Origin of the sequence: Kitasatospora sp. NPDC092286, assembly GCF_044755565.1 — a bacterium.
GTDB lineage: Bacteria > Actinomycetota > Actinomycetes > Streptomycetales > Streptomycetaceae > Kitasatospora.
Genome location: NZ_JBIVRD010000005.1, coordinates 65,577 through 175,536, shown reverse-complemented (window position 1 = coordinate 175,536; position 109,960 = coordinate 65,577). Strand labels below are relative to the sequence as shown.

The window sequence follows — 109,960 nt, the reverse complement described above, 5'->3', positions numbered from 1 at the left end:
ACGGCGGGCCCGGCAGTCCGAGCAGGGGCAGGTGGCGCGTACGGCGTCGATCTGGAGCCGCGCGCCCACCGTCGGGGCCTGCCCGGCGGCATTGGCCGCCCGGTAGTCGTCCAGCGGGTTCCAGCCCGCCGGGAGCCTCGTCAACTCGAACTTGCTGGGGCCGGTCACGACCTCGCGGTACTCACGCTTGGGAGTGCGTTTCGCCATCGGTCTGTCCTCCTTCGCCGTGGCGGTGGGGGGTGCGTGACAGACCGTAGGGAGTCGACTACAGGCAGTGCCAGGAACTTGCGCCTAATTGCGCCGGTATCAGCGCAGGGCGTCTATGGCGCTGGTCAGCAGTGCACGCGCTTCGCCGCCGTAGACCGCCATCTGCGACAGGGCCAGGAACGCGGCTGCGTAGTCTCTGACCTCCCTTGGCTCCGTGTGCCGGAGATAGCCCACCGTCAGTTCGACGGAGACCACGGCATCATCGAACATGTAGAAGTCTTCGGCTGGAGACCGCGCGCGGTCCGGTCGCGTCGGAATGATTCCAAGGCTGATGCTCGGAGAGGTGCTGATGGCTATCAGATGCCCAAGCTGGCCAGCCAGCGTATCCCCGTCGCACACTGCCCCGCGCAGGACTGATTCCTCCAGCACCAAGGCAAACCGACGAGGGCCGGAGAACAGCATCCGCTGGCGCTCCATTCGAGCCTCAACAGCGGCCTCTACGTCGTCAATGGCGACTCGTGAACGCTGGATTGCGCGCAGGACGGCCGCTGTGTACTCGCGGGTCTGCACCATGCCGGGGACAACCTTGCTGGCGTACACCCGGAAATGCCGCGTGCGCTCGTACAGGTCAAACACCGACTCCTGGGCGGCTCGCAACCCAGTACGTTCCATACGCCGCCACTCGGTGTACAGCGAGTCCACGGCCCGCGCGGCTGCGATCAGGTCCGGGATCTGGCCCTCCGCGCCGCAAGCGCGGCACCATGCCCGGATATCGTCCTCGGACGGCGCGGACTTGCCGCTCTGGATTCGGGAGGTTTTGGCGGGATGCCAGCCACACCGGGCAGACAGTTCCTCGCCTTTGAGTCCAGCGTCCTTGCGTAGCTCGATGAGGCGGTTTGCCAGAGCCTTTCGAGCAGCGACAACGCTGGACGATGGCGACGACGACATGTGCTGACTGCCCGATGGTTGCTGGTATCAGAGAATCTTGTACTCGTCGTGCGGCGTTGCGCGCTCCCACGCGGCCTCGAAGGCGTCGGAGCAGAGTTGAACGGCGGCCAGGTCCTCGGTGGCCTCGTTCTCCAACCAGTCACCGTTACCGGCGAAGTGACCCCACACGACGAGCCGGCCGTCGATTAGCCAGAAGTCGTTACCCGGCAGGGCGAGCGTGGACGCCTGCCGACGTGGAAGCCATCGGACCTGTTCACCCGCCGCGACGTTGGGGAACGTCACGTCGTACTCGTACCGGATGTACTCGCTCACCGGCTCGGACACGATCCGGGCCCGACGAACCTCCACGCCGCGCGAGACCGCCTCGGCCACCACGTCGAGCCACGGACGCCACCAGGCCGACCGGTCGGCCGGATCGTGCCGAATGCCTCGTTGCCATGCGTGAAGGGCCGGATCATCGAGCATGTAGCCGTCACGCATCTCCAGGTGAACGGCGGAGCGCTGAGCTGCTTTCAGCAACTCATCCGGCCTGGTCACCACCGTCCGAGACATCGCACGCCTTCCTGATCGCTTCGACCACATGTGCAGGCATTCGGACCACGGTCTCGTAGTCCGGCACGGTGCCCGCAGCCCGAACTTCTTCCTCGGCCTCAGCGTCGAGACGATAGCCCTGAAACAGCAGGTCCATGGTCTCCTCGTCAAGGAAGATGGTCGGGGAGTTCCCATCCGGGGACTTGTCGTCCTTCCAGATCAACCGTAGTGCCATGGCGCTCTCCCATGTCCAGTCAGTTGCGGCTACTTGCAAGACAGTCACTCCCATGGACAGGGAAGCCGTCAAGAGGGCGTGCCGAAACGACGGCAACTGAGTGCAGGACGTTAGGCCCAGAACGCACGAAAGGCCCCGGCTGCCCAGTTCGTTGGGCGGCCGGGGCCGGTGTGCTGGGGGTCAGATGCGGTTGCCCCAGCGGTGGGTGGCGAGGGCGCGGGCGGCGTTGGAGCGGCCGGCCGAGGGCTCGTCGGCGGGGAGGCGGACGCGGGCGATCAGGCGGCCCGCTTCGGCGCGCAGCTGGCGGGCTTCGGCGATCAGGGGGTGGGCGACCATGACCCCATGGCGGGTGCCTCCGGCGATCAGGCGCCCGTCCGCGCGGACCTGATCATCGCAGTGCGCGGCGTCGCGCAGGTGGTGCTCGGCGAGGCGGAGCGCGGCGTGTTCCTGGGGGTCCAACTCGATTTCCAGGGTGGCGAATCCGGCGCGTAGGTCGGTGATGATCTCGTTCAGCTGGGACCTCTTTCACTACTCTCGGCTCATGGGCGTGACGCTGTGTGCATGAGGGTTGGTTGACGCCCATGCGCATCGGTACTGGGCTGCTATGACGCCCCGGACAGGGAAGAGGCGCAGCGGGGAGTCGCCCCCCGGGGTACAGTGATCCACTTCACGCGCTGACGTGCGCCGACGCCTCGTGTTTGATGGCAACTTGCGCGCTTCGAGTTGGCGAACGGCAACGCCAACTCGGCTTCACAGCAAGCTTGTTCGTAGGCGTGTGCTCGGCTCTGTGATCGGCCGCGCTGCTTCACTCATGGGCGCGGATCGGGAGGGACAGGCCCGCCCCTCCCAATCTGCGTGTCGCGCCGGGACGACTCTCCTTTGCAGGTACAGCCTGTACCCGCTATTCCTCTGTCCGGGTCACCACGCCCGGCGGATCAGCCGCTCAGCCAAGGCCCGGTGGTCGGGCTTGGCGGGGGTGGTCGGGTCGAGTCCCCCCGTGCCGAATAGTGGGCGCGGGGTGGTGGCCTCGGCCAGGTTGCGGCACAGCGCGTCCAGGTCCACGAACGGGCCAGCGGCGCGGGCAGCGTCGGCGGCGAACGGCGGCAGCGAGTACGCGGTGATGACCTGCTCGACCTCGGTGCGGCGGGTGTCCTCGGCGGCTTGGTGGGGTAGCTCGTCCGCCTCGACGGACGCGCCGCTGTGCTCCTCGCGGACGTGGGCCAACTCGGCCTCCAGGTCGGCGATTCGGGCATCTCGCGGGTCGGGCTCGGGCTCCGGCCGGCTGCCGGGCTCGGCCTCGGGTGCGGGGGTCGGCACGGCGTCGCGCTGGGCGGGGGTGTCGGGGTGGGCGACACCCCCGGGGATGGCCTCGGCGGGCGTGGGCATGGGCTCTCCGGTCTTCGTGGCGGGGCGGGCGACTGGTCCGTTTGGACCAGTAGGCAGCTCTGGGGAGGCGGGACGGAACCTCGTGCCAAAGGGCACGGGGGTCATTGCTTTGTCGGGCGGGAACCTTGGCCATTTCTCGCCAAGGTGTGCGCTCCACCCGGGGTCACGCCTTGGCGGGCGGGGTGACCGTGAAGGCGATGGCGCGGGCCGGGTCGATGGTGGCCACGCCGCACAGGGTGTCCACGATGGAGACCTCGGACTTCACGGACGGGTCGAAGTCCATGGTCACGCGTAGCGCGTACTGGTTGTCGGCGGCGGAGACGGAGCGGGCTCCGCCCTGCACCTCGCTGGGGGCACGCACCGCGAGGGCATACGCGGTCTTGTGGAAGGCCACCGCGCCGTCCAGGTACGGGGACACGACCACGCGGAAGCCGAACAGCTCGCCCATGGTGGCGTTGCGCAGCGCCTGGGAGTCTCCGGCCTCGTTGACCTTCTGGAGCTGCTCGACGTCCAGCAGGATGTTCTGCACGTCCGGGCCGATGGCAAGGAATCGAGCGGCGGCGGGGATCTCGCGGCGGGTGAAGTCGGCGGCAGCGGCGGTGAGCATCTTCACGACGTGGCCGGCCTCGCCGTGCTTGGCGTCGGCCTTGATCGCGCGGGCTCCAGTGGCCTTGCTGGCGGCGTTGAGCAGGGCGGCGGCGGCGGACTTCTCGACGTAGGCCGACACGGCGTCCATCTGGGGCTTGAGGACCTGCTCGCCGAAACTCTCGATGTTGAGCGTCATGTCCTTGGTGGTGAAGGCGGCGGCGACGGTCGGCTCGTCGGTCAGCTTCACCTGGACGTGGCCCTCCTCCACCTTGGTGTAGACGGTGGTGCCGTTGAAGTTCTGGGCGACGCGGCGCTTGGGGGTGCGCACCCGCACCACATCGCCCCGGCCGCCGGTGAACGCGGCCTCGGCGTCGCGCATCACGCACTCGCCGAGGACGGAGTTCGAGCGCATCAAGGCCAGGCTCACGGCCACGACATCGGTGATCTCGAAGGTGTTGCTGCTGGGCATCGGGAGGCGCCTTTCCTAGAGGTCCCACCATGGCGGCGGGAACGAAGAAGCCCCGGCCATCCATGGCGCGGGGATGGGCAGTTGGGGTGTGCTGGCGGTCAGCCGGCCGAAGCCGCGGGAAGCCCGTTGAACAGGTCGGCGGCGGTCGGCGGCCGGTGGCCCTCAGGGGTGCGGAACAGGCGGGCGTCACCGCTCATGAAGTGTGTGCCGGTCGTGCGGCGCAGGGTGAGCAGGGCGGACAGGAACGTGAACTCGGCGTCCGGGTTGGCCTCCCATGCTTCGTGGTTGACCACGTCTCGGTAGGTCAGTCCGAGCGCGTTGCACCACGTGAGGTAGTGCGTGGGGGTCGGGGTCTTGTCCTCGGCCTCCCAGGCGTAGACGGTGGCGAGGTGGACGCCGACGCGGTCGGCGACCTCGGTGACGGTCAGGTCCAGGGCCTTGCGGCGGGCGTTGAGGGTGATCGGGTGGATCATGGGGAGGGGGTTCCTTTGCGGTCGGGTGGCAGGGTTCATGATCACCAGGGGGCTCGGGGTGAAACGGCACGCTGGCGGCCCCACCCGCCCCGAATCTGGTGATCATGGTCGGGGGTCCGGGCGGGGTTCGGCCCGCTGCGGCAAGGGGCTCGGCGGGCCCAGGGGGCGTGCGGCCCCCTCCCTGGGGTCAGGGGGTCGGGGGGTTTGCGCACGTCACGACATCCCCCCCGGATCTGAGGTGGGGTCAGGCGTTCGCGCAGGGAGATCCACTCGGACAGCAGCATGTCGCCCTTGTCGGTGTTGCAGTCCCGGCAGGCCCAGCGGAGATTGGCGATCTCCGTGAGCCCTCCGCGCGCCACCGGCCGGACGTGGTCCAGGACTTCGCCCGGCGTGGCCAGCTCGGGCGGGCAGTACGCACACCGGTCGCCGAACCGGCGCGACACGTTGCGGCGGATCGACTCCCGGCGGTCCTTGAGGCGGCGGCGCTGCTCGGCCTGGCAGGCGCGGCAGACGCCGTCGGGGAACTGCGTCACCTCCTTGCGGAAGCGGCAGCGTCGGCACGCGCGGGGCTTCTCCCTGGGGTCTCTACCGGCCTGGCGGGCCTTGCGGTGGGCGTGCTCGGCGGCGCGGGCGCACTTCTCGGTGCAGTAGCGCCTGCGGGGGTCGGTCAGCGCGTCCACGACGCCGGTGCACCGGGGGTTGTGGCACGCCCGGGGGCCCTGTGCGGTGCGCTCCAGTAGCTCGGCGCGGCGGGCGTCCTCACGGCGGCGCGCCCTGCGGTCGGCCGCGCACGGCTCGCAGTAGGTGACCTGCCCGGAGCGGGCGGGCCGCCTGCCCGACGGCGCGCCGCACTCACCGCACAGCGCGGGGTCCGCAAGCTCTCTCAGCGCCGCGCGCTGGGACTCCTGCGCCAGGGCGAAGGCCCTGCGGCAGCGGTCGTCCGCACAGAGCGGCTGCGGGCCGTCGCGGGCCCGGGGCCGCACCCCGCACACCCGGCACCGGGCCGTGGTGGTCTCCATGTCCGGCACTCCTCCCCCCGACGAAACGCGGTGATCATGAACAGGTGCAGGCGCAACCGTCGCTCTCGCCTGCGGACGAATCCCGGAGCAAATGAGAGAGACCCCGGCGCAGTGCCGGGGTCCCCCACGAAGCCGCCACGCACGTTCGAGTGCGCGCATCTGTCCACCTGCATTGAGAGGAAGCGGTTAACACCGAGCCCTCAACTCCCCACGAGAGAAAGTCTCATAGGTATTAAGCCGGGCCGGTTAACGGCTCCCCTCCCCGGCCGCCGGCGTCGGGGGCTTCCACCCACGCGGCTTCTTCCACACGATGTCCAGCCGGTCCGCCTTGAGCCGTGCCCCCGAGTAGGGGGCCTTCTTCAGATACACCCGCTCGATCGCCAGCCGCAGCAGCTGACCCCGGTAGTGGCTGTCACCGGACTCCCACAGCTTCAGGCAGCGCTCGGGATCCCTGAGCACCGAGATGTCCGCTATCGGCTTGGCCACCGCCTCCCAGTCCTTGCGGGCGCTCTCCACGTCCTCCACCGCCGCCCGGCGCAGCTTGATGAACGTCTCCTCGCCGTCACGGCCGGTGTAGGCCCCGCCCGCGTTCAGGCGGTCCAGGCGGGCCACGGCCTCCTCAGCTAGCTTGATCTGTCCCCGGGCCTCGGACTCCTTCTGGCTCTCCTCCGGCTGCGAGAGGGCCACCCAGCCCTCGGCGACGGCCAGCAAGACGGGGTCCAGCGGGTTGGCGGTGGTCAGCTTCGTGTGCCACTCCTGGGCGAGGACTCGTTCCACCGAGGCCCGCATGCCGGTAACCGGGTCGGGGCACGTGGTGATACCGAGGCAGAGCGGTCCGCAGCGGAACGACTGGCCGTGGATCGTCGCCGTGTGGCCCTTCTTCGGGTCACGGCCGCCGCCGTCGCACCAGATGAGGCCCGAGGCGGGCGAGTGCTCGACAGGCTTCTCCTGTTCCTCCACGGGCGGCAGGTTCTTGCGCCGGTCGATCCCGGCCGCGATCCGGCGGTGCTTGTCGAACGTCTCCTGCGGGATGGTCTCCGCCCCCTTGGCGAACACCCGCACCGGCTTGCCCTTGGCGTTCAGATAGGGGTGGTGGTGCCCCTTCACGGTGAAGACCTGCCATCCGAGGTACACCGGGTTGCGCAAGATCTTGCCGACGGTGTTCGACCGGACGGGGCCGCCCCGAGACGAGCGGTACCCGTCGGCGGTCAGCCCCAGCGCGATCTTCCGGTTCGAAGCGCCCTCAGCGGCCTCGTTGTGGATACGCACGATCATCGGCCAGAGCTTGCCGGGCTTCAGCTGCGCTTCTTCGTGACCTTGCACCCGATCGGCGCACCCGACAGCCACTTGCCCTCCTCGCGCTGCTGGGCCTTGGTGTCGCGGACCTTCTCCGACAGGACCCGGCTGTACTCGCGGGCGTCCTCCGCCTTGCCCACGATGCGGGAGCGGTCGGCGGGGATGTCGGTGTCCAGCCGGTCCAGGTCGAATACGAGCCGCTTGCCCGGCACGTCCAGGATCTTCAGCACGTCGCCCGCACCCTGCCGGGAGTAACGGGAGGAGTCGTACACCCACAGGCAGTCCGAGTCACCTTCAAGCAGCGCGTGCACCGCCGCGTCGAACTCCGGCCGCTTCACGCCCTTCTTGTAAGCGCTCAGGTTCTCGCGGAAGATCCGCCGGATCTCGTACCCGTTGTCCTTCGCCCACGCCCGGCCCCGCACCTCCTGAGCCTTCAGAGACAGGATGTCCCGGGCAGCCGTACCCCTCACGACCTGCGACTTCCTGAGAAGCAGGTCGAGATAGCGCACCGGTCCGGCAGGCTTGCGAGCCATGGTTCCACTCTCCAGTCAGCGGCACGGGCCTGCATCCTGGAGGTGCAAGGGCAACCCGTCGCTCTGGGAGTCGGCGGCGAACGCATCCATCGCCTCGCGCGGGAGGGACCACTTGGCCGCGATCAGTTCGGCGCTGACGCCCTGCGGGAGCAGCCCGCCGGGGTAGCGGGCGGCGACCGCCGCGCCGAACGGGTCCGCCCCGGGCGGCACGTTCGACCACATCGGCACCCGGCTCATCGACTCGATCCCGCAGGCCACCACCACGTCGTACGCGCCCGCGAGCACGCCCTGGGCGGCGAAGTGGACGGCCTGCTGGGAGGAGCCGCACTGCCGGTCGACCGTGGTCGCCGGGACGGACTCCGGCAGCCCGGCCGACAGCCAGGCGTGGCGGGTGGTGTTCATCGCCTGCTCGGCGACCTGGTCGACGCAGCCGCCGATCACGTCGTCGACCAGCGCCGGGTCGATTCCGCTGCGCCCGATCAGGGCCCGCAGGGTGTGGGCGAGCAGTTCCACCGGGTGGACGCCGGAGAGCGCGCCTCCCGGTGCCACCGCCATCGCGGCCTCCTCCCGCTCCCCGGCCCGTGCCGGATCCGTCCCCCGCCCGGCTGGCGCCCTACCCGGCGGCTGTCGCGAACTCGTTCTGCAGCCTGCGCAGCAGCGCGGTGCCCGCCGCGTCGGCCGAACGGCGAGTGTTGACCAGCACGACGACGCCCACCTGCTTCTCGGGATCGAAGGCCACGAAGGACCGGAAGCCCCCGGTGCCGCCGTTGTGCCAGATCTGCAGATGGCCGCCCTGGTGGGCGTGGAGACGGTGGCCCAGCCAGCCCAGATGCGTCCAGGCGAACGGGTTCACCCGGTGCCTCACCTCGCGGGTGAGCGCTATCGCGGGGGACAGCGGCGCCTCCCTCTCCCGCCCGGACGCCAGCTGCGCGCGCAGGAGTACCACCAGGTCGGCGGCGGTCGAGCGCAGCGCACCGGCGCCCGCCAGGTCGGCCAGGCGCCAGCCGGGTACGGGCCGCCCGCCCGGCGTGTGGCCCTGGGCGAGCCGGGCGGACCGCTCCCCGCCGACCGTCACCACGGTGTCGGCGAGCCCGAGCGGCCCGCAGACCTCCCGTGCCACCAGCTCCTCGTACCCGGTGCCGGCCCGGTGGGCGAGCGCCAGGCCCAGCAGCCCGGCGCCGAGGTCGGAGTAGCGGAAGCTGCGCCCGGGCGCGGCGCGCAGCCGGGTGCGGGCGAGCCCGGCCAGCAGGGCGTCGCTGGTGCAGCGGGCGTACGGATCGGGCCTGCGCGGGTGGAGCAGGGCGGGCAGCCGTGTCCCGGCGGGCAGGCGGGGGAGCCCCGAGGTGTGGGTGGCGAGGTGCCGCAGCCGTATCGCCTTGCCGCCCCTGGCCGGGACGGCGGCGCCGGCCGGCAGCGCGTCCGCCAGGGCGGCGGAGAGCGGTTCGTCCAGGGCGGCCGAACCGGTGAGCACCTGCCGCGCCAGGGCGAGCGAGGTGAAGACCTTCGTCACCGAGCCGATCTCGAACAGGGTGCCCGGGCCGGGCACGCCGCCGTCCGGACCGCCGGCGCGTCCGGCGCCGCGGATCTCCACCGCACCCCCGGCCAGCCCGGCGACCACCACACCGACCTGCTGGGCCGCGACCCGGTCGGCGGTCTGCTGGACAAGGCTGCCAAGATTGCTCATGACAGCGAGCCTAGGGCGTCTCCGGAGCCCGCCCCCGCCGCTTTCCGGGGGCAGGCGTCGGGGAGCCGACGAGTGCCGTGGGGTACCCGGGGGAGCGGCGGGGGCGGGGTTGCCGACGGCGGGCCGTCAGCAGCTCAGGTTGGCACCGGGGGTGGTGCCGAGAATCTGGGTGAAGCTCTGGTACGAGTTGATCCGGCTCTGGACCTGGGCGGGGTTGCCGCCGTTGCACTCCAGGGTGCCGTTGATGCTGCGGATCGTCTCACCGAAGCCGGCCCCGTTGACCATGGCGTTGTGCGGGGTCATCGTGCCCGGGCCGGTCTGGGTGTTCCAGTACCAGAGCGCGGTCTTCCAGGCGACGGCCGGGTCGGTCTGCACCAGGTTGGGGTTGTGCAGCAGGTCGATGCCCAGGGCGTCGCCGGCCGCCTTGTAGTTGAAGTTCCAGCTCAGCTGGATCGGACCGCGACCGTAGTACGCGGCCTGCCCGGCCGGGCAGCCGTACGGCTGCGAAGCGTCGCAGTAGTGCGGGTAGTTGGCGGTGTTCTGCTCGACGACGTAGACCAGGCCGCCGGTCTCGTGGTTCGCGTTGGCGAGGAAGGCCGCGGCCTCCTGGCGGCGGACGGTGTCGCTGCCGGTGGCGGCGAAGGCCGGGTAGGCGCTGGTGGCGTCCAGCAGGCCCTGGTAGGTGTAGAAGGGGTTGCGGTTCGGGAACATCTGGTTGAACTGGGCCTGGCTGACCGGGAATCCGCCCGGGTTGGGGGTCTGGGTCGGCGAGGGGGTGCCGGTCGGCGTGGTGCCGCAGGTGTACGGCTCCCAGTACCAGGTGCTGATCACCGGGTCGTAGCCCGGGTTGTCATGGGTGGCCCGGTAGAACCCGCCGTTGGTGTAGCGGACGATCGTGCCGGTGGTGTAGGTGCGCCCGGCGACCCAGTCGGGGTAGACGCAGGAGCCCTGGGTCGGCGTGGGGTCGGTGGGGCCGCCGCCGCAGGCGCCCTGGTCGGCCCAGACGCCGGTACCGGTGGTGCTCGGGGTCTCGTTCTGGGTCCACCACTTCGCGGACCAGTTGTGCCCGTTGTAGGAGACGGCCGCGCCGCCGGTGTACGCGGTGGCCGCGTTCCAGGGAGTGGCGCAGGCCGCCGCGTTGGCGGAGGCGGCGGGCAGCAGCAGCGCGACCGCCAGCGCCGTGACCACGGCGGAGACCAGCGCGAGCAGGCGTTTCAATGACACTTCATCACCCCTTGTGCGGTGGGGGCCGCACGGTCGTGGAGGTAGGGACTGTCGGGGCAGGGGGGCCGGCCCCGTGCGAGGGCACGTCGTGGGGGACGGGCCGACCGGGGCTGGGGCCGGTACGGGGCTGACCCAGACTCAAGCGGAATGGTCTATACCTGTCAAGGGGTTCGGGGGTAACATGATGGACCGTCGGCCGGATTCGGTCCGGGCCGACCCGGTCTGGGAGGATGGCCGGATGGACGACACCCCCGGCCCCGCCGTCCCGTCCGGCCCCGGCGGGCCGATCAGATCGGGTATCCCGGAGCACGGGCGGGTGCCCAAGTACTATGCGGTCAAAGGGCAGCTGGAGTCACTGCTCGACGAACTCGGCGAGGGCGGTGTGCTGCCGACCGAGCGTGAGCTCGCCGTCCGCTTCGAGGTGGCCCGCGAGACCCTCCGCCAGGCGCTGCGCGACCTGCTGATCCAGGGCCGGGTCCGCCGGCGCGGCCGCAGCACCGTGGTGGCCGGGCCGAAGCTGGAGCAGCCGCTGTCGCTGGCCAGCTACACCGAGGGGGTCCGCCGGCAGGGTCACGTCCCCGGCCGCACCCTGATCGGCCTGGAGCAGCTCGCCGCCGACCCCCAACTGGCCGGCCGGCTGCGGCTGGCGGCGGGGGAGCGGGTCTGGCATCTGGAACGGGTGCTGCTCGCGGACGGCGAACGGGTCGGCCTGGAGAGCACCTACCTGGCGGTGGCCCGGGTGCCCGCGCTGGACCGGGACTTCGATCCGGGCTCGTCGTTCTACGCCTTCCTGCGGGAGCGGGCGGGCATCGGGCTCGGCGTGGCGGAGGAGCGGATCGAGACGGTGCTCGCCTCCCCGCGCGAGGCGCTGCTGATCGGCACCCCGCCGGCCCTGCCGATGCTGCTGCTGCACCGGCTCACCAGGGACGCGGCCGGGGTCCCGCTGGAACGGGTGCGCTCGCTCTACCGCGGCGACCGGTTCAGCTTCACCACCCGCCTCGCCGCGGCCGACTGAGCCGCGGCGCCACCCGGAGTGGGCGCCACCCCGGGACGGGCACCCCCGCCGGGCGCTACTCCGACGGACCGAGCGCCGCGCGCAGCCGCGCGGCGACCTCCGCCGCGCCCGCCTCGTCCGGGTACGTCCCGCGCGGCCAGAAGAAGCCGCGCAGCCCGTCCTTCGGATTGCGCGGGACCACATGCACGTGCAGATGCGGCACCGACTGGCTGATCCGGTTGTTCGCCGCCACGAAGCTGCCCGCCGCCCCGAGCCCGCGCTCCACGGCCACCGCCACCCGCTGCACCCGCAGGAAGAACGGGCCGACCTCGGCCACCGGCAGGTCGGCCAGCGTGGGGTGGTGGGCGCGCGGCACGACCAGGACATGGCCGGGGAACAGCGGCCGCCGGTCCAGGAAGGCCACCGCCACCCGGTCGTCCAGCACCCGGTGCGCGGGGGCCGCACCCGCCACCACCGCACAGAACGCGCACTCCATCCGTCCATTCAAACCACCGCCCGCCGCCCCGGCACCTCCGCGAACGGCCCCGGCACCGCCCGCCTGCCCGTGACCGCCCGTCCATCACCCGTCCGGCCGCCGACCGGGTGCGGCCGGTGTCCGGCCGGGCGCACGGTGCTGGAGGGGCGCGCCGTGCGCCCCGTCGAGGAGGTGGCCCGGATGCCGGGCAAGTTCGAGGTCTACGAGGACGCCGGCGGCAAGTTCCGCTTCCGGCTCAAGGCGGGCAACGGCGAGATCGTCGCCACCGGCCAGGGATACGCCAGCAAGGACGCCGCCCGCAAGGGCATCGAGGCCGTCCAGCGGGCGGCCGCCGACGCCACGGTGGTCGACGTCGCCAAGGCCGCGGTCTGAGCCGCTGTGGTCTGAGCCGCCGCGGCCCGAACCGGCCGCGACCGCGCGGGCCGGTCCCGAGAGGTCTCCGGGGCCGGCCCGCGCCCCGCGCTCCGGCCGCCCGCCCTACTCGTAGCGGTAGAGCAGCGCCTCCCGCTCGTTCTGCTCGATCATCTCGACGGTCAGCGAGGGGTCCCGCAGGTGCGAGAGGGTGACCTCGGCCGAACTGGGCTGCGCGGCCTTGTCGAGCCAGTTCTCCGGCTTCCACGCCGAGCCCCGCAGAAACGCCTTCGGGCAGTGCGAGTAGACCTCCTCGACCGCCACCACGATCGCGCTGCGCGGCGGCTTGCCGACCGCCGTCAGCTGCTCCAGCAGCCGCGGGTCGGTGGAGACACAGGCCCGCCCGTTGACCCGCAGCGTGGTGTCCCGGCCCGGCACCACGAAGATCAGCCCGACCTGTCCGGTCTCGACGATGTTGTGCAGGGTGTCCAGCCGCTTGTTCCCGGTGGCGTCCGGGATGGCCAGCGTGTACTCGTCCAGCACCGACACCAGCCCGGCCGGCCCGCCGCGCGGCGACACGTCGCAGCGCCCGGCCGCGTCGGCGCTGGCCACGAAGACCAGCGACGAGCAGGCGATCAGCCGCCGGGCGACCTCGTGCAGGTGGTCCACCTGCTTGCGCCGGGCGTGGTCGCTCGGCTGCTCGTAGATCTCCCGCAGCTGCGCGGCATCCCGGACGGCGTTCGCGTCGAGGGCTGCGAACAGGCCCCCCGGACGGTCCGGCCCGGCGGTTGACGGAGCGACAGTTTCCGGTGTGCTGGTCATACCGAAAATCTAGCGGAGCCCTTGCCCGCACCCTCGGGGCACACCCTTCGAACGATCGTCCGCACCCTTCCCACCTGCGGTTTTGTGCGGATAATGGAGCAGGGGTTCCCGTCGGAGGTGGTGGCCGTGATCGTCAGACTCTGGTCCGGGCAGGTCGTGGCCGGGCACGCCGAAGAGTTCTGTGCGCTGCTGACCACGCGGGTGCTCCCGGAGCTCGGGAAGATCGACGGCTGCCTCGGCGGCGAGCTGCTGCGCTCGGTGACCGACGACGGCCGGCGGATCATGGTGCTCACCCGGTGGCGGGACGAGGCCGCCCTGCGTGACTACGCCGGGCCGATGTGGCGGATCCGACCGGTCTGGTCCGAGGGGGAGCTGCGCCATCTCGTCCACCCGCCCGAGGTCTCCCACTTCACGCCCGGCCCGGTCTTCTGACCGGGCGGGCCAGACGGGCCGGGCGGGCCAGACGGGCCGGACAGGCCAGACAGGCCGGGCGGCCCGGCCAGGCCGACCCGCGGCCACCGGTTCGCCGACCGGCGCACCGGTCGGCCCGCCGCGCCCCGGACCGCTCGCGCCGCGGTCAGGCCGTGATCGGCACCGGGTGGATCTCGTCCGCCGGGTGGCCGGCGCGCTCGTGGACGCGCTGGACGGCCTCCTTGGACGGCGCCTCCGAGAGGCAGTAGACGGTGCCCGACTCGGGGTCGCCCCAGGCGTGTTCGAAGTGCACGCCCTCGTCGGCCTCGACCGCCAGGTCGGCCTGGTGGGCCCTGCGAAGATCCTCGTCGGTGATGCCGGTCATGCCGTGGTGGACATCCATGAACTTGGCCATCGCGCTCGCACCTCCAGAAGTCCGGGCGGACGGTGGCCGCCGTCCCGGCGCGGCCTCGTTCCGCCTCCACCACCAGCGTGCGCTCCCCGCACCCCGCCGCGCCACCGGGCGCCCGGCCGTCCCGGCCCGCCGGTTCGACCGCACCTCCACCCCGCCGTCCGGCGGCCCTCCACCGGACCCTGAGCGCCGCCGAGCGTCGGCCGGCCACGCCGCACCGCCGACGAGACACCGCCGGAGCCCTGACGGTCCCTCGCGCCCGGCGTGTGCGCCGCCGACCCGGCGCTCCCGCGCACCCCGGCGCATTCCCGTCCGGGGCGTGAAACAGCCCACAGCGAAAGCCCCTCCCTCGGTCCGCACGGGCCATGGCACAATGACGGCAGTAGTAGCAGTGACGTTCAGCGCACTCCGGGGTCGGTGAAAATCCGAACCGGCGGTTACAGTCCGCGACCCGTCCGCAGCCAGCGGCCGGTTGACCAGGTGAAATTCCTGGACCGACGGTTAAAGTCCGGATGGGAGGCGTGCGCGGCGGACGATGAGCAGTACCCGTGGTCCCCCGGTGGACCGCGGGAGGCGTACCCGACGGGGGAGTTCTCTTTCCCGGCGGCTTCGGCGACCCCGGTGACGGGTGCTGCCGTGAGCCCGGGTGTGTCCATGCCCGTCCGTGTCATCTCCCAGTGCCGCCCCGGAGTCCGCGCCCCAAGCGCGAGGAGAACCCGGGTGTTCACCGGCATCATCGAAGAGCTCGGCGAGGTCGTGTCGATCGAGAAGATCGGCGACTCCTCGCGAATCCGTCTGCGCGGCCCGGTGGTCTGTCAGGGCGCGCGCCACGGCGACTCCATCGCGGTCAACGGCGTCTGCCTGACCGTTGTCGACACCCCCGATCAACTGGCCTCCAACAGTGGCGAGTTCAGCGCCGATGTGATGGCCGAGACGCTCAGCCGCTCCAGCCTGGGCGCGCTCGGGCCCGGCTCCCCGGTCAACCTCGAACGCGCCATGGCCCTCGGCGCCCGGCTCGGCGGACACCTCGTCCAGGGCCATGTCGACGGCACCGCCACCCTGCTGAGCCGCGCACCCGGCGACCTCGGCGCCGACGGCCTGCCCCGCTGGGAGGTCCTGCGCTTCTCGCTGCCCGCCACCATCTCCCGCTACCTGGTGGAGAAGGGCTCGATCACCGTGGACGGCATCAGCCTCACCGTGGTCGAGGCCGCCCGCGACACCTTCACCGTCAGCCTCATCCCCGCCACCCTCGCGCTGACCACGCTCGGTGCCAAGGCCGTCGGCGAGAGCGTCAACCTCGAAGTGGACGTCCTCGCCAAGTACGTGGAGCGCCTGCTCGCCGACCGCGCCCTGCCCCCCGTCCCCACCGAGACCGCCAAGGACGCCTCGTGAACTGGCTCAACGGCACCATGCACCTGCTCGGCCAGGACGTCTACCGGTCCGACATGATCGGCAACCTGCTCGGCCTGGCCGCACTCGCCCTCGGCTGGCTCCGCTCCCGGCTGACCTGGCCCGTCCAACTGCTCTCCGGCGTCGTCCTGGTGGGTGCCTACTGGTCCGCGCACCTCAGCGGCGGCGTGGGCAAGCAGTTCGTGGTGATCCTCGCCGCGATCTGGGGCTGGACCCAGTGGCGGCGCGGCCGGCGGGGCGAGGGCGGCGTTCAGATCCGCTTCGCCACCGGCCGGGAACGCGCCCTGCTGATCGGCGGTACCGCGCTCGGCACCCTCGCCGTCGGCGCCCTGTTCACCGTCTTCCCGGAACTCTCCTGGGACGCCTGGCCGGACGCCTACATCTTCGTCGGCACGCTGACCGCGATGATCGCCCAGGCCCGTGGCTGGGTCGAGTTCTGGTTCGCCTGGGTCGCCGTCGACCTGGTCGGCGTCCCGCTCGCCTTCAACAACGGCCTGGTCTTCTCCGGCCTCACCTACAGCATCTACTTCGTCCTGGTCATGCTCGGTCTGCGCGCCTGGTGGCTGCGCGGCCGCACGGCCCGCCCCGCGAACGACACCGTCCTCCAGGGAGCCTCCGCATGAGCACCAGCCCCGCCACCGAGGAAGACCTCGCCCTCGACCCCGTCGAGCGGGCCGTCGCCGACATCGCGCTCGGCCGCCCGGTGATCGTGGTCGACGACGAGGACCGCGAGAACGAGGGCGACATCGTCTTCGCGGCCTCCGCCGCCACCCCGGAGCTGATGGCCTTCACCATCCGCTACAGCTCCGGCGTGGTCTGCGTTCCGATGATTGGTGCCGACCTCGACCGCCTCAGGCTCCCGCCGATGACCCAGGTCAACGAGGACCGCAAGGGCACCGCCTACACCGTCTCGGTGGACGCCAGGGACGGCGTCTCCACCGGTATCTCCGCCGCCGACCGGGCCCGCACCGTCCGGCTGCTCTCCTCGGCCGGCACCGAGCCCGGCGACCTCTCCCGCCCGGGGCACATCTTCCCGCTGCGCGCCGTCGAGGGTGGCGTCCTGGTCCGCCCCGGCCACACCGAGGCCGCCGTCGACCTGGCCCGGCTGGCCGGACTGCCGCCCGCCGGCGCCATCGCCGAGGTGGTCAACGACGACGGCAGCATGGCCCGGCTGCCCGAACTGGTCGCCTTCGCCCGCGAACACGGCCTGGCCATCATCTCCATCGAGGACCTGATCGCCTACCGCCGCCGCACCGAGCTCCACGTGGACCGGGCCGCCGTCACCGCGCTGCCCACCGTCCACGGCGAGTTCACCGCCGTCGGATACCGGGGAACGATCGACGGCATCGAGCACATCGCCCTGGTCGCCGGCGGCCTGGACGCCGACGGCCGGCTCCCCGACGGCGAGGACGTCCTCGTCCGGGTCCACTCCGAGTGCCTGACCGGCGACGTGTTCGGCTCGCTGCGCTGCGACTGCGGCCCCCAGCTGGAGGCCTCGCTGCGCAAGGTCGCCGCCGCCGGCCGGGGCATCGTGCTCTACCTGCGCGGCCACGAGGGCCGGGGCATCGGCCTGGCGCACAAGCTGCGCGCCTACGAGCTGCAGGAACAGGGCCGCGACACGGTGGACGCCAACCTCGACCTCGGCCTGCCCGCCGACGCCCGGGACTTCAGCATCGGCGCCCAGATGCTCGGCGACCTCGGCGTGCGCTCGCTCACCCTGCTCACCAACAACCCCGACAAGCTCGCCGCGCTCACCGAGCACGGCCTCAAGGTCAAGGGCCGCGAGCCGGTCGAGACCCCGGCCGGCGAGCACAACCTGCGCTATCTGCGCACCAAGCGCGACCGGATGGGCCACGACCTGCCCGGCCTCGGCTCCTGAACCGACCGCCCCGCACCCCAGGACGACCGGCGGACCCCGCGAGGCCCCGCCCACCCGTGAGAAGAGGAAGTACGCACATGAGCGGCCACGGAGCCCCCCAGCTGACCATCGACGACGCCGCCGACCTGAAGGTCGCCGTGATCGCCGCCCAGTGGCACGACCAGGTGATGAACGGGCTGCTGGACGGTGCCGACCGCGCCCTCAAGGAGCTCGGCATCGCCGAACCGACCGTCCTGCGGGTGCCCGGCACCTTCGAGCTGCCGGTCGCCGCCAAGCGGCTCGCCGACCGCGGCTACGACGCCGTGATCGCCCTCGGCGTCGTCATCCGCGGCGGTACCCCGCACTTCGACTACGTCTGCCAGGCCGCCACCGTCGGCCTCACCCAGGTCAGCGTCGACACCGGCGTACCGGTCGGCTTCGGCGTCCTGACCTGCGACGACGAGCAGCAGGCGCTCGACCGCGCGGGCCTGCCCGGCTCCGCCGAGGACAAGGGCCACGAGGCCGTCACCGCCGCCGTCGCCACCGCCGCGGCGCTGCGCCGGGCCGCCTGACCGCCCGGCCCGGCCCACCCGCGGTCCCGGACCGTGGACGTCCACTGGACCGTCCACGGTCCGGGACCGTTTACCGCCCGTAAGCCCGCACGCCGTAAGGTGACTCCCATCATGGCTTCGAAGACATTCGAGGAGCTCTTCACCGAGCTCCAGCAGAAGGCCGCCACCGGCGACCCCTCGTCCTCCCGTACCGCGCAGCTCGTCCAGCAGGGCGTTCATGCGATCGGCAAGAAGGTCGTCGAGGAGGCCGCCGAGGTCTGGATGGCCGCCGAGTTCCAGTCGGACGAACAGACCGCCGAGGAGATCTCCCAGCTCCTCTACCACCTTCAGGTGATGATGGTCGCTCGCGGGCTGACGCTCGACGACGTCTACAAGTACCTCTGAACCGGCCCGAACCGCACACCCCACCCACCAACAGGTAAGGAACCGACCTCCATGCTGCGCATCGCCGTCCCCAACAAGGGTTCGCTCTCGGGTCCCGCGGCGGAGATGCTCCATGAGGCCGGCTACCGGCAGCGCAAGGACCCCAAGGAGCTCGTCCTCGTCGACCCGGACAACCAGGTCGAGTTCTTCTTCCTGCGTCCGCGCGACATCGCCGTGTACGTCGGCTCCGGCCGGCTGGACATCGGCATCACCGGCCGCGACCTGCTGCTGGACTCGCACTCCAACGCGGAGGAGGTGCTGGCCCTCGGGTTCGGCGGCTCCACCTTCCGCTTCGCCCGCCCGGAGGGCGTGGAGGTCAAGGACGTGCAGGGCCTGGAGGGCCTGCGGATCGCCACCTCCTACACCGGCCTGGTCGAGCAGCACCTCGCCGACCACGGGGTGAAGGCCACCGTCACCAAGCTGGACGGCGCGGTGGAGACCGCGGTGCAGCTCGGCGTCGCCGATGTGATCGCCGACGTGGTGGAGACCGGCACCAGCCTGCGCAACGCCGGCCTGGAGGTGTTCGGCGAGCCGATCCTGGTCTCCGACGCCGTGGTGATCCGCCCCAAGGGCGCCGAGTCCGACCCGGGCGTGGAGCAGTTCCTGCGCCGCCTCCAGGGTGTGCTGGTGGCCCGCCGCTACGTGCTGATGGACTACGACATCCGCGCCGAGCACGTCAGCGCGGCCGTCGCGCTGACCCCCGGCCTGGAGTCGCCGACCGTCTCCCCGCTGCACACCGAGGGCTGGGTGGCCGTCCGTTCGATGGTGCTCCGCAAGGAGGCCCAGCGGATCATGGACGACCTGTGGAACATCGGCGCCCGCGCCATCCTGGTCACCAACATCCACGCCTGCCGCCTCTGACCCCCCGCGGTCCCGGCCGCGGAGTTAAGCCGCGATTGAATAGGGCGGGGACGCCGAACGCGTCCCCGCCCTTTTCCTCGACATCCCCCCGTGACCGGCACCTCCCGGAACCCCGGAACCCCTCGGAGACCCACGTGTCCACCCCCGCCGCCTTTCCCGTCACCTGGGCGCCGCGCCGCACCCGGGCCGTCCTGCTGCCGGTCTGCGCCCTGCTGGTCGTGATGTTCGTCGCGATCGCCGTCGCGCTCCCGGAGAACTGGCAGCTCAACGACCGGATCATGATGGTGCTCAGCGGGGTGCTGTTCGCGGGCGTCGGTGTGATGCTGGCCCGCCCCCGGGTCAGCGCCGACGCCGACGGCGTCACCGTGGTCAACTTCGTCCGCAGCCGACGGCTGGCCTGGGCCGAGATCGTCCGGGTCAACTTCCGCCAGGGCGACCCGTGGGCGACCCTCGACCTGGCCGACGGCACCTCGCTCGCCGCGGTCGGCATCCAGTCCGGTGTCGGCAAGGCCCAGGCCATCGCGGACGCCCGGGCGCTGCGCGACCTGGTCGAGGGCCGCGGCCGGGCCTGACCCGCCCCGGCCCGCCGGACCTGAGGACCCGACCGGACCCCACCTGCGAAACAGCGGGTCCGGCGGGTCCGAACAGGCTCCCTACGCCCGTCCGGGTATGGTTTACGCTGGTAAAAGTAGGGCAAAGGTTCTGCCCTACCCGAAAACGACCTGAGGAGTGACACTTCCCCTCGATGGACGATCCGTCCGGTAGTACCTGCGCCGCCCTACTTCCGACCGTTGGAAGGCAGGCGGCACTGTGATCACCGCCTGGCTGCTGTTGTTCGCGGCCCTTCTCCTCATCCTCGCGAACGGCCTCTTCGTGGCCGCCGAGTTCGCCTTCGTCACCGTCGAGCGCGGGGCGGTGGACCGCGCCGCCGAGAGCGGCGACGCCAAGGCCGGCCGCGTGTCCCGGGCGCTGCGGCACCTCTCCTTCGAGCTCTCCGGCGCCCAGCTCGGCATCACCGTCACCTCGCTGGTGGTCGGCATGCTCGCCGAACCGGCGCTCTCCGTCCTGCTCCAGCCGCTGTTCACCGGCGTCGGCCTGCCCGACTCGGCTGCCCGCGGCGCTGCCGTCATCATCGGCATGCTGCTGGCCACGGTGGTGCAGATGGTGATCGGCGAGCTCGTCCCGAAGAACTGGGCGATCTCCCGGCCGCTCCAGGTGGCCCGTGCGGTGGCCGCCCCGCACATGGCGTTCTCCTTCGTCTGCCGCCCGCTGATCAGCTTCCTCAACGGGGCCGCGGACCGGACGGTCCGCGCCTTCGGCATCGAGCCGCAGGAGGAGCTGGGCCACGCCCGCACCCCCGCCGAACTGCTCTCGCTCGCCCGGCACTCCGCCAAGGCGGGCGCGATAGACGAGGAGTCGGCCACGCTCTTCGTGCGGACCCTCGGACTCGGAAACCTCACCGCCGAGTCGGTGATGACCCCGCGCGTCGACGTCGCCGCCCTCCAGCGCGACGCCAGCGCCGCCGACGTCCTCAACCTCACCCGGGCGACCGGCCTCTCCCGCTTCCCGGTCTACACCGACAGCCTGGACGAGGTCACCGGCACCGTCACGCTCAAGGACGCCCTCGCCGTCCCGTCGGCCCGGCGCGGACTGGTCCGGGTCGCCGAACTCGCGGTGCCGCCGCTGCTGGTGCCCGAGACCCTGCCCGCCGAGCGGCTGCTCGACCAGCTGCGCCGGCTCCAGCCGATGGCCATCGTGGTCGACGAGTACGGCGGCACCGCCGGCGTCGTCACCGTCGAGGACATCGTCGAGGAGATCGTCGGCGACGTGCAGGACGAGCACGACCCCGCCGACACCCCCGAACTGGTCCCGCTGCCGCCCGTGGACGGGCTGCCCGTCTGGGCGGCCGACGGCCGGGCCAGGACCGACCAGCTGGAGGCCATCGGCCTGCACGCCCCCGACGGTCCGTACGAGACCCTGGCCGGCCTGGTCGCCGACCTGCTCGGCAGGCTGCCCGTCCCGGGTGAGCAGGCCGAGCTGCCGGGCTGGCGGTTCACCGTGGAGGCCGTCGACCGGCACCGCACCAGCCGGGTGCGGGTGGAACGCACCGCCGAGCACCACCACTTCGGCGACACCGAGGACGGGAACCGATGACCGCGCTCCAACTGGCCGTCGCCGTACTCCTGCTCCTCGGCAACGCCTTCTTCGTCGGCGCCGAGTTCGCCGTGATCTCGGTGCGGCGCAGCCAGATCGAACCGCTCGCCGAGGCCGGGAACAAGCGCGCCCGCACCGTGCTGCACGCGCTCTCCAACGTCTCCGCGATGCTCGCCGCCGCCCAGCTCGGCATCACCGTCTGTTCGCTGGGTCTCGGCGCGCTCGCCGAGCCCACCATCGCCCACCTGCTGGAGGGCCCGTTCCACGCGATCGGCATCCCCAGCGGGCTGATGCACCCGCTCTCGTTCGGGATCGCGCTCGCCGTGGTGGTCTTCCTGCACATGGTGGTGGGCGAGATGGTGCCCAAGAACATGGCCCTGGCCGGTCCGGAGAAGGCCGCGCTCTGGCTCGGCCCGCCGCTGGACCGCCTGGCCCGCTGGCTCGCGCCGGTGATCAGCTTCCTGAACGCCTTCGCCAACGGCGTGCTCAAGCTGTTCAAGGTCGAGGCCAAGGACGAGGTGGAGTCCGTCTTCACCACCGAGCAGCTGATGTACCTGCTGGTCGACTCCCGGGACGCCGGCCTGCTCGACGAGGACCGCCAGGAGCGGTTGGAGGACGCCCTGGAGATGGGCCGCCGCCCGCTCACGGACGTGCTGCTCAAGCCCGAGCAGCTGGTCACCGTGGACACCAAGGTGACCGCCGCGCAGATCGAGGAGCTGGCGCTGCGCACCGGCTTCTCGCGCTTCCCGGTCGCCGACGGCGACCCGGCCGGCCACGGCTACCTGGGTTATCTGCACCTGAAGGACATCCTCGACGTCGAGGACCCGTCGGCCCCCGTCCCGGCCCGCCTCTGGCGCCCGATCACGGTGCTGCGCGGCACGCTTCCGCTGGACGACGCGCTCGGTGCGATGCGCCGTGTCTCCTGCCACCTGGCCGCCGTGCTGGACCAGGACGGGCGCACGCTCGGCATGGTCACGCTGGAGGACGTGGTGGAGGAGCTGGTCGGCGAGGTGTACGACCCGGACCACCGCTCGGCGGCGTAGCCCCGACCGGCCGGCCACCGGACCGGGCGCCCCGTGGGGGTGCCCGGTCCGGTGCCGTTTCCGGGCCCGCCGCCCCGCCGTCCCGGCACAGAGGTGACGGGCTTTCAGCTGTGGGCGATTCCGCTCAGAGCGTGCGGCTGTTCCCATTCCGGCCGCCCGGAGGCAGGGTGGTCGGCATGAGGCTGCTACTGCTGGGTGGAACGAAGTTCGTCGGCCGCGCCGTCGCGGCGGAGGCGCTCGCACGGGGCTGGGAGGTGACGGCCTTCCACCGGGGGTCGCAGGCGGCGCCGGAGGGGGTGGCGAGCCTGCACGGTGACCGGACCGCCGAGGGCGGGCTGGCCGCGCTGGCCGAGGGGGAGTGGGACGCGGTGGTGGACACCTGGTCCTGGGCGCCCGTCGCGGTGCGCGACACCGCGCGGCTGCTGTCCGGCCGGGTCGGCCACTACGCGTACGTGTCGAGCCGGTCGGTGTACGACTCCCCGGTCGCCGCCGGGGCGGACGAGGACGCCCCGGTGGTCGCGGCCTCGCCGGACGCCGACGGCGAGGTGCCGTACGCGGAGGCGAAGCGCGGCGGCGAACTCGCCGTGCTCGCGGAGTTCGGCGAGCGTGCGCTGCTGGCCCGCGCCGGGCTGATCCTCGGCCCGTACGAGAACATCGGCCGGCTGCCCTGGTGGCTGGACCGGATCGCGCGCGGCGGCCCGGTGCTCGCCCCCGGCCCGCGCGACCTGCGCCTTCAGTACATCGACGCGCGCGACCTCGCCGGCTGGACGCTGGACGCCGTCGCGGCGGGCCTCGGCGGCCCGTACAACCTGGTCAGCGAGGCCGGGCACGCCACGATGGGGGAGCTGCTGGAGGCCTGCGTCCGGACCACCGGCTCCGACGCCGAGCTGCGCTGGACCGACCCCGAGCGGATCCTGGCGGCCGGCGTCGAGCCGTGGACCGAGCTGCCGATCTGGCTGCCGCCGGGCGAACTGTGCGACTTCCTGCACGGGGCGGACGTCGGCCGTGCGGTGGCCGCGGGGCTGCGCTGCCGGCCGGTCGCCGAGACGGTCGAGTCCACCTGGTCCTGGCTGCGCTCGATCGGCGGTACCGCCCCGCAGCGGGCCGACCGCCCGGCGGTCGGTCTCGACCCGGTGCGCGAGGCGCGGCTGCTCCAGGGCTGACCCGGCCGGCCGGGCTGTGAGGCTCGGGCGCGACGGCCGGGGCGTGGCGGCCGGGGCGTGAGGCTCAGCCCCGGCCGTCGATCAGTTCGCCGTACGCCTGGACCAGGTCCGGCAGCCGCAGCGTCGCCAGGTCCTCCCGGCCCGGCGGCTCGCGCAGCATCGAGAGCCGCAGGTCCCGGTAGGCGCAGGACTTCTCGTAGAGGGTGCGGATGAACCGGCCGTTGCCCAGGTCGTCGATCCAGCCCTCACGGACCACATGGGTGCAGATGCTCGCCAGTTCCTCGCCCGCGTCCTCGTCCCAGCCGTCGCCGTCCCGGTCGGCGAGGGCCGCGCCGATCGCGGTCAGCTCGCCGGGGCGGTAGCTGGGGAAGTCGACCCGGGTGGTGAAGCGGGAGTTGAGGCCGGGGTTGGTGGCCAGCAGCCGGTTCATGCCCTCCGGGTAGCCGGCCAGGATCACCACCAGCCGGTCGCGGTTGTCCTCGGCCCGCTTCAGCAGCACCTGCAGCGCCTCGTCGCCGTACGCGTCGCCCTTGCTGTAGCCGGAGTTGGAGAGGCTGTACGCCTCGTCGATGAACAGCACACCGTCCAGTGCGGAGTCGATCAGCTCGTTCGCCTTGACCGCGGTCTGGCCGAGGAACTCTCCGACCAGGTCAGCCCGTTGGGCCTCGACCAGATGGTCCCCGGAGAGCAGCCCGAGGGCGTGGAAGACCCGCCCGAGGATGCGGGCCACCGTGGTCTTGCCGGTGCCGGAGGGGCCGGAGAAGACGAAGTGGCGCTTCGGGGGCTGCACCGGCAGGCCCTGTTCGGTCCGCAGCCGGGACATCCGCAACTGCGCGGAGAGCGCCCGGACCTGCCGCTTCACCGGCTCCAGGCCGACCATCCGGGAGAGTTCGGCCAGTGCGGCGTCCAACTCCCGCTCGTCGCCGCCGCGTTCGGCGGTGAAGGGGCTCGCCGTCCGGGGCGCCGCCGCCCCGCCAGGTGCCGCCGCCGGACCGGTACCGGCCCCCGGCGGGGCGGCGGCTGGCGGGAGCGGCGAGCCGGAGCGTTCACCGGCCGCCAGCGGCGGGGCCCCGGCGCCCTGGTCGGCGCCCGCCTCCGCCGTGTCGCCCGGCCCGCCGGGCTCACCGGCGCCGCCGCTCCCGACGGGTGCCGCCGTTCCGTCCGGCGGCACCGGAACGGCCGACCCGGCAGCCGCCTCCGCCTCCGGTTCCTCCGGCGCCTGCGCCGGCCCGCCGAACTCCGCCGGGTACGACCCGACCCCGAAGTCCGCCCCGAAGTCGGCCGCGTCCACTCCTGCGGCCTCCAGCCCCGTACCGTCCAACTCCGCGTCGTCGAAGGCCTCGCCCGGCCTCCCGGTCTCCCGGCCGGCCGCACCGGCGGCGTCCAGCAGCGCGTCGACCACACCGTCCTCGGCCGAGATCGCCGCCAGCCGGGCCGCGGTGTCCATGAACGCCGGATCGGCCCGGTGCACCGCCCGGTAGAGCGGCAGCGCCGCAGCGCTGCGCCCGGCCCCCTCGTACGAGCGCGCCAGCCAGTACCGCAACTCCTTGCGCTGCGGCTGCTCGGAGCGGCAGCGGGCGAGCGAGGCCGCCAGCGGTGCCTGCGCCTGCGCGCACATGTCCAGCCGGACCCGCGCCATGCCCGCGAACAGTCCGGCCTCGATGCCGAGCAGCGGGTCGTCCAGCAGCCGGTCGGTGTCCCGGATCAACTGCTCCCAGTCCTTGAGCAGATAGGACCGGCAGGCGTACAGGAAGCGTGCCGACGGATCCTCGGCGGGCGCCGGACACTGCTCCAACGCCCGCTCCAGCTCGGCGAGATGGCGGCCGTCCAGCCAGTGCGAGGCATGGGCGAGGGTGAGGTCGCGGGTGTTCTCCAGCACCGGCTGCACCCACCAGCCCAGCCAGTACCAGGAACTGAGCGGGCGTTGGTGGCGTCGGCGCTGCTCACCGAAACGTTTCTGGTGCCGGTACATCGCGAGCAGCGCGCCGGAGGTGTCGCTGCGCAGCGCGTGCAGGCCGAGCCAGGCGTCGGCCATCCCCGGGTCCAGCCGGACGGCCACCCGGAACTCCTCCTCCGCGCGGGCGTACGCGCCCGCCGTGTAGGCGTCCATGGCACGCAGCCAGGCGCGGTCGGCGAGCCGGTTCGGGCCCGGGCCGCCCGCGTTGTTGCCGTCGGAACTGTCCACCGTCGTCACTCACGCCCCCCGCGGTGTGCCTCGGGGCTCGGCCGGCGGGTCGGGTGCGGAGAGCCGGCCCGAGGTCGACAGCCCCGGGGCGCATATGCGCCTCCAGGAATCGTACCGGCGCGACGCTGATCCGGAAGGGTGTCGCACCGGGTCAAATGTGATCGGGGGTGCGGTCGTTGGGCGATCACGGAGGCCGCGGGGGCCGGCCCGGGGCGGCCGAGGGCCGGGTGGGGGGAGGGGCCGAACGGCATCCCCGGCTCACGGGGGAACAAGCCGGGGATACCGCGTCCGGTGTTGCGCGATCAAGAAGTCCGGCAACTGGGGAGAACGTAAGTCCTGGCGATACCGCAGGTCAAGGGGTTGTTGAAGGTTCACCGACGGTGCCCGGCGCGATCCGGCCGGTCACCCCGTCGACCCTCGTCCCGGCGTACGGGCGGCTCGGATCGGCGGCGAAATGCGCGGATTCGGCCCGGGCCCAGCCCGCCCAGAACTCCGCCAGCGCCGGGCCGTCGCGCTCCTCCCCGCGGCGCCGGGCGTCCTCGGCGGCCAGCTCCATCCAGATCACCCGGGCCAGCCACGGCCGAACCCCGCGCCGCCCGGCGCCGACCCCCTCGACCAGGACCACCGGGGCGACGGGCGCCACGGCCGTCCCGGCGAACCGGCGCAGCGTCCAGTCGTACACCTGGTACGCGGCGTCCCGCCCGGCGGCCAGCGGCTCCAGCACCTGGCCGCGCAGCCGCCCGGTCCAGCCGAACGGCTCGGCGTGCGTGGCCAGATCGTCCAGATGGACCACCGGCGCACCCCCCAGCGCCCCGGCCAGCCGGCCCGCGAAGGTCGTCTTGCCGGAACCCGCGTGCCCGTCCACCGCGACCAGCCGCACCGGCCCGCAGGACGGCGGAAGCGCGCGCAGCTCCCGGGCGAGCGCGCCCAGGGCGTCGTCGGCGGCGAGGGCGGTCCTGCCCGGCAGCGGGGGGTGAGGGGTCACGGAAGCAGCCACAACGGCAACCCTACGGCGGCTCGCACTCCAGTACGGACAGTGATTCTCCGCAGGTCGTGACGGCAGCGCCCCGATCGGGCATACTCACTTCGCCACGCATGTGAACGGCCGTTCACCGTAACCCGGTGCCGGTCGGGCCGACCTGCCACACCCGCGTCGGGCCCGCCACGCCTGGGCCCGGTGCCCGATCGAGGAGGCGACCAACCGCCATGACCCCCGCCCCTGCGAAAGCCGTGGACCGCCAGCTGCCGAGCGAGGAGGCCCGGGAACTCCTGAGCCTCACCCGGGACCTGGTCCAGCGCGAGATCCAGCCGCGCGCGGCGGAGGACGAGGCCGCCGACCGCTTCCCGCGCGAGGTGTTCCGGACCCTCGGCGCGGCCGGCCTGCTCTCCCTCCCGTACGAGGAGCGGTACGGCGGCGGCGAGCAGCCCTACGAGGTCTACCTGCAGGTCCTGGAGGAGCTGGCGGCCGGCTGGCTGGCCATCGGCCTCGGCGTCAGCGTGCACACCCTCTCCTGCCACGCCCTCGCCACCTTCGGCACCGAGGAGCAGCGCGCCGCCTGGCTGCCCGGCATGCTCTCCGGCGAGCAGCTCGGCGCCTACTGCCTCTCCGAGCCGCAGTCCGGCTCGGACGCCGCCGCGCTGCGCACCCGCGCCGACCTGGACGGCGAGGAGTACGTGGTCAGCGGCACCAAGGCGTGGATCACCCACGGCGGGCAGGCCGACTTCTACAGCGCCATGGTCCGTACCGGCGAGCAGGGCCCGCACGGCATCAGCTGCCTGCTGGTGCCCGGCACGGCGGACGGCCTCTCGGCCGCCCCGCCGGAGCACAAGATGGGCATGCGGTCCTCGCCGACCGCGCAGCTGCACTTCGACGGGGTCCGGGTCGACCGGGAGCGGCTGGTCGGCACCGAGGGCCAGGGCTTCCAGATCGCGCTCGCCGCGCTGGACTCCGGCCGCCTCGGCATCGCCGCCTGCGCGATCGGGGTCGCCCAGGCGGCCCTCGACCTCGCGGTGGAGTACGCGGGCACCCGCAAGCAGTTCGGCCGGCCGATCGCCGAGTTCCAGGGCCTGTCGTTCATGCTCGCCGACATGGCCACCCAGATCGAGGCCGGCCGCTCGCTCTACCTGACCGCCGCCCGCCGCCGCGATGCCGGGCTGCCGTTCTCCAAGGAGGCGGCGATGGCCAAGCTGTTCTGCACCGACACCGCGATGCGGGTGACCACCGACGCCGTCCAGGTGCTCGGCGGCTACGGCTACACCCAGGACTTCCCGGCCGAGCGCTACATGCGCGAGGCCAAGGTGCTGCAGATCGTCGAGGGCACCAACCAGATCCAGCGCCTGGTCATCGGCCGCCACCTGACCAAGGACTGACCTCCGGGGGCGGCCTCCGGGCAGCCCCCGGGAAACGGCCTCCGGGCGTCACTCCAGGGTGCGGAGCGACGCCCGGAGGCGTAGGGCGGGCCCGGGGCCGGGCCGGACGGTCACCCCGCCTGCACGGGGTGGCCGTCCGTCGACTGCGCGGTGGGACCGCGGGGTCAGCGCCGGACGAGCCGGCCGCGCTGCTCCGGGATGGCCGGGGCCGGCACCGTCCGCACCGGGCGGTGGGCCACGGCGTGCGAGAACGGCTGGGTGCGCCAGTCGAGTTCGGAGGGCAGCGTCAGCAGCGCCTCCAGGCTGTCGACGTCGGCGTCCGCCGTCGGCTCGACCTCCGCCAGGTCGTCCGCCGACGTGCCGGAACCGGGGCAGAGGGCGGGGGAGAAGGGGTGCCAGGCGGTCGGCAGCACCGCGTGCTGCGGGAGCCGCTCCTCGTCGCCCACCAGGGCGATCGGGCGCCGGCACTCGGGGCAGTGGACCCGGAAGATCTCCCAGGTCTCGCCCTCACCGGGGTCGACCCCCGGCGCAGGGCCGTGGGCGACCGCGAGATCCTCGCGGCCGGTCATATCGTGGGCGTCGTCGGCGCTCAGCGAACGCTGGTCAGTTGCAGGCATGGTGATCCCCCTCGGATCGGGCCCGGCGTGGTCGCCCGGGGCCACAACCAGCACTTCCCTGCGACACGGACTCATAACCCTGCGGCCTGTTGCACTGTGATGCACCAGGTGTGTCCTTGGCCACATTCGTCCGGCATGTGCCCGGTCGGCACCCCGCACCACCGCCGGTGACACCGGGTGCGCCCATCGCGGCGCCCCGCGCGCCCCCGACCCGGTAGGTTTGCGCCTTGTGGAGGATCTCGACCAACGCATCGTCCAGCTGCTCCTTGAGGACGGCCGGATGAGCTACACGGACCTGGGCAAGGCCACCGGCCTGTCCACCTCGGCGGTGCACCAGCGTGTGCGGCGCCTGGAACAGCGCGGGGTGATCCGCGGCTACACCGCGATCATCGACCCCGACGCCGTCGATCTGGCGCTGACCGCGTTCATCTCGGTCAAACCCTTCGATCCCAGCGCCCCCGACGACACACCGGAACGCCTCGCCGGCCTGCCCGAGATCGAGGCCTGCCACAGCGTCGCCGGGGACGAGAACTACATCCTCAAGGTCCGCGTCGGCGCCCCCGGCGACCTGGAGGACCTGCTCGCGCGCATCCGCAGCGCGGCCGGTGTCTCCACCCGCACCACCGTCGTCCTCTCCACCCCCTACGAGGCGCGCCCCCCGAAGTTCTGACCGCACGGCCCCGGCCGGCTCCGACGGTGCGGCCCGGCCGGGCACCCCGAAACGCTCCGACCACGAACCCGTGGGCCCCCGGCCCGAGGACGGGCGGGCGGGAAGGTGCAGACTTAGCCGCATGACCGAACGCACCCCCCGGACCGTCCTGCTGCGCGGCGGCGCCGTCTACAGCCCCGCCGACCCCTTCGCGACCGCGATGCTCGTCGAGGGCGAGCACGTCGCCTGGGTCGGCAGCGACGGCGCCGCCGAGGCGTACACCGACGTCGCGGACGAGATCGTCGAGCTGGACGGCGCACTGGTCACCCCCGCCTTCGCCGACGCCCATGTGCACGCCACCTCCACCGGTCTGGCGCTCACCGGCCTCGACCTCACCGGCAGCCCCTCGCTCGCCGCCGCGCTCGACGCCGTCGCCGCCTTCACGGCCGACCGGCCGGAGGCCGGCGGGGTGCTCATCGGCCACGGCTGGGACGAGACCGGCTGGCCCGAGGGCCGCCCGCCGACCCTCGCCGAACTCGACGCGGCCGCCGGGGGCGCCGCCGTCTACCTCTCCCGGACCGACGTGCACTCCGCGCTCGCCACCACCGCGCTGCGCGCGCTCACCGACGGCCTGGCCGGGCGGCCCGGCTTCTCCGCCGAGGGCCCGCTCACCCGGGACGCCCACCACGCCGTCCGGCAGACCGCGCTCGCCCACCTCACCCCCGAACAGCGCCGCCGCGCCCAGCGCGCCACGCTCGCCCGCGCCGCCGAACTCGGCATCGGCTCGCTGCACGAGTGCGCCGGCCCGGAGATCTCCTCCGAAACCGACCTGGCCGCCCTGCTCGCCCTCGCCGCCGACGGCGACACCCCCGAAGTCTTCGGCTACTGGGGCGAGTTGGGCGGTGTCGAGACCGCCCGCCGGCTCGGCGCCGTCGGCGCCGGCGGCGACCTCTTCGTCGACGGCGCGCTCGGCTCGCACACCGCCTGCCTGCACAGCCCGTACGCCGACGCCGACCACACCGGCACCTCCTACCTCAGCGCCGAGCAGGTCGCCGACCACGTCGCCGCCTGCACCGAGGCGGGCCTCCAGGCCGGCTTCCACGCCATCGGCGACGCCGCCGTCGCCGCCGTCGTCGATGGCGTCCGGGCGGCCGGCGAGCGGGTGGGCGCCGACCGGGTCAAGGCGCGGCGCCACCGCGTCGAGCACGCCGAGGCCCTGGACGAGACCTCCATCGCCGCCTTCGCCGAACTCGGCCTCACCGCCTCCGTCCAGCCCGCCTTCGACGCCGCCTGGGGCGGCCCCGACGGCATGTACGTCCAGCGGCTCGGCGCCGAGCGCGCCGCCGCGCTCAACCCCTTCGCCGCCCTGCTGCGGACCGGCGTCCCGCTCGCCTTCGGCTCGGACGCCCCCGTCACCCCGCTCGACCCCTGGGGCACCGTCCGCGCGGCCGCCTTCCACCGCACCCCCGAGCACCGGATCTCGGTCCGCGCCGCCTTCACCGCGCACACCCGCGGCGGCTGGCGGGCGCTCGGCCGGGACCAGGACGGCGTCCTCGTCCCGGGGGCGGTCGCCAGCTACGCGATCTGGGCCGCCGACGACCTGGTCGTCCAGGCCCCCGACTCCCGGGTGGCCGGCTGGTCCACCGACCCGCGCTCCGGCACTCCCGGCCTGCCCGACCTCACCCCGGGCCGTCCGCTCCCGGCCTGCCTGCGCACCGTCGTCCGCGGCCGGACCGTCCACCTGGCCACCGGGGCCTAGGGTCTGTCGTCAGACCCGCGCGGCGGCCCCGGTCGCTACCACCCTGACCTCACGGTTCCGTGTCCTTCCGGGGTACCTTCTTCGGACAGCGTCCGAACATGCATGCCCCCGGGTCCGCGGGGCGGCTCCCCCAGAGAGATGGTGCGCCGGTGGCCATGCCCGTCACCCAGGAGCGGTCCGGGACCGCGCCCCAGTCGCCCGACCAGGCCCCCCGGCCCGGCCGGGCGGCCCGCGCCCTCGCCAAGGTCCGCGCCGGGCTGCCCCGCACCGGCCTGGCCGTGCTGGGCGGGCTGCTGCTCGCCCTGGCCTTCCCGCCGTTCGACCTCTGGCCGCTCTCCCTGGTCGGCGTCGCCGCGCTCTCCCTGCTCACCCGGGGCCGCACCGCCCGCCAGGCCGCCTGGACGGGCTTCGCCTTCGGCCTGCCGTTCTTCCTGCTGCTGCTCAGCTGGCTGCGGGTGATCGGCTGGGACGCCACCGTCGGACTGTCCGTCATCGAGGCCCTCTTCCTGGCGGCGCTCGGCTCCGGACTCGCCGTCACCTCCCGCCTGCCCGGCTGGCCGCTCTGGGCCGGCTGCCTCTGGATCACCCAGGAGTGGGCGCGCGACCGGCTCCCGCTCGGCGGCTTCCCCTGGGGCCGGCTGGCCTTCGCCAACACCGCCACCCCCTACACCCCACTCGCCGCGCTCGGCGGGGCCCCGCTGGTGACCTTCGCCGTCGCCCTCAGCGGCGCCCTGCTGGCCTGGGCCGCGCTGCGCCTGCGCGGGCCCCGCAGGGCCCCGAGGGCCGCCGCGCTGGCCGCCCTCGGCGCGGTCGCCGCCCTGCTGGCCGGCTACCTCGTCCCGGTGCCCACCGCGCCCGCCGACACGGTCAAGGTCGCCCTCGTCCAGGGCAACGTGCCCAACCCCGGCATGGACTTCCTCGGCCGCCCGATGATGGTCCTCAACAACCACGCCGCCGCCACCGAGAAGCTCGCCGCCGACATCGAGGCCGGCCGGGTCGAGCGCCCGGACATCGTGATCTGGCCGGAGAACTCCTCCGACCTCGACCCGTTCAGCGACCCGCTCGCCTACCAGCGCATCGACGAGGCCGTGAAGGCGATCGGCGTGCCCACCCTGGTCGGCACCCTGGTCGACGGCCCGGACAGCCGGCACGTCCAGAACGAGGGCATCGTCTGGGACCCGAAGACCGGTCCCGGCGCCTCCTACACCAAGCAGCACCCGGTCCCGTTCGGCGAGTACGTGCCGTTCCGCGACCAGCTCGCCAAGGTGATCACCCGCCTCCAGCGGGTCGCCCGCGACTTCTACCCCGGCGACCACAACGGCGTCATGCAGCTCGGCCCGGCCCGGATCGGCGACGTGATCTGCTTCGAGGTGGCCTACGACGAGATCGTCCGCGACACCGTGGACAAGGGCGCCCGGGTCCTGGTCGTCCAGACCAACAACGCCACCTACGCGAAGACCGGCCAGCCCGAGCAGCAGCTCGCGATGTCCCGGCTGCGCGCCGTCGAGCACGGCCGGGCCGTCCTGATCGCCGCCACCAGCGGCATCAGCGCCGTGATCGCCCCCGACGGCTCGGTGGTCCAGCGCACCGAGGAACTGACCGCCGCCGAGCTGTCGGCCGTCGTCCCGCTGCGCGACGGCACCACGGTCGCCGACCGCGTCGGCGCCGCGCCCGAGTGGACGCTGGCCGTCGCGGGCCTGCTGGCCTGCGGCGCGGCCGTGCTGATCGGCCGCCGCCGGCGCCCCACCGCCGGAACACCCGCCACCTGAGGATCGTTGCACCAGGTGGTGCCGTAGCCGGCCCGGACCTCCCGTGCGGCGCGCAGAGCACCGCTTGGAGTGGATTCGTACCGTGACCCAGCAAGCTACCCCCGCCCGTCCGGCCCCGCGCGGCAAGCTCCGGCGGGTGCTGCCGCTGCTGATCACCGCCTGGCTGGTGCTGGAGATCTGGCTGCTGGTCCAGGTGGGCTCGCGGCTCGGCGGCCTCACCGTCCTCCTGCTGCTCATAGCCGGCGCCGTGATCGGTGGCTCGCTGATCAAGCGGGCCGGGGCGAAGGCGCTGTCGGCGGCGCTCGAACAGAGCCGTGACCCGAAGCCGCAGCAGGCCCAGACCGGGACGAGCATGACGGTCCTGGCCGGCCTGCTGCTGATCGTCCCGGGCCTCCTCTCGGACGCCCTGGCGCTCACCCTGGTCTTCCCGCCCACCCGTGCGCTCTGGCGGGCCGCCGGGCGCCGTTTCGCCGACAAGGCGCTGCGCAGCACCGCGGCCACCGGCGCGGACCCGCTGGCGGACGCCGTGCGGCTCCAGGAGCAGCTGCGGATCCACCGGCCGGACGGCAAGGTGATCCAGGGCGAGGTGGTCGAGCCCGGCGCCGGCCCGCAGGGCCCGGACACCACCTACCGGCCCCCGATCAAGGGCTGACCCGGCCGGGGCGGCCCGCGCCGGGCCGCCCCGCCTTCCGGTCCCGTCGCCCCGGCTCCCCGGGCGGGAGCCGGTTTCGGGCAACGCGAAAGGGACCCTGGTGGCCAGGGTCCCTTTTCGCGTGCTCCCGCCGCCGTGGGCGGGAGCGGGGTCAGGCGCTCTTACGGGTGTCCCGCGGGTGTACCGCGAGGTTCATCCCTCCGGAGCGGAGTACGGCCAGCCGCTCGGCCAGCACCTCCTCCAGCTCCTCGCGCGTCCGGCGCTCCATCAGCATGTCCCAATGGGTGCGTGTGGGCTTGGTCTTCTTCTCCTCCGGCTCATCACCGTCGAGAAGTACTGCCTCCTGGCCGCAGAAACGGCATTCCCAGGCCGAGGGGATCTCGGCCTCGACCGAGAAAGGAACCTCGAATCGGTGTCCGTTCTGACATGCGTACTCGACGGTCTGGCGGGGAGCCAGATCGATACCGCGGTCGGTCTCGTAGCTAGTGGCCCCGAGTCGCGTGCCGCGGAGAGCTCGCTCGCTCATGAATCGTGCCTCCCGGGCTTATGGCCCACAGGACTAGTGGTCGCTGTTCTTCGTCGTTCGGTCAACGCTCGGCTTCCGACGAAGATTCCCGTCCCGGGACATGCGTCGTCTGTCGTGCCGTCCCTGTTTGTACCCACCAGCGCCCGATTTGTCACATCTGGCCGGTGATATCACCCCAGGTGTCACCTATTTCACATGCGGTGATCGATCGGGCTTTCCGTGAGGAGCGTACCGGGACGGGATACGACGCCCGTCGCCGCCCCGGCCGAAGGCCGTCCGGACGGCCCCGTTCAGCCGAGCGGGCGGGAGCGCAGGGTGGGGTGCCCCTTGGCGAGGTCGACCGGTCCGGCCTCCGGGTCCAGCTCCACCGGCACCGCCGGGGGCGGCCCGGCCGGGAGCGGCGGCGCCTCGACCGGCGCGGCCGCCTCGGTCCGGGTGTCGCGGTGCGGCAGCAGGGCGATCACCGCCTCGCGCAGCTGCGCCGGGGCGTCCTCGTCCAGTGGGTCGACGGTGGCCGGCACCTGGAGGCGGACCGGTGCGCCGGCGCCGATCCGGGCATAGCCGCGCCCGGCGGGGGCGTGCGCGGCCGGCACGATGTCCAGCGGTGTGCCGAGTGCGGCCTGCCCCTCCGCGGGGCCGGTCGGGCCGAGCGTCACCCGGGCCCGGGTGGTGGCCCGGACGGTCGGGGTGATCCGGTCACGGGCCTCGATGTCGTCGGCGATCACCACGGTGACCCGGGCGGCGCGGCCGTGCCGCAGCGGCAGCTCCAGCAGGTCCTGCGGGTCGGGGCGGCCCTCCGCGTGGGCCAGCTCGCTGAGCTCGGTCGGGTGGTCCAGCAGCAGCCAGAGCGGCCGGGTGATGTCCTCCGGGGGCGCCACCCCGGCGTGCCGGGCGGCGTTCAGCGCGGCCAGCCGGCGCTCGGTCTCCCCGGCGGCCCACTCCAGTGCGGCCAGCGCGCCGTGCAGGCTGGTCTCCACGGTGTGCACACCGGGGCGGTTGACCAGACAGGCGTGCTCGCCGGTCCCGGCGCCGTCGATCACCACCAGGTCCCCGAACGGGAGCGCCTGGAGCGCGACCGAGCGGATCAGGCTGGAGGTGCCGTACCCGGTCACGCCCAGCGCCAGCAGGTGCGGCTCGGCCGAGCGCGGCCCGGTGCGCCAGACCACCGGCGGCTGCTGGACGATCGTCCCGCCCTGGCCGACCGGGATGGTCCGGGCACTGCCCTCCTCGTCGGTGAAGCCCAGCACGATCTCGCCGGGCGCGGTGACGAACCGCTGGGCCGCGATGTCGGTCGGCAGCGGCGCCAGCGCGGTGATCCGCAGCCGGTTGGACTCCTCGTCCCAGTCGAACCGGTACTCCCGGGCGCGGCCGGCCTTGCCCTGGACGACCTGTTCGATCCGGGTCCGGGCGGCGGGCTCGGTGTCGGTGAAGTAGGCCGGGTAGACCAGCTCCAGCCGGGAGAGCCGGCCGTCGCCGTCGAACTCCCAGGCGCCGAAGACGTCCTGGTAGCGGCCCTCGTGGTGGTAGAGCGGGTTGAGGTCCTCGGGGCCGGTCAGGTACGGCGTGAGCGCGGCGTACAGGGCGCCGAGCTTGAGGTCGGCGGCGTTCGGCTCGGGCGGCCCCGGCGGTCCCTTCGGGGACCGTCCGGCCCAGGCCGCGCTGGCCATCAGTGCCACCAGGGCGAACAGCAGGCCGTGCGGCAGCAGGTAGATGCCGAGCAGCATCGCGGCGGTCAGGAAGAGCGTCGGCCCGCGCCGATCCTTCGGGGTGGCCTGCCAGCGGTCCTTGGCCCAGCCGATGTGGTGGCGCAGCCCGCGTCCGATGACGGTGAGCGGCGCGAACATGTCGGAGGCGTGGTCGCCGGCCGTGCGGGCGAGGTCGAGGCCCTTGCTGAGACGGCGGTTGGGCGGCATTCCTTTGAGCGGCATTCCTTGGCTCCCCGGGCGGGTGGGACGGTCGGGTTCGGGAGTGGTGCGGGGGTCGGCCCGGGTGCGGGGTGCGGCCGGGCCCGGGTGAACGACGGGGCCCGGGGGCGGTGGGATCCGCGCCCGGGCCCGGCCGGGGAGTTGCGGCGGGAATTGTCAGGCAAGCGCTAGAACTTGAGGCCGCCGAGCAGGCTGGCCAGGCTCGCGCCGCCCGCGGTGATGCTCGGCGCGATCGAGGAGCCGGCGACATAGAAGCCGAAGAGGGCGCAGACGACGGCGTGGGAGACCTTTAGTCCGTCCCTGCGGAAGAAGAGAAAGGCGATGGTGCCGAACAGGACGATGCCGGAAATCGAGAGGATCACGATCTGCTCCTCGGGGAGGGGGACAGGGACGGCATGACGGAAAGTGCCACAATCGTGACAAAAAGTAATAGATGATGGAACGGTGCAAATGGGTGGTCTTCTTGGCCAATACCGGCCGGTGAGCCGGGTGGAGGCAGGTGAACCGCCTTGGACGGGGGGCGTCTTGTCGCCCCGGTCCGGCGCGCCGAGGCATTCCCGGCGGGCGGGCGGGAGGCTTCCGGGGGTGCCGGGAAGTCGCCCGAACGGCGGCGTGGCCCGCACGCCCGGGTGCCGCGCGGGGGAATACCGCCGTCCGGCCGCCGGACGCGTGCTGGATCATCCGTGCACCGGGCCGCTACGGTGCGTACGCGCCACCCACAGCCGCAGCACCCACGACACGAAAGCAGGGTCCGTCATGACCGACGCCACCAGCCGGCCGCCCGCCGACGCCCCGGACGCCGAGGTGATCGAGCTGGCCGGGAAGCTCTTCGACGCCGCCCGGGCCGGGGACACCGCCACCCTCGCCGCCTATGTGGACGCCGGTGCGCCCGCCAACCTCTCCAACGACCGCGGCGACACCCTGCTGATGCTCGCCGCGTACCACGGTCACGCCGCCACCGTCGGCGCGCTGCTGGAGCGCGGGGCCGACCCGAACCGGGCCAACGACCGGGGCCAGACGCCGCTGGCCGGGGCCGTCTTCAAGGGCGCCGACGACGTGCTCACCGTGCTGCTGGACGGCGGCGCCGACCCGAAGGCCGGCAGCCCGTCCGCCGTCGACACCGCCGTGATGTTCGGGAAGCAGGAACTGGTCGCCCGGTTCGAGGGCCGCTGACCGCAGGTCGTAGGCTTTTCAACCATGGAGAGCACCACGGGCACCGCCGCCGTCCAGCGCGACGACAGGGGCGGCCAGGAAGACAGGGGCGGCAGGGCCGGCACCGTCGAGTTCCGGATCACCGGCTACGGCCACCCGGACGCGCAGCGACTGTCGGCGGAGGTGCAGGAGGAGTACGTCCGCCGCTACGGCGAGGGCGACCTCACGGTCCTGCACCCCGACGACTTCGAGCCGCCGGCCGGGCTGTTCCTGATCGCCTACCTGGACGGCGCGCCGGCCGCCTGCGGTGGCTGGCGCGCCAAGCAGGCCGATCCGCACGGGCTGCGGGGCGGCGACGCCGAGCTGAAGCGGATGTTCGTCGTCCCCACCGCCCGGGGCCGGGGCCTCGCCCGGGCGGTGCTGCGCCGGCTGGAGCAGACCGCCGTCGAGGCCGGACGCACCCGCTTCGTGCTGGAGACCGGCACCGAGCAGCCCGAGGCGGTCGCGCTGTACGGCTCCGAGGGGTACCGGCCGATCCAGAAGTTCGGCATCTACCGGGAGCACCCGCAGAGCATCTGCCTCGGCAAGGAGTTCGCCGGCCAGGGGCTCGCGGGCGCGGTCACCGTCTGAGTCCACGCCCGCTGGGTAGGCTCCCGGCGGGTCGGCCGGCGGCGGGCCGGCGGACGACGGGGCGGGGGCGCGCATGAACGAGGAACCGCCGGGCGGCGAACCGGGTCCGGTCCCGCTCGCCGTCCTCGCCGCCCCCGGCGGGGAGCTGGACCGGCTGGTGTCGGACGGCCTGCGGGCGGTCGGAGCCGGTGCGGTCTGGGCCGTCGGCGACGCGGGCGGTACACGCGGCCGGGGCCGTCGGGGCGTCCTCGGGGAGGGCCGGTACGCCCGGCTGGAGGCGGACCACGACACGCTCTACGACCTCGCCAGCCTCACCAAGATCATCGCGCTCTGGCCCTGCGCCGGCGTTCTCCGGCAGGCCGGGCGCCTGCCGCTGGACCGGCCCCTCGGCGACTACTGGCCGGCGGCCGCCGGCCGGCCGGCCGGCGTGGTGACCGCGCGCCACCTGCTCACCCACACCGCCGGAATGCCGCTGCGCACCAACTTCGAGGCGCTCTACGGCCGCGACCGGGCGGCCGTTCGGGCCGGCGTCCTCGCGGCCCCACTGCACCGCCCGCCCGGCACCGCCGTCGAGTACACCGACCGCGCCGCCGTCCTGCTCGGCCACCTGGTCGAGCACCTCGGCGGCGCCCCGCTCGGCGAACTCGCCGAACGGCAGGTCTGGCGCCCGCTCGGCATGGCCGACACCCGGTTCGGCCCGCTCGCCCCCGACGAGGCCGCCCGCGCCGCGCCCACCGAGTGCGACGAGGCGACCGGTGCCCACCTGCGCGGCATCGTCCACGACCCGTCCGCCCGGCTGCTCGGCGGCGTCAGCGGCAACGCCGGAGCCTTCTCCACCGCCCGCGACCTCGAACGCTTCCTCACCGCGCTGCTCGACCCGCCGTCCGCGCTGCCCTGGGTCGCCCCCTGGGCCGCCGAGTCGCTGCGCGAGCAGACCGGCGGTCTCGCCCCCGCCCGCGGCCTCTCCTGGCTCTGTGCCCCCGGCACCGACCCCGCCGAGGGCACCTTCGTCCACTACGGCTTCACCGGCACCGGAATCTGGATCAGCCTCCGGCTCGGCCGCTGGGCGCTGCTGCTCACCAACAAGGTCCACTACAACCGCGAGCTCCAGCCGCTCACCGACCTGCGCAACGCCTTCCGCCGGGCCGTCTTCGGCTGACACCCCACCGAGGGCTCCGCCGCGTCCGGTTGCGTCCGGCGGGATGCGTGGGATGGAAAGCGACGCCTGGGAACTCCTGGGGGAGTTTCACCGATATTCCGCCGCGCCGGTCCGCACGCCGGCTCGCAGTGGCGCGGGGCGGGGTATTCGCCATTGACGCACGCGCCGGTGAGCGGCATGCTGATGCGTGTTATGCGGCTGTTACACCGGCTTACGCTGCGAAATACCGGCAGCGGAATGGCCGTGCGTCGGCACCCCCCAGATATCTGGGGGGTGTTTGTCCCGGCGCCGCCCCGGGGGGAGGGGTTGGTGCCACCCCTGCCCGTCGCGGTGCATCGTCCCTGTTCGGGGGCCAGTTGCGGCCTGGCCCGGCCCCGGCGGGCGCCGCACTGCATTGCGCAGAGAGCGTGCGCTGCGCGGACCTATCCGAGAATGTGGTGATGGCATGGCATTGCAGAATCCGGAGAGCGCCAGACGCGGTGACAGATGGCCGCCGGGCAGGTCGCCGGTGACGCCGGCGGGCCGCCCGCCGCTGGCCTCCGGGGCGGATTCCGAATTCGCCGAGCGGGAATTAGGAATTGTCCTGCGCCGATTGCGGCTGGAGCACGGCCTCTCGATGCGGGCGCTTGCCCGGCGGCTGGGATACAGCGCGCACAGTATGTTCTCGGACATCGAAATGGGTCGGCGGATACCCTCCGAGGCGCTGGTCGGCTCGTACGAGGAGACCTTCGGGCTGCCGCCCGGCTCGCTCCTGGTGGTGCGGCAGCGGGCGATGGCCGGGCGTGCGCGGCGGATGACGGCCGGTGCCGACCCGCGGCCGGCCGGGCCGGGCCAGGGCGGGGCAGGTCAGGGCGGGGCGGACCAGAAGCCGCTCTCCGACGCCGTGGCGCGGCTGGCGGTCGCCGTGCTGAGCCGCACCCGTAGCGTCGTCGGCCGCTGGATCCCTTAGGTCTTGCCCGGGTGCCGGGCCGCGGGGGTGCGGCCCGGCACCGGCGGTCAGCCGGTCATGGCCGTGCGCCGCGCCAGGCACTCGGCGCGGGCGGCGAGGACGTCATCGTCCTCCGGAAGGAGCTCGGCGGCGATGTCGAGATCGGCGAGTGCGGCGTCCCACCGGTCGGCCCTCAGCAGGACGAAGGCGCGGTTGTACCGGACGGCCGGGTCCTGCGGAGCGAGCTCGACCGCTTGGTGAAGATCCGTCAGGGCCTTTTCCAGATCGTCGAGTTGGCAGGCCGCGGTGGCCCGGCCGCACAGGGCGGGCAGCAGGTGCGGGTCGGCGGCCAGGGCCCGGTCGAAGGCCTCCCGCGCCGCCTTGTGCTCGTCGCGTTCCGCGTGCACCCGGCCGAGTGCGGCCAGCAGGTGCGGGTTCTGCGGGTCCAGCGCGAGCCCGGCCGCGGCGTCCCGCCCGGCGCCGTCCGGATCGCCGAGGTCGAGCAGGATCCCGGCCCGGTTGACGTAGGCGTCGACGAAGCTCGGGTCCAGCACCAGCACATAGCCGAAGTCGGCGAGGGCGCCCTCGGTGTCGCCGTTCGCGTTCCTGACGTCCCCCCGGTTGTAGTAGACCTCGGGGAACGGCGGGCCGAGGCGCAGCGCCGTCTCGTAGGCGGCGAGCGCGGCCTCGTCGTCGCCCCGCGACCGGAGCAGGTTGCCGAGATCGAAGTGGTACTCCGGATAGTGCGGATCGGCGGCGATCACCGCGCGGAGGTCGTCCAGGGCCTCGTCCAGCCGGCCCAGTCCGCCGAGCACCGTCGCCCGGTTGTGGCGCAGGACGGAGCGGTGCAGGCTGTGCTCGTCGTGGCCGAGGTCGCGGTCGAGCTCGGCGAGGCCGGCCGTGACCAGTTCGAGGGCCGCCTCGGGGCGGCCGAGGTGCGCCTCGATCAGGGCGAGGCCGTTGTTGTGGAAGACGGTGTTGAAGGCGCGCTGGCGGCGGTCGGGCAGGAGCGAGGCGAGGGCGATGGCCTCGTTGATCCAGCCCAGGGCCCGATCGTGGTCGCGGCGGTCGGGCGCGCGGTGCCTGGTGAACAGCATGGCGGTCGCGTACGCGCACTGGATGTGGACGGCGGGGTTGCGCGACCGGGCCCGGGCCTCGTCGCAGATCGCCTCGGCCTCGTCGGCCCGGCCGAGGGCGGACAGCGAGGTCGGCATCTTGCCGGTGAAGTGCCACCAGGCCTCCGGGTGCCGTTCGGGATCGCAGAGCGCGCGGCCCCGGCGGCACAGGTCGAGGGTGGCGTCGTAGAAGCCGAGCAGCATGCAGGCGTCCATCGCCTCGGCGAGCGCGGGCAGTCCGGTGCCGAGGACGTCACTGCCGTGTTCGCGGTGGTACGGGACGGCGCCCAGTGCCGCCGATCTCTCACCGGCGGCCAGCAGGGCCTCGGCCCGTTGGTCGTGCAGGGCCTGCCGTTCCCCGGCCGGGAGGCGGAGGTAGGCGGTGAGCGCGGCCGGGTCGTCGTCGGTGGCGTCCCCGGCGATGTAACGGGCCGCCGCCGCCCGGCTGTTCGCCTCGTCCGTCTCGTCGTCCGTCTCGTCCGGTACGGCGGGGGCGGCCGCCGGGGCGTCGATCCGCGTGCAGTGGAGCGCCAGGACCAGCGGCAGGTTCTCGCCGAGCGGGGTGCCGGGCTCCACCGCGGGATCGGCCGGCGGCGGGTCGAGCAGTGCGGCGGTGCCCCCGGCCAGCACGGTCAGCAGTGCCGGGTCGGTGCGCCGCAGGAGGACGGAGAGGAACTCCAGATCGGTCGGGTCGGCGTGGTCGAGGTCCTCGACGACCAGGGAACGGGTGCCGTACCCCTCGGCGGTGAGCAGCTCGGCCAGGAACTCCTGCAGCCCGTGCGCGATCCGCAGCGTGCGCCGGCGCGAGTAGAAGCGGGTCCGCTCCTGGGGCACGGCCAGCGAGGTGAGGGTCTCCCGGGTGGCGGGCAGCCGGTCGCGCAGCTCCGGTGCCACGGTGAGGAGTTCGACCTCGTGGGCGGTGACCAGCTCAGGCCGCCGCGCCAGCGCGTCCGGCAGCAGCCCCCGGACCAGTGTGCCGGCGGCCGTGTACGGGCCGCGCAGCCTGCGGTGCGCGGAGATCTCCGGCAGCAGGGGCGCCGGGACGCCGAGCCGCTCCCGGGCGGCGGCACGGTCCCGGTGCAGCCGACCGGCCACGAGGACGTGCCGCCCGCCACCCGTCGGCGCGGCGTGGTCGGCGGAGGTGATGGACATGGGCCCTCCAGGGGGGACGTCAGGACGGGAACGGCAGGCCGGCCGCGGTGCGGGCGGTGCGCCGGGTGCGCCGCTCCCGCAGGAACAGCACGGTGGCGAGGGTGAGTTCACCGACGGTCATCAGCAGGAACAGGACGCTGTCGGCGAGCCCGGCCCAGCGGTGCGCCGGGTCGCCGGACAGCTGCGTGAGCACCGTCCCGTACGCCTTGGCCACGATCGGGGGCAGGCTGACCGCCATCGTCGCCAGGGCGGCGGTGTAGCCGACGGCCATCAGGACCGAGTACCAGCGGGCCACCGAGCGGTCGCGGGGGTGCCAGCTCTCCGGGGCGTACGGCTCGGGGCGGCCCCGCAGCCGCGCCCACCGGTTCGCCAGCAACTGCTTGGCCGTCGTCTGCAGGTCGACGCAGCCCAGCACGGTGACCACGAGGTAGTACACATCGGTTCGCAGGAAGAAGAAGCACTGCCACAGCAGCCGCAGCACGGTCGAGTACCCGAGGCCCAGGGCCACGCCGCCGATCAGGGAGAAGCCGCCGTCGGCGGTGCGGGTGGCGGCGGCCAGCAGGGTCAGCGAGGCGAGGACGGCGACGTCGGTGAGCATGCCGGCGAGCATCGGGAGCACCCGTTTGCGGCGTTCCACCGCGACCAGCCCGTCCAGGGCCGTCTGGAAGACCACGAAGTACAGCCGCCGGCCCACGGACAGGGTGGACGGCAGGCCCAGGCGGCGCCCTGCCAGCGCGTGCGCGGCCTCGTGCAGCAGGATCAGTGGCGCCTGGGCGAGGAACATGACCGCGACGAGCACCGACATGTACGGGGTGAAGAACAGGTGCCGGTAGCCGGGGGCCAGGTCGGGGGAGCGGACCACGGCGGTCAACCAGGCCGCCAGCAGCAGGAGATACAGCACCGCGCCGACGCGGGAGAACACCGCCCGGCCGAGCCGCTGCCAGCGCACCGGTGGGCGCGGCGCCGCCGGTTCGCCCGGCGGACGCAGGAAGCCGAGTTCGCCGAGATCGGCGACGAAGTCGGCGAGGTCGACCGTCTCGCCGTAGGTCTCGGTGTACCACCGCGCGGCCTGCGCGCGGGGCATCCCGTCCACGAGCCGGCGCAGCAGTGCCGCGCCGTCCGCGGGAAGGACCACGAAGGTCCCCTCGTCGAGCCGTCCGACCGTCACCTCGTCGCCGTCCGGCTGGAAGACGAGCTCGTGGAAGGTGAGAGGCCGGTCCGGTTCCGGTGGCTGCCGTACGGCCTGCGGCGGTTGCTGCTCGCCGGGCTCGGCCGTGGCCGGCCTGTCTGGCATGGCTCCTCCAAGCGGATGACCGGGACACCGACCGCAGGACGGCTCGTGGCACGCGGCGGTGGCTCCGGGAGGATCCCCGGGGCCACCGCCGGTCCGAGCCGCTCGCGACTACGCGGGGAGCGGGATCGGGGGCCACGTCGGCCCGCACGGGGCGCCGCCGTAGAGCGCCGCAGCGCTGGTCAGACGGACCGAGCCCGCCTTGCGGATGGCGATCTTCTTCATCCTGGTCACCTCCTCTCGCCGGATGGAGCCCGTCAGCGCCCGGTGCTCGCGATCGAGGCGAGCGCCGGGCGCTGACGGGAACAGGTCATCTCTAGCAGCGGAGGAGGGCTGTACTCGACACCCCGTGAACAAGCCGGGTCCATGTCGAGAACAGCCCCGGTACGACAGGCCGGTGGGGCCGCCGGGGCTCAGAGCAGGGTGCTCCAGTAGTACCAGAAGCGGTTGAGGATCAGCAGGGCGATCACGGCCGCCCAGAGGACCGGGAGCGCCCAGTGGTAGCGGGCGGCCTCGCGGACCACCGGCCGCAGCCGGGGGCCGACCGGGATGACACCGGTGCGCAGGTTGTGCAGCGTCGTGTACCAGAAGAGCGGGATCACGGTGGCCCAGACCACCATGCAGTAGGGGCAGAGCGCCCCGATCCGGTACAGCGCCTGGTCGATCAGCCAGTGCACGAAGAACACCCCGAGCAGGGTGCCCGCGTGCAGACCCAGCCAGAACCAGCGGCGGTAGGCGGCGCCCGCCAGCAGCCCGGCGCCGATCGCCGTCAGCGCGCCGAACGCGGCCAGGCCGAGCAGCGGGTTCGGGAAGCCGAAGACCTCGGCCTGTTCGGTGCGCATCACCGAACCACAGCTGATCACCGGGTTGATGTTGCAACTGGGTATGTACGACGGGTTCTCGAGGATGCGGAGCTTGTCGAAGGTCAGGACGGCCGAGGCGGCCAGCCCGGTCAGCCCGCCGATCAGCAGGAACAGGGAGTACACCCGGCCCGCGCCGATCGGCGCGCGGTTCGGCGGGGTGGTGGCGGCCACGGGAGGGGAGGGGTTCACGGTGGTCGGGGCGGTCATGGCAGAGCACTCCGGTAGGTGTGAAGGGGACCGGCCCGGCCGGAGATCGGCCGGGCCGGTGGTGCTCACTGCGCGCCCGTGGCCTGCTTGATCTGGGCCGTGAACTCCTCGGGCGTCACCGCGCGGTTGCCGCTGAACAGCGTGATCGGCTTGCCGTCCAGCTTGACCGTCGGCGTGCCCGTCACCCCGCTGCTGCTGAACGCGTCCGCGACCTTCGTCGCCCACGGCGCGTACGTCCGGTCGTTGACCGCCTTGACGAAGGCGTCCGTCTTCAGCCCCGGCACCTGGCCGGCCAGGTCCAGCAGATGGTTGACGTCGCCGAAGGCGTCCTGGCGCTCGTCCGGCTGGTTGGCGTAGAGCACGTCGTGGAACTGCTTGAACTTGTCCACGCCCTCGTTCAGCGCGGCGCCGGCGGCGGCCAGCGCCGTGCGCGAGCCCTTGCCGCCGAGCGGCTTGTCCAGGAACGCGGCCAGGTGGTACTCGATCTTGACCGTGCCGTCGTCCGCCAGCTTCTTGACGGTGTCGCCGTTGGTCGCCTCGAAGGTCTTGCAGACCGGGCAGCGGAAGTCCTCGAACACCTGCAGCGTGTGCGGGGCGTCGGCCTTGCCGTACACCACCAGGGTGCCGTCCGGGCCGGTGGTGTTGGCGGGCACGACCAGCGCGGTCGGCGCGGCGGGCTCGGCGGCGGAGGACTTGTCGTCACCCGCCGAGCTGATCGCCACCGCCGCCCCGCCCGCTATGGCGAGCACGGCGACGGCCGAGACGGCGACGACGATCAGCCGGCGGCGCTTGGCCGCCTGCTGCTCCTGGCGCTGCGCCTCCTGGATCCGCTCGCGGGCGCTGACGCGCTTGGCCTGCTTGCTGTTCGGGTTCGGCTGCCTGTTGCTGGACTGGGCCATGGTTGGGTCAACTCCTGTACGGGGCGCGCGGTGTGCGCGGGGGCGCCGCCTCGGCGCGGCGCGGGGCGCCGGCGGGCACGAGGGGGCTCGGACTGGTCTGCTCGGGCGTGGCACACCGCCTGCGGGGGTGTCCGGGTGCTCCCGGGGCCGCCGTGGCGGCGGGGTCGTCAGCAGGCGGGCGCGAAGGCCGACGGCGGGCCACGCCGGGGCGCCGGGCTGAGCACCACGGCCTCGCGACGCGGCCGCGGCCGGTCCGAGACCGGCAGCGGCACCCGCAGCACCGGCCGGACCGGAGCCGGGGCCAGCAGCAGGAACAGGGCGCGCAGCGGGGCCGCGAGCGACTGGCGCAACGCGCGCAGCGAGCGGGCCAGGCCCGACAGGGCGGCGTCGCCCAGCCGCAGCCAGACGGCGGCGGCCAGCGCGACCAGCAGGTGGACCAGCAGGACGAGCAGCTGGGTGACGGCGGGTGCGAGCGGCCCGGTGTGTCCCAACTGCCCGGAGAACAGCGACCCGTCGACCGAACCGCCGCCGCACACCAGCAGGTTCATGCCGCGCGCGGGGGCGTGCTCCGCCCCGAGGGCCGGGCCGCAGCCGGCCTGGCCCAGATTGAAGGTCGTGTTGAGCATCAGCTCGACCGGGACCAGCACGGCCGAGATGTGCACCAGCCGGCGCTCCCGGCCGGCCAGCACGGCCGCGACCAGGAAGACGACCGCGGTCGCGGCCACCACCAGGGTGAGCGGCAGCGGGCGACCGGTGATGACGACCTGCCCCAGCGCGGACAGCGGCACGGCGAACGCGGTGAACACCGCGGCCCGCAGGGCCCTCGTCGCGTGCGTGGAAGTCGTCACGCCCCGGAGTATGCCACGACGTTTACACCCGGGACGAGGGTGCGTCGGCGGTCGTGGTCACAAGCCCGAACAGATTGCCCCTCCGTGGTCGTTCGTTCGCGGGGGAAAGGCGGGGAGTTCACCGGCTGGGTGGGTTTGGGACGGCGAGGACGGCTGAGGCACCGTCAGGGGCTGCCGTCGGCGGCGGGGGCGATTCGACAATCTGGCGATGGACCACACCCTCGCCGCCCCCGGCCAGTGGAACCCGCACCCCGGGCCGCCGTTCAGCCCGAGCCCGCCGACGGTACGTCCGCCGGCGCCTCCGCTGCCGCCCCTGCCGCCCGCCCCGCCGGCGGTCGGTCCGCCCGTGATCGATCCGCCGGTGATCGATCCGCCGGTGGCACCCGATCCGCCGACGGTGCACCCGCCGTGGGAGCACTGTCCGGCGCCTTCGGCCACGCCCTCGCCGGTACCCGCTTCGCCCTCTCCTCCCGTTCCGTCCACTCCTTCCGCTCCGACGAACGCTGGGCCGGACGCTGTGCCGGTCCCGTCCACGCCCCCGTGGTCGTCGCCGGCGCCGTGGCAGGCCGCCCCGTCGGCCCCGGCGGCCGAGAGCGCCGAGCCGGGCCGGGAGCAGCCGGCGCCGCACCGGGCGTCACCGTCGGCCGTGCCGTCGTTCTCACCCTCGCCGGCGGAGCTTCCGCCGTCTCCCGCCCCGCCGTCGTCGGCCGCACCCGCGCCCGCCGTGACCGTCGCGATCGTCGGCGCACTGCCGCCGGCCAGCGGCGCTCCGCCCCCGCCCGCCCTCGACCCGGTGGTCTGGACCGCTGTGCTGATCATCGTCGTCCTGGTCCCGGCCGTCCTCGCAGCGGCCCTCGGCCACTTCCACCCGACACCCCGGAGCCGCAGATGAACCCCGGCCCGCTCCTCAGCGCCGCCGCGTCCATGGCGATCGCCGTCGCCGCTCTCGCCGTCGCCCACCGGCTGCGCCCCGCCGGCCCCGAGGGCGAGGACCCACCCGAACCCCACCCCGCCATCTACGGGATCGGCTCCGGCCTGCTGTCCGGCTTCACCCTCCTCACCGGCTTCCTGATCGCCACCGGCTGGGCGGCGCGCTCCACCGGCGCGGCCCCGCCCGGCGGCCTCTACGCCGCCGACATCGCCGCCGGTGCCGCCGTCCTCCTCTACCCCTCCCTGGCCGGCCTGCCCTTCACCCCGCGTTACACCACCGCCGTCTGCCTCTTCGCCGCCCTGGTCGGCTACACCATGTCCCTGGCGCTCCAACTCCGGCCGTAGCCGGGCGCGTTGCGGTCCGGCGCGTCATCGGGCGGACGCCGCAGGAGGGTTGAGCGGTCCGCCGGGACAGGAGGCGGTCACGCACCGGATCGGGCGGCCCGGTCCCGGGCGGCGTCCGGCGCGGTCTCCCGGCACCGGGGAACCAGGGACCATCACGCCGCCCTGGGTGCGGCCCTGGTGGCGTCCGAGGTCGTCGGCCGCACCCCCGAGATGGCCGGTGCGACCGTCGTCGGCGACACCGACGACCCGAAGCCCCCGGACGGCCGGCGCATCGGCGGCAGGGTGGTGGGCCAGGTCTTCGGCGGCGCCCTGGCCGGTCCGGTCTGGCGCGACGCCCCCGCCGGGACCTTCACCCCGGCGCCGCTGCCGTAGCGGGCGCGTCAGGCTTTTCCGGGTGAGTCAGGCGTAGAGCGCCACCCTCGGTTCGATCGTCCCTCGCCCGACCGTTCCGAGGAGCGTTCCGACGACGGTGAGCCGGTACCGCCCGGTGAGGGTGTGGTGGCCGTGGAGGACGACCTTCGCCGGGGTGAGCCGGGTGTACAGGGTGCCGGTCTGGCTGGCGAGCGGCATGGTGCGCCAGTGGCCGTCGGGTGCCAGCACTTCGAGCCGGATGTCCGACGGATCGAGGTAGGGGCCCCGCTCGGGGGACTCGACCAGGATCTGCGGCGCCACGGTCCGGTCCGTCGACGCGTCGTTGCGGTACGTGACGGTGAACACCCGCTTCCCGTGGTCGGACGGCACCAGGCTGCTGGGCAGCTCCACGAAGCCGACCGGCGGGGCACCGGTCGCCGCCTGGGCGGGGGAGGTGAGCGCGGCGGCCGGCAGGGCGGCGAGGGCCGCGACGGCCAGGGCCAGGCTCCGGCGGGGGATCTTCCGGGTGCGCACGGCACCTCCTTCGGCCGACGGCCGCGTCACCGGGCGCGTCGACGGTTCGGGCGGATCCGTATCCCTCCACCCTGCCCCCTCCCGCGGAAAGCCGCATGCGGCGGGCGCACGATCGGCCTGAGGCCGACGGCCGGCCCGATGGCCGTGCACGGGGAGATGCTCGTGCGGCACCCGTACGAGGCCTTGGCATCGATCATCTAGCCTGGAAGACGTACCGGAAGCCCCGACGAGGGGGTGAGCGCGCATGGCCGAAGCCGAGCCCACCGCGGGCCGGGTGCTGCTCGACCGGATCGGGGCGCAGGCCGCCGTACTGGCCGGGCTGGACGCGGCCGTGCGGGCGGACGAACCGGACGCGGTGCACCGGATGCGGGTCGCCTGCCGGCGGCTGCGCAGCGCGCTGCGGACGTACCGGCGGCTGTTCGTCCGGGGCACCACCGACGAGTTGGTGGCCGAGCTGCGGTGGCTGGCCTCCGCCCTCGGGCGGGCCCGGGACCGGGAGGTGCTGGCCGAGCGGCTGGTGGCGCGGGCCCGGGAGCTGCCGCCGGAGTGCGGACCCGAGCAGGTCGCGGCCGAGCTGGAGCGGTGGGGGCGGGAGGAGTACCGGCGGGTCCGGCCGGAGGTCGTCGCGGCGCTGGACAGCCCCCGGCGGCAGGCCCTGGCGGCGGGCCTGGCCGCGCTGCTCGCCGACCCTCCGCTGCGCGGGCGCGCCGAGCGGGCCGCCGTGCCGGAGCTGGCCAGGGTCGCCGCGCGCGAGCAGCGCCGGACGGCCGAGCGGGTGCGGCTGGCCCGGGCCGCCGCTGACCCGCCCGCGCGTGACCGGGCCCTGCACGAGGCGCGGAAGGCCGCGAAGCGGGCCCGTTACGCGGGGGAGACGGCGGCCCCGGCCGTCGGCCCGGCGGCGGAGCGGTACGCCGAACGGATGAAGGCGGTCCAGGAGGTGCTCGGGGAGCACCAGGACGCGGTCGTCGCGGCGACCGCCCTGCTCGAACGCGCCACCGCCCCCGGCGCCGGCCGGACCTTCGGCTACGGGGTGCTCTACGGGCAGCAGCTGGCGGCCGCCGAGGCGGCCCGGCGGGACCTCGCACCGGTGTGGGCCCGGGCGGCGAAACGGCGCCTGGCCCGCTTCGGGTAGCGGGTCTCCCGCCGGTGCTCAGTCCTCGCGCGGGGCGAGGCCCGCGGAGCGGGCGGCGGTGCGGAGCAGGTCGCGGAGCATGGCGGTGGTGAGGCGCCCGGTGTTCGTGTTGCGCGGGCTGACGTGGTAGCAGCCGTACAGCTCCAGCGGCGGGCCGCCGTCGGCGGCGGCCAGGGTGACGTGGGCGCCGTGGCCGAAGACCGGACGGGGGCGGGGGAGCAGCCAGCCGGCCGCGGCGACCGCCGGGAGCAGCGCCTGCCAGGCGAAGCCGCCGAGCGCGACCACGGTCCGGACGGTGGGCCGCATCAGCTCCAGCTCCCGGGTGATCCAGGGGCGGCAGGTGTCGCGTTCGGCGGTGGTCGGCTTGTTGTCGGGCGGGGCGCAGCGGACCGGGTCGGTGATCCGGACGCCGTGCAGGCGCAGCCCGTCCCCGTGCCGGACCGACTCGGCGCGGTTGGCCAGCCCGAGCCGGTGCAGCGCGGCGTAGAGCAGGTCGCCGGAGGGGTCGCCGGTGAAGATCCGCCCCGTGCGGTTGGCGCCGTGCGCGGCCGGGGCGAGGCCGACCAGGACGAGCGGCGCGTCGGGCGGGCCGAAGCCGGGGATCGGGCGGGCCCAGTAGTCCCAGTCCTGGTAGGCGCGGCGCTTGGTGCGGGCGGTCTCCTCGCGCCAGGCGACCAGGCGCGGGCAGGCCCGGCAGCCGGTGACGACGCGGTCGAGCACGGCCAGCCCGTCCGCGCGGGCGGCGGCCTCGGCCGGGTGACGGGGGTGGCCGGGGTCGGTGGCGGGGCCTTCGTCCGGGCGCTGGGGCATGGGCACGATCCTAGGGTTCCGTAGGGTCCCGCACCGGGCCGCCTGTACCAGGGGCGTGGGGGAGCCGTTTCGGCGGCGCCCCGGCAGGCGTAGCGTGGAACCGGTGGTTCCGGCGGACCCCGGCTCGGCCGGGTCGGTGACGGCCGGGGCGTGCTGGTGCGCGCGAGGAGACCGCGATGCTGATTTTCGATGCGGTGCTGGGGGCGGTGCTGGGGGCCATCGGGCTGGTGGGCGTCTGGGCCGGGCTGAGCCTGCGGGTCGTGCAGCAGTTCCAGCGGGGTGTGGTGTTCCGGTTCGGCCGGGTCCGCCCGCAGCTGCGGGAGCCGGGGCTGGTGGCGCTGATGCCGGTGGCGGACCGGCTGCGGCGGGTGAACGTCCAGATCGTGACGCTGCCGATCCCCGCGCAGGAGGGCATCACCCGCGACAACGTCACCGTCCGGGTGGACGCGGTGGTGTACTTCCGGGTGGAAGACCCGGTGAAGGCGATCGTCAACGTCCAGGACTACAACTTCGCGATCTCGCAGGTCGCGCAGACCTCACTGCGCTCGATCATCGGCAAGAGCGAGCTGGACGACCTGCTGGCCAACCGCGAACCGATCAACCAGGGGCTGGAGTTGATGATCGACAGCCCGGCGCTGGGCTGGGGCATCGAGATCGACCGGGTGGAGATCAAGGACGTCGCGCTGCCGGAGTCGATGAAGCGATCGATGTCCCGGCAGGCGGAGGCCGAGCGGGAGCGCCGGGCGCGGATCATCACCGCGGACGGCGAGTACCAGGCGTCGGCGCGGCTGTCGGAGGCGGCGGCGGTGATGAGCGCGACCCCCGCGGCGCTCCAACTGCGGCTGCTGCAGACCGTGGTGGAGGTGGCCGCGGAGAAGAACTCGACCCTGGTGCTGCCCTTCCCGGTGGAGCTGCTGCGGTTCCTGGACAGCGCGACCGACGCGCACCACCGGTCGGCGGCGCAGGCCGAGGAGCCGTCGGCGGAGGTCGGGACGGGCGCGGCGGAGGCCGTGGCGCCCGGGGTGGAGCAGCTCGAACTTCCCCCGTTGGAAGAGCTGTTGGAACAGTCGCCGCTGGACGCGCCGGACGGCGTGGCGCACCCGGAGCCGGGCAGGCGGGAGAGTGGGCAGGACGGGCCGCGGGTCGAGCGGGCCGGGTGACGGCGGCGGTGGCGCGGCGCCCGGTGGCGGAGGCCCCCGGGCCGGACCACGATGGAGTAACGGGAGTGGCAGGCACGTCAGGAGGCCGATCATGACCAGAGCCAGCGACATCATGCACCAGGGGGCGGAGTGCGTGGGTGAGCACGAGACCCTCGCCGACGCGGCCCGGATCATGCGGGAACGGCACGTCGGGGCGCTGCCGATCTGCGGCGAGCAGCAGAAGCTGCTGGGCATCCTCACCGACCGGGACATCGTGCTGAAGTGCGTTGCCGAGGGCCGGGATCCGGCGCGGGTGACCGCCGGTGAACTGGCCCAGGGCCGGCCGATGACCGTGGAGGCGGACGAGGACACCGAACAGGTCCTGCGGGTGATGGAGCAGTACCGGGTGCGGCGGCTGCCGGTGATCAACCACCCGGAGCACGAACTCGTCGGGATGATCAGCGAGGCGGACATCGCGCGCGGGCTGCCGCAGGCCAGGGTCGCGGAGTTCGTGTCCGCGGTCTGCGCCGAGGAGGAGCCGGCGGCGGAGAGCGCCACGAGCGCCCAGGGCGGCTGACCCGGGGCCCGGGAACCACCCGGGCGCCGCCGCTCCCGCCCGGGGGTTCAGGCCCCGGGCGCCTCCCGCAGCGCCCGCGCCATCAGCTCCGCCAGGTGCAGGGACTGGCGCCCCTGGGCGAGTTGGGAGATCTGGGTACGGCAGCTGAAGCCGTCGGCCAGGATCACGGTGTCGGCGGACGCGGCCCGGACCTCGGGCAGCAGGACCCGCTCGGCGATCGCCACCGAGACCTCGAAGTGCCCCTGCTCGAAGCCGAAGTTGCCGGCCAGTCCGCAGCAGCCGGAGTCCAGCACGCGGTTGTGCAGGCCCATCCGGGCCTCGACCCGGCGGTCGGCGGCGGTGCCGAGGACGGCGTGCTGGTGGCAGTGGGTCTGGGTGATGGCGTCCAGCGGGAGCCGCGGGAGCGGGGCGTCCGGCGCGTACGCGTCGATGAACTCGGCGAAGGTTCGGGTCCGTTCGGCCGCCGGGCGGCCTTCGGGGCCGAGCAGGCGGGGCAGGTCCTCGCGCAGGGTGGCGGTGCAGCTCGGGTCCATGCCGACCACGGGGGTGTCGGCCGGCAGCCCGGTGCCGGCCAGCGCGCGCAGGCTGCGGCGCATCACCCGCCGGGCGGTGCCGAGTTGGCCGGTGGAGTACCAGGTCAGGCCGCAGCAGACCGGCCCGGACGGCAGCCGGACGTCGAAGCCCAGATGCTCCAGTACCTCGACGGCGGAGCGCAGCACGCCGGGCTGGAGATGCTCGGAGAAGGTGTCCGGCCAGAGCAGGACGGGCCGCGCGCCCACCGGGGCGGGGTGCGCGGCGCGGTGGCGCCGGTACCAGCGGGTGAAGGTCTCCGGCGGGAAGACCGGGACCACCCGCCGCGGGTCGATCCCGCCGAGCCGCTTCAGCGGCCCCGCGACGGGGGAGCGGGCGATCAGGTTGGCCGCGCCGGGGGCGAGGGCGGCGGCCCGCAGCCAGAGCGGCAGCCAGCCCATCGAGAGGTGCGCGGCCGGCCGCGGCCGGTGCCGGTAGTGCTGGTACAGGAACTCGGTCCGGTAGGTGGCCATGTCGACGTGGACGGGGCAGTCGCTCGCGCACCCCTTGCAGCCGAGGCAGAGGTCCAGGGCCTCCCGGACCTCCGGCGAGCGCCAGCCGTCCGGGATCGACTCGCCGCGCAGCATCTCGGCGAGCAGCCGGGCCCGGCCCCGGGTGGAGTGGCGTTCCTCGCTGGTCGCCATGTAGCTGGGGCACATCACCCCGGTGCTGGTGTCGACGCACTTGCCGACCCCGACGCACCGGTGCACGGCCTTCAGCAGGCTGCCGTCGTCACCCGGGTACGGGAGCGCGAGCGGCAGCGGGCGGACCGGCCCGGCGAAGCGCAGATCGGCGTCCAGCGGGCGCGGGTCCACCAGCGCACCCGGGTTGAGGACGTTGCCCGGATCCCAGATCCGCTTGAACTCCCCGAACAGGCCGATGATTTCGGACGGGTACATCCGGCTCAGCAACTCGGCGCGGGCCTGGCCGTCGCCGTGCTCACCGGAGAGCGAACCGCCGTACGAGACCACGAGATCGGCCGCCTGCTCCATGAACTCCCGGAAGACCAGCACCCCTTGGGGCTCGGTCAACGGAAAGTCGATCCGCAGGTGGACGCAGCCCTCGCCGAAGTGCCCGTACGGAACGCCGCGCAGACTGTGGCGGCGAAGCAGCGCCCGCAGGTCGCGCAGATAGTCGCCGAGCCGCTCCGGCGGCACCGCGGAGTCCTCCCACCCGGGCCAGGCCTCGATCCCCCCTCCGGCCGCGCCGCCCGGCAGTCGGGTGACGATCCCGGCGGCGGCCTCGCGCACCCCCCAGAGCTGCCGCTGCTCGCCGGGATCGGTCACCACGGTGGCGGTGGCCGGGCGCTCCCGCCGTACGGTGTCGGCGAGGAGGCGCGCGGCGTCGAGCGCCTCGGCCGGCGTCGTGCCGCCGGTCTCCAGGAAGAGCCAGCACGCGCCCTCGGGCAGCCGGTCCAGCGCGGGCGGTCGGGGGCCGGCCGCGAGCAGGGCGGCGATCAGGTCGGCGGCCATGCCCTCGACGGTCAGCGGGCGCAGCGGCAGCAGGGCGGGGACGGCGTCGGCGGCCGCGCCCTCGTCGGGGTAGCCGGCCACCACCAGGGCGCGGGCGGCCGGCTCCTCGACCAGGCGGACGGTGGCGCCGAGCAGCAGCGCGCAGGTGCCCTCGGTGCCGGTGAGCGCGCGGGCGAGGTGGTGGCCGTGCTCGGGCAGCAGCGCGTCCAGCGGGTAGCCGGAGGTGCGGCGCGGCAGGCTCGGCATGCCCTGGCGGATGGTGGCCAGGTTGCGGTCGGTGAAGTCCTGGAGGTCCCGGTGGAGTTCGCCGACCCGGCCGGGGAGCGCCCGCAGCGCGGCGCGTTCGGCGGGGCCGAGCGCGCCGCCGACGGTCAGTTCGGTGCCGTCGGCGAGCAGCAGGTCCAGCGACTCGACGTTGTCGCTGGTGCGGCCCCAGACCACCGAGTGCGCACCGCAGGAGTCGTTGCCGATCATGCCGCCGAGCGTGCACCGGCTGTGCGTGGACGGGTCCGGCCCGAACCGCAGACCGTGGCGGCGGGCGGCCCGTTGCAGGTCGTCCAGGACGGCGCCGGGCTCGACCCGGGCGGTGCGGCGCTCCGGGTCCACGTCGAGGACGGCGCCGAGGTGGCGGCGGAAGTCCAGCACGACGGCTCCCGGGCCGATCGCCTGCCCGCCGACGCTGGTGCCGGCCCCGCGCGCCACCACCGGAACGCCGTACTGCCCGCAGAGCGCGAGCGCCGTGCGCACGTCGTCCAGGTCGGCCGGTTTGACCACGCCGAGTGGCAGGTGGCGGTAGTTGGACGCGTCCTGGCTGTAGACGGCCCGCTCGGCCGCGCCGAACCGGACCTCGCCGCGCAGTGTGGCGGCCAGCTCGCGGGCCAGATCGGTGCCGGGGGTGGCGGAGGGGCGGCTCATACGGTCCTCCCGGTACGGTTTGGCGGGCGGGGCGGCAGAGGTCCCGCCGATCATCGCAGCCGGACGCCGGGACGGGTACGGGCCACCCCGGCGTGCGGCCGACGGAGTGGCGCGTACCCGCACCCGGCCTTGGCACCCGCACCCGCCTTCGACCCGGGCGCCGTCGGACCGGGTCGTTCACCGGGCCGTCAGGCCGAGGCCTTCCGGCGGGCCGAGCCGGTGAGCGTCCCGCGCGCGATGTGCGAGAGCTTGGCCATCTCGAAGGCCGGGTAGGCGCCGCCCGCCAGCAACGAGAACTTGACGCCCTCGCGACCGGCCGGCCGCCGGTGGCCCGGGGGCTGGAACCGGCGGTGGTGTTCGGCGGCGCGGTGGAAGAACTGGGGGCGCTCGGCGCGGGCCACGCACCCGGCGAGGTCGAAGACGAACAGGTAGTGCCGGATCATCCGGGTGAAGAGGGCGTCGCGGACGGCGTCCAGCCCGGGCCGCTCGTCCAGCAGGGCGAAGCTCCGCTCGTACTGCTCGAAGATGTCGAAGCGGCTGCTGCCGGGCGAGCCCACGGGGTGGACGGTCTCCCGGCGCCGCAACTGGACGCAGGCGCGCGGCAGGACGGCGATCCGCCCGGCGGCCAGCATCGCCCGGTGGGCGACCGGGATCTCCTCGTACCGGCCGTCGGGGAAGGCGAGGCCGTGGTCGTGCCAGAGGTCGCGGCGCAGCAGCCGGTCCCAGACCAGGGCGGGCGCGCCGAACAGCGCGGGCCGGTCGAGCGGCCCGGCCACCTCCGGCCCGGCCTCGGCCAGCAGTGTCTCCGCGCCACCGGGCCAGTCGCGCCCGGCGTGGTGGCGGGTGTGCCCGAAGAGCAGGACGTCCACCGGCCCGGTCCGGTCGAGCCGGTCGGCCAGCGTCCGGAGGCCGTCCCGGGGCAGCAGGTGGTCGGCGTCCAGGAACAGCAGGTACTCGCCCACCGCCCGGGCGGCCCCCGCGTTGCGGCTGACACCGACGCCGACGGCCGCGTCGAGGCGGAGGACGGAGATCCGGGGGTGGCGCGCCGCGAAGGCGTCCACGAGACCGGCCGGGCAGTCGGGGGAGCGGTCCGCGACCACGACGACCTCGAAGTCGCGGAAGGACTGGCCGACGAGTGAGTCCAGGCAGTCCGCCAGCTGTTTCCGCTGGTCATAGGCGGGGAGCACGACGCTGATCAGGGGTGAGGGCATGACGCCGGAGCGTAGGAGCGCCTGCGGGAGGTGGCAAAGCCCCGCAGGCGCTCAATTCTGATCAATACCCGTCAAAACGTACGTACGTCCGCCATATCTTCACCCGGTATGCCGGATGTGTCCACGCCGGTGAGCCGCCGCCGATCAGTACCAGTGGTGGGACTGCCAGAAGGACCAGGCGCCGCAGGGGCTGCCGTAACGGGAGTTCATGTAGTCCAGGCCCCACTTGATCTGGGTGGCGGGGTTGGTGCGCCAGTCGGAGCCGGCGGAGGCCATCTTGGAGGCGGGGAGGGCCTGGACCAGGCCGTAGGCGCCGGAGGAGGCGTTGGTGGCGCTGGGGTTCCAGCTGCTCTCGTGGGAGACGATGTTGCTGAAGCACTGGAACTGGCCGGCCGGGACCATCTGGGCGGCGATCTCGCGGGGGCTGCCGGAGTACGTGGGCTTGCTGTTGAGGTCGGAGCGCGCCTGGGAGCGGGAGGCGGCGGCCTCGGCGTCCGCCTTGGCCTTCGCGTCGGCCTCGGCCTGAGCCTGGGCGGCGGCCTGCGCCTCTGCCTGCGCCTGTGCCTCGGCCTCCGCCTGGGCGGCGGCGGCAGCCGTCGCGTCCGCCTGGGCCTGGTCCCCGACCGGTCGGCCGTCCACGGAGACACCGGCCACCGGGGCGGCGGCCTCGGCGCCGTTGCCGCCGCTCTGCGGGATGGCGAGGGCGGCGGTGGCCGCGCCGGCCACCACGAGGGTGGTGACACCGGTGATCAGGGAGTTTCGGCGGGCATGGCTGAGCTGCATGGAGCGGGCGATCCTTTTCCGTCGGGGGCCGTGCCGGTGGCACGCGGGGGCCGGACATCGCGCGAGCGTGCTCGGGGGAGCGGGCCCGCGGTGCCGTCCGGGACGGCCGTGGCGCCCCGGCGGAGGAACTGCGGGGCGGGCGGGGTACGCGGTGGGTGGTGCGGTCCGCGCTGCCTGGCGACGGGCCATTCTTGGCAGAGCCCGGGACGGGCGGCAAAGGCGCTCGGTACTACGGCCGGTAGTGGACACGGCGGGTGCGGACGACGAAGCGCCCGGCCGAGGCCGGGCGCTTTGAAAGGTTTTGTCCGATTGGGGCAATCGATGGGCCCGGGGCGCCTCGTCGTCGAACGACGGGGTGGAGCGGGCCGGTGGCCTGGGTTCTTCCGGGGCGGCGGGGAGTGCCCGCGCCCCGGAGCCCCGGGTGGGCGGCGCGCTTCCGTCCGCCGGAGCCGGTCCGGCCCGGAGGTGACCACTATCGGCGGCAGTAGGTGGCAAAACCCGTGTGGGCGGCCTCACACGCCGGGGCGGCCCGGGCGGCGGGGAGTGGCGCAGGGTGACCGGCGGGTCACCGGCTCAGGGGGTCGGGTGCGGGTCGGGCCCGGCGACCGCCCGCGGAGGAGCGCTCGCGTACGGGTTGCCCGGGACGGGCGGCCCGGACCGGTCGTAGGGGGGCACATCCGGCACGGCCGCCCCGCCGACGGCCTCCGGTCCGTCGGCGGCCGCCTCCGTGCCCGCCTCCGCATCCTCGGCGCCCTCCTCGACCGGCACCAGGTCGCGGGCCAGCAGCGTGGCACCGGCCACCGCGCCGGGCATGGCGAGGACCGTCACCAGCGGGATCAGGAACGCCAGGATCAGCGGCACCCCGAAGCCGAGCGAGAGCCCGAGCCGGGCGCGCAGCAGCCGGATCCGTTCGCGCTGCGGCACCCCGCGCCGCTGGAGGCCCACCGCCGTCAGCTCGACCGCGAGGAAGAAGCCGGACACCAGGAACCCGGCCGCCGGTACCACCGTCTGCCCCACCACCGGGATGAACCCGCAGACGAACAGCGGGATGCCGAACCCGGCCACCCGGACCAGCACGAACAGGCTGTCCCGCGCCGCGGTCCACAGCTCGCGCCAGAGCGGGACGTCCGGCGGGGTGGGCGCGCCGCCCTCGCTCTCGTCGACCTTCGCGCAGAGCGACTCGTAGAACGGCTGCCCGACCAGCAGGGTGACCGCGGTGAAGGTGATCAGCGAGATCAGCAGCCCGCCGCCGAAGACGACCGCGGCGAGCGCGGTGCGCAGCAGGCCCTGCCACGGCGAGCCCCAGCCGTCCGCGAACGGGGTGGCCCACTCGGCGAGGTCGTCCGACCAGCCCCCGAGGAACACCAGCGCCACCGCGTACCCGGCCAGGGTGAGTAGCGCGGGCAGCATCCCGAACGCCCACCAGCGGCCGTGCCGCCCCACCCACCTCTGGCCCTTGACCAGGTATCCCATCCCCGCCGCAAGATCTCGCACAGCACGAAAGCGTAGGGGCTCCCGGTCCGCGGGTCATGTCCGTTCCGTCACGAGCGGGTACCGGAACGCCGCCGGGCCCGGAAGCCTCCGCATCGGCTTCCGGGCCCGGCGTTCCCTGGGCGGTGCGGTGGCTCAGGCAGCCGCCGCCACCGCCGTCCGCCGCCGGCGGCCCACCACGGCCGACGCCACCAGCACGATCGCTGCGGCGACCAGCGACAAGTACATCTGTTTCCGCCCGTCGGCGTCCGTGAACATGTACGCCACCACGAACCCGATCATGCCGATGGCGGTCCAGGTCAGGTACGGGTACAGCCACATCCGCACGGTCAGGCGCTCGGGGGTCTCGCGCTCGATGATCCGCCGCATCCGCAGCTGCGAGAAGCAGATCACCAGCCAGACGAAGAGCGCCACCGCACCGGAGGAGTTCAGCAGGAAGGCGAAGACGGTGTTGGGGGAGGTGTAGTTGAAGAAGACGGCGACGAAGCCGAAGACCACCGAGGAGAGGATCGCGACCCGCGGCACCCCGCGCTTGGTCACCGAGGCGAACGCCCTGGGGGCGTCCCCGCGCCGGCCGAGCGAGAAGGCCATCCGGGAGGCGGTGTACATCCCGGAGTTGAGGCAGGACAGCACGGCGGTCAGCACGATCACGTCCATCACCTGGGCGGCGCCCGGGATCCCTATGTGCTCCAGCACGGCCACGTACGGGCTGCCCTTGACCGAGGCGGCGTCCCACGGCAGCAGGGTCACCACCAGCAGGATCGAGCCCAGGTAGAAGATCCCGATCCGCCAGATCACGCTGTTGGTCGCCTTGCGGACCGCCCTCTGCGGGTCCTCCGACTCGCCGGCCGCCAGGGTGACGATCTCGCTGCCCATGAAGGCGAAGACGACCGTGAGCATGCCGGTGAACACCGCCCCCACGCCGTGCGGCAGGAAGCCGCCGTGGCCGGTCAGGTTCGTCATCCCGACCGCGTGGGTGCCGGGCAGCAGCCCGAACGCGGCCAGCGTGCCGACCACCAGGAAGGCGGCGATCGCCACCACCTTGATCCCGGCGAACCAGAACTCGAACTCGCCGTAGGAGGCGACCGAGAACAGGTTGGTCGCGGTCAGTACCGCCATCACGATCAGTGCGAACGCCCACTGCGGCACGCCCGGCATCCAGTTGTTGAGGATCTTCGCGCCGGCGGTGGCCTCCACGGCGAGCACCACGACCCAGAAGAACCAGTACAGCCAGCCGATGCTGAACCCGGCCCACCGGCCGAGCGCCCGGTCCGCGTACGCCGAGAACGAGCCGCTCTGCGGATCGGCCGCCGCCATCTCGCCGAGCATCCGCATCACCAGGACGACCAGCACGCCGGCGAGGGTGTACGAGAGCAGGATGCCGGGGCCGGTGGTCGCGATGCCCGCGCCGGAGCCGACGAACAGGCCGGCGCCGATCACACCGCCGATCGCGATCATCGACAGGTGGCGGTTCTTGAGTCCCGCCTTCAGGTGACCGTCGGCCGGGGGTGGGGTGGAGCCGCCGGCGGGGGGCGAGACGGCGGGGGTGGTGGTTTCCGCACTCATCAAGGGTGCCTGTGCCTTTCCAGCGCGGCCTGCCCCTCGGCACGTGCGCCGGAGGGTGGGGGGACGGATCCGCGCATTGCGGTGCAACCTACTTTCTCCTTCCGCATATCGGAACAACGTTCTGGTAAATGTTCGCTCACCGGACATAAAGGGGCAGGTCAGAGTGGGTGAAATGGGGTCCGGAAAAGCTCAGATCTGACGCAGCGAAAGGCGCTCGGGAGGTGCTGGAGCCCGGCGCGGGGATTCGTCAACGGGCCGTACATACTGGCGGCGTGATGATCGCCTTCTTGGTGCTCGGCCTCCTCGCCGTCCTCGCCCTGCTGACCCTGGCACACTGGTATCTCTGGCGGCGCCTGGTGCGCGACGTCTCCACGCCGGGCGGCTGGTGGCGCAGGGCCGGTACGGTGCTCGCCGTCCTGCTGCCCCTGCTCGCGGTCGGCGCCCTGGTCGGCGGGCGCGCGCTGCCGCTGGCCGTCGAGCGGTGGCTGGCCTGGCCCGGCTACCTCTGGCTCGCGGTGCTGCTCTACCTGCTGCTGGCGCTCGCCGTGGGCGAGGCCGTCCGGCCGCTGCTGCTCCGGCTGCCGCGCCGGCGCACTGTGGAGCCAACCACCCTGGAAGAAAAGGAAACTGATGAATCGTCGGTCATGGCCCCCTCGCCGGAGCGCCGGCTGTTCGTCGCCCGCACGGTCGCGATCGGCGCCGCGGGCGCGGCCGCGGCCGTCGTCGGCAACGGTACGTACGGCGTGCTGCGCGGGCCGCGGCTGAAGCAGGTCACCGTGCCGCTCGCGAAGCTGCCCGCGCGGGCCCACGGCTACCGGATCGCCGTCGTCAGCGACATCCACCTCGGTCCGATCCTGGGCCGCGCGCACACCCGGCGGATCGTCGACACCATCAACGGCGCGCAGCCGGACCTGATCGCCGTCGTGGGGGATCTGGTGGACGGCTCGGTGGCCGAACTCGGCCGCGAAGCCGAACCGTTGGCCCGGTTGAGGGCGCGCGACGGCGCCTACTTCGTCACCGGCAACCACGAGTACTTCTCCGGCGCCGGGCCCTGGGTCGACTTCATCCGCGAACTGGGCGTCCACCCGCTGCAGAACGCGCGGGTCGAGCTGGCCGGCTTCGACCTGGCCGGGGTCAACGACATCGCCGGGCGGGACCAGGGGGACGGCCCGGACTTCGGCAAGGCGCTCGGCGACCGCGACCGGGCCCGTACCTCCGTCCTGCTCTCGCACCAGCCGGTGACCATCCACGACGCCGTCCGGCACGGCGTCGACCTCCAGCTCTCCGGCCACACCCACGGCGGCCAGCTCTGGCCCGGCAACTACCTGGCCGAACTCGCCAACCCGACCGTGGCCGGCCTGGAACGCTACGGCGACACCCAGCTCTACGTGACCCGTGGCGCGGGCGCCTGGGGCCCACCGGTCCGGGTCGGCGCGCCGTCCGACATCACCATCGTCACGCTGGCCTCGTTGCAGGTCTGATCCCCGGTGCCCCCGCCCGGCGGCGAGGTGCCGGGCGCACCGCTCGCCGATGGGCCGCGGGGCGCCTGGCCGGCCCGGAGGTGCGGGCGGTGCGGGCGGTGCGGGGGCGTGGTGTCGGGGCGACGGCATGGACTCTCCGGGGAAAGGGATTTGACGGTCAGTCACCCGGGCGGGGGCGCGAAATGATCGAATCCCGATGCTAGGGCTTGTCCGACGAATCGCGTCGCATCAGCGCGCGGCGGGAATCGTCGGACAAGCCCTGGGCGGAGGAATGTCCGAATCGGCCGAAGACACGGCACGGTGCTCTCCCCGGTCCGGGTGGCGGCCCGCCCCGGCGCCGGGGGCTACCGCTCGGTCACGTCCAGCAGGGTGATCCGTCGGGCGTCCGTCGGCCGCCCGGTGAGACGGGCGGCCAGGATCCGCGGGATGTCGCGCTCCTGCGAGTACCCGGGCAGCACGGTGACGTCCGCCCGCCGCACCCCGGCCCGGCCGGCCACCGTGTACGTCACGCGGTAGACCGTCCGCTCCGGTGGCGGGGGCGGGCAGCCGGGCCGCTCCACGCCGCGCACCGCGTCCACCTCCTCGCGCCGCCGCCCATTCTCCGCCCGGACGGGCCCGGCGGCGATCCTGTGGCCGATCGGGGTAAAGGCGGGCAGAGTGGGAATCTCCGGAGCGGGATGCTCCGATGAGCGGGAACCTCCGGGAAGGGGCGACCCCATGCAGACCACCTGGAAGGGGACGATCAGCTTCGGGCTGGTCAGCATCCCCGTTCACCTGTACTCCGCCACCCAGGAGCACGACGTCCCGCTGCACCAGGTGCACGCCAGGGACGGGGGCCGGGTGCGGATGAAGCGGTACTGCGAGCGGGAGGAGAAGGAGGTCCCGTACGCGGAGATCGCCAAGGGCTACGAGTCGCCCGACGGGCGGACCGTCACGCTCACCGACGAGGACCTCGCCGACCTGCCGCTGCCCAGCAAGAAGATCATCGACGTGCTGGCCTTCGTCGACGCCGCCGAGATCGACCCGCTGATGTTCTCCAAGGCGTACTACGTCGGCGTCGCCGACCAGGCCGCCGCCAAGCCGTACGCCCTGCTGCGCGACGCGCTCACCGAGTCCGGTCGGATCGCGGTCACCAAGATCGCGCTGCGGACCAGGGAGTCGCCGGCCGTCCTGCGGGTGCACGACGGGACACTGGTGCTCCAGACCTGCATCTGGCCCGACGAGGTCCGCTCGGCGGCCGGCATCGCCCCCGAGGAGGACATCGCCGTCCGGCCGCAGGAGCTCAGGATGGCGCGCTCGCTGATGGACACCCTCTCCGAGGGCTTCGACCTCTCCCAGCTCCACGACGACTACCAGCAGGCGCTCCAGCAGGTCGTCGAGGCCCGGATCCAGGGGGTGGAGGTGCCGCACGAGGAGGAGCCGGGCGAGGCGCCGGACAACGTCATCGACCTGATGGAGGCGCTGCGCAGCAGCCTCCGGCAGGCCAGGGGCGGGCACCGGGGGCGGGCAGCCGAGGCGCCGCCCGACGCGGAGGCGGCAGCCGGGGGGCCGGAGTCGGAGGCGGCGGCGCCACGCAAGCGCGCCCCCGCGAAGAAGCCCGCCGCCGGGACCCGGACCGCGAAGGAGGCGTCCGTGAAGGGCGCGACCGCGAAGAGCGCGTCAGTGAAGAGCACAACCGCGAAGAAGACCACCACCAGGAAGTCCGCAGCTCCCCGCAAGGCCTCGTGAGCTGCTCACCGGCAGTCCCCCCGACGTCCGGAGGCGATCCAGATGGACCTGTTGACCTACAAGGAACTCGACACCGGCCCCGAAGCCCCGCAGCATCCGAGCCGGGCGCACCGGGCCTGGCACGCCCTGCTCGGCCTCGGCCCGACGGCGGTCGTGTTCATGGTCGCGCTCTCGCTCGGGCTCGGCGCGATCGGAGCGCAGGTGAGCTGGCTCCCGATGCTGGTGATCTTCAGCATCGTGTGGGGCCTGACCCTGATCGCGCTGGGCGGCGTGGTCGCGCGCTGGCTGACGCCCGGCCGGGGCAGGCACCGCATGGCGGGCTGACCCGGCCGGACGCCGGTCGGCGGGTGTGCCGGGGTTCAGGCGAGCCACACCGTGGTGACGTTGCAGAACTCCCGGATCCCGTGCCCGGACAGCTCCCGCCCGAACCCCGAGCGCTTGACGCCGCCGAACGGCAGCGCCGGGTGCGAGGCCGTCATGCCGTTGAAGAACACCCCACCCGCCTGGATGTCCCGGACGAAGCGCTCCTGCTCGGCCGGGTCGTCGGTCCAGACGTTGGAGCTGAGCCCGAACGGCGTGTCGTTGGCCAGGGCCACCGCCTCGTCCAGGTCCGCCGCCCGGTAGACGGTGGCGACCGGCCCGAAGGTCTCCTCCTGGTGGACGCGCATCGCCGGGGTGATGCCGGTCAGGACGGTCGGCTCGTAGAACCAGCCGCCGTCCCACCCCTCGGGGCGACGGCCGCCGCACTCCACCCGGGCGCCGTGCGCGCGGGCGTCCTCGACCAGTTCCTCCAGGTCGGAGCGGCCCTGGCGGCTGGCCAGCGGGCCGACGTCCGTCGCCTCGTCCAGCGGGTCGCCGACCGTCAGCGCCCGCATCGCCTCGGTGAACGCGGCGGTGAACCGCTCGTAGACGTCCGTGTGCACGATGAAGCGCTTGGCGGCGATGCAGGACTGCCCGTTGTTCTGCGCCCGGGCGCGGACGGCGGTGCGCACGGCGGCGTCCAGGTCGGCGCTCGGCAGCACCACGAACGGGTCGCTGCCGCCCAGCTCCAGCACGGCCTTCTTCACCTCGTCCGCGGCCGTCGCGGCGACCGCCCGCCCGGCCGGCTCGCTGCCGGTGAGCGTGACCGCGGCCACCCGGCGGTCGCGGATCACGTCTTCGACGGCGTCCGAGCCGATCAGCAGCGTCTGGAAGCAGCCCTCGGGGAAGCCGGCCCGGCGGAACAGCTCCTCCAGGGCCAGCGCGGTGCGGGGCACGTTGGACGCGTGCTTGAGCAGGCCGACATTGCCCGCCATCAGCGCGGGCGCGGCGAACCGGACGACCTGCCAGAGAGGGAAGTTCCAGGGCATCACGGCCAGCACCACGCCGAGCGGACGGTAGCGGACGTAGGCGCGGGCGGCGCCGGAGTCGGCGACGTCGGCCTGGTCCGGGTGCTCGTCGGCGAGCAGTTCCTCGGCGTGCTCGGCGTACCAGCGCATCGCCTTGGCGCACTTGGCGGTCTCGGCGCGGGCGGCCGTCAGCGGTTTGCCCATCTCCTCGGTCATCGTGCGGGAGACGGCCTCCTGGTCCTCGTCCAGCAGGTCGGCGGCGCGGCGCAGCAGTTCGGCGCGGTGGGCGAAGGAGGTGAGGCGGTGGGCGCCGAAGGCGGCCTCGGCGCGGGCCAGCCGCTGCTCGACACCGGCGGCGTCGAGCGGTTCGAAGGTCTCCAGGGTCTTGCCGGTCGCGGGGTTGACGCTGGCGATGGGCATCGGGGGCTCCCAGAGGGTCGCGGTCCGTGGGGTCTGATCCTCCACCCTCGCCGACGTCCCACCCCGGGCCCGCCACCGCCGCCCGGCGTGTCCCGCCGGGCGGCGGCCGGTCCGGCGCCGCCCGCCCCTACTCCGGCAGCGACTCCACCCGGGCCGCCGCCTCCCGGGCCCGGGCCCCGGCCCTGGTCCGGGCCGCGGTGACCTGCCGGTTGGGGAACCGGTGCAGGAACTCCGCCTCCAGCTCACCGGTTCGCAGGGTGTGCCGGTTCAGCGCCTCCTCCGAGCCGTACAGGAAGGTCTCGTGGCGGGTGCGGTGCAGCTGCTCCAGCTCGTGCAGCAGCGTGTCGTTCCCCAGGGCGTGCGCGGAGATGCCCGCGGGTCTGGGGTGCGGAGCGTCGGGGTGCCGCATGTCCGTTTACCTCCTCGGCGGAGCCGCGCAGGACCAACCCCCTCTGGCGTTACTCGTTCCCCGCCCGGCGCCCGGGATAACTCGATCGGATCATAGGATGGTTCTTTACGCCTGTTTGTCCCTCTGTACGTCCCGCCGCGCCCTCCTTCGATCCCCTCCCCGTCGACCGAAACGAATCACGCATGCCCCTCCCCAAGGCCGAACTCCACCTGCACATCGAAGGCACCCTGGAGCCCGAGCTCGCCTTCGCCCTCGCCGCCCGCAACGGCATCACCCTCCCGTACGCGGACACCGAGGAGCTGCGCCGCGCGTACTCCTTCAGCGACCTGCAGTCCTTCCTCGACCTGTACTACGCGCTGATGGCCGTCCTGCGGACCGAGGACGACTTCGCCGACCTCGCCGACGCCTACCTGGCCAGGGCCGCCGAGCAGGGTGTCCGGCACGCCGAGATCTTCTTCGACCCGCAGGCGCACACGGCACGCGGCGTCCCGCTCGGCACCGTGGTCCAGGGGCTCACCCGCGCCCTCGCCCGCGCCGAGGAGCGGTACGGCATCAGCACCCGGCTGATCATGTGCTTCCTGCGCGACCAGTCCGCCGAGTCGGCCCTGGAGACCTTCGAGGCCGCCCGCCCGTACTTCGACCGGATCTCCGGCATCGGCCTGGACTCGGCCGAGGTCGGCAACCCGCCGGCCAAGTTCCGCGAGGTCTACCGCCGTGCCGCCGAGGCCGGGCTGCGCCGCGTCGCCCACGCCGGCGAGGAGGGCCCGGCCGGCTACATCACCGAGGCCCTGGACGTCCTCGGCGTCGAGCGCATCGACCACGGTCTGCGCTGCCTGGAGGACGCCGACCTGGTCGACCGCCTCGTCCGCGAGCAGATCCCGCTCACCCTCTGCCCGCTCTCCAACGTCCGGCTGCGCTGCATCGACACCCTCGCCGACCACCCGCTGCGCACCATGCTCGCGGCCGGCCTGCTGGTCACCGTCAACTCCGACGACCCGGCGTACTTCGGCGGCTACGTCGACGACAACTTCCGCGCCGTCGAGGCCGCGCTCGACCTCGACCCCGAGACGCTGCGCCTGCTGGCCGCGAACTCCTTCCGCGCGTCCTTCCTGGACGACGAGCGCCACGCCCTCCTGCTCGCCGAGGTCGCCGCGTACGAGTTCGGGCGCACCGTGGCCTGACGCCCGTCAGGAGACCGGGGTCCTCCCGTCCGTCCAGGCCCCGCGGTGGTCCGGGGCGGGCGGGAGGACGCGGCCGGGGGACTCAGAGCAGAGTGCTCCAGTAGTACCAGAACCGGTTGAGGATCAGCAGCGCGATCACCGCGTACCAGAGCGCCGGCACCACCCAGTGGTAGCGGGCGGCCTCCCGGACCACCGGGCGCAGCGCGCGCGGGGCCGGGATGACACCGGACCGCAGGTTGTGCAGGGTGGTGTACCAGAACAGCGGGATCATCGCCGCCCAGACCACCATGCAGTACGGGCAGAGCGCGCCGATCCGGTACAGAGCCTGGTACATCAGCCAGGTCACGAAGCCGATGCCGAAGACCGTCCCGGCCTGGAGGCCGAGCCAGAACCAGCGGCGGTACGTCGCCCCGGCCAGCAGACCGGCGCCGATCGCGATGACGACGGCGAAGCCGATCAGGCCGAGCAGCGAGTTGGGGAAGCCGAAGGCCTCGGCCTGGTCGCTGCGCATGACCGAGCCGCAGTTGATGATCGGGTTGATGTTGCAGTTGGGGACGTACGACGGGTCCTCGAGGAGCCGGATCTTGTCCAGGGTGAGGACGGCGGAGGCGAACAGCCCGATCGCCCCGCCGATCAGCAGCAGCAACGCGAAGGGCCGGCCCGCGCCGTACGTCCGGGGGGCGGTGGCGGGGGTGGCGGCCGTCATCCGGTCACCTGCTTGACCATGGCGGTGAACTGCTCGGGGCCGACCGGCCCGTTGCCTCCGAAGACCTCCAGCTTCCTGCCGTCCAGCTTGACCGTCGGGGTGCCGGTGACGCCGCTCTTGTCGAACGACTTGTTCACCTCGTTGGCCCACGGTGCGTAGGTGCCGTCCTGGACGGCCTTCACGAAGGCGTCCGTCTTCAGCCCCGGCACCTGGCCGGCCAGGTCGAGCAGGTGGTTGACGTCGGCGAAGGCGTCCTGGCGCTCGTCCGGCTGGTTGGCGTAGAGCACGTCGTGGAACTGCTTGAACTTGTCCACGCCCTCGTTCAGCGCGGCGCCGGCGGCGGCCAGCGCGGTGCGCGAGCCCTTGCCGCCCAGGCCCTTGTCCAGGAACGTCGCCAGGTGGTACTCGATCTTGTACGTACCGTCGTCGGCGAGCTGCTGGATGGTCTTGCCGTTGGTGGTCTCCAACTGCTCGCAGTACGGGCAGCGGAAGTCCTCGTAGATCTCCAGGGTGTGCGGGGCGTCGGCCTTGCCGTAGGTGATCACGGTGCCGTCGGCGCCGCTCGCGTTGGCGGGGGTGACCAGCGGGCCGTTCGCCGCCGCGTCGCCGGGGCCGGAGGAGCCGCCGACGGCGAAGGCCACGCCCGCGGCCAGGGCGAGCACCGCGGCGGAGGCGGCGCCGACGATCGTCCGGCGGCGGATCTTCGCGGACCGCTCGGCGCGCAGGCGCTCCTCGCGCATCCGCTCGGTGGCGGCTCGGCGGGCGGCGGCCTTGGCGCCCCCGGCGTTCTGCGGGCGGGCGTTCTGCGGCTTCTTCGGGGTGTTGCTCATGGCGGGGTGTCGTCCTGTGCTCTCGGTCGGGAGGGATGCGGGCGCGCGAGGGCGCGGCGAGAGACCGGCGGAGGACCGCGGAAGGGAGGTGCTCAGCAGGCCGGGGCGAGCGCCGGCGGACCACGCCGGACGGCCGGGCGGGCCACCACGTCCTCGACCGGGACACGGACCCGGCTGGCACGCGGGAACGGCACCCGGGCCACCGGCCGGGCCGGGACGGGCGCGGCCAGCAGCAGCCGCCAGTGGGCGGCCGCCGGGAGGAAGTGCCGCAGGAAGTCGCCCAGCGTCCGGGCGGCCTGCGCCAGCCCGGTCAGCGCGGCGTCGGCACGGCGCAGCCAGAAGGCGCCGGTCAGCGCGATCGCGGTGTGCAGCAGAAGGAGCAGCGGCACCCCGGCCGACTCCGGGACGCCGTGGCCCAGCAGGAAGCCGCCGAGCGAGCCGCCGCCGCAGAGCAGCGGCTCGAAGCCGCGTGCGGTGCCGGGCGGCAGCGAGGGACAGGTGGTCTGGGCGAGGCCGAACAGGGCGCTCAGGCCCAGTTGCAGCGGCAGGAAGACCGCCGCGATCGCCGGGTAGCGGCGCTCGGAGCCGGCCAGGGCGAACGCCACCGCGAAGACGGCGACGCCGGCCGGTGCCAGCGTGCCCAGCGGCAGCGGACGGCCGGTGACCAGCACCTGACCGAGCCCGGCGAGCAGCACGACCAGCGCGGCGAAGACCGCCGCGCGGAGCGTCCTGGAGACCGGGCTGATGTCCATGGCATCCGAGTCTGCCACAGGTTGAAACGTGGACCACCGGGCCGAAGGTCCGCTGTGAAGATCCTCACCGCCCGTTCTGAGCTGGGCTTATGCGGCCCCTACCCGGGCTTCGACCAGATCGCGGAACAGCTTCAGGTCGGTCCGCACCGCCCGTTCGATCGCCCCGGCCTGGGCGAAGCCGTGCGGACCGCCGAACGCCTCGTGCACCGCCTCCGGGTCGTACTCGACGCGGATCTGCAGCCGGGTGTGGCCCGGGTCGAGCGGGAGCAGTGCGAAGGCGCCCCGCAACGGCAGGCCGGCCAGCGTCCGCCAGGACATCACCCGGCCCCGGCCCCGGTCGGTGATCTCGGTCTCCACGTCCTGTTCGGCGCCGTCGATCTCCACCCCGAGATGGGCCAGGTTCCGGCCGTGCGGGGAGGCGCTGCGCACCCCGGCGACGAACCGCGGATAGTCGTGGACCCGGTGCAGCTGCTCCCAGGCGGCCAGTACCGGGGCGTCGATGTCGATCTCTTCCTCGAGCGTGCTCATGCGGGGCGGACCTCCTTCTGCCCGGCCCTCCGGGCACCTCCAGCCTGCGCCCGTCGGCCGCCGGCGGGCAATGCGGGCGCGGCCGCGCGAGACTGGGCCCATGCCGGAGCTGCCCGAGGTCGAGGCCCTCAGCGCCTTTCTGTCCGAGCGACTGACCGGGCGCGTCGTCGCCCGGGTGCAGCCGGTGGCGATCAGCGTCCTCAAGACCTACGACCCGCCGGTGACGGCGCTGGAGGGGCGGACGGTCGGCCCGGTGACCCGGCACGGCAAGTTCCTGGACATCGAGGCGGGCGGCCTGCACCTGGTGGTCCACCTCGCCCGGGCCGGCTGGCTGCGCTGGAAGGACAGCCTGCCCGCCGAGCCCCCGCGCCCCGGCCCGAAGAACCCGCTCGCCCTACGGGTCCGCCTGGCCGGACCGGCCGGCGACGGCTTCGACCTCACCGAGGCGGGCACCAGGAAGGGCCTGGCGGTGTACGTGGTGCAGGACCCGGCCGAGGTGCCCGGTGTCGCCCGGCTCGGCCCGGACCCGCTGGACCTGGCCTTCACCCTGGAGGCCTTCACGGCCCTGCTGAGCGGCGAGCGGCGCCGGCTCAAGGGCGTCCTGCGCGACCAGAGCGTGCTGGCGGGCGTGGGCAACGCCTACTCGGACGAGGTGCTGCACGCGGCACGGATGTCGCCGTACAAACTGGCGTCGAGCCTGACGCCGGAGGAGACGGCCCGGCTGTACGAGGCGCTCGGGTCGACCCTGCGCGAGGCGGTGGAGCGGTCGCGCGGGCTGGCGGCGGGGGAACTGAAGGCGGAGAAGAAACTCGGCCTGCGGGTGCACGGCCGGGCCGGGCAGCCCTGCCCGGTCTGCGGGGACACCGTGCGCGAGGTGTCGTTCGCCGACTCCGCACTGCAGTACTGCCCGACCTGCCAGACCGGCGGCAGACCGCTCGCGGACCGGCGGCTGTCGCGGCTGCTGAAGTAGCGGGCCGGGCGGGCGGCGGGCCGGGGTGGGCCCGGCGCAGGCGGGGTGCCTGGGCCGGGCCGGACGCGCCCTACCTCTTCCGGGCGACCCCGCCCCAGTAGTAGGCGGCGGTCGGGTCGGCCGGCGGCTCGCCGTCCGGGCGCCAGGCCATGACGGGGGCGACGCCGGGCTCGATCAGCTCCCAGCCGTCGAAGAACCGGGCGACCTCGTCGCGGGTGCGCGGGACGAGGGTCATGCCGCCCTGGCGGGCCGCGGCGGCGACCTTGGCCACGCTCTCCGGGTCGAAGTCCTGGGTGGGGTGGGTGAGCGCGAGGCAGCTGCCGGACGGCAGGGCGTCGCGCAGCTCGGCGACCTTGCCCCACGGGTCGTCCTCGTCGGCGACCAGCATCAGGACGGCGATCATCAGCAGCCCGACCGGCTGGTCGAGGTCCAGCGTCGCGGTCAGCGCCGAGTCGGCGAACAGCTCGGTGGGCTTGCCCAGGTCGGCGTGGATGTACGTGGTGCGGCTGGCCGGGGTGCTGACCATCAGCGCCCGGGCGTGGGCCAGCACGATCGGGTCGTTGTCGACGTAGACCACACGGGTGCCGGGGCTGACCGACTCGGCGATCTCGTGGGTGTTGGGCGAGGTGGGGATGCCCGTCCCGAGGTCGAGGAACTGGCGGATGCCCTGCTCCCGGGCCAGGTAGCGGACGGCGCGGCCCTGAAAGGCCCGGTTCTCCTTGGCCATCGCCTTGACGCTCGGAACCGCCTGCTCGATGGCCTGGCCCATGGCGCGGTCCGGCGGGAAGTTGGTCTTGCCGCCCAGCCAGTAGTCGTAGACGCGTGCGGAGTGCGGGGCGTTGGTGTCGACGCCGAAACGTTCCCACTGGCTCAGCTCGGCGGGGTCATTGTCGCGCTGGTCGGAGAAGTCCTGACTTGTCGTCATGGCCACGTCCTCTGAAGACAGATCATCACACTGGGAGAGGTCAGCTTAGCGGTCCCGATGTGCCCGGGGTCACGCGGTCTGCGGATCGGTACGCGCTTGGGCCGTCGGGGTGGTGCTGAGGGCCGTCGGGGTTGCCCGTGGGAGGTGGGGCGGTTCGCGGGGGAAGCATTCAGCATGTTGTCTGATCGTCATACTATTTCGCGCAGATTGTTACTGGCCGCGGCGGGAATGTCGCTGGTCGAGGTCGCCGGCTGCCGTGGCCCGCTGGACGGCGACGGGGCCGCCGCGCCGACTACCGGGGCGGCCGCTCCTCCCGCGCGGGTGGCCGGGGTGGGCGGGGCGCCGGGCGCGTCCCCGCCGCCCACCGGTGCTCCACCCGACGGGGGTTCGGCCGCCCTCGCCCCGCCCGAGCTCGCCCCGCCCGGACTCGTCCCACCCGCCCTCGCCCCGGCCGCCGGGCAGGTACTCACGGCGGCGGAACAGCGGCCGGTGTTCGAACTGGGCCCGGAGCGGAGGGTGGTCGCCCTCACCATCGACGACGGCCCGCACCCGCGCCACACGCCGGCCGTGCTGGCGCTGCTGCAGCAGTACGGGATCAGGGCCACGTTCTTCCTGATCGGCGAGAACGCGGCGGAAAACCCCGGACTGGTACAGGAGACCGTCGCCCGGGGTCACCACATCGGCAACCACACCTGGACCCACCCCGACCTGCGGCACCTGTCGGAGGAGAAGGTGCGCGACGAGTTGGGGCGCACCTCCGACCTGATCCACCGGATCACCGGCAAGGCGCCGACCTGGTTCCGCGCCCCCGGCGGGGACTGGGCGCCGGTCACGCTCAAGGTCAGTGCGGAACTGGGGATGCGGTCGATGGCCTGGACCGTGGACCCGACGGACTGGGCCGAGCCGGGAGCGGACGTGATCACCAGCCGGGTGCTGAAGGGTGTCCGGCCGGGCGCGATCGTGCTCAACCACGACGGTGGCGGGGACCGTTCGCAGACGGTGGCGGCGCTGAAGGCGTATCTGCCGGCGCTGATCGACTCCGGGTACTCCTTCACCGCACCGGCGGGCTGAGGTGCGGTTTCTCGTCGGAATGGGGTGCGAGTACGGAGACGCCCAGTAGCGGCTTTTGGGCTTAAACCACCCGAAAGAGTGGATAGGCAGGATCGTTTCCGCAGTTTTTGGGCCCCTAGGGTGATAACGCATCAATTCCCCAGGTACCGCCGAGTACCGCCCTGAAAGGGCCACCCCACATGCGTCTCCGCAACGCCGTGCTCGCCGCCGCCAGCGCGCTCGCCCTCGTTCTCGCCGTCCCCGTCTCCGCCGACGCCGCGGGCGGCGAGTTCCGCTACAAGTACCGGAACGCCCTGGGCGAGCAGCTCGGCGCGCTGTTCGACCCGCGCAGCGGCGAGTGCGTCAAGGTGCCGGAGGCCACCGAGGAGGAGGCGGCGTACACGCCCAGCAACCGCACCAACGCGGCGGCGACCGTCTACGCCGGCTTCGACTGCCGGGGTGGCGACTCGTACGTTCTGCGGCCGGGCGGGCAGGCGGGGAGCCGGCTGCTGGTCCGCTCGGTCAGGTTCTCGTAAGCGGCGCCGGCGATCGCCGGATCCGTCGGGTCGTCAATTCGTACGAAGCTCACGACAATGCGGCGATTGGTTGAGACCATTCCGGTGAACCGTCCGTGAACGCGGGCAGGTCGCGTGCACGACGACACCGGGAGCGGCCTTGCCGATTCGAACATCCGGGCTCGCCGCCCGGACCCGCAGACTGCTGGTCATCGCCGCCGTCCTGGCGCTGGCGGCCGCCGGTTTCGGCGTGCACCGCGCCATCGGCGGTGCCGGCCGTGACGGTGACGCGGACGGGGGCGCGGCGGCGCCCGCCGCGGCGCGCGGCCCGCGTACCGGTGACCGGATCATCCCCGCGCCGCTGTCCGTCGCGGCCGGTTCGGGCCCGGCCTTCAGGATCTCCGAGCGGACCGTCGTCCGGGTGGGCGCCGCCGGCGGTTCCGGCGGCGCCGAGGAGCAGGCCGTACGGGTGCGGGCCGTCGCCGAGCAACTGGCCGAGGCGCTGCGCCGGCCGACCGGCTTCCCGCTGACGGTGGAGGCCGGGGCGGGCGCCGCTCCGGCGGGGGCGGCCGAGGGCATCCGGCTCGAACTCGACCCCGCGATGCCGGAGGAGACCGGCGACGAGGGCTACCGGCTGACGGCCGACTCCGCGGCCGTCCGGATCGCCGCCCGTACCCCGGCCGGGCTCTACCGGGGTACCCAGACGCTCCGCCAACTGCTGCCCCCGCAGGTCGAGAGCCGGTCACGGGTGACCGACGGGACGGACTGGACGGTCGCCTCCGTCGACATCGACGACCACCCGCGCTACGCCTACCGGGGCGCCATGCTCGACGTGGCGCGGCACTTCTTCACCCCGGACGAGGTCAAGGGGTACATCGACCGGCTGGCCCTGTACAAGGTCAACCACCTGCATCTGCACCTGACCGACGACCAGGGCTGGCGGATCGCCGTCCCCGCCCGGCCCGCCCTCACCGAGATCGGGGCGAGCAGCGAGGTCGGCGGCACGCCCGGCGGCTTCTACACCGCGGCCGACTACCAGGAGATCGTCCGCTACGCGCAGGAGCGCTTCCTCACCGTCGTCCCCGAGATCGACCTGCCCGGGCACAGCAACGCGGTGCTCGCCTCCTACCCCGAGCTGGACTGCACCCGCAGCGCGCGGCCCTGGCCGTACACCGGGATCGAGGTCGGCTTCAGCACGGTCTGCCCCACCGGGGACGCGGTCTTCGCCTTCACCGGCGACGTGGTCGCCGAGCTCGCCCGGCTCACCCCCGGCCCGTATCTGCACATCGGTGGCGACGAGGTGAAGAAGCTGGCGCCCGCCGACTACCAGGAGTTCGTCCGCCGGGTGAGCGCCCAGGTGGTCGCGGCCGGGAAGATCCCGGTCGGCTGGAACCAGACCGCGGCGGCCGCCGGTCCCGGCGGGGTCGGGCTGCTGCAGTACTGGGACGCCAACGGCGGCCACGAGCAGGAGGTCAGGGAGGCGGCCGGCCGCGGCGCCAAGGTGATCATGTCCCCGGCGGGCCGGACCTATCTGGACATGAAGTACGACAGCTCGTACCCGCTGGGGCTGCGCTGGGCCGGGACGGTCGACGTCTGGTCCGCCTACTCCTGGGATCCGGACACCCTGAACGCCGCCCTGCCGGCCGGTTCCGTCGTGGGCGTCGAGGCCCCGCTGTGGACGGAGACCCTGAGCAGCCCCGCCGATCTGGACCTGATGCTGCTGCCGCGGCTGCCCGCCATCGCCGAGCTGGGCTGGTCCCCGAAGACCGCCCACGACTGGGAGCGGTTCCGGCAGCGGCTCGCCGAGGAGGGCGCGCGCTGGGAGGCGGCCGGTTTCGGGTACGAGAAGCGCTCGGAGGTGCCCTGGCCGGTGACCGCGCGGTAGGCGTGGGCGGTGCGGCGGCGTTCAGGGCGTTTCGGGGGCGGGTGGCCGGGGCGGACGGTCGGACGTAGGTTCGAAGTGTCCGGCCCGGTCGCGTGGCGGAGCACGCCGGCGCCCGGCCGTGCCGTGGGCGCAGAGTGAAGGAGGGCGGCGATGACCGGCAACGGCTACGCACACCCCGAGGCGCTGGTCGGCACCGAGTGGCTGGCGCACCACCTGGACGACGGGACGATCCGCGTCGTCGAGGTGGACGAGGACACCACCGCGTACGACCGGGACCACATCCCCGGTGCGGTCGGCTGGAACTGGACCACCGACCTGCACAGCCGGGTCGGCCGCGACTACGCCGACCGCGAGGGCGTGCAGGCGCTGCTGCGCGCGGCCGGCGTGGAGGACGACACCACCGTGGTGCTGTACGGCGGCAACAACAACTGGTTCGCCGCGTACGCCTACTGGCTGCTGCGCCTGCGCGGCTTCGGACCGGTGCGGCTGCTGGACGGCGGGCGCAAGAAGTGGGAGCTGGAGGGGCGCGAGCGCACCCAGGAGGTCATGGACTACCAGCACACCGGCTACCGGCTGGCCGGCCCGGAGCGCCCCGAGCTGCGGGCGCTGCGCGACGAGGTGCTGACCAAGGCGGAGGTGTTCGCCAAGCCCGGTTCGGACGTCGTGCTGGTGGACGTCCGCTCGCCCGCCGAGTACCGGGGCGAGCTGCTGGCGCCGGCGCACCTGCCGCAGGAGCAGGCGCAGGTGCCCGGACACATCCCCGGCGCGGTGAACATCCCGTGGTCGCAGGCGGCCAACGACGACGGCACCTTCCGCTCGGCGGACGAACTGCGCGCCCTGTACGGCGGGAAGGGCGTGGAGGAGGAGCGCGAGGTGATCGCGTACTGCCGGATCGGCGAGCGGTCGGCGCACACCTGGTTCGCGCTGACCGAGCTGCTGGGCTACCCGCACGTCAAGAACTACGACGGCTCGTGGACGGAGTACGGCTCCCTGGTCCGGGCACCGGTGACACTGGGCGGGTGAGCCGGGTACGGGGCCCGGGCGGCGCGACGGGGTGCCGGCCGACTGGGGAGCGTTTCGGCTCGTTTCTTCTTATGAAAATCTCATAACTTAGGCGTGAGCGGGGGTCCGCTGGGACAGGGTTCGATCCAACCCACTGTCCCAGTAACCCTGGAGGACCATCGTGCGCAAGAGGCTGATCGTCTCTGCTGCCAGCGCTCTCGCTCTGCTCCTGGCCGTTCCCGCGTCGGCCGCGACGCCCTCGCCGGGGGCGGCGGGGGTCGGGGATCCGTACTACCCGACGTACGGCAACGGCGGATATGACGTCTCGCACTACGACATCCGGCTGAAATACCAGCCCGCCACCGACCTGCTGGAGGGCACCACCACGATTCTGGCCACGGCCACGCAGGACCTCTCCCGGTTCAACCTGGACTTCGTGCTCGACGTCCAGCAGGTGCTGGTGAACGGGCGGGCGGCCAGGTTCGCCAGCACCGGTGAGGCGGAGCTGGAGGTCATCCCGGACCGGCCGATCGCCAAGGGGAGCCCGGTGACGGTGGTCGTCCGGTACTCCGGGGTGCCGGGGGAGGTGGAGCGGGACGGGTACTCGGCCTGGCTGCGGACGCCGGACGGGGGCGTCGCGGCGAACGAGCCGGTGGCCGCCTGGTGGTGGTTCCCGAGCAACGACCACCCGACCGACAAGGCCACCTTCGATGTGTCGGTCCTGGTGCCGGACGGTACCCAGGTGATCAGCAACGGCCTCTCCACCGGGCAGAGTTCGCGGGCCGGCTGGACCCGGTACAACTGGCGCCAGACCAAGCCGCAGGCCACCTATCTGGCCACCCTGGCGATCGGCCGGTTCGATGTCAGGACCGACACCACGCCGAGCGGGCTGCCCGTCATCACCGCGTACAGCAAGGACCTCGGTGAGAACGACGGGGCGGCGCGGGCCAGTGTCGAGCGCACCGGCGAACTGGTGGACTGGTTGAGCGGCTACTTCGGGGAGTACCCGTTCACCTCGGTCGGCGGATACGTGCCCAACGTGCCCACCGGCTACGCGCTGGAGACCCAGACCCAGATCTTCTACAGCCCCGCGCAGTTCGCGCGCGGTGCCAACACCTCGGTCGTCGTCCACGAGCTGGCCCACCAGTGGTACGGGGACAGCGTCTCCGTCCAGCGGTGGAGCGACATCTGGCTCAACGAGGGCTTCGCGCGGTACTCGCAGTGGCTCTGGTCGGAGCACGAGAACGAGGGCACGGCACAGGAGCTCGCCGACTACGTGTACTCCTACTACCCGGCGGACAACGCGTTCTGGACCGTCAAGCCGGGCGACCCGGGCGCGGACCACCAGTTCTCCAGCGCCGTCTACGACCGGGGCGCGGTGGCCGTCCAGGCGCTGCGGAACACCGTCGGCGACGAGAAGTTCTTCCAGATCCTCAAGGGCTGGCCGGCCGAGCGCCGCTACGGCAACGCCACCGTCCAGCAGTTCCAGGCGTACGCGGAGCGGATCTCCGGGAAGAAGCTCGGGGACCTCTTCACCACCTGGCTGTTCACGCCCTCCAAGCCGGCGGTCCCGTCGGCGGGGGCTCCGGCGAAGGCGGTGGCCGGGCCGGCGTCCGCGGCGCTGCCGCAGGAGCCCAGGTCGTGGAAGAAGATCCAGGAGACCAACTCGCTGCACGACAACGGGAGCGGGCACGGCCACGGCCGCTGACCGGGCCCGGACAACGGGAGGGCGGAGCCCGGCCGGCCGCATCACAAGGCCGGCCGGGCTCCGCCCATCCCCGGCGGGTCCCCCCGGTCAGCCGTCCTGGCGGTAACGGAGCAGCCGGCGGATCTGCTCCACGAGTTCGTCGTCGCCCGTGATGGGCTTGTCGGAGACCAGGGCCCCGAGGCGCTCCGCCGTCTGGAAGTCGTAGGCGCGCTCGGCCGCCTCGCCGGGGACGGCCTCGTACTCCTGTCCGGCCCGGAAACCGACCACGGAGTGCACCGCTTTGGCGATCAGCCAGCTGAGGACGAAGGAGAACGCGGCGACGGCCGCCACGGCGACCAGCTGCTTGCCCAGCTGCGCCCAGCCCCCGCCGTAGAAGAGCCCCTTGGTGCCGCTGATCCGCGCGGTGGCGAAGAGACCGACCATGACCAGCCCGACGAACCCGCCCGCGCCGTGCACCCCCGCCACGTCGAGCGTGTCGTCCACGTCGAAGCGGTACTTGAGGGTGACCGCGAAGGCGCAGACCACACCCGCCACCAGGCCGGTGACCAGGGCACCCGTCGGGTCGATCTCGCCGCAGGCCGGGGTGATCGCCACCATGCCGGCCACAGCCGAGGAGAGGACCCCCATCGTGCTCACCCGGCCGGTCCGCCACTTCTCGACCAGCGGCCAGGTGATCATGGCACCGCCGGCGCCGAGCTGGGTGTTCAGGAAGGCGGCTGCCGCATTGCCCTGGGTGTTCAGCGCCGACCCGGAGTTGAAACCGAACCAGCCGAACCAGAGCAGGGCCACGCCGATCGTCACGAGCGGGATGTTGTTGGGGCGCTCCTCGCGGCGGGTGAGATCGGAGCGGTCGCGCAGCGCCAGCGCCACCGCCAGCCCGGCGACCCCCGAGTTGAGCTCGACGGGGAGTCCGCCGGCGAAGTCGAGGGCGCCGAGGTGCTTGACGATCCAGCCGTCGGGGTCGAAGACCCAGTGCGCGACCGGGATGTAGACGATCAGCAGCCAGAGCACCACGAAGGCCAGCCACCCCCGCAGGGTGGCGCGGTCGGCGATGGAGCCGCTGACCAGCGCGACGGTGATGATCGCGAAGCCCATCTGGAAGGTGCTGTAGACGTACGAGGGGATGGCACCGGTGAGCGTGGTGATCCCGATCCCGCGCAGGAACGCGTGGTCGAGGTTGCCGATCAGCCCCGCCCCGCCGACGTCGGGACCGAAGGCGAGGGAGTAGCCCACGAGGTACCAGAGCACCGTGCCGAAGGCCATGGCCGCGAAGCTCATCTTCAGCATGACGAGGATGTGCCTGGTGCGGACCATCCCGCCGTAGAAGAACGCCAGCCCGGGAGTCATCAGGATGACCATGGCGGTGGAGGCGAGCAGCCAGGCGGTGTCTCCGGAGTCGTAGCCGGGCGGCATCGGTGGAGCGAGCGCGATCATGGGACGGTCCCTCGGGGTATCGGGTGGCGGGTGTCGGGTGGAGGGCTTAGGGCTTGCGGAGGTCGGGCGCGGGGTGGCCGGTGAGCAGCCGGCGTACGGCGTTCCAGGCGGCGGCGCGTGCCCCGGCGACCAGGACCGGGTCGTCGCCGAGCAGCCGCAGCCAGGCGCCGCAGTCGTAGGGCAGCACGCTGACGCCGTGGAGGAGGTCCAGACCGGCGAGCGCCCCGTGCAGCGCGTCGGCGATCTCGGCGGCCGGCCGGCGGTCGGTGACGACGAAGACCGAGACGACCTGGTCGTGGCCGGCCAGGACACCGGGCCCCAGGACACCCGTACCGGGGGCACCGCCGTCGGGCGTGAGGCGCAGGGTGTCGATCGCGAGGGGGCTGCCGTCGGGCCGGCCGATCCGCAGGTCGGTGGCGAGCACCCGGTACTGGTGCCGTTCCCCCCGGGCCAGCCGCCCGGCGGTCAGAGTGTCCCCCAGCAGGACGGTGGCGCCCGGTGCGACGGTGACCTCGGTGCGCTGGTAGAACCGTGAGCCCTTGAAGGGGATCAGCGGGTCCGGCCAGTACTCGACGTAGCTGCCGGGCGCCGCCGTCAGGTTCACGAGCTGCGTGGCGTAGTCGTGCTCCATCCGGTAGACCTTGGTGGCGGCCTGGGTGGTGAGGTGGACCTCCGTGCCGGGGCCGCAGCGGAAGTCCATCCGGTGACGGTCGGCCTGGGCGATGCCGCCTCCGGTGGCCATCAGGTAGGCGAACGCCATCCCGGGCAGGTGCTGGTCGATCCAGAGCGGCCGCATCAGGTGCAGTGGCGCCTTCTGGTACCGCTCGACCAGTTCGGTCCGCCCCTGGCGCAGTTCGAAGCCGAGGTCGAGGATGCCGACCTTGGCGGGCGAGCCCGGGCCGAGGGTGTCGGGCACGGACGCCAGGTCCGACACCTCGGACGGGACGCGGTCCGGCTGGTAGTAGGAACGGACGAGGCGGTCCACGGCGGTCGGCACGTCAGATCAGCACCGCGCGCCGGGACTCCAGGAAGGCGGCGATCTTCTCGATGCCCTCGCCGGTGAGGCAGTCGGTCAGGACGACCGGCCGGTCCTCCCGCACCCGCAGCGCGTCGGACTCCATGACGGTGACGTCGGTGCGCACGTACTGGGCGATGTCGATCTTGTTGATCACCAGCAGGTCCGAGTCGGTGATCCCGGGCCCGCGCTTGCGCGGCATCTTCTCGCCCTCGGCGGTGTCGAGGACGAAGAGGAACAGGTCGACCAGGACCGGGCTGAAGGTCAGGGTCAGATTGTCCCCGCCGCTCTCGTAGAGCAGCGTGTCGGTGTCGGGGAAGCGCTCCAGCATCTCCGCCCCGGCCGCCAGGTTCATGGTCGGGTCGTCGCGTACCGCGGTGTGCGGGCAGGCGCCGGTCTCGACCCCCACGACGCGCTCGGGTTCGAGCACCCCGGCCAGGGTCCGGCGGACGTGCTGGGCGTCCTCCTGGGTGTAGATGTCGTTGGTGATGACGGCGGGCCGGTGCCCGCGGGCGATCAGGACCGGCACCAGCGCCTCGATCAGGGCGGTCTTGCCGGAGCCGACCGGGCCGCCGATGCCGACCCGGAGCACGTTGTCGTCCATGGTTCTGCTGCCTTTCGATGCGTGGCGTGGGTGGGGGCGCTCAGCTGGCGAAGAGCCGGGCCTCCGCGCGTTCGTGCCGGCCCGACATGGCGTCGGCGACGAAGACGGTCGCGCCGACGTCGGCGAGTTCGCGGCGCACGGCCAGCTCCGCGGTCTCCTCGATCACGGGGGCCGCGCCCCGCAGCAGCCGCTGGGCGCGGCGGTGGTCGGTCAGCCGCAGCCGCAGGGCCGCGCCCGCGAAGCTGGCGCAGAAGGCGAACAGGTCGGCCGTGACGGCTTCGCGGACGGGTACCGCGGTGGCCGCGTAGACGACGCCGGCGACCACCGCCTGGGTGCCCGGGGCGGCCCGGCCGAGGACCGTCCGGTGGTAGGCGGTGATCTCCGGCCGGTCGAAGACCTCCTCGGCGAGATCGAGCAGCTGGCGTCCGGTGCGGGTGGCCGCGCGACGCATCTCGCTGTTCAGCTTGGTCGCGTACAGATACCGGTCGATCTCGGCCACGCGCTCCGGCGCGCCCTCGCCCACGGCGCGGTGGGCGAGGGCCAGGGCCGTGGCGTCGGAGGGGCCGACACCGTGCCGCAGCAGGTCCGCCAGCAGCAGCGGCAGGGTGTCCTGGTCCACGGCCCGGGCCTGCGCGAAGCCCTCCAGACTGTGGGAGAGCGTGTAGAAGCCGCTAGGAAACGCCGAGTCGGCCAGCTGCAGGCTGACGAGCAGGGTTGCGAGCCCCGGCCGGTCCCCGGCGGGTACGGCGGCCGGTCCGGCCGTGCCGCCGGGATCCGCACAGCCGGGATCCGCGCGGCCGGGGTTCGCGCGGCCGGGGGCCGTGCCGTTGAGCGCCCTGTGCTCCGCGCTCCCCGTGGACACCGGCGCTACACCAGGAAGAACAGCTGGTTGAGCGGAAGCTCCCGGGCGGGCTCGATGGTGGCGATCTCGCCGTCCAGGGTGACCTTGTAGGTCTCCGGATCGACCTCGATCCGCGGCAGCGCGTCGTTGCGGAGCATGTTGCCCTTCCCCAGGGCGCGGGTGCGGTGCACCGGCAGCACCCGGCGCTTGAGGTCGAGTTCGGCGGGGACGCCGGCGGCGATACCGGCCTGCGACATGAAGGTCACGTGGTTGGCCTGCAGGGCCCGTCCCGCCATGCCGAACGTGGGCCGGTAGTAGACCGGTTGCGGGGTCGGCAGGGAGGCGTTGGGGTCGCCCATCTGCGCCCACGAGATGATTCCGCCCTTGATCACCATCTTCGGCTTGGCGGCGAAGGAGTGGATCGGCCAGAGCACGATGTCGGCGAGCTTGCCGGGCTCGATCGAGCCGATGTAGTCGCTGATGCCGGTGGCGATCGCCGGGTTGATGGTCACCTTGGCCAGGTAGCGCAGCACCCGCTGGTTGTCGTTGCGCTCACCGTCCTCGGCGAGCTTCCCGCGCTTGTCCTTGCAGTGGTGCGCGACCTGGAACGCGCGGGTGAAGGACTCGCCGACCCGGCCCATGGCCTGCGAGTCCGAGGAGATGATGCTGATCACTCCGAGGTCGTGCAGGACCGTCTCGGCGGCGATGGTCTCGGCGCGGACCCGGCTGTCGGCGAAGGAGACGTCCTCGGGGATGTCGTGGCTCAGATGGTGGCAGACCATCACCATGTCCAGCAGCTCGTCCACGGAGTTCGACGTGTAGGGGAGCGTCGGGTTGGTGGACGCGGGCAGGATGTTCGGCTCGCCCGCGACCCGGATGATGTCGGGTGCGTGTCCGCCGCCGGCGCCCTCGCTGTGGAAGGTGTGGATGGTCCGGCCGTCGATCGCGGAGCGGGTGTCCTCGAAGAAGCCCGCCTCGTTCAGGGTGTCGGTGTGGATCGAGACCTGTACGTCGTGAAGGTCCGCGACGGCGAGCGCGTTGTCGATCACGGCCGGGGTCGCACCCCAGTCCTCGTGCACCTTCAGCCCGCAGACGCCGGCCTCGATCTGCTCGACCAGCGCGGCCGGCAGGCTGCCGTTGCCCTTGCCCATCAGACCGATGTTCACCGGCATGGCCTCGCAGGCCTGCAGCATTCTGCCGATGTTGTACGGGCCCGGCGTACAGGTGGTGCCGTTGGTGCCGTCGGTCGGTCCGGTGCCACCACCGATGAGCGTGGTGATCCCGTTGGTCAGCGCGTGCTCGGCCTGCTGCGGCGCGATCAGGTGCACATGGGTGTCGATGGCGCCCGCGGTGGCGATCAGGTGCTCCCCGGCGATCACCTCGGTGCCGGCGCCGATCACCAGGCGCGGGTCGACGTTGCGCTGGGTCAGCGGGTTGCCGGACTTGCCGATTCCCGCGATGAAGCCGTCCTTGATCCCGATGTCGCACTTGACCACGCCCACGACCGGGTCGATGACCACGACATTGGTGATCACCGTGTCCAGCGCGCCCTGGGCCGCGGTGGCCTGCGGATCCGAGGCCATGCCGTCGCGCATGGTCTTCCCGCCCCCGTAGAGCACCTCGTCGCCGTAGTTGCCCTCGTTGAAGTCCCGCTCCACCTCGACCACGAGGTTGGTGTCGGCCAGGTGGAACCGGTCCCCGACGGTGGGGCCGAACATGTCGGTGTACTGCTTGCGCGGCAGGATCGGCATCAGCGGGAGCCCTTCTTGTGGGACGAGGAGGTGTGAACGGTGGTGGTGTCCGCCTCGGCGGCGCCGTCCGTGCCGTCCGCGTCGGCCGCGGCGTTCTGGGCGCCCTGGAAGCCGAGCTCGATCGCCCTGCGGACCGCCTCCACCCTGGCCGGCTGGGAGGCGGTGCTTCCGTTGAGCAGTCCGCTGAAGCCCAGCAGGCGGCCGGTGCCCGAGTAGGTGCAGAGCTCCACCTCCTTGGTGTCGCCGGCCTCGAATCGCACGGCGGTGCCGGCGGGGATGTTCAGGTGCATGCCGAGGGTCTGCCGGCGATCGAAGGAGAGAGCCGAGTTGACCTCGAAGAAGTGGAAGTGTGAGCCGACCTGCACCGCGCGGTCCCCCGTGTTGCGGACCGTGACGGTGAGCGTGGGGCGGCCGGCGTTGAGCTCGATCTGCCCCTCGCCGTAGAGGTATTTCTGGCGGAACGTCATGTGGTGCTCCTTCCGGTCGGGTGGGCGTGGGCGGCGTGCCCCTGGCCTTCCCCGTGCTGGTTCTGGTGGTCCTGCTCGCGGCGGTGGTCGTGCCGGTGGCCGTGGCCGTACTGGTCGCCGTGCCCGTCGTGGTGCCGGTCGTCGGGTCCGTCGTCGTGCCGGTGCTCGTGGCTGTGCCCGTGGCCGGCCGCCAGCCCTTCGGCGATGCCGTCCGCACCCCGCTGGTACCGGCGCTGCCAGGCGTCCGCGGCCCGGGACCGGAGCACCTGGGCCAGCCCGGAGGGCGTGAGGAGCGGCCCGGGGCAGTGGGCCGCCGGGGGCGGCCGGGGCACGACGAACGCGGCGGGCAGCAAGGTCACCTGGGCGGCGCCCAGCCGCCGGCAGCGGCGGGCCCCGGCGGCCGGGTCCGGATCGCCGCCGGTCAGCCCGACCTCGACGATGCGGTGGCGGCCGTACTGCCAGACCAGCCGGGCGATCCGGTACAGCTCCGCGTCCTCGGACGGCCCGCCGGTGGGCGCGGTGACGAGCAGCGCCGTCTCCGCCGGCAGCCGGCTCGCCGCAGCCCGCAGCCAGCCGACGAGGTGCTCCGCGGTGCCGAACGGCTCGGACAGGACCACCCTGGCGCGCTCCCCGGGCTCCAGCGCGAGCAGGGTCCGCGCGGCGTCCGCGACCAGCGCGGGATCGCGCCCCAGGGTCATCGGCACGACGCAGAGGCGCTCCTGGTCGCGCAGCCGCTCGCGGACCAGCCGGAACAGCCGCCGGCCGGTGCCGACCGGCAGCACCCCCGGGATCCCCTCCAGCGCCTCGCCGTTCGCGCTCTCGTGACCGCACACGGCGACCACCGGATCCTGGTTCCCGAGCCGGTGCACCCGGCTCAGCCGCCGATGGGGTCGTGGCAGGAGACCAGCTTCGTGCCGTCCACGAAGGACGCCTCGACCTGCAGCAGCCCGAGCATCTCGCGCACGCCCGGCATGGTGTCCGCCGGGCCGAGCACCGTCCGGCCGAGTGCCATGCAGTCGGCGACGCTCCTGCCGTCCCGGGCCGCCTCCAGGATCGCCTCGGTGATCAGGGCCACCGATTCGCTGTAGTTGAGCTTCAGCCCGCGCCCCTGGCGCTTGCGGGCCAGGTCCGCCACCACATAGACGTGCAGCTTGTCGAGCTCACGCGGAGCAAGGTTCATCGTCGGTACCTCCTGGGCTGTGGTTCACCGCTGATGGGCAAGGGGCCGGCGGTGCGGTGGGATGTGGTGTGGTGTGGTGTGGTGCGGTGGGCGTCGGGGCGTCACCCCGCCCGCTCAAGCCGCGACAGCTGGGGGACGGCCGCCAGCAGCACCCAGGTCGTCAGGATGAACGGCCAGGTGAAGGTGTGGCCGCCGAACGGCTTGAAGAACGAGGTCAGAGAGGCGGTCAGCCCGGTCGAGACGGCCGCTCCGAACAGGGCGTAGCAGCCGTTCCAGACGGTGCGGCGAAGGAACACGGCGCCGAGCGCGATGCCGACCAGGACGGCGTTGTAGCCGTAGATGCCGTCGGCGATCAGCGTGGTCGGCGCGCCGAGCGCCCAGGCGGCCAGGATGCCGACGGCGCTGCCCGCGGCGGCGAACGCCACCACCGCCCAGCCAGCCACCGCGAGACCGGCGAGCATGATGAGCCCCGACCTCCAGTCGTTCACCAGGAAGACCTGCGACACGTTGGTGAGGAAGCCGTGCCACAGGTCGCCCCAGGTGATCCCGGTGCCGCCCGTGGTCGTCGTCGTCACGGCGGCGGTCGGAGCGCCGTGCCAGATCCGGTCGAAGGACGGCGCGGCGAGCACCATCACGCCGGAGACCAGGCAGAACGGCGCGGTGAGCGCCGTGAGCCCGTACGGCGCGAGCAGCGTCGTCAGGGCGGCCGTCAGCAGGGTGCAGACGGCGGCCCCGGCGATCGCGAGGAGATAGGTCGAGAGGTGGTCGCCGAGCGAGGTCACCAGCGCGATGCCGGTGAGGCAGCCGCTGTAGCCCTGCAGGCCGAGGGCGACGCTGCCGCGTTCCGCGCCGAGGAGCATCGCCACCGCGGTGGAGACCGCGGTACCGATGGTGGCGAAGAGCCCGACGCGCCAGCCGGCCGTCCAGAGGGCCGCGAGGATCAACGCGCTCGTCACGAGGTTCGCCTGAAGGTCGACCTGGCCGACGCCGCGCAGGGCGGCGGCGGCGACCGCCGCCGGCCGGAGGCCGGTCGGCTGCTGTTCCACGGGCCCGGCGGACGGCACAGGGGGCTCCAGGATCGACGGGAAGGGGACCGGTCGCAACGGTAGGTGACGATTTATGGGCATTGCGTGATATTTGACGGCATGTTGCCGTCCGGCGATCGGATCCGGTGAGCATCGGTCGGCGACTGCGCTGATCGAGTCACGACGGCGCCCGCTGCCGTGATTCGGTGTCGCCTCCCCGGCCGGGCTGCTTAACGTGCCGGTGTGCTCCTGACCCCTGATCTGCGCCGGCACGGCCACCCCGACCACTCACCGGCCGGACGGGGAGCGACGCTCGCCGCCGTGGCCCTCGGCGGGGCCCTGGGAGCCGCCGCGCGCTACGGCGCGGGGCGCCTCTGGCCCGTCCCTCCCGGGGCCTTTCCCTGGACGACGCTGGTGGTCAACGTCGTCGGCTGCGCCCTCATGGGCGCCCTGATGGTCACCACGAAGGAGCGCTTCCCCCGGGCGCCCGCGCTGCTCGGGCCCATGATCGGCACCGGCGTGCTGGGCGGCTTCACCACCTTCTCGACCTACATCAACCAGACGCGCCTGCTCCTCGACCGGGGTGACGGCACGGTGGCGGCCGGCTACCTGGTGCTCACCGCGGTCGCCGCGCCGGCCGGTGTCTGGCTCGGGGTCCTCGTCGCCCGTCTCGCCTTCGGGATCTCCGTCAGAGCCGGGGAGGCCGGGTGATCGTCGACTGGCTGCTCGTCCTCGCCGGTGCGGCCGTCGGAGCGCCGGTGCGCTACCTCACCGGCGTCGCGGTGAAGCGGCGGGTCGACTCCGCCTTCCCCTGGGGCACGTTCGCGGTCAACGTGGCCGCGCCCTTCGTCCTGGGGCTGGTGGTCGAGGGCGGCGCCGAGCACGCCATCGGCGACCGGGCGGAGCTGCTGATCGCCTCCGGCTTCTGCGGGGCCCTGTCCACCTGGTCGACCTTCTCCTACGAACTGCTGACGCTGGTCTCCGTGCGCCGGGTCGCGACGGCGGCCGCCTATCTCTGCGCCAGCCTGGCCGCGGGTCTGGCCTTCTGCTACGCGGGGGCCGCGCTGGCACGCGGGATCTGGGCGCCGTGAACGGACCCGCGGCCCTCGGCGGACGGCCCGGTGCGCAGGGCGAGGGTCAGCCGCGGGTGAGGAGGCGGGCCTCGTCCTCGGGGGAGAAGCCGTGGCCGAGGGGCGGCTCGCCGCGGGCGCGGTCCCAGGCCAGGACGTCGGCGGCGGTCACGGCGAGCGGGGTGGCGGGCAGGCCGGCGGCGCGGGCGCGGGCCGGGCTGCGCCGCTGGGCCGGCCAGAGCGGTTCGGCGTGGACGAGCGGGAAGAACGGGGGCGCGGTGTCGGCCGGGACGGGGACGATCTCGACCTGGGCGCCCGCCACCTCGGCGCAGGTGGTGATCAGCCCGGCCAGGGTGGTCGGTTCGGCCGGGCCGACGGCGTGGAAGGCCCCGGGGCGGTCGTCCTCCAGCAGACGGACCACCAGCCGGGCGAGGTCGCGGGAGTCGACGAGCTGGACCGGCTGCTCGGGCCGGCCGGGCAGCGCGACCCGGCCACCGCGCGCGGCCCGCCGCACCCAGTAGGTGAGCCCGGACTGCGGGTCGTGGGGGCCGGCGACCTTGCCGGGCCGCACGATCGTCGCCCGGCCGCCGTACCGGGCGGTCACGTCGTCCTCGCAGGCCGCCTTGAGCGGGCCGTAGGTGTCCTCGCTCAGCTCCTCGGTGTCGCGCACCGGGGCGCGGCGCGGGGTGGACTCGTCCGAGCCCGGACCGGTGCGGGTGTACACCGCCTGGCTGGAGATGAACAGGTACCGGCCGACCCGGTCGCCGAGCGCGTCCATCGCCTGCCCGACGTGGCGCGGCAGATACCCGCTCACGTCGACCACGGCGTCCCAGCGGCCGGTGCCCAGGGCCGCGTAGTCGCCGGTGTCGCGGTCGCCGATCAGCCGGGCGGCGGCGGGGAACAGGTCGCGGCCGGTCCGGCCCCGGGTGAACAGGGTGACCTCGGCGCCGGTGCGCAGGGCGTCGTCGACGATCGCCCGGCCGACGAAGGAGGTGCCGCCCAGGACGAGGATTCGCATGGCGCCGACGGTAGCGGCACCGGCGCGGCCGTGTCGACGCGTCCGGCGGTCCGGCCGCTACCCGGAAAGTCGTACGCCGCGGGAAGGATGACAGGGCGAAAGTCGGTGTGCGACGCTGCACCGGCGCGTGATCGAGCGTGTGGCGGAGGGGACCGGGGGCACCGCATGAACGACGACGTACCGCCGAGCACGCCCCGGCGGTCCCGGCGTGGCGGCCACCGGCAGGGGAGCGCACGGGTGCCGGGCGTCCTGCTGGTCGTCGTCGGCCTGGTGGTCGCCGCCTCGGCGCTCCGGCCGGACGGCGGACTGCTGGGGACGGGCACCGAGCCGCCGCTCGGCAGCATCGGGTTCGTCGTCCTGCTCGCCCTCGGCTGGGTGATCGTCGTCGGCCGCTTCGCCTCCGGCCTCCGCGAGGAGGTCCGCCGGCTGACCGGGCCGACGCCATGGGCCGAACGCCTGCGGACGGCCGCCGTCGTGCTGCTGGCGGGCGGGACCGTCGCCGTGCCGGTGCTGCTGTTCGTCTTCCACAACCGGACCACCACCGGCGGGCCGGTCGCCGATGCGCCCCTGACCGGCCTGGGGCCCTGGACGGCCACGCCGGTACCGACGCCGCCACCGCCGCCGGCGCCCGAGGAGTCGGGCACGGTGAACCTGGCCGTCGTCCTGCTGGTCGTCCTGGCCGCGGTGGTGGCGGCCGTGCTGGTGGCCGCCCTGGTGCGGGGGTGGCGGCGGCTGCGCCTCCCCGGGCCCGGGTCGCGGACCGCGCCGGCCGTCGGCCCGGCGCGCGCCGAGGACGTCCTCGCCGAGGCCGTCGCCACCGGACGGCGCGCGTTGCACGGCGGCGACGCCCGGGCCGCGGTGATCGCCTGCTACGCCGCGATGGAGGGCTCGCTGGCGGCCTCCGGTGTCGCCCGCCACGCCTCCGACAGCCCGACCGAGCTGCTGGAACGGGCGGTGGCGGACGACCGGGTCGACCCGGTCCAGGCACGCGCCCTCACCGCGCTGTTCCACGAGGCCAGGTACTCGACCCACCCGATGGACGACAGCCAGGTACGCCGGGCCAGGACGGCCCTCGACACCATCGCCGACCGCCTGGCGGACCGGCCGGCCGCCGGTACGGCCGGCGCGGGCCCCACCGACCCGACCGGGAGCCGTCGATGAGCACAGATCCCGCCCGGAGCGCCGGTCCCGCCCGGCCGGGGGACGGCCCGGACCACGACGGCCTGGCCGCGCCCGGTTCCGTCCGGCACAGCCTGATCGAGCTGGGGCTCGTCGCCGTCGCGGCCGAGATCCTGTTCGCCCTGGTCGGCGGGGTGGCCGCGGCCGGCGCCGGAGCGGTGCTGATGGCCGTCGCCGCCCTGGTGACCGGCCGGTACGTCGCCGGGGCGGGCTTCCTGGACGTGGGCCTGCGCAGCCGTCAGCGGGTGATGGACGCGCGGGAGCCCGGGCTCGGCGACTGGCACTGGACCGTCCGCCACGGGCTCGACCCGCAGGGCGACGGCGGGCCGTTGCGCGGCCGGCTCCAACGGCTGTTCGCCGCCCGGCTGTCGGAGCGGCACGGGCTCTCACTCACAGACGACCGCGACCGGGCCGCCGCGCTGATCGGCGCCGGGCTCTGGCCCTGGATCGATCCGAGCCGCCCGGCACCGGCCGAGATCTTCCCCGAACCGGTCGTCCGCGCCCTGGTCGACCGTCTCGAATCCCTGTAGCCACCGCGCAGTCGCCGCACCCCCGGCGGCCGCCCGCACCGACCCATCGCCCCTCAGGAGAGCCATGACCGCCGTTCCCCAGGCCCCCGTCGACCCGGGCGCCGACCACGCCCCGGACAGCCCCGCCGACCGGCCCGCGCTGACGCCGCAGCAGGCCGGGAAGCGCGCCAACGCGGTGGTGGCGGAGATCGAACGGGCCGTGGTCGGCAAGCCCGAGGCGCTCCGACTGGTCATGTTCGGGGTGCTGGCCGGCGGGCACGTCCTGATCGAGGACCTGCCCGGGCTCGGCAAGACCCTGCTGGCGCGCTCCTTCGCGACCACCCTCGGCCTCGACTTCCGCCGGATCCAGTTCACCCCCGACCTGCTGCCCTCGGACGTCTCCGGTGCGCCGTTCTACGACCGGAGCAGCGGTGAGATGGTCTTCCGGCCGGGCCCGCTCTTCACCCAGCTGCTGCTGGCCGACGAGATCAACCGCACCCCGCCGAAGACCCAGGCCGCGCTGCTGGAGGCGATGGCCGAGGGACAGGTCTCCGTCGACGGCGCCACCCGCCGGCTGCCGGAGCCGTTCGTGGTGATCGCCACCGCCAACCCGATCGAGTACGAGGGCACCTACAGCCTGCCGGAGGCCCAGCTCGACCGCTTCCTGCTGCGGGTGCGGATGGGATACCTCTCCACCGGCCTGGAGGCCGCGATGCTGCGGGCCCGGCTGGACCGGGCGGCCCCCGAGCCGGTGCTGGAGACCATCGGCTCCGCCGCCGAACTGCTCGCCATGCGGGCCGCGCTGGAGCAGGTCGAGGTCGACGACGACCTGGTCGAGTACGTGGTCGCGCTGATCGACGCCACCCGCAACGACCAGCAGATCCAGGTCGGCGCCTCGCCGCGCGGGGGTCTCGCGCTGGTGCAGCTGGCCCGGGCCCGCGCGATGCTGGAGGGCCGTGACTTCCTGACCCCGGAGGACGTCAAGGCGGTCGCCGTCCCCGCCCTCGCCCACCGCATCACGCTCAAGCCCGAACTGTGGGTGCGCCAGATCGAGGCGGACGACGTCCTGGCCCGCCTGGTCGCGTCCGTTCCGGCCCCGCGGACCCTGCCGCGCGCGGCCGGGAGCGCGGACACCCGGTCGTCGGATCGGCTGCCGGACGGGCCGCGGTGAGCGCCGGGCGCCCCGTCCGCCGACTCGCCGCGCCGGCGGAGGGAGGTCCACCGGGCCCCGGCGCCCGGCGCACCGGCTTCCGCACCGGCCTCCGGTCCCGCCTCCGCACCGGCCTCCGCCCAGGCCGCCGCCTCGAACCGCGCGGCGACCGCCGGACCGGCTGGGACGCCGACCGGGACGCCGACCGGGACGCCGACCTGCGTACCGCCCGGATCCTGGCCCGGAGCGCCGAGGCGGCGCCGGCCGGCCTGCCGAGCACCCCGCCCTCCCCGCACTGGCGGGCCGGTGAGCGGACCCTGCGCCTGCTCACCGTGGCCGCCGTCGCGGCCGCCGCCGCGCTGGCCACCGGACACGCCTGGCTGCTGGCCCTCGCGGCCGGTCCCGCCGTGCTGCTCGCCCTGGCGGCCCCCGGGCGCGACAGGCCGACCCGGCTCGCCACCGTGGGCACGGCCGAGCCGCGCCGCTGCTTCGAGGGCGAGCGGATCACCGTCCGGATCACCGTGGAGCACGACGGGGAGATCGGCCCGCTCGACCCCACCGCCGCCCTCGGTCCGGGGCTGACCCTGGAGTCCGTGGCCGTCGGCCGCGCCGGGGTCGACCTCGGCCTGCGGGCCGACCGCTGGGGCCGCTGGACGCTGGGCAGCGTCGACCTCGACGTCTACGACACCGGGGGCCTGACCCGGCGGACCGTCCGGACCGAGCTCGGCGCGGTGGACGTCTTCCCGGTGCCCGGTGCGGCCCGGCTCACTCCCGTCCCGGTCCGCCTCCCGGAGCGGATCGGCGAGCACACCACGGCGCACGACGGCACCGGCGTCGAGGTGATCGGCGTCCGCCCGTACGTCCCGGGCGAGCGCCAGCGGCGCATCCACTGGCCGTCCACCACCCGCCGCGACAGCATCCAGATCAACCAGTTCGCCGCCGAGCGGGCCGCGGACGCGGTCGTCCTGCTGGACGCGCTGAGCGACTTCCGCGACCCGGCCACCGGTCTGTCGAGCCTGGACGAGACCCTGCGCGCGGCCGCCGGGCTGACCCGTGCCTACCTGAGCCGCCACGACCGGGTCGGGCTGATCGCGGTCGGCGGCCGGCTGCGCTGGCTCGCCGCGGGCAGCGGGGACCGGCATTTCTACCGGATGGTCGAGGCCGTGCTGGAGGTCCGCCAGGACCGCCGCCGGCGCGGACCCGTCCTCCCGCGGCTCCCGCTGCCCGCACTGCCGGGCCACGCCCTGGTGTACGCGTTCACCTCGCTCGCCGACCAGCGGATCCTGGAGGTGCTCGGCCGGGTCAGCGACCGCGGCAACCCGCTCGTCGTGGTGGAGATCCCGGCGGGCGAGCCGACGGTGGAGCCCGGGGACGAGGTCGGCGCCCTGGCCCTGCGGCTCTGGCACGCCGAGCGCGAGGCGATGCGCTCCGCCCTGCGCGGCCGGGGCATTCCGGTGGCCCGGTACACCCCGGGCGAGGCGCTCGACCTGGCGCTCGCACCACTGCTGCGCCGCCGGATCCGAGGAGGGGCCCGATGACCGAGACCACCGCCGACGCCGGGCCCGCCCCCGGGGTACGGCCCTCGCCCTCGTGGGCCCCGTGGATCGAGCAGACCGCCCTGCGCTGCACCGGCGCCGCCCTGGCGGTCGCCGCCTGCGGAGTGGACGGCGCCCCGGGCGGCGTACTGGACCGGGGCGGGCCCGCCGCCGTGGCGGCCGCCGCCGTTCTCGCCGTCTGGGCCGCCGCACCGCCCGCCGGCCCGGCGCGCCCGGCGACCACCTGGCCCGCCCGGTTCGCCGGGCAGCGCACCACCGTGCTCGCGGTCGGGTCCGTCCTGCTGGCGTGCTCCGGCGAACCGTCGCTCTGGCCGGCCGTGACGGTGACCGTCCTGCTCACCGGCTATCTGCTGCTCGTCGACGCCTTCGGCCCGGACCGCCGCGGCCCCCGGCCGGCGCACGCCCTCGCGGCGGTCGCCGCGTCCGCCCTGGTCCTGCCGGCCGCGTTCGTCCCGACCACCGCGGGCGAGTGGTCGCGCCCCTTCGCGCTGCTCGGCCTGCTGGCCGCCGCCATCGGCACCGGTCTGGCACTGCGGCCCCGTACGGCGGGGACCCCGCCGCCGGAGTGACCTGGCCCGCCGCCCCGGACCGGCCGGCCAGATTGACCGGGCGGAACGGGCGGGACGCTCCAGGGGGCGGCGGCGGGCCGGTCTCAGTCGTGGCCGAGGGCGGCGGCCTCGGTGAGGATCAGGTCCTCGATGCCGCGCAGGAAGCGCTCCATCGTGGGACGGGGGAGGACCGAGGCGTCCGCCGTCATCGCGAGTCGCAGGGCGTCCGCGGTCCGGAGGGCGTCCAGGGCGTAGGAGAGGCCGGGGCGCGGCTCGAACTCGACCGGCCAGTCGAGGGTGGTGCGGGCCCTGGCCAGGGCGAGCGGTTCCGGGGCGGCCGGTGGGGCGGCCGCGCCGCCGGCGGGCGCGGGCGGGGCCAGCTCGCGGGTGTCGTTGAAGACGCAGGAGCGGTCGGCCGTCGGGCCGTGCCCGGCGCGGAGGCGGGCGATGTCCTCGTCCCGCAGGGTCTGGTCGTAGTAGGCGTGCCGGTAGGTGGCGATCGACGCGGCGTGGGTGCGTCGGACGACATCCCCGAACTCCTTTCCGGCGTCCGCGAGATGGAACAGGCTCTCGCCCGCCACCGTGCTCACCGCCTGGGTCAGCCCGGGCAGGAAGCGGTTGCTGACCACCACCTGGAGCGTGGCGGCCGGCAGGCCGGAGAGCCGGGACGTCATCGCGGCGGCGGCCGCCAGCAGCACCGAGGAGGAGCTCACCCGGTGGGCGGCGGCGACCAGTTCGACGGCGCGCAGCAGCGCCGGGGAGCTGAGCACGGCGTTCGGGAACGGGCGCGGCTCCCCGGCCGGGGCGGGGAACTGCCGCGGCGGGCCGAGCCGCAGCTTGCGCAGGAAGTGCTGCCGGGCGTTGGCATCACGCCGCCGGCCGCGCTCGGAGGCCTGGAACGCGGCCTCCTCCAGAGGCTGTTGGGTGGCCGCCCGGCGCTCGGCCATCGCCTCCACCGGTTCGCCCAGGGCGAGTGCGGACAGGTCCATCACCACCTGGCTCATGCCCGAGCCGTCCACCGCCGTGTGCGAGAGGACCAGGCTCATGTGGCGGACCAGACCGCCCGATTCGACCAGGCCGACGCGGATCGGCCACTCGGTCGCGCAGTCGAACGGCCGCCCCGCCAGCTCGTCGTGCAACAGGCGCCCGGTTTCGGCGAGTTCGGCCGCGTCGCCGTCGCTGTGGCGGGTGTGCACGGGCAGCCGCCCCGCCGGGTCGACGGTCTGCCGCAGCCGGCCGTCGTCGTCCCGCAGCAGCCGGGTGTGCAGCCCGTCGTGCAGGTGGAGCAGGTGGGTGAGCGCGTCGAGGACCACCGGCACCGGAACTCCCGGGTCCAGCGGGGAGGACGCCGTGACGTTGTACCTCGGCGCGTCCGCCGGGGTCAGTTTGCCGACGGCGTCCCAGATGGCCTGCTGGCCCCAGGTGGCCGGTCCGGTGCCGGACCGGCCCGACGAGAAGGTGATCTCCAGCTGTTGACTCGTGGTCACCGTGTGGCTCTCCGATGTGCGGTTCTGGGCTCGGTGCTTGCTGCGTGGTGCCAGGGAAACGCGGGTGGTGCCAGGGCAAGAGTGTGGCGCACCGCCCTCCCCGCGTCGAGCCTCGGAACGCGCACGGGAGCCGCCGGGGTCACCGGCTGCCGGTGGTTCGGCGGGCCGAACCACCGGCCGGCGGGCGTCGGGAGCCGCCCGCTGTGGTCAGGCCCGGTCGGCGGTGACCAGGTGGTAGTCGAGCAGGCCGCTGCGCCAGGCGGGGAGGAAGTTGCGTGACCAGTGGCTGGGCGGGACGGTGCCCTCCAGATAGCGGTCGAAGCCCGGCCAGACCGCCGCTCCGATCGATTCGGCGGACACGCCGGTGAAGCCGGCCGCGGCGAGGTCCGCGGTGAAGCCGGTGATCGGGTGGGCCACGTCCAGGCCCTCGGCGAAGCTGGCGAGCATGATGCTCAACCGCTCGGCGACCTCCGGGCCGGAACTGAAGAAGGTGGTGACCGCCAGCCGGCCGCCGGGCCGCAGCACCCGGGCCGCCTCGTGCGCGAAGCCCGTCAGCCCGCGGAAGTGCTGGGCCGCCTCGACCGAGTAGACGCCGTCCAGCGAGCCGTTCGGGAAAGGCAGCTTGTCGGCCGAGCCGAGGGCGTAGGCGAGCCGGTCCGGGAAGACGGCCATGGCCTTGGCGTTGACCGTACGGGCGCGCTCGATCTGGTCCGGGTGGATGTCCACCCCGGTCACCGCCGCGAAGCGGAACTCGCGCAGGGCGAGTGTCGCACCCAGCCCCCGCCCGCAGCCGACCTCGGCCAGCCGCAGCCGCTCGGTCGGTGCCGGGAAGGCCCGCAACACCCGGCGGTACAACTCCTCCTGACTGTGCACCCGGTCCTCGGTGGTCGGTGATGCGGTGTCGATTCCGCTCCAGTCACCGAAGTTGATGAAGCCCCCCGCGAAGCTGGCCGCTCGTGCGAGATCGTCCGCGCCGTATGTCCGTCGTACGGTCGGGGGAATGTGGTTCTGATCCATCGGTGCCCAGTCTCCTCGCGCCTTGCCGCCCGGCCCTCGGGCGCGCTGAGGTACGTACCCAAACCGGTATGCGTCCGAACGCACAGGGTGACGGATGGGGTGCGCCAAGTACGGTGGTTGACGAGGCGTCAACCATACTCCTGGAACGGGGGGTCGTGGTGGCCGTCGAGCGTTCCGGCCCGCCTTCCGGTGCCGTCCCCGGGCCGTCTCTCCCGGGAGAAGGAGCGATAGCCGCCGCCGGGGACGCCGTGCGCGCCCGTGCCGATGCACGTGCCGGTGCGGGACGAGGGCCCCCGGGCAGGGGGAGGCGCCGGGGCCGGGCGGGGGCGAGACCTCCCGGACGGAGGGGAGTCGTACTACCCTGCGAGTGGGGGCGCAACAGAATGGCTGGAGAAGGGAATACCTTCCATGAGTACAGCCCAGCCCACGGCGATGACGCTGCCGATGCACCGCACCTGCCCGTTCGATCCGCCGCCGGAGTACCGGCACCTGCGCGCGCACGATCCGGTCGCCCGGCTGTCCTTCCCCGACGGAAAGACCGGCTGGCTGCTGACCCGGCACGAGGACGTCCGCGCCCTGCTGGCGGACGACCGGTTCAGCTCGGACCGGCTGCGGGCCTCCTCCCCGGTACGCCGGATCCCGGTCCGGCCCGAGGACGTCGGAGCCCGCTCCGGCCTGCTCATCACCATGGACCCGCCGGAGCACACCCACTACCGGCGGATGCTCACCCGCTACTTCACCGTGCGCCGCATGCGCGCCCTGGCACCCCGGATCGCACAGATCACCGCCGACCACCTGGACGCGATGGAGCGCGTCGGGCCCCCGGTGGACCTGGTGCGGACGTTCGCCCTGCCGATCCCCTCCCTGGTCATCTGCGAACTGCTCGGCGTGCCCTACGACGACCGCGACAGGTTCCAGCGCTGGACCTCGACCCTGCTCAACCTGGAGGTGGACGAGGACACCGCGCTGGCGGCCCGGGACGCCCTGCGCGACTACATGCTCGACCTGGCGGCCCGGAAGCGGAAGCACCCCGACGACGCCCTGCTCAGCGCCCTGCTGGCGGACGACGGCCCGGAGTCCGGGCTCACCGACGAGGAACTGGCGGGGATCGGCCGTCTGCTGCTGGTCGCCGGCCACGAGACCACGGCGAACATGCTGGCACTGGGCACCTTCACCCTGCTGACCCACCCCGGGCAACTGCGCGACCTGCGGGAACACCCGGAGCTCACCGGCCACGCGATCGAGGAACTGCTGCGCTACCTGACCATCGTGCAGTTCGGCACGGTGCGGGTCGCCACCGAGGACGTGGACATCGCCGGCCACCACGTCCGCGCCGGGGAGACCGTGGTCGCCTCGCTGGCCGCGGCCAACCGGGACCCGGAGCACTTCCGGAGCCCCGACCGGCTGGACCTCACCCGCGAGCTCTCCCAGCACGTCGCCTTCGGACACGGGATCCACCAGTGCCTGGGCCAGCAACTGGCCCGGGTGGAGATGGAGGTGGCCTTCCCCGCGCTCTTCCGGCGCTTCCCGACGCTGCGCCTGGCGGTACCGCCGGAGCAGGTGCCGATGCGCCACGACATGGCCATCTACGGCGTCCACGCGCTTCCGCTCACCTGGGACGGGTGACCGCACCATGAAGATCCGGATCGACATCGACCACGACCGCTGTCGTGGCGCCGGGCAGTGTGTGCTCACCGCGCCCGAGCTCTTCGACCAGTCGGAGGACGACGGCACCGTCGTGCTGCTGGAGAAGCACCCGCCGCCGGAGCTGCACCGCGCCGCCCGGCTCGCCGCGGCGCTCTGCCCCAACGCCGTCATCCGCGTCGTCGAGGACCCGTGAGCCGCGGAGGTGCCCAGGGGCGGGTCTCGGACATTTCCCGTCGGGCGTGCGTCACCGGTGAACGCCGGGCGGGGTGACAGCCGTTCTCGTTCACATGACGGTGATGATGATGGAGCGGGGCGCTGGCATGCTTGCGGGCATGGAGGACATCACGGGGGGGCGGGAGGCCCGGGAGCTGATCGCGGGCTGGCTCGCCCAGGAGCCGGCGGCCGGGTCGGCCGCGGACCGGGGCGAGCCGGACGATCAGGGCGTCCCGGACGGTGCGGACGGCCTGGACTTCCCGGTCGGCGGTGGGCTCGCGGTGCCGTCGGCGAGCGGGTACGAGGTCGCGCGGGCGGCCCGGGTGCTGGCCGTGCGGGGGCTCGGCAGAACCAGGCTGCCCCTGGTGCCGGACGGGCTGCGGCTGGTCGCCGAGGCGCTGGTGGTGGACGAGCACCCGTCCGTGGCCACCTGGACCCCGCTGGAGCGGGCGGAGGCGGTGGAATGGGTCGCGCTCCTGGTGCACCGTTTCGGCGAGGACGGGGTGCAGTCGCTGCTGGCGGAGCTGGTGAACCCGTCACTGCCGTAAGGCGGGTCTGAGTGCGGCCAGCCGCTCCTCCAGCTGCCGGACCACGGTGGTGTCGCCGAGTCCGGCGGACAGGCCGGCGGCGGTGCGCAGGTGCCGGGCGGCCTCGGCGGGGCGGCCGGAGTCGAGCAGGAAGTCCGCGAAGTGGCGCTCGGCCACGGCGTGCAGATGGACGGTGCCGGCCGCGCGGCAGAGCTCCAGCGTGTGCTGCCAGGCCCGGGCCGCCTCGGCCGGGCGGTCGAGCAGTTGCAGCGCGTGGGCCTCGTTGACCATCGCGGAGAGCTGGAAGGTGGCCTCCGGGTGGTCGGCGAGCAGGGTGCGGGCCTGCCTGGCCCGCCGCAGGGCCTGTCCGGCATCGCCGGCGAAGCCGTGCAGGGCGGCGGTGTTGCTGAGGGTGAACGGTGCGTGCTCGGTCAGGCCGTGCTCCTCGGTGAGGGCGACCGCCTGTTCGCCGAGCCGGACGGCCTCGCCGAACTCGCCGCGGGCCGCGGTGGCGACGGCGAGCACGGTGAGGGCGTGCACATGGACGTTCCCGCCCGTGTCGGCGGTCCGGGCGACCGCCCGGGCGGCCAGCCGGTGGGCCTCCTCGGCGCGGCCGGTGCCGCTGAGGGCGCGGGCGGCCGAAGCCTCCATCAGCGCGACGGCGGTCGGGTCGCCGGTCAGCAGCGCGGAGCGCAGCCCGGCCCGCAGGCAGCTCACCCGGTCCGTGCGGCGGCCGGTGCCGTAGTACAGGCAGTTGGCCAGGTAGGCCAGGCGCCAGGCGCGGTCGTGGTCGCCGAGGTCGGCGGCGGAGGTGACCAGGCCGCGGATGGTCGGCTCCTCGGCCCGGAACCAGTCCAGCGCCGACCGGACGGTGGACAGCCGCGGCCCGGACGGCGAGGGGAGGGCGGGCGGCGGGCCGAAGCAGTCGATGCCCGGCTGGAGCAGGGCGGCGCCGTGCGCGGCGACCGTGAGGTAGTGGTCGACCAGCGCCCGGGTGGCGGCGGTGCGCTCGGAGTCGGGCCGCTCGGCGAGGAGTTCGGCGCCGTAGAGCCGGATCAGGTCGTGCCGGCCGTAGCGGCCGGGGGTGCCCTCGGCGAGCAGGTGGTGGGCGGCGAGCGAGGAGAGCGCGCGGCGGGCCTCGGCGGGGTCGGTGCCCAGCAGGGCCGCGGCGGCGTGCGCGTCGACCTCGGGCCCGGGGTGGACGGCCAGCAGGGCGAGCAGGTTCTGCGCCGTGAAGGAGAGGTGACGCATCGTCAGGCCGAGCGCGGTGCGCACGCTGATCGTGCCCTGGGTGTCCAGGGCCTGCAACCGGGTGCGCTCGTCGGCGAGTTCGGGGACGAGGTCGGCGATCCCCCAGCCGGGCTGGGCGGCGAGCCGGGCGGCGGCGATCCGCAGGGCCAGCGGGAGCCGGTCGCACAGCTCGGCGACCTGGGCGACGGCCGCGGGCTCGGCGCGCACCCGGGCCGGGGTGAGCAGGTGCTCCAGCAGGCTGAAGGCGTCGTCGGCGGGCAGTGCGCCGAGCCGCAGCAGGGCGGCGCCCTCGGTCACCACCAGGTCCTCCAGCGAACTGCGGCTGGTGATCACGGTGGCGCAGTCCGGTCCGGCCGGCAGCAGGTCGGCCACCTCCTCGGCGTCGCGGACGTTGTCCAGGACGACCAGCAGCCGGCGCCGGCCGGTGAGCGAGCGGTAGAGCGCGGCCCGGGCGGGGAGGTCCTCGGGGAGCTCGCTCTCCTGGGCGCCCAGTGCGCCCAGGAACCGGCCCAGGACGTCGGCCGGCTGGGCGCGGTGGCCGGGGCCGAAACCGTTCAGGTCGGCGAAGAGCCGCCCGTCGGGGAAGGCGTCGGCCGCGGCGTGCGCCCACTGCACCACGGTGGCGGTCTTGCCGGCGCCCGCCGGGCCCGCCACGACGGCCAGGCTGCCGCTGCGGCGGCCGGCTCCGCACTCGGCGTCCAGCCAGCGCCGCTCGGCCGCCCGGCCGACGAAGCCGGCGGCCCGGCGGGGGAGCTGGCGGGCCGCCGACGGGCCGGAGTCCGGCCGGACGCGGCCCCGGCCGGGCTCCCGGGGGTCGGCCGCAAGGACGTCGTCGACGGCGGACTGGAGGGTCCGGCCGGGGGAGACCCCGAGTTCGGCGGTGAGCCGGCGACGGGCCCGGCGGTAGGCGGCGAGCGCGTCCGAGAGCCGGCCGGTCTGGTGCAGACAGCGGACCAGCAGGGCGCAGAGCGGCTCGCGCAGCCCGTCGGCCTCCACCGCGCGGTCGAGGTCGGGGATCGCGTCGGCGCCCCGGCCGAGCCGGAGCAGACGCTCCGCCCAGGACTCCAGCGCCCGGGCGCGGCCCTCGTCGAGGCGGTCGGCGAGGGCGTGGCGCAGCGTGGTGTCGGGCAGGTTGGCCAGGGCCGCGCCGTGCCAGAGGTCGAGGGCCTGGCGGAGCAGCCCGGCGGCGCGCTCGTCGCCGTCCGGGGCCTCCTCCCCGGCGGCCCGGGCGCAGAGGTGTTCGAAGAGCAGCGCGTCCACCGAGTCGGCCGGGCCGTCGAGGCGGTAGCCGGGTGTGCGGGTCAGCAGGGTGAGCGGGGAGCCGGCGATCAGCTTGCGCAGCGCGGCGATGTGGCCCTGGAGCGCGGCCCGGGCCTGGGCGGGCGGTTCGTCGCCCCAGAGCAGCTCGAAGAACCGTTCCACCGGGACGGTCCGGCCGAGGTCGAGTGCCAGCAGGGCCAGGACCCCGCACCGCTTCGCGCCGGGCGGGGTGAGGGTACGGCCGTCCGCCGTCCTCAGCTCAACCGCCCCCATGAGCCGAACAAACACAGTTCCCCCAGGTCAGAGCCCCCGCTTCTGGTCCTCGTCGAGAGGCAGGCCGCAGTCTAACCACGCCTGACATCCCGTCCGGTCGGCCGGTGGGACGGGTCGTTGGGCCCTGGGCCCCGCCGTTGCACGGTCGGGGCGGAATCCGGCGCGCGCTACGTCACCCGATGTACGCCCGCAATTCGCCGTGCGTTCTCCGGCGCCGCGCCCGGTGTTCACGGCCGGTGCGGGGCCGGAGGGCTGCGGACGGGGTCGGGGTCGGGGGAGCGGGCGGTGCTCCGCCCGGTCAGCGCATCTGGCGGGAGAGGTCCACCCGGACGCCGGAGCGGGAGACGCCGGCGGCGGAGCGCTCCGCCGCCGGGCGCTCTTCTGCGTGGTGCGTGGACGCGTGGTGCGTGGATGCGTGCCGCGCGGTGCTCTGTGGCGGGCGTTCGGTGACCGACGGGTCCGGTCCGGCCCGGTGCGGTCCGGAGACGGCGGCGAGGGCGAGGACCACGAGGACCAGCAGGGGCGTGCGCACGGTCGGAGCCTCCTTGTCGGGTCCGGTGGGTCGGGTCGGGTCGGGTCTGGCGGGCCGGGAGCGGACGGCGGTGCCCCCGGCCCGTCGGGGAGTGGCGGGCCGGGGACGGCAGGCGCACGGTCGGTCCGCCGGGTGCGGCCGCACCCGGCGGTGTCCGGCCGGCCGTGAGCGGGCGGCCGTCGGACACCCCGTCCGTGCTCCGGGAGGCCCACCGCGTCAGGGGCGACGGCGGGCGGCCCGGTGGTGGCCGTCCGGCGCCCGGACCGTGTTCACTCCGGACCGGGTGCCGACCTGTTCCACGGCCTCCGCCCTGGTCAACGGCGCGTCGGCGGTCGCCGGTTCACCACCCGGTGGACCGGCCGGACGTCGCCGGCGCGGCGGCGGCGGAGGGGACGGGCGGAGGCGTCCGGGGGCGCCGCGGACTGAACCGCAGGGCGGTTCGGTCCCGTAGACGACAGTGGCGGGACCGGTGACCACCGGCCCCGGGGACTGCGTCCTGCGGGACCTGAAGGAGATGCGCGATGAAACATGTTCGAGCCGTCGTCGTGACCGGCTGCGCGGTCGGGGCGCTCGCGGTGGCCGGCTCCGGGACGGCGTTCGCCTGGCATCCGAGCGACGCCTCACTGACCGTCGGCTGCCGAACCGAGGCCGGCCGGGTGGACCTGGTCCTGGGCAACAACTACCGCTCCTCGGGCGAGTACACGCTCACCCGGGCCGGCAGTGACGAGCGGTACCGCGGCACCGTCGAGGGCCACGGCTCGGTGAAGGTCACGGTGAGCTACTCGGGCAAGGGCGACACCTGGCGCTACCAGCTCGCCGACACCCAGATCGAGAAGCGGATCGCCGACGTGCCGCTCTGCGTCACGCCGACGCCCACGCCCACGCCGACCCCCACCCCGACGGCCACGCCGACGCCCACCCCGACGGCGACGCCCACGCCGACCGCCACCCCCACGCCGACCACGACGCCCACGACGCCCACGCCCACCGGCACTCCGACGCCGACCGCCACGCCCACCCCGAGCCGGACGCCCACGCCCACCGGGACGTCCAGCCGGACGCCGGGACCGTCGGCCAGTCCGACGCCGTCCGGCAGCGCGTCGCCCTCGCCGTCCGTGAGCCCGAGCGTCCCGGCGCCGCCGTCCGAGAGCGCCGGGCCCGTCCCCGGGGGCCTCGCGCACACCGGCGGTGGCGGCGACGGCGCCCTGATCGCGGGTGTCGGCGGCGGCGCGGTGCTGATCGGCGCGGGTGTGCTGGTCGCCGCGCGGCACCAGCACCGGCGTCGCACCGCCTGAACCTCCGCTCCACCGGGCCGAACCGCCGCTACGGCGGCCCGTCGGCGGGGTGCGGGCCGAGTGGCATCGCCCCCGCCGGCCGCTCAGGTGTGAGCGGTCAGCGGCACAGATCGGCCGCCCGCCGGTCCGACTGCCGGACCACCGTGGTGCCACCGGGCCGGCCGGACGGGGCGACCGCGCCGTGCGGCTGCCCGGCGCCCCCGGCCGGGCGGCCCGAGGCGGCCAGGAAGTCCGCGAAGCGGCGTTCGGCCGCGGCGTGGAGGCGGACGGTGCCCGCGTCCCGGCACCGCTCCACCGTCTCCCGCCAGGCCCGCTCGGCCTCGGCCGGGCGGTCGAGCAGGGACAGGGCGTGGGCCTCGGCGGCCATCGCGGTGAGGTGGCCGGCGGCCTCGGGGTGGTCGGCGAGCAGCCGGCGGGCCTTGCGGGCGTGGCGCAGCGCGGCCGGGCCGTCGCCCACGAGGCCGTACAGGTCGGCCGTGCGGGCATGGGCGAACGGCGCGTACCCGGCCGGACCGTGGGTGCGGGCCAGGGCGACCGCCTGCTCGCCCAGCCGGATGCCCTCGGCGATCCCGCCGCGCCCGGCGGTCGCGACCGCGAGGACGGTCAGCGCGCGGACCCGGATCTCGCCTCCGGTGGCGGCGCCGCGGGCGACGGCCTCGATGGCGAGCGCCTGGGCCTCGTCGGTGCGGCCGGCGCCGCCCAGGGCCTCGGCGAGGCCGCACTCCAGCGACGCGACGGCGGTCTGCTCACCGGTCCGCCGGGCGGACCGGAGCCCGGCACGCAGGCAGGTCACCCGGTCGACGGGGCGCCCGGCGGGCTCGTAGAGCCGGTCGGCCAGGTCGGCGAGCCGCCAGGCGCGATCGTGGTCGCCGGTCTCGGCGGCCCGGGCGACCAGGGCGCGCACGGTGGGCTCCTCGGCCTGGAACCAGGCCAGCGCGGTGCGGACCCCGGTGAACCGGGGGCCGGGCCGGCCGTTCGGTCCGGGAAGGGGTCCGGACGGCGGTCCGACGGCGGCCAGGCCGGGCTGGAGCAGGGCGGCGCCCTGGGCGGTGGCGGCCAGACAGTGGTCGAGCAGCGAGGTGACGGCGAGCGTCCTGGTGTACTCGGTGCGCTCGGCCAGCAGATCGGCGCTGTACAGACGGATCAGCTCAGGCCGGCGGTAGCGGCCCGGGCTGCTCTCGGTGAGCAGATGGTGCGCGGCCAGCGCACCGAGCGCGCGGCGGGCGGTGCCGGTGTCGGAGCCCAGCAGCGCGGCCGCCCCGTGGGCGTCGGTCTCCGGGCCGGGGTGGGCGGCGAGCAGCGCGAGCAGGCCCTCGGCGACGGACGGCAGCCGGCGCACCGTCCGGTCGAGGGCCGTGCGCAGGCCGACCGTGCCCCGGGTCTCCAGGGCCCGCAACCGGGTCGACTCGTCGGTGAGTTCGGGCAGCAGCTCGGCGATCGCCCAGCCGGGCTGGGCGGCGAGCCGGGTGGCGGCGATCCGGAGGGCGAGCGGGAGCCGGTCGCAGAGCTCCACCAGCCGGGCGGCGGCCTCCGGTTCGGCGCGGACCCGGGCCGGGGTGAGGGCGTGCTCCAGGAGCAGCAGCGCGTCGGCGGCGGGCAGCGGGCCGAGCCGGAGCGGAGCGGCGCCCTCGGTGACCACGAGATCCTCCAGCGAGTTTCGGCTGGTGACGACGGTGGCGCAGCCCGGTCCGGCCGGCAGCAGATCGGCGATGGACTCGGCGGCCCGGACGTTGTCCAGGACGACCAGCAGCCGGCGCTGCCGGGTCAGCGACCGGTAGAGCGCGGCCCGGGACGGCGCGTCCGGCGGCAGTTCGTGCTCCGGGGTGCCGAGCGCCCGCAGGAACCGGTCCAGGACGTCGGCCGGCCGGGCGTCGTGGTCGGGGCCGAAGCCCTGAAGGTCCGCGAAGAGCTGGCCGTCCGGGAACGCGTCGGCGCCGCGGTGCGCCCACTCGACCACGGTGGCCGTCTTGCCGGCGCCCGCCGGGCCGGCCACCACGGCCAGGCTGCCGCGGCGGTCCGGCCCGCACTCCGTGTCCAGCCATCGCAGTTCCGCCGTGCGGCCGACGAACCGGCCGAAGCGGCGTGGCAGCAGGCGGGCCACCTGGCCGTCGTCGGCCGCCGGCCGCGTGCCGTCGGCGGGGGCGGTCGCCGGGCCGGGCCGCCCGGCCGCCGCCGCGGAGGCGTCGTCGGCCAGGATGTCGTCGACGGCGGACTGCAGCGTCCGCCCGGGCGGGATGCCCAGCTCCGCGGCGAGCCGGCGGCGGGCCCGGTGGTAGACGGCGAGCGCGTCCGGGAAGCGTCCGGCCTGGTACAGGCAGCGCACCAGCAGGGCGGCGACCGGTTCGTGCAACTCGTCGGCGTGGACGCTCCGTTCGAGCTCCGGTATCGCGTCCGCACCCCGGCCGGCCCGCAGCCGGTACGCCGACCAGCTCTCCAGGGCGCGGGTGCGGGCACCGTGCAGCTGGCCGGCGAGGGAGCGGCGCAGCGGGGTCTCGGGGAGGTTGGCCAGGGCGGTGCCGCGCCAGAGGCCGAGCGCCTCGCGGAGCAGCCTGTCCACCTGCTCGCACTGCTCCGGTCCGCTCTCCTCGGCGGCCTGCGCGCACAGCCGGGTGAAGTGCAGGGCGTCCACGAGCCGGGCCTCGCCGTCGAGCCGGTAGCCCGGCGCGCGGGTGGCGAGCGTGAACGGTGATCCGGCGAAGAGCTTGCGCAGCGCGGCGATGTGGCCCTGGAGCGCGGCCCGCGCCTGGGCCGGCGGTTCGTCGCCCCAGAGCAGCTCGAAGAACCGCTCCACCGGGACGGTCCGCCCCAGCTCCATGGCCAGCAGGGCGAGTACGGCGCAGCGCTTGGCTCCGGCGGGTTCGAGGACGCGGCCGTCGGCGGTCCGCAGCTCGACCGGCCCCAATAGGCGAACGAACACCTCAGCCTCCCCCGCCCGGATCTCCCCGATTGACCCTCTTCTGACCCTCTTCGGGCAGTTGCAGCGGCAGTCTAGCCAGGTCGGAGCCGGTGTCAGGGGGGCCTGTCGGACCGGGCGGTGGCGGGAATACCCGGACTTTCCCGTCGTGGGGCGGGGAGTCGGGCGGCTCGTGGACACCGGGTGAACGCCCGGCCGTTACCGGAAATTCTTCGACGGTAGGTCGATTCGTTACATGAACGCGACAGGCGGGCTCCGGAGGTGGGCCCGGCGCGGCCGGTGCGGGGCGGCCGGGGCGGCCGCGCGGGTGAACCGGAGCCGGGGAGTGGTCCGTCGAGGGAGGTACGGGGCCGATCGGCACTCGTGCGCCGACGCTTGGGAGGACAGCCGTGCTGCGTATGAACGGGCCGTGGAGGGTCACGGTGATCGGCAAGGACGCCGACTATGACCAGCGGGTGGTGATCCGCAGCCCGTACGGCACCAATGTGCTGGCCGGCCGGGTGGGCGCGTGGTTCGACGTCCGGGACGACGAGTGGACGCTGGCGCTGGAACACAGCTGGGGCGCCGGCTGGCGGCCCAACGTCCGGGTGATTCCCGGCCCGGTCTCGGCGGGGGAGGGCGGGCTCCGCAGCCGGATCGTCCGCAGCAAGGACGTCGACTGGCCGGGCGGTGACCCCACCGAGCGGAACTTCGTGCTGCGGCTGGACGCCCTGGAGTCGGCCACGGTCCTGACCGACGCGGTGCGCAGGACCGCCGGGGTGGTGACGGATCAGCGTGCCTCGGCCGGCCGGGCCGCGTTGGGGCCGGCGTCGGCGTCGCGGATCAGGACCAGTTCGGACCCGGGCCCCGGCACCGTCGGCGGGCAGAGCACGCGTCCGGTGGAGACGGGGCGCGAGGTCGGGCGCGAGGCGGTCCGCGGCGTCCCGGCCGAGCGGACGGCGTCGGCCCGGCCCTGGTGACCGCGGGTGGGGCGGGGCTGCCGGTCCCGGCGGCCCCGCCCCGCGCCTACTTGTCGATCCGGAACGTCTCGCCGTAGACCTTCCACACCAGCGGGGTGTGCAGGTCGAGGTTGCCGGCCTGGAGGAAGACCCGCTGGGCGGTGTCGACCCGGCTGGTGTCGTCGTGGGCCGCCTCGGTGCGCATGGCGGCGGCGCGGGCGTCGAGGAACGCGGCGATGTACGCCTTCTCGTCGCCGCCCTGGGCGGGCGTCTTCGCCTTCTTCAGCGCGGCGGCCCTGATGCCCCCGAAGCTGTCCGCGCTGTTGCCCGGGCCGTGCATCACGATGGCGTCGTAGTAGGCGAGTTGGCCGAGCGCGTGCAGGCCGTCCGTCTTCGCCTGGGAGACCGCCGGGTTGAAGTAGACCCGGTCGCGCATGTCCTCCTGGGCCTGGCGGAACGCCGGGTCGGCGGCGGCCTTCTTCCAGGCGGACGCGAAGTCCGGGTCCAGCCCGGAGTGCGAGGCGGAGCCGTTCACCTTCTCCAGGGCGGGCAGGTACTCGGCCAGTGGGTTGCCGGGCTTCAACTCGCGGTAGTGGCGGACGAGATCGAGCATGTCCCCGGTGCCGGAGCAGAAGCCGACGATGCCGCCGGTGTAGCCGCGGCCGTCCTTGATGTCCTCGAGGTAGGCGAACTGGGCCTTCCAGTCGAGCGAGGAGTTCTCGGCAGTGGAGACGAACTGCTGGGCGATGTCCTTGAGCCGGGGGTCGGTGAGGTCGCCGGAGCCGGTGGCGGGACCGGACGGTGAGCCGGACGGGTGGCCGGAGGGCGACGGAGAGCCGGACGGGTGGCCGGAGGGGGTGCCGGACGGCTGGGTGGTCCGGTGGGGCCGGCCGGTCGCGGGCGGCTTCGGAGTGTTGGACTTGGCCGTGGGGCTCGACGTGGGGCCCGGCGCCGCGGCGGCGGGCAGGGCCGGGAGGACGCCGGTCACGAGCAGGGCCGTGAGGGCGACGCGCAGGGACGCCGGCCGGATCGGCCGGACAGGCTGGGACCGCATGGGGACTCCGTGGTGGTCTTCGTCCGCCGGGCTCCACCGGCAGGGGGCTTCGGGGTCCGCAGGCGTCCGCGTGTCCCCGCTCTGGACAACGGGCCGGTGCGGGACGGCGGTTCAGTTCGGCTCGGTCGGCTCCGCAGGGGAGTCCGGTTCGGCCGGCTCAGGTGGTTCGGTCGGCTCGGCCGGCGGAAGCCCGATGCCCGGGGTGAGCCGGAACCGCTCCGGGCGCCTGACCTGGCGGCGGTCCGCCGGGGCCGTCCGGTCGCGGCGGGTCAGCCAGGCGCGCACCCGGCCTCGCGCGCCGGCGTTCCGCTCGGCGGGATCGCCCGTCAGCGCGCCGCCCGCCTCGCGCAGCAGGACCCGGGCGGGGCGGCCGGCCTCCTCGTCGGCGGCCTCCACGTCGACCACGATGAAGCCGGTGCCCGGCGCGAACACCGCCTGCGGTTCCTCGCCGGCCGAGTCGAAGGCGGAAGTCCGCCGGGCGGTGACCGACAGCACGGCGAACTCCACCGTGACCGGGCCGAGTTCGACGGCGGGCGAGGTCAGCCCGGCCAGCGGTGCGGGCTCCAGCAGCTCGCGGCCGACCGGATAGGCCGCCAGCAGGTCCGCCACCTGCTCGACGTGCGCGCCGAGCAGCACCACACCCTGGTGGCTCGGCAACCGCCGCAGGCCGGAACCGAGGCAGTTCAGGAACGCGAGGTGCGGGCCGGTGCCCCCGGCGCGGGCCTCGGCGGCCAGTTCGGTCCGGCTCACCGGGACACCGGTGTCGGCGTGGTGCAGCAGGACGGCCGCCAGATCGGCCTTGATGTCGTCCTTGGTGGTGGAGCGCAGACCCGGCAGCCGGGTCGCGGCCTCCTCGACCCGGCCGACGCAGCGCTGGTAGTGGCTGCCGAGCAGCGCCCGGACGGCCTCCCGGTCGGCGGGGCTGCTGACGGCCACGGGCACGGTGAACTCCTCGGCCCGGAAGGCCCGGAAGACGTGCACGGCGAGGGGATCCGGGTCGGGCCCGGGGGCGGAGGGCTCCGGTTCCCCGGGGCCGGGCTCGGGGCCGGGGTTCGGTCCGGGGGCCGGCCCCGGCTCCGTTCCCGTTCCCGTTCGCGGAAGCGGGTCCGGAGGAGGGAACGGCAACGGAGCCGGTTCGGCCTCCGGCGCGGCCGTGGTGGGGGGTTCGGTTCCGGCCGGGGTCCGGAGCCCCGTGGCGGGCTCGTCCGCGCCGGCGGTGCCCGCCGTGGCGGAGGCGGCGGGACGGTCGGGCCCGGGCGGTTGCGGTACGGCGCCGGGGGCGTCTCCGCTGCTGCTGGTGGCCACCCGGGGGATGTCGGGGATGCCGGGGGCGCCGGCCGGGCCGGGCGCCTCCGGTCCGCCACGGGGGGCCTCGCCGGTGCCGCCGGTGGACACCAGCGGACCGGAGGAGGTCCGCGTCGGGGCAGGGGGCTCCGGTACGGCGGTAGGGAACTCCGCAGGGGGGACCTGCGAGGCGGGGAACCCCGTGGTGGCGAACTCCTCCGTGGCGAACTCCGCCGTGGTGAGCTCCGCGGTGGGGAACTCCGCCGTGGGGGACTGCCCGGCGGTGAGTTCCGCGGCGGGCGGTTCCGACGCGGCGCCGAGGGGCGCGACCCGGCCGGTGGTGATGACGGGCCGGGGCGCGGTGAGCGGGTCCGGCTCGGCGGCCAGGGCCGGCCGGGCGGACACCGGCGCGGGGGCCGGGCCGGGGACGGGCCCGAGGCCGTACGAGACCGCCTCGGCGCCCGCCGCCGCATCGCCGGGCTGGTCGGAGCCCAGCCACTCCAGGCCGTGCAGCCGGGCGATGAAGCGGGCGGTCCGCTCGGAGCCCGGCTCCAGGATGCCGTGGGCCAGCAGGCCGAAGTTCTGCGCACCGGCGGCCGGGAGCCGGTCGAGCAGGCTGCTCAGCTCCTCCCACACCTCGGCGCCGACCGGGCGGTCCCGCTCGCCGACGATGAGCAGCGGGCGGCCCGGGTCGGCCCGGCGGAAGCGCGGGGCGCACAGGTGCGGCGGGTCGGGGCGCAGCCAGAGCCCGGCGGGCACGGCCTCCAGGGACCAGTACGGGAAGGCCTGGAACAGCGCGGGCCCGGCGGGTTGCCAGGACGCGCCGCCGTTGCGCCAGGCGGACGGGACGGTGGGGCGCCCGGCCGAGGCGGTGAGCCGCAGCAGGTAGGGCTCCCAGCCGGCGTGGCCGCGGGCGTCGACCGTCCGGGAGGTGGGGCCGCCGGGGCCGTGCACGGGCAGGCCGACGGCGGCCTGGACGGGGCGGCCGAGGCGGGCGGCCAGGGTGCCGGTGAGCGCGGAGAGTTCGTCGGGGGCCGCCCACGGCGCGCTGAGCAGCAGGGCGGCGCCGCCGACGGGAAGGGTCCGGACGGTCTCGGCGAGGTCTTCGGGCAGCAGCACCGGCTGGCCGGGGGTGCCGACCAGCAGCACCAGCGCGCCGGGCGGGGCGGCGAGGAGGCCGAGCGCCGGGAACGGCCCGCCGGGCTGGGCGCTCAGATGGGTGAGCCAGTATCCGGCGGGCAGCCGGGCCACCCGGACCGCCGCCGGGTGCTGCGGGTGCGGCGCGGGTTCGGGTGTCGGCGGGGGGGGCGGGGGCGCGGCGGGGGGGGGGCGCCCCGCCCCCCCCCCCCCCGGCGCCCGCCCCGGGCGCCGGGCGGGGGCGGGGGGGCCCCGCCCCCCCGGGGCGGGGTCCCCCCCCC

The 109,960-nt window shown here is 74.1% G+C and carries 109 protein-coding genes, 1 pseudogene and 1 riboswitch (1 of these 111 running past the window's edge); of the genes and pseudogenes, 50 read left to right on the top strand and 60 right to left on the bottom strand.

The window, feature by feature from the left end; genetic code table 11:
* From ACIQIB_RS07465 to ACIQIB_RS07400, 14 genes and pseudogenes are all read right to left on the bottom strand, one after another.
* Positions 1-207, bottom strand: partial view of a hypothetical protein gene (locus ACIQIB_RS07465; protein ID WP_363605036.1) — the 5' portion only. The gene continues 48 nt to the left of window position 1, outside the view; the window shows 207 of its 255 coding nt (coding positions 1-207); it begins with the start codon at positions 205-207; the stop codon falls past the left edge of the window.
* A gap of 99 nt (positions 208-306) precedes the next feature.
* Positions 307-1,155, bottom strand: a complete 849-nt coding sequence (locus tag ACIQIB_RS07460) for a helix-turn-helix transcriptional regulator (RefSeq protein ID WP_363605035.1) — start codon at positions 1,153-1,155, stop codon at positions 307-309.
* A 27-nt stretch (positions 1,156-1,182) separates the two neighbouring features.
* Positions 1,183-1,707 (bottom strand): DUF6879 family protein, encoded by a 525-nt coding sequence (locus ACIQIB_RS07455; protein WP_363605034.1) that lies wholly within the window; start codon positions 1,705-1,707, stop codon positions 1,183-1,185.
* Complete coding sequence (locus ACIQIB_RS07450; protein ID WP_363605033.1) at positions 1,676-1,921, bottom strand: hypothetical protein; 246 nt, start codon at positions 1,919-1,921, stop codon at positions 1,676-1,678. The genes ACIQIB_RS07455 and ACIQIB_RS07450 overlap by 32 nt, the downstream gene beginning before the upstream one ends.
* Before the next feature lie 180 nt (positions 1,922-2,101).
* Entirely contained in the window at positions 2,102-2,380 is a 279-nt protein-coding gene (locus tag ACIQIB_RS07445) for a hypothetical protein (RefSeq protein ID WP_363605032.1), read from the bottom strand.
* A 459-nt stretch (positions 2,381-2,839) separates the two neighbouring features.
* Positions 2,840-3,307, bottom strand: a complete 468-nt coding sequence (locus ACIQIB_RS07440; protein WP_363605031.1) for a hypothetical protein — start codon at positions 3,305-3,307, stop codon at positions 2,840-2,842.
* Positions 3,308-3,470: 163 nt separating this feature from the next.
* A complete protein-coding gene (locus tag ACIQIB_RS07435; protein ID WP_400757174.1) occupies positions 3,471-4,364 on the bottom strand; it encodes a P22 phage major capsid protein family protein in 894 nt (297 codons plus the stop codon).
* Positions 4,365-4,462: 98 nt separating this feature from the next.
* Positions 4,463-4,837, bottom strand: a complete 375-nt coding sequence (locus ACIQIB_RS07430) for a helix-turn-helix transcriptional regulator (protein ID WP_363605028.1) — start codon at positions 4,835-4,837, stop codon at positions 4,463-4,465.
* Positions 4,838-4,878: 41 nt separating this feature from the next.
* Positions 4,879-5,856 (bottom strand): HNH endonuclease, encoded by a 978-nt coding sequence (locus tag ACIQIB_RS07425; RefSeq protein WP_400757172.1) that lies wholly within the window; start codon positions 5,854-5,856, stop codon positions 4,879-4,881.
* Between the two features lie 246 nt (positions 5,857-6,102).
* Entirely contained in the window at positions 6,103-7,131 is a 1,029-nt protein-coding gene (locus ACIQIB_RS07420; protein ID WP_400757170.1) for a recombinase family protein, read from the bottom strand.
* A gap of 20 nt (positions 7,132-7,151) precedes the next feature.
* Entirely contained in the window at positions 7,152-7,685 is a 534-nt protein-coding gene (locus tag ACIQIB_RS07415) for a recombinase family protein (protein ID WP_363605025.1), read from the bottom strand.
* A 66-nt stretch (positions 7,686-7,751) separates the two neighbouring features.
* A pseudogene (locus ACIQIB_RS07410) lies at positions 7,752-8,240 on the bottom strand (steroid 3-ketoacyl-CoA thiolase); the annotation flags it as partial.
* A gap of 58 nt (positions 8,241-8,298) precedes the next feature.
* Positions 8,299-9,369, bottom strand: a complete 1,071-nt coding sequence (locus ACIQIB_RS07405) for a serine hydrolase domain-containing protein (protein ID WP_400757169.1) — start codon at positions 9,367-9,369, stop codon at positions 8,299-8,301.
* 126 nt (positions 9,370-9,495) lie between these two features.
* The gene (locus tag ACIQIB_RS07400; protein ID WP_400757234.1) at positions 9,496-10,587 is read right to left on the bottom strand and encodes a glycoside hydrolase family 19 protein; all 1,092 of its coding nucleotides are present in this window, start codon (positions 10,585-10,587) and stop codon (positions 9,496-9,498) included.
* Positions 10,588-10,831: 244 nt separating this feature from the next.
* On the opposite strand from ACIQIB_RS07400, the gene ACIQIB_RS07395 reads away from it, so the two are divergent.
* Entirely contained in the window at positions 10,832-11,608 is a 777-nt protein-coding gene (locus tag ACIQIB_RS07395; protein WP_400650517.1) for a GntR family transcriptional regulator, read from the top strand.
* Positions 11,609-11,663: 55 nt separating this feature from the next.
* On the opposite strand, the gene ACIQIB_RS07390 is transcribed toward ACIQIB_RS07395, so the two are convergent.
* Positions 11,664-12,083, bottom strand: coding sequence for an HIT family protein (locus ACIQIB_RS07390; protein WP_400757167.1), 420 nt, complete (start codon positions 12,081-12,083; stop codon positions 11,664-11,666).
* Positions 12,084-12,236: 153 nt separating this feature from the next.
* On the opposite strand from ACIQIB_RS07390, the gene ACIQIB_RS07385 reads away from it, so the two are divergent.
* A complete protein-coding gene (locus ACIQIB_RS07385) occupies positions 12,237-12,455 on the top strand; it encodes a DUF1508 domain-containing protein (RefSeq protein WP_363605020.1) in 219 nt (72 codons plus the stop codon).
* 105 nt (positions 12,456-12,560) lie between these two features.
* On the opposite strand, the gene ACIQIB_RS07380 is transcribed toward ACIQIB_RS07385, so the two are convergent.
* The gene (locus ACIQIB_RS07380) at positions 12,561-13,256 is read right to left on the bottom strand and encodes an MSMEG_1061 family FMN-dependent PPOX-type flavoprotein (RefSeq protein ID WP_363605018.1); all 696 of its coding nucleotides are present in this window, start codon (positions 13,254-13,256) and stop codon (positions 12,561-12,563) included.
* A gap of 126 nt (positions 13,257-13,382) precedes the next feature.
* On the opposite strand from ACIQIB_RS07380, the gene ACIQIB_RS07375 reads away from it, so the two are divergent.
* Positions 13,383-13,688, top strand: a complete 306-nt coding sequence (locus ACIQIB_RS07375) for an antibiotic biosynthesis monooxygenase family protein (protein WP_363605017.1) — start codon at positions 13,383-13,385, stop codon at positions 13,686-13,688.
* Positions 13,689-13,833: 145 nt separating this feature from the next.
* Here the strand turns inward: ACIQIB_RS07375 and ACIQIB_RS07370 are convergent, their stop codons facing one another.
* Positions 13,834-14,082, bottom strand: coding sequence for an SCO4226 family nickel-binding protein (locus ACIQIB_RS07370; RefSeq protein ID WP_363605016.1), 249 nt, complete (start codon positions 14,080-14,082; stop codon positions 13,834-13,836).
* Between the two features lie 397 nt (positions 14,083-14,479).
* Positions 14,480-14,607: riboswitch (FMN riboswitch) on the top strand.
* 192 nt (positions 14,608-14,799) lie between these two features.
* On the opposite strand from ACIQIB_RS07370, the gene ACIQIB_RS07365 reads away from it, so the two are divergent.
* The 10 genes from ACIQIB_RS07365 to ACIQIB_RS07320 all read left to right on the top strand — a co-directional run bounded on the left by ACIQIB_RS07365 (position 14,800) and on the right by ACIQIB_RS07320 (position 23,563).
* The gene (locus tag ACIQIB_RS07365) at positions 14,800-15,471 is read left to right on the top strand and encodes a riboflavin synthase (RefSeq protein WP_400650509.1); all 672 of its coding nucleotides are present in this window, start codon (positions 14,800-14,802) and stop codon (positions 15,469-15,471) included.
* On the top strand, positions 15,468-16,112 hold the full coding sequence (locus tag ACIQIB_RS07360; protein ID WP_400757165.1) for a nicotinamide riboside transporter PnuC: 645 nt from the start codon (positions 15,468-15,470) through the stop codon (positions 16,110-16,112). The genes ACIQIB_RS07365 and ACIQIB_RS07360 overlap by 4 nt, the downstream gene beginning before the upstream one ends.
* A complete protein-coding gene (locus ACIQIB_RS07355) occupies positions 16,109-17,368 on the top strand; it encodes a bifunctional 3,4-dihydroxy-2-butanone-4-phosphate synthase/GTP cyclohydrolase II (protein ID WP_400757164.1) in 1,260 nt (419 codons plus the stop codon). Before ACIQIB_RS07360 ends, ACIQIB_RS07355 begins: the two co-directional genes overlap by 4 nt.
* A 77-nt stretch (positions 17,369-17,445) precedes the next feature.
* Entirely contained in the window at positions 17,446-17,919 is a 474-nt protein-coding gene (gene ribH, locus ACIQIB_RS07350) for a 6,7-dimethyl-8-ribityllumazine synthase (RefSeq protein ID WP_363605012.1), read from the top strand.
* Positions 17,920-18,030: 111 nt separating this feature from the next.
* Complete coding sequence (locus ACIQIB_RS07345; protein WP_030306151.1) at positions 18,031-18,303, top strand: phosphoribosyl-ATP diphosphatase; 273 nt, start codon at positions 18,031-18,033, stop codon at positions 18,301-18,303.
* Positions 18,304-18,354: 51 nt separating this feature from the next.
* A complete protein-coding gene (hisG, locus tag ACIQIB_RS07340) occupies positions 18,355-19,203 on the top strand; it encodes an ATP phosphoribosyltransferase (protein WP_363605010.1) in 849 nt (282 codons plus the stop codon).
* A gap of 134 nt (positions 19,204-19,337) precedes the next feature.
* Positions 19,338-19,775 (top strand): PH domain-containing protein, encoded by a 438-nt coding sequence (locus ACIQIB_RS07335; protein ID WP_363605009.1) that lies wholly within the window; start codon positions 19,338-19,340, stop codon positions 19,773-19,775.
* Positions 19,776-20,013: 238 nt separating this feature from the next.
* A complete protein-coding gene (locus ACIQIB_RS07330) occupies positions 20,014-21,357 on the top strand; it encodes a hemolysin family protein (RefSeq protein WP_363605007.1) in 1,344 nt (447 codons plus the stop codon).
* Positions 21,354-22,400, top strand: coding sequence for a hemolysin family protein (locus tag ACIQIB_RS07325; protein WP_363605006.1), 1,047 nt, complete (start codon positions 21,354-21,356; stop codon positions 22,398-22,400). The genes ACIQIB_RS07330 and ACIQIB_RS07325 overlap by 4 nt, the downstream gene beginning before the upstream one ends.
* 176 nt (positions 22,401-22,576) lie before the next feature.
* The gene (locus ACIQIB_RS07320; RefSeq protein WP_363605005.1) at positions 22,577-23,563 is read left to right on the top strand and encodes an NAD-dependent epimerase/dehydratase family protein; all 987 of its coding nucleotides are present in this window, start codon (positions 22,577-22,579) and stop codon (positions 23,561-23,563) included.
* Positions 23,564-23,627: 64 nt separating this feature from the next.
* Here ACIQIB_RS07320 and ACIQIB_RS07315 read toward each other — a convergent pair whose 3' ends face one another.
* Both ACIQIB_RS07315 and ACIQIB_RS07310 read right to left on the bottom strand, forming a co-directional pair.
* On the bottom strand, positions 23,628-25,673 hold the full coding sequence (locus ACIQIB_RS07315; protein ID WP_400757233.1) for an AAA family ATPase: 2,046 nt from the start codon (positions 25,671-25,673) through the stop codon (positions 23,628-23,630).
* A 427-nt stretch (positions 25,674-26,100) separates the two neighbouring features.
* On the bottom strand, positions 26,101-26,745 hold the full coding sequence (locus ACIQIB_RS07310) for a uridine kinase (protein ID WP_400757162.1): 645 nt from the start codon (positions 26,743-26,745) through the stop codon (positions 26,101-26,103).
* Between the two features lie 209 nt (positions 26,746-26,954).
* On the opposite strand from ACIQIB_RS07310, the gene ACIQIB_RS07305 reads away from it, so the two are divergent.
* A complete protein-coding gene (locus ACIQIB_RS07305) occupies positions 26,955-28,118 on the top strand; it encodes an acyl-CoA dehydrogenase family protein (RefSeq protein WP_363605004.1) in 1,164 nt (387 codons plus the stop codon).
* A gap of 164 nt (positions 28,119-28,282) precedes the next feature.
* Here the strand turns inward: ACIQIB_RS07305 and ACIQIB_RS07300 are convergent, their stop codons facing one another.
* Entirely contained in the window at positions 28,283-28,735 is a 453-nt protein-coding gene (locus ACIQIB_RS07300) for a hypothetical protein (protein WP_400757161.1), read from the bottom strand.
* Between the two features lie 229 nt (positions 28,736-28,964).
* On the opposite strand from ACIQIB_RS07300, the gene ACIQIB_RS07295 reads away from it, so the two are divergent.
* From ACIQIB_RS07295 to fxsA, 4 genes are all read left to right on the top strand, one after another.
* Complete coding sequence (locus ACIQIB_RS07295) at positions 28,965-29,405, top strand: Lrp/AsnC family transcriptional regulator (RefSeq protein ID WP_363605002.1); 441 nt, start codon at positions 28,965-28,967, stop codon at positions 29,403-29,405.
* Between the two features lie 121 nt (positions 29,406-29,526).
* Complete coding sequence (locus ACIQIB_RS07290) at positions 29,527-31,143, top strand: amidohydrolase (protein WP_400757160.1); 1,617 nt, start codon at positions 29,527-29,529, stop codon at positions 31,141-31,143.
* 155 nt (positions 31,144-31,298) lie between these two features.
* Positions 31,299-32,912, top strand: a complete 1,614-nt coding sequence (gene lnt, locus ACIQIB_RS07285; RefSeq protein ID WP_400757159.1) for an apolipoprotein N-acyltransferase — start codon at positions 31,299-31,301, stop codon at positions 32,910-32,912.
* 82 nt (positions 32,913-32,994) lie between these two features.
* Positions 32,995-33,564 carry an FxsA family membrane protein gene (gene fxsA, locus ACIQIB_RS07280; RefSeq protein ID WP_400757158.1) on the top strand — a complete coding sequence of 190 codons (570 nt, stop codon included), beginning with the start codon at positions 32,995-32,997 and terminating at the stop codon, positions 33,562-33,564.
* Between the two features lie 151 nt (positions 33,565-33,715).
* Here fxsA and ACIQIB_RS07275 read toward each other — a convergent pair whose 3' ends face one another.
* The 3 genes from ACIQIB_RS07275 to ACIQIB_RS07265 all read right to left on the bottom strand — a co-directional run bounded on the left by ACIQIB_RS07275 (position 33,716) and on the right by ACIQIB_RS07265 (position 36,377).
* On the bottom strand, positions 33,716-34,090 hold the full coding sequence (locus ACIQIB_RS07275) for an RNA polymerase-binding protein RbpA (RefSeq protein ID WP_030396357.1): 375 nt from the start codon (positions 34,088-34,090) through the stop codon (positions 33,716-33,718).
* Between the two features lie 290 nt (positions 34,091-34,380).
* Entirely contained in the window at positions 34,381-36,018 is a 1,638-nt protein-coding gene (locus tag ACIQIB_RS07270; RefSeq protein WP_400757156.1) for a hypothetical protein, read from the bottom strand.
* A gap of 164 nt (positions 36,019-36,182) precedes the next feature.
* Positions 36,183-36,377, bottom strand: coding sequence for a hypothetical protein (locus ACIQIB_RS07265; protein WP_063346460.1), 195 nt, complete (start codon positions 36,375-36,377; stop codon positions 36,183-36,185).
* Between the two features lie 394 nt (positions 36,378-36,771).
* Between ACIQIB_RS07265 and ACIQIB_RS07260 the strand changes: the two genes are divergently transcribed.
* The 4 genes from ACIQIB_RS07260 to ACIQIB_RS07245 all read left to right on the top strand — a co-directional run bounded on the left by ACIQIB_RS07260 (position 36,772) and on the right by ACIQIB_RS07245 (position 39,905).
* A complete protein-coding gene (locus tag ACIQIB_RS07260; protein ID WP_363604997.1) occupies positions 36,772-37,188 on the top strand; it encodes an ankyrin repeat domain-containing protein in 417 nt (138 codons plus the stop codon).
* A gap of 24 nt (positions 37,189-37,212) precedes the next feature.
* Positions 37,213-37,797 (top strand): GNAT family N-acetyltransferase, encoded by a 585-nt coding sequence (locus ACIQIB_RS07255; RefSeq protein WP_400650489.1) that lies wholly within the window; start codon positions 37,213-37,215, stop codon positions 37,795-37,797.
* A gap of 73 nt (positions 37,798-37,870) precedes the next feature.
* Entirely contained in the window at positions 37,871-38,956 is a 1,086-nt protein-coding gene (locus tag ACIQIB_RS07250) for a serine hydrolase domain-containing protein (RefSeq protein ID WP_400757155.1), read from the top strand.
* A 445-nt stretch (positions 38,957-39,401) separates the two neighbouring features.
* Complete coding sequence (locus ACIQIB_RS07245) at positions 39,402-39,905, top strand: helix-turn-helix domain-containing protein (RefSeq protein ID WP_400757153.1); 504 nt, start codon at positions 39,402-39,404, stop codon at positions 39,903-39,905.
* 47 nt (positions 39,906-39,952) lie between these two features.
* Here ACIQIB_RS07245 and ACIQIB_RS07240 read toward each other — a convergent pair whose 3' ends face one another.
* From ACIQIB_RS07240 to ACIQIB_RS07220, 5 genes are all read right to left on the bottom strand, one after another.
* A complete protein-coding gene (locus ACIQIB_RS07240) occupies positions 39,953-42,151 on the bottom strand; it encodes a tetratricopeptide repeat protein (RefSeq protein ID WP_400757151.1) in 2,199 nt (732 codons plus the stop codon).
* Positions 42,152-42,170: 19 nt separating this feature from the next.
* Positions 42,171-43,445 (bottom strand): hypothetical protein, encoded by a 1,275-nt coding sequence (locus tag ACIQIB_RS07235; protein ID WP_363604991.1) that lies wholly within the window; start codon positions 43,443-43,445, stop codon positions 42,171-42,173.
* A 410-nt stretch (positions 43,446-43,855) separates the two neighbouring features.
* On the bottom strand, positions 43,856-44,512 hold the full coding sequence (locus ACIQIB_RS07230) for a vitamin K epoxide reductase family protein (RefSeq protein ID WP_400757150.1): 657 nt from the start codon (positions 44,510-44,512) through the stop codon (positions 43,856-43,858).
* A gap of 65 nt (positions 44,513-44,577) precedes the next feature.
* Positions 44,578-45,411, bottom strand: a complete 834-nt coding sequence (locus tag ACIQIB_RS07225; RefSeq protein ID WP_400650476.1) for a DsbA family protein — start codon at positions 45,409-45,411, stop codon at positions 44,578-44,580.
* 167 nt (positions 45,412-45,578) lie between these two features.
* A complete protein-coding gene (locus ACIQIB_RS07220) occupies positions 45,579-46,259 on the bottom strand; it encodes a hypothetical protein (protein ID WP_363604988.1) in 681 nt (226 codons plus the stop codon).
* Between the two features lie 724 nt (positions 46,260-46,983).
* On the opposite strand from ACIQIB_RS07220, the gene ACIQIB_RS07215 reads away from it, so the two are divergent.
* The 3 genes from ACIQIB_RS07215 to ACIQIB_RS07205 all read left to right on the top strand — a co-directional run bounded on the left by ACIQIB_RS07215 (position 46,984) and on the right by ACIQIB_RS07205 (position 47,906).
* Positions 46,984-47,151 carry a hypothetical protein gene (locus ACIQIB_RS07215; protein ID WP_400757148.1) on the top strand — a complete coding sequence of 56 codons (168 nt, stop codon included), beginning with the start codon at positions 46,984-46,986 and terminating at the stop codon, positions 47,149-47,151.
* A complete protein-coding gene (locus tag ACIQIB_RS07210) occupies positions 47,148-47,534 on the top strand; it encodes a hypothetical protein (protein WP_400757147.1) in 387 nt (128 codons plus the stop codon). Before ACIQIB_RS07215 ends, ACIQIB_RS07210 begins: the two co-directional genes overlap by 4 nt.
* A 177-nt stretch (positions 47,535-47,711) precedes the next feature.
* Entirely contained in the window at positions 47,712-47,906 is a 195-nt protein-coding gene (locus ACIQIB_RS07205) for a hypothetical protein (protein WP_400757146.1), read from the top strand.
* 27 nt (positions 47,907-47,933) lie between these two features.
* Here the strand turns inward: ACIQIB_RS07205 and ACIQIB_RS07200 are convergent, their stop codons facing one another.
* On the bottom strand, positions 47,934-48,419 hold the full coding sequence (locus ACIQIB_RS07200) for a signal peptide protein (RefSeq protein ID WP_400757144.1): 486 nt from the start codon (positions 48,417-48,419) through the stop codon (positions 47,934-47,936).
* Between the two features lie 244 nt (positions 48,420-48,663).
* On the opposite strand from ACIQIB_RS07200, the gene ACIQIB_RS07195 reads away from it, so the two are divergent.
* Entirely contained in the window at positions 48,664-49,551 is an 888-nt protein-coding gene (locus ACIQIB_RS07195; RefSeq protein WP_400757143.1) for a CHAD domain-containing protein, read from the top strand.
* 18 nt (positions 49,552-49,569) lie between these two features.
* On the opposite strand, the gene ACIQIB_RS07190 is transcribed toward ACIQIB_RS07195, so the two are convergent.
* Positions 49,570-50,361, bottom strand: a complete 792-nt coding sequence (locus tag ACIQIB_RS07190) for a uracil-DNA glycosylase (protein ID WP_363604982.1) — start codon at positions 50,359-50,361, stop codon at positions 49,570-49,572.
* A 176-nt stretch (positions 50,362-50,537) separates the two neighbouring features.
* Between ACIQIB_RS07190 and ACIQIB_RS07185 the strand changes: the two genes are divergently transcribed.
* Both ACIQIB_RS07185 and ACIQIB_RS07180 read left to right on the top strand, forming a co-directional pair.
* Positions 50,538-51,521, top strand: coding sequence for a slipin family protein (locus tag ACIQIB_RS07185; protein WP_363604981.1), 984 nt, complete (start codon positions 50,538-50,540; stop codon positions 51,519-51,521).
* Positions 51,522-51,612: 91 nt separating this feature from the next.
* Positions 51,613-52,077: a CBS domain-containing protein gene (locus tag ACIQIB_RS07180; protein WP_363604980.1), complete on the top strand. Its 465-nt coding sequence runs from the start codon at positions 51,613-51,615 to the stop codon at positions 52,075-52,077.
* 47 nt (positions 52,078-52,124) lie between these two features.
* On the opposite strand, the gene ACIQIB_RS07175 is transcribed toward ACIQIB_RS07180, so the two are convergent.
* The 5 genes from ACIQIB_RS07175 to ACIQIB_RS07155 form a co-directional block, all read right to left on the bottom strand.
* On the bottom strand, positions 52,125-55,034 hold the full coding sequence (locus ACIQIB_RS07175; RefSeq protein WP_400757142.1) for an FAD-binding and (Fe-S)-binding domain-containing protein: 2,910 nt from the start codon (positions 55,032-55,034) through the stop codon (positions 52,125-52,127).
* A 188-nt stretch (positions 55,035-55,222) separates the two neighbouring features.
* Positions 55,223-56,245 (bottom strand): glycosyltransferase, encoded by a 1,023-nt coding sequence (locus tag ACIQIB_RS07170; RefSeq protein ID WP_363604978.1) that lies wholly within the window; start codon positions 56,243-56,245, stop codon positions 55,223-55,225.
* Between the two features lie 144 nt (positions 56,246-56,389).
* A complete protein-coding gene (locus ACIQIB_RS07165; protein WP_400757141.1) occupies positions 56,390-57,028 on the bottom strand; it encodes a transglycosylase SLT domain-containing protein in 639 nt (212 codons plus the stop codon).
* A 573-nt stretch (positions 57,029-57,601) separates the two neighbouring features.
* The gene (locus ACIQIB_RS07160; protein ID WP_400757139.1) at positions 57,602-58,522 is read right to left on the bottom strand and encodes an EI24 domain-containing protein; all 921 of its coding nucleotides are present in this window, start codon (positions 58,520-58,522) and stop codon (positions 57,602-57,604) included.
* A gap of 132 nt (positions 58,523-58,654) precedes the next feature.
* Positions 58,655-60,085 carry an amino acid permease gene (locus ACIQIB_RS07155; RefSeq protein ID WP_363604974.1) on the bottom strand — a complete coding sequence of 477 codons (1,431 nt, stop codon included), beginning with the start codon at positions 60,083-60,085 and terminating at the stop codon, positions 58,655-58,657.
* A 275-nt stretch (positions 60,086-60,360) separates the two neighbouring features.
* Between ACIQIB_RS07155 and ACIQIB_RS07150 the strand changes: the two genes are divergently transcribed.
* Entirely contained in the window at positions 60,361-61,566 is a 1,206-nt protein-coding gene (locus tag ACIQIB_RS07150) for a metallophosphoesterase (protein WP_400757232.1), read from the top strand.
* Positions 61,567-61,910: 344 nt separating this feature from the next.
* On the opposite strand, the gene ACIQIB_RS07145 is transcribed toward ACIQIB_RS07150, so the two are convergent.
* Entirely contained in the window at positions 61,911-62,144 is a 234-nt protein-coding gene (locus tag ACIQIB_RS07145; protein ID WP_400650457.1) for a hypothetical protein, read from the bottom strand.
* Positions 62,145-62,283: 139 nt separating this feature from the next.
* Between ACIQIB_RS07145 and ACIQIB_RS07140 the strand changes: the two genes are divergently transcribed.
* Both ACIQIB_RS07140 and ACIQIB_RS07135 read left to right on the top strand, forming a co-directional pair.
* The gene (locus tag ACIQIB_RS07140; protein WP_400757138.1) at positions 62,284-63,294 is read left to right on the top strand and encodes a Ku protein; all 1,011 of its coding nucleotides are present in this window, start codon (positions 62,284-62,286) and stop codon (positions 63,292-63,294) included.
* Positions 63,295-63,336: 42 nt separating this feature from the next.
* Positions 63,337-63,618 carry a hypothetical protein gene (locus ACIQIB_RS07135; protein ID WP_400757137.1) on the top strand — a complete coding sequence of 94 codons (282 nt, stop codon included), beginning with the start codon at positions 63,337-63,339 and terminating at the stop codon, positions 63,616-63,618.
* Between the two features lie 35 nt (positions 63,619-63,653).
* Here ACIQIB_RS07135 and ACIQIB_RS07130 read toward each other — a convergent pair whose 3' ends face one another.
* Both ACIQIB_RS07130 and ACIQIB_RS07125 read right to left on the bottom strand, forming a co-directional pair.
* A complete protein-coding gene (locus tag ACIQIB_RS07130; RefSeq protein WP_400757136.1) occupies positions 63,654-65,042 on the bottom strand; it encodes an NADP-dependent succinic semialdehyde dehydrogenase in 1,389 nt (462 codons plus the stop codon).
* 127 nt (positions 65,043-65,169) lie between these two features.
* On the bottom strand, positions 65,170-65,451 hold the full coding sequence (locus ACIQIB_RS07125) for a DUF6158 family protein (RefSeq protein ID WP_400757135.1): 282 nt from the start codon (positions 65,449-65,451) through the stop codon (positions 65,170-65,172).
* A gap of 182 nt (positions 65,452-65,633) precedes the next feature.
* Here ACIQIB_RS07125 and ACIQIB_RS07120 point away from each other — a divergent pair, with 182 nt between their 5' ends.
* Positions 65,634-66,632: an adenosine deaminase gene (locus ACIQIB_RS07120; protein WP_400757133.1), complete on the top strand. Its 999-nt coding sequence runs from the start codon at positions 65,634-65,636 to the stop codon at positions 66,630-66,632.
* Between the two features lie 82 nt (positions 66,633-66,714).
* Here the strand turns inward: ACIQIB_RS07120 and ACIQIB_RS07115 are convergent, their stop codons facing one another.
* The 4 genes from ACIQIB_RS07115 to ACIQIB_RS07100 all read right to left on the bottom strand — a co-directional run bounded on the left by ACIQIB_RS07115 (position 66,715) and on the right by ACIQIB_RS07100 (position 69,448).
* A complete protein-coding gene (locus ACIQIB_RS07115; protein ID WP_400757131.1) occupies positions 66,715-67,338 on the bottom strand; it encodes a vitamin K epoxide reductase family protein in 624 nt (207 codons plus the stop codon).
* Complete coding sequence (locus tag ACIQIB_RS07110) at positions 67,335-68,168, bottom strand: thioredoxin domain-containing protein (RefSeq protein ID WP_363604962.1); 834 nt, start codon at positions 68,166-68,168, stop codon at positions 67,335-67,337. Before ACIQIB_RS07110 ends, ACIQIB_RS07115 begins: the two co-directional genes overlap by 4 nt.
* 92 nt (positions 68,169-68,260) lie before the next feature.
* Complete coding sequence (locus tag ACIQIB_RS07105) at positions 68,261-68,920, bottom strand: hypothetical protein (protein WP_363604961.1); 660 nt, start codon at positions 68,918-68,920, stop codon at positions 68,261-68,263.
* A gap of 87 nt (positions 68,921-69,007) precedes the next feature.
* The gene (locus ACIQIB_RS07100) at positions 69,008-69,448 is read right to left on the bottom strand and encodes an SRPBCC family protein (RefSeq protein ID WP_363604959.1); all 441 of its coding nucleotides are present in this window, start codon (positions 69,446-69,448) and stop codon (positions 69,008-69,010) included.
* Positions 69,449-69,548: 100 nt separating this feature from the next.
* Between ACIQIB_RS07100 and ACIQIB_RS07095 the strand changes: the two genes are divergently transcribed.
* Positions 69,549-70,418 (top strand): DNA-formamidopyrimidine glycosylase family protein, encoded by an 870-nt coding sequence (locus tag ACIQIB_RS07095; RefSeq protein WP_363604957.1) that lies wholly within the window; start codon positions 69,549-69,551, stop codon positions 70,416-70,418.
* A 70-nt stretch (positions 70,419-70,488) separates the two neighbouring features.
* Here ACIQIB_RS07095 and ACIQIB_RS07090 read toward each other — a convergent pair whose 3' ends face one another.
* Complete coding sequence (locus ACIQIB_RS07090; protein WP_363604955.1) at positions 70,489-71,343, bottom strand: SAM-dependent methyltransferase; 855 nt, start codon at positions 71,341-71,343, stop codon at positions 70,489-70,491.
* A 228-nt stretch (positions 71,344-71,571) separates the two neighbouring features.
* On the opposite strand from ACIQIB_RS07090, the gene ACIQIB_RS07085 reads away from it, so the two are divergent.
* The 5 genes from ACIQIB_RS07085 to ACIQIB_RS07065 all read left to right on the top strand — a co-directional run bounded on the left by ACIQIB_RS07085 (position 71,572) and on the right by ACIQIB_RS07065 (position 77,503).
* The gene (locus ACIQIB_RS07085; protein WP_400757130.1) at positions 71,572-72,414 is read left to right on the top strand and encodes a polysaccharide deacetylase family protein; all 843 of its coding nucleotides are present in this window, start codon (positions 71,572-71,574) and stop codon (positions 72,412-72,414) included.
* Between the two features lie 179 nt (positions 72,415-72,593).
* Positions 72,594-72,929, top strand: a complete 336-nt coding sequence (locus tag ACIQIB_RS07080; RefSeq protein ID WP_400650438.1) for a hypothetical protein — start codon at positions 72,594-72,596, stop codon at positions 72,927-72,929.
* A 139-nt stretch (positions 72,930-73,068) separates the two neighbouring features.
* Positions 73,069-74,793, top strand: a complete 1,725-nt coding sequence (locus ACIQIB_RS07075) for a family 20 glycosylhydrolase (protein WP_400757129.1) — start codon at positions 73,069-73,071, stop codon at positions 74,791-74,793.
* A 150-nt stretch (positions 74,794-74,943) separates the two neighbouring features.
* Entirely contained in the window at positions 74,944-75,816 is an 873-nt protein-coding gene (locus tag ACIQIB_RS07070; RefSeq protein ID WP_400757127.1) for a sulfurtransferase, read from the top strand.
* A 160-nt stretch (positions 75,817-75,976) separates the two neighbouring features.
* A complete protein-coding gene (locus tag ACIQIB_RS07065) occupies positions 75,977-77,503 on the top strand; it encodes a M1 family metallopeptidase (RefSeq protein WP_400757125.1) in 1,527 nt (508 codons plus the stop codon).
* 87 nt (positions 77,504-77,590) lie between these two features.
* On the opposite strand, the gene ACIQIB_RS07060 is transcribed toward ACIQIB_RS07065, so the two are convergent.
* The 9 genes from ACIQIB_RS07060 to ACIQIB_RS07020 all read right to left on the bottom strand — a co-directional run bounded on the left by ACIQIB_RS07060 (position 77,591) and on the right by ACIQIB_RS07020 (position 85,841).
* Positions 77,591-78,937 (bottom strand): ammonium transporter, encoded by a 1,347-nt coding sequence (locus ACIQIB_RS07060; RefSeq protein WP_363604946.1) that lies wholly within the window; start codon positions 78,935-78,937, stop codon positions 77,591-77,593.
* Positions 78,938-78,983: 46 nt separating this feature from the next.
* A complete protein-coding gene (locus tag ACIQIB_RS07055) occupies positions 78,984-79,934 on the bottom strand; it encodes an urease accessory protein UreD (protein ID WP_363604945.1) in 951 nt (316 codons plus the stop codon).
* 1 nt (position 79,935) lies between these two features.
* Positions 79,936-80,556: an urease accessory protein UreG gene (gene ureG / locus ACIQIB_RS07050; RefSeq protein WP_363604944.1), complete on the bottom strand. Its 621-nt coding sequence runs from the start codon at positions 80,554-80,556 to the stop codon at positions 79,936-79,938.
* A gap of 40 nt (positions 80,557-80,596) precedes the next feature.
* Positions 80,597-81,418, bottom strand: coding sequence for an urease accessory protein UreF (locus ACIQIB_RS07045; RefSeq protein ID WP_400757122.1), 822 nt, complete (start codon positions 81,416-81,418; stop codon positions 80,597-80,599).
* A 5-nt stretch (positions 81,419-81,423) separates the two neighbouring features.
* Positions 81,424-83,148 carry an urease subunit alpha gene (ureC, locus tag ACIQIB_RS07040; protein WP_363604943.1) on the bottom strand — a complete coding sequence of 575 codons (1,725 nt, stop codon included), beginning with the start codon at positions 83,146-83,148 and terminating at the stop codon, positions 81,424-81,426.
* Positions 83,148-83,615: an urease subunit beta gene (locus ACIQIB_RS07035; protein WP_363604942.1), complete on the bottom strand. Its 468-nt coding sequence runs from the start codon at positions 83,613-83,615 to the stop codon at positions 83,148-83,150. Before ACIQIB_RS07035 ends, ureC begins: the two co-directional genes overlap by 1 nt.
* Complete coding sequence (locus ACIQIB_RS07030; RefSeq protein WP_363604941.1) at positions 83,612-84,448, bottom strand: cobalamin biosynthesis protein CbiX; 837 nt, start codon at positions 84,446-84,448, stop codon at positions 83,612-83,614. Before ACIQIB_RS07030 ends, ACIQIB_RS07035 begins: the two co-directional genes overlap by 4 nt.
* 41 nt (positions 84,449-84,489) lie before the next feature.
* Positions 84,490-84,795, bottom strand: a complete 306-nt coding sequence (locus tag ACIQIB_RS07025; protein WP_400757121.1) for an urease subunit gamma — start codon at positions 84,793-84,795, stop codon at positions 84,490-84,492.
* 101 nt (positions 84,796-84,896) lie between these two features.
* On the bottom strand, positions 84,897-85,841 hold the full coding sequence (locus tag ACIQIB_RS07020) for an urea transporter (RefSeq protein WP_400757119.1): 945 nt from the start codon (positions 85,839-85,841) through the stop codon (positions 84,897-84,899).
* Positions 85,842-86,063: 222 nt separating this feature from the next.
* On the opposite strand from ACIQIB_RS07020, the gene ACIQIB_RS07015 reads away from it, so the two are divergent.
* Positions 86,064-86,531: a fluoride efflux transporter FluC gene (locus ACIQIB_RS07015; protein WP_400757118.1), complete on the top strand. Its 468-nt coding sequence runs from the start codon at positions 86,064-86,066 to the stop codon at positions 86,529-86,531.
* Positions 86,531-86,911, top strand: coding sequence for a fluoride efflux transporter CrcB (gene crcB, locus ACIQIB_RS07010; RefSeq protein WP_363605156.1), 381 nt, complete (start codon positions 86,531-86,533; stop codon positions 86,909-86,911). Before ACIQIB_RS07015 ends, crcB begins: the two co-directional genes overlap by 1 nt.
* A gap of 46 nt (positions 86,912-86,957) precedes the next feature.
* Here crcB and ACIQIB_RS07005 read toward each other — a convergent pair whose 3' ends face one another.
* The gene (locus ACIQIB_RS07005; RefSeq protein WP_400757116.1) at positions 86,958-87,908 is read right to left on the bottom strand and encodes an NAD-dependent epimerase/dehydratase family protein; all 951 of its coding nucleotides are present in this window, start codon (positions 87,906-87,908) and stop codon (positions 86,958-86,960) included.
* A gap of 165 nt (positions 87,909-88,073) precedes the next feature.
* Here ACIQIB_RS07005 and ACIQIB_RS07000 point away from each other — a divergent pair, with 165 nt between their 5' ends.
* From ACIQIB_RS07000 to ACIQIB_RS06980, 5 genes are all read left to right on the top strand, one after another.
* Positions 88,074-89,069, top strand: a complete 996-nt coding sequence (locus ACIQIB_RS07000) for a DUF4129 domain-containing protein (RefSeq protein ID WP_400757115.1) — start codon at positions 88,074-88,076, stop codon at positions 89,067-89,069.
* Positions 89,066-89,617 carry a hypothetical protein gene (locus tag ACIQIB_RS06995; protein WP_363604934.1) on the top strand — a complete coding sequence of 184 codons (552 nt, stop codon included), beginning with the start codon at positions 89,066-89,068 and terminating at the stop codon, positions 89,615-89,617. Before ACIQIB_RS07000 ends, ACIQIB_RS06995 begins: the two co-directional genes overlap by 4 nt.
* Before the next feature lie 64 nt (positions 89,618-89,681).
* Positions 89,682-90,767 (top strand): AAA family ATPase, encoded by a 1,086-nt coding sequence (locus tag ACIQIB_RS06990; protein ID WP_400757114.1) that lies wholly within the window; start codon positions 89,682-89,684, stop codon positions 90,765-90,767.
* Positions 90,764-92,284, top strand: a complete 1,521-nt coding sequence (locus ACIQIB_RS06985; RefSeq protein WP_400757113.1) for a DUF58 domain-containing protein — start codon at positions 90,764-90,766, stop codon at positions 92,282-92,284. The genes ACIQIB_RS06990 and ACIQIB_RS06985 overlap by 4 nt, the downstream gene beginning before the upstream one ends.
* Positions 92,281-92,871 carry a hypothetical protein gene (locus tag ACIQIB_RS06980; RefSeq protein WP_400757111.1) on the top strand — a complete coding sequence of 197 codons (591 nt, stop codon included), beginning with the start codon at positions 92,281-92,283 and terminating at the stop codon, positions 92,869-92,871. The genes ACIQIB_RS06985 and ACIQIB_RS06980 overlap by 4 nt, the downstream gene beginning before the upstream one ends.
* Before the next feature lie 83 nt (positions 92,872-92,954).
* On the opposite strand, the gene ACIQIB_RS06975 is transcribed toward ACIQIB_RS06980, so the two are convergent.
* Positions 92,955-94,337: a condensation domain-containing protein gene (locus ACIQIB_RS06975; protein WP_400757109.1), complete on the bottom strand. Its 1,383-nt coding sequence runs from the start codon at positions 94,335-94,337 to the stop codon at positions 92,955-92,957.
* A gap of 207 nt (positions 94,338-94,544) precedes the next feature.
* Positions 94,545-95,354 carry a class I SAM-dependent methyltransferase gene (locus tag ACIQIB_RS06970; RefSeq protein ID WP_400757108.1) on the bottom strand — a complete coding sequence of 270 codons (810 nt, stop codon included), beginning with the start codon at positions 95,352-95,354 and terminating at the stop codon, positions 94,545-94,547.
* A 408-nt stretch (positions 95,355-95,762) separates the two neighbouring features.
* Here ACIQIB_RS06970 and ACIQIB_RS06965 point away from each other — a divergent pair, with 408 nt between their 5' ends.
* From ACIQIB_RS06965 to ACIQIB_RS06955, 3 genes are all read left to right on the top strand, one after another.
* On the top strand, positions 95,763-96,980 hold the full coding sequence (locus ACIQIB_RS06965; protein WP_363604927.1) for a cytochrome P450: 1,218 nt from the start codon (positions 95,763-95,765) through the stop codon (positions 96,978-96,980).
* A gap of 7 nt (positions 96,981-96,987) precedes the next feature.
* On the top strand, positions 96,988-97,194 hold the full coding sequence (locus ACIQIB_RS06960; protein ID WP_400650417.1) for a ferredoxin: 207 nt from the start codon (positions 96,988-96,990) through the stop codon (positions 97,192-97,194).
* A gap of 139 nt (positions 97,195-97,333) precedes the next feature.
* Entirely contained in the window at positions 97,334-97,762 is a 429-nt protein-coding gene (locus ACIQIB_RS06955; protein ID WP_400757106.1) for a hypothetical protein, read from the top strand.
* Here ACIQIB_RS06955 and ACIQIB_RS06950 read toward each other — a convergent pair.
* Complete coding sequence (locus tag ACIQIB_RS06950; RefSeq protein ID WP_400757104.1) at positions 97,751-100,525, bottom strand: BTAD domain-containing putative transcriptional regulator; 2,775 nt, start codon at positions 100,523-100,525, stop codon at positions 97,751-97,753. The genes ACIQIB_RS06955 and ACIQIB_RS06950 overlap by 12 nt on opposite strands.
* Positions 100,526-100,823: 298 nt before the next feature.
* Positions 100,824-101,057: a hypothetical protein gene (locus ACIQIB_RS06945; RefSeq protein WP_400757102.1), complete on the bottom strand. Its 234-nt coding sequence runs from the start codon at positions 101,055-101,057 to the stop codon at positions 100,824-100,826.
* 521 nt (positions 101,058-101,578) lie between these two features.
* On the opposite strand from ACIQIB_RS06945, the gene ACIQIB_RS06940 reads away from it, so the two are divergent.
* Positions 101,579-102,352 carry a hypothetical protein gene (locus ACIQIB_RS06940; protein ID WP_400757101.1) on the top strand — a complete coding sequence of 258 codons (774 nt, stop codon included), beginning with the start codon at positions 101,579-101,581 and terminating at the stop codon, positions 102,350-102,352.
* Positions 102,353-102,449: 97 nt separating this feature from the next.
* On the opposite strand, the gene ACIQIB_RS06935 is transcribed toward ACIQIB_RS06940, so the two are convergent.
* The gene (locus tag ACIQIB_RS06935; RefSeq protein ID WP_400757100.1) at positions 102,450-105,269 is read right to left on the bottom strand and encodes an AfsR/SARP family transcriptional regulator; all 2,820 of its coding nucleotides are present in this window, start codon (positions 105,267-105,269) and stop codon (positions 102,450-102,452) included.
* Between the two features lie 386 nt (positions 105,270-105,655).
* Between ACIQIB_RS06935 and ACIQIB_RS06930 the strand changes: the two genes are divergently transcribed.
* Positions 105,656-106,225 carry a hypothetical protein gene (locus ACIQIB_RS06930; protein WP_400757098.1) on the top strand — a complete coding sequence of 190 codons (570 nt, stop codon included), beginning with the start codon at positions 105,656-105,658 and terminating at the stop codon, positions 106,223-106,225.
* A 46-nt stretch (positions 106,226-106,271) separates the two neighbouring features.
* Here ACIQIB_RS06930 and ACIQIB_RS06925 read toward each other — a convergent pair whose 3' ends face one another.
* Positions 106,272-107,258 (bottom strand): chitosanase, encoded by a 987-nt coding sequence (locus ACIQIB_RS06925; RefSeq protein WP_363604916.1) that lies wholly within the window; start codon positions 107,256-107,258, stop codon positions 106,272-106,274.
* A gap of 111 nt (positions 107,259-107,369) precedes the next feature.
* Positions 107,370-109,793, bottom strand: coding sequence for a hypothetical protein (locus tag ACIQIB_RS06920; protein WP_400757096.1), 2,424 nt, complete (start codon positions 109,791-109,793; stop codon positions 107,370-107,372).
* Positions 109,794-109,960 lie beyond the last annotated feature (167 nt).

Excerpts from the sequence above, each read along its gene's own strand:
- ACIQIB_RS07080 (WP_400650438.1), top strand. The coding sequence starts at position 72,594 with ATGCGTCTCCGCAACGCCGTGCTCGCCGCCGCCAGCGCGCTCGCCCTC.
- ACIQIB_RS07270 (WP_400757156.1), bottom strand. The coding sequence starts at position 36,018 with ATGCCGCTCAAAGGAATGCCGCCCAACCGCCGTCTCAGCAAGGGCCTC.
- ACIQIB_RS07380 (WP_363605018.1), bottom strand. The coding sequence starts at position 13,256 with ATGACCAGCACACCGGAAACTGTCGCTCCGTCAACCGCCGGGCCGGAC.
- hisG (WP_363605010.1), top strand. The coding sequence starts at position 18,355 with ATGCTGCGCATCGCCGTCCCCAACAAGGGTTCGCTCTCGGGTCCCGCG.
- ACIQIB_RS07025 (WP_400757121.1), bottom strand. The coding sequence starts at position 84,795 with ATGAACCTTGCTCCGCGTGAGCTCGACAAGCTGCACGTCTATGTGGTG.
- lnt (WP_400757159.1), top strand. The coding sequence starts at position 31,299 with ATGCCCGTCACCCAGGAGCGGTCCGGGACCGCGCCCCAGTCGCCCGAC.
- ACIQIB_RS07370 (WP_363605016.1), bottom strand. The coding sequence starts at position 14,082 with ATGGCCAAGTTCATGGATGTCCACCACGGCATGACCGGCATCACCGAC.
- ACIQIB_RS07000 (WP_400757115.1), top strand. The coding sequence starts at position 88,074 with ATGAACGACGACGTACCGCCGAGCACGCCCCGGCGGTCCCGGCGTGGC.
- ACIQIB_RS07255 (WP_400650489.1), top strand. The coding sequence starts at position 37,213 with ATGGAGAGCACCACGGGCACCGCCGCCGTCCAGCGCGACGACAGGGGC.
- ACIQIB_RS06925 (WP_363604916.1), bottom strand. The coding sequence starts at position 107,258 with ATGCGGTCCCAGCCTGTCCGGCCGATCCGGCCGGCGTCCCTGCGCGTC.
- ACIQIB_RS07320 (WP_363605005.1), top strand. The coding sequence starts at position 22,577 with ATGAGGCTGCTACTGCTGGGTGGAACGAAGTTCGTCGGCCGCGCCGTC.
- ACIQIB_RS07455 (WP_363605034.1), bottom strand. The coding sequence starts at position 1,707 with ATGTCTCGGACGGTGGTGACCAGGCCGGATGAGTTGCTGAAAGCAGCT.
- ACIQIB_RS07415 (WP_363605025.1), bottom strand. The coding sequence starts at position 7,685 with ATGGCTCGCAAGCCTGCCGGACCGGTGCGCTATCTCGACCTGCTTCTC.
- ACIQIB_RS07325 (WP_363605006.1), top strand. The coding sequence starts at position 21,354 with ATGACCGCGCTCCAACTGGCCGTCGCCGTACTCCTGCTCCTCGGCAAC.
- ACIQIB_RS07090 (WP_363604955.1), bottom strand. The coding sequence starts at position 71,343 with ATGACGACAAGTCAGGACTTCTCCGACCAGCGCGACAATGACCCCGCC.
- ACIQIB_RS07435 (WP_400757174.1), bottom strand. The coding sequence starts at position 4,364 with ATGCCCAGCAGCAACACCTTCGAGATCACCGATGTCGTGGCCGTGAGC.
- ACIQIB_RS07240 (WP_400757151.1), bottom strand. The coding sequence starts at position 42,151 with ATGTCCATCACCTCCGCCGACCACGCCGCGCCGACGGGTGGCGGGCGG.
- ACIQIB_RS07140 (WP_400757138.1), top strand. The coding sequence starts at position 62,284 with ATGCAGACCACCTGGAAGGGGACGATCAGCTTCGGGCTGGTCAGCATC.
- ACIQIB_RS07440 (WP_363605031.1), bottom strand. The coding sequence starts at position 3,307 with ATGCCCACGCCCGCCGAGGCCATCCCCGGGGGTGTCGCCCACCCCGAC.
- ACIQIB_RS07135 (WP_400757137.1), top strand. The coding sequence starts at position 63,337 with ATGGACCTGTTGACCTACAAGGAACTCGACACCGGCCCCGAAGCCCCG.
- ACIQIB_RS07355 (WP_400757164.1), top strand. The coding sequence starts at position 16,109 with ATGAGCACCAGCCCCGCCACCGAGGAAGACCTCGCCCTCGACCCCGTC.
- ACIQIB_RS07300 (WP_400757161.1), bottom strand. The coding sequence starts at position 28,735 with ATGCCTGCAACTGACCAGCGTTCGCTGAGCGCCGACGACGCCCACGAT.
- ACIQIB_RS07155 (WP_363604974.1), bottom strand. The coding sequence starts at position 60,085 with ATGAGTGCGGAAACCACCACCCCCGCCGTCTCGCCCCCCGCCGGCGGC.
- ACIQIB_RS07130 (WP_400757136.1), bottom strand. The coding sequence starts at position 65,042 with ATGCCCATCGCCAGCGTCAACCCCGCGACCGGCAAGACCCTGGAGACC.
- ACIQIB_RS07115 (WP_400757131.1), bottom strand. The coding sequence starts at position 67,338 with ATGACGGCCGCCACCCCCGCCACCGCCCCCCGGACGTACGGCGCGGGC.
- ACIQIB_RS07165 (WP_400757141.1), bottom strand. The coding sequence starts at position 57,028 with ATGCAGCTCAGCCATGCCCGCCGAAACTCCCTGATCACCGGTGTCACC.
- ACIQIB_RS07305 (WP_363605004.1), top strand. The coding sequence starts at position 26,955 with ATGACCCCCGCCCCTGCGAAAGCCGTGGACCGCCAGCTGCCGAGCGAG.
- ACIQIB_RS06980 (WP_400757111.1), top strand. The coding sequence starts at position 92,281 with ATGACCGAGACCACCGCCGACGCCGGGCCCGCCCCCGGGGTACGGCCC.
- ACIQIB_RS06965 (WP_363604927.1), top strand. The coding sequence starts at position 95,763 with ATGAGTACAGCCCAGCCCACGGCGATGACGCTGCCGATGCACCGCACC.
- ACIQIB_RS07105 (WP_363604961.1), bottom strand. The coding sequence starts at position 68,920 with ATGGACATCAGCCCGGTCTCCAGGACGCTCCGCGCGGCGGTCTTCGCC.
- ACIQIB_RS07120 (WP_400757133.1), top strand. The coding sequence starts at position 65,634 with ATGCCCCTCCCCAAGGCCGAACTCCACCTGCACATCGAAGGCACCCTG.
- ureG (WP_363604944.1), bottom strand. The coding sequence starts at position 80,556 with ATGGACGACAACGTGCTCCGGGTCGGCATCGGCGGCCCGGTCGGCTCC.
- ACIQIB_RS07245 (WP_400757153.1), top strand. The coding sequence starts at position 39,402 with ATGGCATTGCAGAATCCGGAGAGCGCCAGACGCGGTGACAGATGGCCG.
- ACIQIB_RS07070 (WP_400757127.1), top strand. The coding sequence starts at position 74,944 with ATGACCGGCAACGGCTACGCACACCCCGAGGCGCTGGTCGGCACCGAG.
- ureC (WP_363604943.1), bottom strand. The coding sequence starts at position 83,148 with ATGCCGATCCTGCCGCGCAAGCAGTACACCGACATGTTCGGCCCCACC.
- ACIQIB_RS07100 (WP_363604959.1), bottom strand. The coding sequence starts at position 69,448 with ATGAGCACGCTCGAGGAAGAGATCGACATCGACGCCCCGGTACTGGCC.
- ACIQIB_RS07170 (WP_363604978.1), bottom strand. The coding sequence starts at position 56,245 with ATGCCCTCACCCCTGATCAGCGTCGTGCTCCCCGCCTATGACCAGCGG.
- ACIQIB_RS06995 (WP_363604934.1), top strand. The coding sequence starts at position 89,066 with ATGAGCACAGATCCCGCCCGGAGCGCCGGTCCCGCCCGGCCGGGGGAC.
- ACIQIB_RS07425 (WP_400757172.1), bottom strand. The coding sequence starts at position 5,856 with ATGGAGACCACCACGGCCCGGTGCCGGGTGTGCGGGGTGCGGCCCCGG.
- ACIQIB_RS07235 (WP_363604991.1), bottom strand. The coding sequence starts at position 43,445 with ATGCCAGACAGGCCGGCCACGGCCGAGCCCGGCGAGCAGCAACCGCCG.
- ACIQIB_RS06955 (WP_400757106.1), top strand. The coding sequence starts at position 97,334 with ATGGAGGACATCACGGGGGGGCGGGAGGCCCGGGAGCTGATCGCGGGC.
- ACIQIB_RS07195 (WP_400757143.1), top strand. The coding sequence starts at position 48,664 with ATGGCCGAAGCCGAGCCCACCGCGGGCCGGGTGCTGCTCGACCGGATC.
- ACIQIB_RS07430 (WP_363605028.1), bottom strand. The coding sequence starts at position 4,837 with ATGATCCACCCGATCACCCTCAACGCCCGCCGCAAGGCCCTGGACCTG.
- ACIQIB_RS07395 (WP_400650517.1), top strand. The coding sequence starts at position 10,832 with ATGGACGACACCCCCGGCCCCGCCGTCCCGTCCGGCCCCGGCGGGCCG.
- ACIQIB_RS07150 (WP_400757232.1), top strand. The coding sequence starts at position 60,361 with ATGATCGCCTTCTTGGTGCTCGGCCTCCTCGCCGTCCTCGCCCTGCTG.
- ACIQIB_RS07275 (WP_030396357.1), bottom strand. The coding sequence starts at position 34,090 with ATGAGCGAGCGAGCTCTCCGCGGCACGCGACTCGGGGCCACTAGCTAC.
- ACIQIB_RS07060 (WP_363604946.1), bottom strand. The coding sequence starts at position 78,937 with ATGATCGCGCTCGCTCCACCGATGCCGCCCGGCTACGACTCCGGAGAC.
- ACIQIB_RS07250 (WP_400757155.1), top strand. The coding sequence starts at position 37,871 with ATGAACGAGGAACCGCCGGGCGGCGAACCGGGTCCGGTCCCGCTCGCC.
- ACIQIB_RS07085 (WP_400757130.1), top strand. The coding sequence starts at position 71,572 with ATGTCGCTGGTCGAGGTCGCCGGCTGCCGTGGCCCGCTGGACGGCGAC.
- ACIQIB_RS06960 (WP_400650417.1), top strand. The coding sequence starts at position 96,988 with ATGAAGATCCGGATCGACATCGACCACGACCGCTGTCGTGGCGCCGGG.
- ACIQIB_RS07450 (WP_363605033.1), bottom strand. The coding sequence starts at position 1,921 with ATGGCACTACGGTTGATCTGGAAGGACGACAAGTCCCCGGATGGGAAC.
- ACIQIB_RS07225 (WP_400650476.1), bottom strand. The coding sequence starts at position 45,411 with ATGGCCCAGTCCAGCAACAGGCAGCCGAACCCGAACAGCAAGCAGGCC.
- ACIQIB_RS07210 (WP_400757147.1), top strand. The coding sequence starts at position 47,148 with ATGAACCCCGGCCCGCTCCTCAGCGCCGCCGCGTCCATGGCGATCGCC.
- ACIQIB_RS07405 (WP_400757169.1), bottom strand. The coding sequence starts at position 9,369 with ATGAGCAATCTTGGCAGCCTTGTCCAGCAGACCGCCGACCGGGTCGCG.
- ACIQIB_RS07345 (WP_030306151.1), top strand. The coding sequence starts at position 18,031 with ATGGCTTCGAAGACATTCGAGGAGCTCTTCACCGAGCTCCAGCAGAAG.
- ACIQIB_RS07460 (WP_363605035.1), bottom strand. The coding sequence starts at position 1,155 with ATGTCGTCGTCGCCATCGTCCAGCGTTGTCGCTGCTCGAAAGGCTCTG.
- ACIQIB_RS07420 (WP_400757170.1), bottom strand. The coding sequence starts at position 7,131 with ATGATCGTGCGTATCCACAACGAGGCCGCTGAGGGCGCTTCGAACCGG.
- ACIQIB_RS07290 (WP_400757160.1), top strand. The coding sequence starts at position 29,527 with ATGACCGAACGCACCCCCCGGACCGTCCTGCTGCGCGGCGGCGCCGTC.
- ACIQIB_RS07035 (WP_363604942.1), bottom strand. The coding sequence starts at position 83,615 with ATGACGTTCCGCCAGAAATACCTCTACGGCGAGGGGCAGATCGAGCTC.
- ACIQIB_RS07230 (WP_400757150.1), bottom strand. The coding sequence starts at position 44,512 with ATGACCGCCCCGACCACCGTGAACCCCTCCCCTCCCGTGGCCGCCACC.
- ACIQIB_RS07185 (WP_363604981.1), top strand. The coding sequence starts at position 50,538 with ATGCTGATTTTCGATGCGGTGCTGGGGGCGGTGCTGGGGGCCATCGGG.
- ACIQIB_RS06970 (WP_400757108.1), bottom strand. The coding sequence starts at position 95,354 with ATGGATCAGAACCACATTCCCCCGACCGTACGACGGACATACGGCGCG.
- ACIQIB_RS07095 (WP_363604957.1), top strand. The coding sequence starts at position 69,549 with ATGCCGGAGCTGCCCGAGGTCGAGGCCCTCAGCGCCTTTCTGTCCGAG.
- ACIQIB_RS06990 (WP_400757114.1), top strand. The coding sequence starts at position 89,682 with ATGACCGCCGTTCCCCAGGCCCCCGTCGACCCGGGCGCCGACCACGCC.
- ACIQIB_RS07110 (WP_363604962.1), bottom strand. The coding sequence starts at position 68,168 with ATGAGCAACACCCCGAAGAAGCCGCAGAACGCCCGCCCGCAGAACGCC.
- ACIQIB_RS07125 (WP_400757135.1), bottom strand. The coding sequence starts at position 65,451 with ATGCGGCACCCCGACGCTCCGCACCCCAGACCCGCGGGCATCTCCGCG.
- ACIQIB_RS07175 (WP_400757142.1), bottom strand. The coding sequence starts at position 55,034 with ATGAGCCGCCCCTCCGCCACCCCCGGCACCGATCTGGCCCGCGAGCTG.
- ACIQIB_RS07315 (WP_400757233.1), bottom strand. The coding sequence starts at position 25,673 with ATGGACGCCTACACGGCGGGCGCGTACGCCCGCGCGGAGGAGGAGTTC.
- ACIQIB_RS07180 (WP_363604980.1), top strand. The coding sequence starts at position 51,613 with ATGACCAGAGCCAGCGACATCATGCACCAGGGGGCGGAGTGCGTGGGT.
- ACIQIB_RS07390 (WP_400757167.1), bottom strand. The coding sequence starts at position 12,083 with ATGGAGTGCGCGTTCTGTGCGGTGGTGGCGGGTGCGGCCCCCGCGCAC.
- ACIQIB_RS07190 (WP_363604982.1), bottom strand. The coding sequence starts at position 50,361 with ATGCCCCAGCGCCCGGACGAAGGCCCCGCCACCGACCCCGGCCACCCC.
- ribH (WP_363605012.1), top strand. The coding sequence starts at position 17,446 with ATGAGCGGCCACGGAGCCCCCCAGCTGACCATCGACGACGCCGCCGAC.
- ACIQIB_RS07260 (WP_363604997.1), top strand. The coding sequence starts at position 36,772 with ATGACCGACGCCACCAGCCGGCCGCCCGCCGACGCCCCGGACGCCGAG.
- ACIQIB_RS06940 (WP_400757101.1), top strand. The coding sequence starts at position 101,579 with ATGAAACATGTTCGAGCCGTCGTCGTGACCGGCTGCGCGGTCGGGGCG.
- ACIQIB_RS06950 (WP_400757104.1), bottom strand. The coding sequence starts at position 100,525 with ATGGGGGCGGTTGAGCTGAGGACGGCGGACGGCCGTACCCTCACCCCG.
- ACIQIB_RS07005 (WP_400757116.1), bottom strand. The coding sequence starts at position 87,908 with ATGCGAATCCTCGTCCTGGGCGGCACCTCCTTCGTCGGCCGGGCGATC.